Here is a 115,343-nt window from a genome sequence, read left to right on the forward strand (position 1 = left end):
ACGGCCACCGGGTGCTTTCCGGCGGACGACTCAGCACACCCCATCCGGCAGGAGCATCATGGACAGACCAGTGAGCGTCATCATCATCGCAGTCGTCTTCCTCCTCCTGATCCTGGCGATCACCTGGGGCTGGAGCCGACGAAAGAAGAGCCAGACAGTGGTGCCGCAGCCGGCGAAACCACATATGGGAATCAAACCCGTCTCCGATCCCGTCGAGGGATCGTACGTGTCGACGACCTTGGCCGGACATCCGCTCGAACGAGTCGCCGTCCATGGTCTTGGTATCCGCACCACGGGAGAGATCGTCATCACCGACGGCGGCGTGGTCATGGACCTCGCCGGACGTGAGGACTTCCTCATCCCTCGGCGCGATATCGTCTCCGTCGACACCACAGCCGGCATGATCGGCAAATTCGTCGAACGCGGCGGCATCGTGCGCATCACCTGGCGACTGGGGGAGACCCTCGTCGACACCGGCTTCCGCGCGCGCTACGCCGCCAGCACCACCCCCACCGTCGACCGCATCCGCGAAATGATCGAAGAGGCACAATGAGACTGTCCACCACACCTGCCGTCCTCGTCCTCGAAGACGGACGCACCTTCCGCGGTTCCTCCTACGGGGCCGTCGGCGAGACCCTGGGCGAAGCGGTCTTCGTCACCGCAATGTCCGGTTATCAGGAGACCCTGACCGACCCGTCCTATCACCGTCAGATCGTGATCCAGACCGCGCCGCACATCGGCAATACGGGGATCACCGATGATGACGACGAATCGGGCAAGATCTGGGTCGCCGGCTACGTCGTTCGCGACGCTTCCCGCATCTCCTCGAACTGGCGCTCCATCGGAGACCTGTCCACCCGCCTCGAGGAATCGGGCATCGTGGGCATCAGCGACGTCGACACCCGCGCTCTGACACTGCACCTGCGCGAGGCTGGAGCCATGCGCATGGGCATCTTCTCCGGCCCTGCTGCCGAGGCCGACGAAAAGGAGCTGCTGGCCAAGGTCCAGGCCTCACCGCACATGGCCGGAGCGAAACTGGCCGAAGAGGTCTCGATCACGCAGCCCCAGCTCATCCCCGCAGTGGGCGAGAAGAAGTTCAGCGTCGCAGCCCTGGACCTGGGCATCAAGTCGATGACACCTCAACGACTGAGCGAACGCGGCATCGACGTGCACCTCCTGCCCGCGACGACGAGCTTTGCGGAGATCCAGGCGCTGGGAGTCGACGGCGTCTTCTTCTCCAACGGGCCCGGTGACCCGGCGACCGCCGATGCTCAGGTCGACCTGCTCCGCGAGGTCCTCGGCGCGAAGGTCCCGTTCTTCGGCATCTGCTTCGGCAACCAGCTGCTGGGCCGAGCACTGGGCTTCGGCACATTCAAACTCCCCTTCGGCCATCGCGGCATCAACGTCCCCGTCATGGACCGCACCACAGACAAAGTCGAGATCACCTCGCAGAACCACGGCTTCGCTGTCGACGCTCCTTTGGACGGTGAGACACAGGCACCGCATGATGAGAGTTTCGGCCGTGTCGCGGTCTCCCACGTGTGCCTCAACGATGACGTGGTCGAAGGACTCCAATGCCTCGACCTTCCCGCGTTCTCCGTCCAATTCCATCCGGAGGCCGCAGCCGGCCCCCACGATTCGAGCTACCTGTTCGATCGCTTCATCGACCTCATGTCCGCTTCCCAGGTCGCACAGGCCTAAGGAGAACTCATGCCACTCAGACAAGATCTCTCATCCGTTCTCGTCATCGGCTCCGGCCCCATCGTGATCGGGCAGGCCTGCGAATTCGACTACTCGGGCACCCAGGCATGCCGTGTCCTGCGGGATGAAGGCCTGCGCGTCATCCTCATCAACTCCAACCCCGCGACGATCATGACCGACCCCGACGTCGCAGATGCCACCTACGTCGAGCCGATCGATCCCGACATCATCGAATCGATCATCGACAAGGAACGCCCCGACGCGATCCTGCCGACCCTGGGCGGACAGACAGCGCTGAATGCGGCGATCGCACTGCACGATGCCGGCACCCTCGAGAAGTACGGGGTCGAACTCATCGGCGCCGACGTCGACGCCATCCAGCGCGGCGAGGACCGGCAGAAGTTCAAGACCATCGTTGAGGAATGCGGCGCCGAGTCGGCGAAATCCGTCATCTGCCACACCATCGACGAGGCACTGGCCGGGGCCGAAGAGCTCAACTACCCCGTCGTCGTGCGACCCTCGTTCACGATGGGCGGACTGGGTTCCGGCATGGCCTATGACGAGAACGACCTCCGGCGCATCGCCGGCGCCGGCTTGGGTGACTCCATCACCCACGAGGTGCTCCTCGAGGAGTCGATCCTCGGCTGGAAGGAATACGAACTCGAACTCATGCGCGACCACAAGGACAACGTGGTCGTCATCTGCTCGATCGAGAACGTCGACCCCGTCGGCGTCCACACCGGCGACTCGATCACGGTGGCCCCATCGCTGACCCTGACCGACCGCGAATACCAGAAGATGCGCGACATCGGCATCGACGTCATCCGCGCCGTCGGAGTCGCCACCGGCGGCTGCAACATCCAGTACGCAGTGGATCCTGCGACCGGCCGCATCGTCGTCATCGAAATGAACCCCAGAGTCTCACGGTCCTCGGCACTGGCATCGAAGGCCACAGGCTTCCCGATCGCCAAGATGGCCGCCAAACTGGCCGTGGGCTACTCGCTCGACGAGATCCCCAACGACATCACGAAGGTCACACCGGCCAGCTTCGAACCGACACTCGACTACGTCGTGGTCAAGATCCCACGGTTCACGTTCGAGAAGTTCCCCGCAGCGGATCCGACTCTGACCACGACCATGAAGTCCGTGGGCGAGGTCATGTCCCTGGGCCGCAACTTCACCACCGCACTGCAGAAGGCCATGCGGTCAATGGAGCAGCGCGATGCCTCGTTCTCCTGGTCCGATCTTCCCGATATCAGCGACGAGGATGTCAGAGAATCCGTCCTTGAGTCGATCTCGCACGCGACAGCCGACCGCATCCATTCCGTTCAGCGCGGACTGGCCGCTGGCCTGAGCAATGCCGAGGTCTTCGAGGCCTGCGAGATCGATCCCTGGTTCCTCGACCAGATCGCACTGATCAATGAGGTCGCCGAGTTCATCTCCTCGGCCGAGGAACTCGACGCCCAGGTGCTGCGGGTCGCGAAGAACCACGGCTTCTCCGATGAGCAGATCGCGTCGCTGCGCAGCATGGATACCGGTGTCGTCACCGGTGTCCGGCATGCCCTGCGGATCCGCCCCGTGTTCAAGACCGTCGACACCTGCGCCGGTGAGTTCGCCGCACACACCCCGTACCACTACTCGAGCTATGACGAAGAGACCGAGGTCGCCCCGCGCGAGAAGCCTGCCGTGATCATCCTCGGTTCGGGACCGAACCGGATCGGCCAGGGCATCGAGTTCGACTACTCATGCGTGCACGCGACGATGGCCATCTCCGAGGCCGGCTTCGAGACCATCATGGTCAACTGCAATCCGGAGACCGTGTCCACAGACTATGACACCGCAGATCGCCTCTACTTCGAACCCCTGACCTTCGAAGACGTGATGGAGGTCTATCACGCCGAGGTGGCCGCCGGTCCCGTTCTCGGCGTCGTCTGCACTCTGGGTGGCCAGACCCCGCTGGGCCTGGCCGACAAGCTCAAGGCTGCAGGAGTGCCGGTCCTCGGCACCCAGCCCGAAGCCATCGACCTGGCCGAGGATCGCGGCGAATTCGGCGCCGTCCTCGACCGCGCCGGTCTCACCGCACCGAAGCACGGCACCGCCGTGACCTACGCGGAGGCCGAGACGATCGCGGAGGAGATCGGTTACCCGGTCCTCGTCCGCCCCTCATATGTGCTCGGTGGCCGCGGCATGCAGATCGTCTACGACCGCACTCAGCTCGTGGACTACATGGCCACTGCCACAGAGATCTCCATTGACCGTCCCGTCCTCGTCGACCGCTTCCTCGAGGACGCCATCGAAATCGATGTCGATGCCCTCTACGACGGCACCGACATCTTCATCGGCGGCATCATGGAGCACATCGAGGAAGCCGGAATCCACTCCGGTGACTCCGCCTGCGTGCTGCCCTCGCTGACCCTGGGCGAAGACGTGCTCGACCGTGTCCGCAGCGCCACCGCGGCAATCGCCGAAGGCACGAACGTGCGCGGGCTGCTCAACATCCAGTTCGCCATCACCGCCGACGTCCTCCACGTCATCGAAGCCAACCCCCGTGCCTCCCGGACGGTGCCGTTCGTCTCGAAGGCCACTTCCACACAGCTGGCGAAGGCTGCCGCGCTCATCGCGGTCGGACGCACCATCGCCGATATGCGCGGAGACATGCTCCCGGAGACCGGCGACGGTTCGCGACTGTCCTTGGACCATCCGATCGCGGTCAAGGAAGCGGTCCTGCCGTTCCGTCGGTTCAGGACCGTCGAGGGCAAGGTCGTCGATTCGATCCTCGGACCGGAGATGCGCTCGACCGGTGAGGTCATGGGTATCGACCACGACTTCCCGACAGCATTCGCGAAGGGCCTGCTGGGAGCATCGATCAAGCTTCCGACCTCCGGCACCGTGTTCGTGTCCGTCGCAGACCGGGACAAAAGGGCCATGGTCCTGCCGGTCAAGGAACTCGTCGACATGGGCTTCGACGTGGTCGCCACAACCGGAACGGCCGCAGTTCTGTCCCGGTACGGCATCAAGACCACACAGGTGCACAAGCACTTCGAGGCCGATGCCGAGGATCGCACGATCCTCGACTACCTGGCCGCCGGTACGATCGACATGGTCATCAACGTCCCATCCGGACGCCAGGAACGGGCAGACGGCTACGAGATCCGTGCCTCGGCGACCGCGCACTCCGTGCCGCTGATCACCACACTCGCCGAGTTCGCGGCCGCAGTCACCTCACTCGAGGTCGTTCGTGACAAGACCTTCAAGGTCCGCAGCCTGCAGGATTGGAACGCGTGATGTTCGGCGCCCGCCTCCAGGCGGCCATGGAGGAGCACGGACCGCTGTGTGTGGGCATCGACCCCCATGACCATCTCCTTGAGACCTGGGGCCTGCCGCGCACAGCGGCAGGGCTGCGGGAATTCTCACTGCGCACGGTGACCGAGCTGGCCGGGAATGTGGCTGCGGTCAAACCGCAGTCAGCCTTCTACGAGCAGTACGGTTCGGCCGGAGTCGCCGTTCTCGAAGAGACTCTCGCAGCCTGCCGGGAACACGATCTCATCAGTGTCCTCGATATCAAACGCGGGGACATCGGATCGACCATGGGAGCCTACGCACGCGCCTACCTCGACCCCGCCTCGGCGCTGGCCGCCGATTCGATCACTGTGTCTCCGTATCTCGGATTCGGGGCACTGGATCCGGCCTTCGAACTCGCCTTGGCTCATGATCGGGGAGTCTTCGTCCTGGCTCTGACCTCGAACCCGGAAGGCGCAGAGGTCCAGCACGCTAAGCGCGGAGAGGCCCTCATGGGCTTCGGAGACTCCGTTGCCGGGACGATCGTCGGCCAGGTGGCTGCACGCAACTCGGCCGAGGTCGCACAGGGTCTCGGGCGCTTCGGCCTGGTGGTCGGAGCGACGATCGGATCCGGCGCCCGCAATCTCGGATTCGACCCGTCTGCGTGCGGAGGGCCGATACTGGCACCGGGAGTCGGCGCTCAGGGAGCTGGGATCAGTGAACTCATCGACGTCTTCGGCGTCGATGCGATCGCTGCCAACCAGATCCTGGCCACCACCTCACGTGCCGTGCTCAGCGCCGGGGCAGACGGCGTGCGTGCAGCGGCACGCTCGCTCAACGAGTCCCTGACGCAAGTGGGCTGAGACCCGGGCAGCTCACCTCTCATCACTTGCGCAGGCCGCCGGTTTCGGCGCCCTGCGCAAGGCGTGCACCGAATGGCCGGCACTCGTCGGCGGACGTCGTCTGAGGTAGGACGGGACGGACCCGGTTCGGCCAGTTCTGCAGACACTTGAGTTTTCTTTTGCGCTTTATGCCTCTCACGAGGGTTTTTGTTTTAGACTGAAGCAACTTCCCTACCTGCCCGTTCATGGTGACAGAGGAGATAATGTGGCACTCGAACCTTTGACCCCGCAACAGCGTTCAGCCGCTCTGGACAAGGCCTTCAAAGCGCGTCAGGCGCGAGCCGAGGTCAAGTCAGCGCTGAAGAATGGTCAAACCGATCTCGCCGCTGTGCTGAAGAAGGCCGGCGCAGACGAGGCACTCGCGAAGATGCGCGTCGTCGATCTGCTGAGATCGCTGCCCGGCGTCGGTGACCGACGCGCGGAGGCGGCCATGGACGACGTCGGCATCGCATCGTCACGTCGGATCAAGGGCCTGGGCGTACACCAGAAGAATGCCCTGTTGGAGAAATACTCCTGAATGTGTGAACAATAGATCTGTGAATAATCGACTGACCGTCCTCGCGGGACCTACCGCGGTCGGAAAAGGCACCATCAGCGCGTACATCAGAGATCATCATCCCGAGGTCTGGTTCTCCGTCTCCGCCACCACGCGGCCGCGGCGACCCGGCGAAATCGATGGTGTTCATTATCACTTCATCAGCGATGACGAATTCGACTCGCTCATCGCTGCCGGTGAGCTGCTCGAGTACGCCGTCGTCCACGGACGCCACCGCTACGGCACTCCTTCGGCCCAGGTTCAGGAGAAGCTGAGTCAGGGGATACCCTCCCTGCTGGAGATCGATCTGCAGGGAGCACGCCAGGTCAAGGACAAGATGCCCGACGCGCTGTTCGTCTTCCTGTCTCCGCCCAGCTGGGAGGAACTGGTGTCGAGACTCACCGGACGCGGAACGGAAACAGCAGTCGAACAGGAGCGTCGACTGACCACGGCCAAGCAGGAATTGCAGGCCGAATCCGAGTTCGATGTCACGATCGTCAATGACCACGTTCGCACTGCGGCCGAAGAACTCATATCATTGATGGGTATACCCACTACCGATTAGATTGGACATTCATTGCCTGCACAACCTGAAGGCATCACCAATCCACCGATTGATGATCTGCTGGCCGTGACCAGCTCGAAGTACGAACTGGTCTCGATTGCGGCTCAGCGAGCCCGCCAGATCAACTCCTACTACGCCCAGCTCCAAGAGGGCCTACTCGAGAACGTCGGTCCGCTGGTGACCCCGGGTACCCACGAGAAGCCGCTCTCGATCGCGCTCCGCGAGATCAACGAAGGCAAGATCGTGGCCCGCGAAGTCACCGAAGCCGACTTCGGTGCGCTCAGCCAAGAGCCTGTGCAGCCCGCTGCCAGCAACGACGGCGCACTGGACTTCAGCGACCAGTGAGAACCGTACTCGGCGTCGCCGGTGGAATCGCCGCTTACAAGGCGTGCCATGTCATTCGGCGACTCCGGGAACTCGGGCACAGCGTCAAGGTCGTGCCCACCGCCAGCGCACTGAACTTCGTCGGTGCGGCCACCTTCGAAGCTCTGTCCTCACAGACCGTGACCACCGATGTCTTCGACGAGGTCGAATCGGTCAACCATGTCCGCATCGGGCAGGACGCCGAACTCGTCATCATCGCGCCGGCCACAGCCAATACTCTGGCCAAGCTGGCCGCAGGCATCGCCGATGACCTGCTGACCGCCACGGTCCTCACGACGACCGCCGAAGTGGTCGTCGCCCCCGCCATGCACACCGAGATGTGGCAGAACCCCGCCACCGTCGCGAACATCGCGACCTTGAGGCAGCGGGGCATCCATGTCCTCGAACCCGCAGTGGGGCGTCTGACCGGCCCGGACTCCGGTCCCGGTCGTCTGCCCGAACCCGACACGATCGTCGACTTCGCCCTGGCAGCTGCCCGATCAGCGCAGACCGATCCAGTGCTGAACACAGTCGGGCCGCTGAACGACAGACGCGTCGTCATCAGTGCCGGCGGGACCAGGGAACCGCTCGATCCCGTCCGATTCCTCGGGAACCGCTCCTCAGGCAAGCAGGGCATTGCGCTGGCACGTGCCGCTGCCGCCGCCGGAGCCCACGTCGACCTGGTCGCTGCCAACATCGACTCGGGTCTGCTGTCCGCACTGCCCGACAGCGTCGGGATCACCGCAGTCGAGTCCACGCTCGAGCTTCAGGCCCAGATGCAGGCTGCTCAGGCTGATGCTGATGCCATCATCATGGCCGCCGCCGTGGCCGACTACCGCCCAGCCGAGCGCACCGACTCGAAGATGAAGAAGTCGGGTGATGAGGGAATGACTCTGAACCTGGTGCAGAACCCGGATGTGCTTGTGGGACTCGTCGAATCACGTCTCGAACACCAGCTCATCATCGGATTCGCCGCCGAGACCGGAGATTCTCATCACAGCGCACTCGACTATGCGAAGGCGAAGTTCCGTCGCAAGGGCGTCGACCTCCTCGTCTTCAACAATGTCTCGGACGACAGGGCCTTCGGCCACGACGACAATGCCGTCCAGATCCTGAGCGTCGACGGTGACGAAGTGGTCGCCAGCCCAGAACTCACCGGCAGCAAGGACGATGTTTCGGAAAAGGTCATCGAGGCTCTCGTCAGCCGTTTGGAATGCGTAGAATCGACGGCGTGAGTCAATCAAATCTGCGCTTCTTCTCGTCCGAATCCGTCACCGAGGGCCATCCCGACAAGATCTGTGACCAGATCAGTGATGCCGTCCTCGACGATCTGCTGAGTCAGGACCCGAACGCCAAGGTCGCCGTCGAGACAATGGTCACCACCGGTCTCGTCCACGTCGCCGGCGAGGTCAATACCGCAGCCTACGCCGACGTCGCCGGCATCGTGCGCCGGCTCATCACCGGAATCGGCTATGACTCCTCCGACACCGGATTCGACGGTCACTCCTGCGGCGTCTCCGTGTCCATCGGCAGTCAGTCCACCGACATCCATTCCGGAGTGACGAACCCACTGGACTTCCGCGAAGCCGTGGAATCCGACCACGGTTCGAGCCTCGGCGCCGGCGACCAGGGCCTCATGTTCGGCTATGCCGACAACGCCACCGACGTCCTCATGCCCGTACCCATCCATCTCGCCTCACGCATGGCGGAGAAGCTCTCCGAGGTGCGCAAGACCGGTGCATTGGACTATCTGCGTCCCGACGGCAAAACCCAGCTGACACTGGGCTACGACGGCAACGAAGCCGTGTCGATCGAGAACATCGTCGTCTCGACTCAGCACGCAGGCCACGTCGATCAGGCACAGCTTCACGCCGAGGTCAAAGACTTCGTCATCGATCCGGTCATCGCGGGCTCCGGCCTCGATGACAGCCATGCGAACATCCACATCAACCCGGCCGGACCCTTCGTCACCGGCGGGCCGATGGGCGACGCAGGGCTGACAGGCCGCAAGATCATCGTCGACACGTATGGCGGATACTCGCGCCACGGCGGAGGCGCCTTCTCCGGCAAGGACCCCTCGAAGGTCGACCGCTCAGCTGCGTACGCCATGCGCTGGGTCGCGAAGAACGTTGTGGCCGCCGGACTCGCCGACCGCGCCGAGGTACAGGTCTCCTATGCGATCGGACGTGTCGACCCGATGGGCCTCTACGTCGAAACATTCGGCACGGAGAAGGTCGACCCGCACGCGATCTCACGAGCAATTCGCGAGGTCTTCGACCTGCGACCTGCCATGATCATCCAGGAACTCGATCTCCTGCGCCCGATCTACTCTCAGACATCGACATACGGCCACTTCGGCCGTGAGCTCCCCGACTTCACCTGGGAGGTCACGGACCGCGCCGACGATCTGCTGCGCGCAGTCTCCTCGGCTTGATGGACGAACCTCTTCCGATCGACACCGGCACCTCGGCCGTCGGGCAGGTGCTGCTGGCAGCGGAAGACCCCGTGGCCCATGTGCTCATCGATCACCCGGTGCCGCACCTGGCCCGTGCCTTCGACTACGCAGTTCCGGAGAAGTTCGCCGACACGGCCCGTCCGGGTGCGCGAGTCAGGGTCAGATTCGCCGGAAGACTGCGCGACGGCTTCCTCCTCGAACGGGTCGAGAAGTCCGACCACATCGGCCCACTCGCCACCATCGAGCGCATCACCAGTCCCGTCGTGGTGCTCACCCCTGAACTGCTGAGACTAGCCTCTGCCACTGCCCGCCGGTACGCAGGAACCCTCTCCGATGTCCTGCGTCTGGCGATCCCGCCGCGCCACGCACGGGCCGAGAAGGCTGTGCTCAAGGCCGAGGATACGCTGCAGCGCAACGCGAGCAGCTCTGGGACACCGATAGACTCCGACAACGCGAGCTCGGTCTCCGAGTCCTCGACTGCCGATCAAGGGCCTGCCGAGAACACGATCGACCGCCTCGGCGAATGGGTGGTCAACGAGTCTCAGCACGAGCGAGAAGACGACTTCCCGGCCGCTGAGCATCCGCGGATGGCACTGACCTGCGTTCCCGGCCCGACGCCGGGGCTGAGTTGGATCACCGCCGGGCTGGAGGCTGTCCGAGCGACACTGGCTGCAGGAGAGTCGGTGCTGTGGCTGGTGCCCGATCATCGTGAGCTCGCAGTCCTCTCCGCGGCACTTGACGCCAGCCCTGACATCCCCTCCTACTCAGTCCTGAGTGCAGACCAGTCACCGGAGCAGAGGTGGAAAGCGTGGCTGCGCGGCCTGCTGGGCCACACACGCGTGACGATCGGCACCAGAGCGGCCGCCTTCGCTCCGATCGCCGGCCTCGGCCTCATCATCTGCTTCGACGACTCGAACCCGAACTACCTCGACCAGCACGCGCCGTATCCGCACGCCAGAGAAGTGTGCCTGCTGAGATCGACCATCGACGCCACCGGACTGCTGTTCGTCTCCACCGATCGCAGCGCGGAGATCCAGCGTCTGGTCGAGGTGGGGTGGCTTCGTGACGCCACGCCCACCGGCCCCGAGCGCCGTGAGGGCGCGCCCCGCGTCTACGTTCCCGACGAGGAGCGTGACCCCTTCGCCTGGCAGCGCATCCCCTCACGCGCCTGGCAGCTGATGCGCGCTGCCCTGCGCCCCGGCGCCAAGGACACGAACGCGGTCGGACCCGTCCTCGTCCAGGTCCCGCGTGCCGGGTACTACCCGGTGTTCGCCTGCGCGAGATGCCAAGAGGTCGCTCGCTGCCCTCAATGCTCGGCCACGCTGACCACTCAGTCGGAGGTCGGGCCCTTCGCCTGTCGCTCCTGCGGCTACCACTCCGATACGTTCTCCTGCGGGCGCTGCCGCTCGAATCAGGTGCGCTCGATCGTGCGCGGCAGGGGTCGGACAGTCGAGGAGCTGCGCAAGGCCATGCCGGGAATCGAGATCCTCGAATCCGGCGGCGATGACATTCCTGTGGCCATCGACGACAGCCCGCGTATCGTCGTCGCCACCACTGGAGCAGAACCCTATGCTCTCGGTGGCTACGCCTGCGCAATCCTGCTCGACTCGCTGTGGCCGGGGCCGTGGATGCGCTCGACCGATGAAGGAGTCAGCAGACGACTGCGGGCGGCAGTTCTCGTGAGGTCACGCACAGCTGGGGGAGTCGTCTACCTCGGCGATAACGATGAGACGATCCGGAACACGGTGACCACCTTCGACCCGGTCACCACCATGTCCAGAGCTCTCGGCGATCGTTTGGATCTCGGCTTTCCGCCCTACCGTCGCATCGTCGAACTCACCGGTGCCGGCACCGACATCGACGCCGTCATCGCGGCCGTCCCAGACCTCACCGAACTCATCCGCGACTCCGACGGTGACGAGCAGAAGGCCGTTGCCGCCTATCCGATCGCAGCAGGAGACACGGTCGGCGAAGCACTGGCTCATCAGATCGCCTCCCGGTCTGCCAAGAAGCTTCCCCAGGTGCGCGTCCGCATCGACGATCCGCGGTCGCTGTGAGTGCGCCGGTGCCCGGACTCTGCGACTGCTTCGCGAACAAGTAGAATTCCTCAAGTGGATATCGTCTTCGCCGGAACTCCGGATGCCGCAGTGCCAGCCCTCGAGGCCCTTGTCGAATCCCGGCACCGCATCCGTGCCGTCCTCACCCGACCCGATGCCCCGGTGGGGCGCAAACGCGTCCTCACCCCCTCGCCGGTCAAGGCACGAGCCCTCGAACTCGGCCTCGACGTCATCGAGGCGAGCCGACTCCGCGGCGAGGTCATCGCCGAACTCCGAGCCCTCAAGGTCGATGCCGTGGCCGTGGTCGCCTATGGGGCCATCGCCGGCCCGGCAGCGCTGTCGACCGCCGAACTCGGCTGGTTCAACCTCCACTTCTCGCTCCTGCCGGCGCATCGCGGAGCCGCACCGGTCCAACGGGCCCTCATCGCGGGCCAGAGCAGCAGCGGAGTCAGCGTGTTCAAGATCGACGAGGGCATGGATTCCGGACCCGTCCTGCGCAGCCTCGAACTGCCTCTGGACCATCCCGATGTCGCCACCGCCCTCGACGACTACGCCCGCCGAGGTGCGGTCGAACTGGTCGCCGCCTTCGATGACCTCGCGGACGGAACCGCAGTGATGACCCCGCAGTCCGGAGAAGCGAGCCACGCGGACAAGATCGGCATCGATGATGCCCATCTCGACTTCTCCGACTCTGCCCGGGTGATCATCGACCGTTCCCGAGGAGTCAGCCCCAGCCCCGGGCCATGGGCGAACGTCGACGGGAAGCGGACCAAACTCTTCGGACTCACACCCGCGCCCGACGTCACCACCCCTCCAGAAGTCGGATTGCTCACCTCATGGCAGAAGACCGCCGTCCTCGGCTGCGGCGACGGCTGGGTCCATGTCGCGGAGATCCAACCCTTCGGCAAGGCACGGATGGCGGCCGTGGACTTCCTCCGCGGACGTGGCGACATCCGATTCGATCCCACTGAAACCAGCGCCGAGCCGGCGGCAGACCCCGAGCAAGGAGCATGAGACAGATGCCAGCAGATGAGCGCATGCCGCGGAAGAGACCGGCAGGACGAGAGCCGAGACAGGCGAAGAACCTGCCGCGGCGCATCGCCTGGGAGGTCCTCGTCGACGTCGAGACGAAGGACTCCTACGCGAACCTGCTCCTGCCCGCCAAGCTCGCCCGCACGCATATGGACCACCAGGACGCGGCGTTCACGACTGAACTCACCTACGGTGCTCTGCGTCAACAGGAGTTCTACGATGCGATCATCGCCAAGGCGGCGAACCGGTCCCTCGACACCATCGACCCCGAACCGCTGGCAGGCATGCGCCTCGGCGCCCACCAGATCCTGTCCATGCGCGTGCCCGACCATGCGGCACTGTCGGAGACTGTCGCCGTCATCAAGTCCTACGCACCGAAGACATCCGGGTTCGTCAACGCCGTCCTGCGTCGGATCTCCGAGGTCGACCGGGCCGAATGGCTGCGCCGCGTCACCGCCGGAGCCACCGCAGTCGGCGAACAGGCCATCGAGTACTCCCACCCGGAATGGATCGTGAGGGCGATGACTCAGGCTCTCAAGGGCCACGGACGGCAGGCATCTGAACTGCAGGCGCTGCTCGAAGCCGACAACGCGGCCGCGAAGGTCAGCGTGTCCGCTCTGCCCGGACTCATCGACCGCAGCGAACTGCCCGGAGCACCGACCGAGTTCTCACCCATCGGCGTCACCCTCGACACCGCTGTGCCCAAGAACGTCGACGCCGTCGCCACCGGCCGGGCCCGGGTGCAGGACGAAGGCTCCGCGCTGGTGGCCTTGGCACTGGCGCAGGTTCAGGCACCCGCGGGCACCTGGGCGGACCTGTGCGCTGGACCCGGTGGCAAGGCCGCAGTCCTCGCAGCGATTGCGAAGCAGTCGGGGACCACCCTCGATGCCTTCGACTCGAGTGACCACAGGGTCGAGCTCGTGAGATCCTCCACCCAGGCACTCGACAACGTCACCACCCGCGTCCAAGACGCCCGCGACGCCACGGGCCCGTATGCGAAGGTCCTCGTCGACGTCCCCTGCTCGGGCCTCGGTGCCCTGCGCCGCCGTCCCGAAGCCCGCTACCGCCGTCGCCCCGAAGACATCAACTCCCTGGCCGGACTACAGCGAGAACTGCTGCGGGCGGCCTTGAACGCATGCGCTCCGGGGGGAGTCGTCGCCTACTCCACTTGCTCTCCCCACTACGCGGAGACCGTGCTGGTCGTCGACGATGTCCTCCGCGGCCTTGACGTCGAGATCCTCGACGCCCCGGCAGTCCTCGCCGAGGTCACGGGCGCCGATGCCGCAGGGTTCGCCTCGGTGAGCCGGGGAGCGGGACGGTACGCTCAGCTGTGGCCCCATGTCCACAACACCGATGGAATGTTCTTGGCTCTGATGCGGAAGGCGAACTGAAATGGCGATCGAGATCAATCCCAGCATCCTCAGCTCCGATTTCTCGGACCTGCGTGGTGAACTGGCGAAGATCAGCACGGCAGATATGGCGCACATCGACGTGATGGACAACCATTTCGTCCCGAACCTCACCTTCGGGCCTCCCGTGGTCGAACGGATCCAGGCGATCAGCCCGATCCCGCTCGACGCCCACCTGATGATCGCCGAGGCGGACCGTCACGCTCCGGTCTATGCCGAACTCGGCTGCGCCTCGGTGACCTTCCACGCCGAGGCGGCCGCCGCCCCCGTACGCCTGGCCCGGGAGATCCGGAAGCTGGGGGCCAAAGCCAGCCTCGCGCTCAAGCCGGCGACCCCGATCGAACCCTTCATCGACCTCCTCGGCGAGTTCGACCAGATCCTCATCATGACCGTCGAACCCGGTTTCGGCGGGCAGAAGTTCCTTGATGTGTGCCTGCCGAAGATCCGACGGACCCGTGAGGCGATCTCGGCCGCCGGGCTTGAGATCAAACTGCAGGTCGATGGGGGAGTCTCCACGTCGACGATCGAACGCGTCGTCGACGCCGGTGCCGATGTGCTCGTGGCCGGGTCCGCCGTCTACGGTGCTGAGGACGCTGCCACCGCGATCTCAGGGCTGCGTGAGCTCGCAGCATCCCACGTGCACTGAAGAAGGCCGATATGGAACTGCTCGACTGGCTGAACACCCCGGCATTCGAAATGCTGGGCAAACAGGTGCCGTACTCCGACCTGTTCGGCAATATCTGTGCTCTGGCCACAGTGGTCCTCGCACTGCGCCGGAACATCCTGTCCTGGCCGGTCCAGATCCTGGGCTCCATCCTCCTCTTCGCCGCGAGCATCTCCGCGGGACTCGGCGGCAATGCCTCCCGCCAGGTCGTCATCATCGTGGCCGCAGTCTGGGGCTGGACGCAGTGGAAGAAGTCCCGCGAGGCCTCCGGCGAGGTCCTCGTCCGCTGGGCGACCTGGAAGGAGCGACTGCTCCTGATCGGCGCCCTCGTGCTGGGCACCGCGGTGTTCGGCTACGTCCTCGCCCTCGGAGGGTGGTCCTGGAATCCCTATCCAGACGCCTACATCTTCATCGGATCGCTCGTGGCGATGTATGCCCAGGGGCGGGCGATCGTCGAGTTCTGGTTCGTCTGGCTGGCCGTCGACCTCGTCGGGATTCCCTTGGCAGTGGCCGGAGGACTCGTGTTCTCCGGGGCCGTGTACCTCATCTTCCTCGTCATGGTCGTCATCGGCTTCATCGACTGGTCGAAGCGATCACGCCAGACGATCTCCGCGCCGCATCGGGGCGCCACGGACATCAACCGCGGCACCGAGAACTGAGGCTGCCGCGACGGGTGGGAGCGTCCCGCTGGCCGAGACCCCGTGTGAGCGCGGCGGCCACGATGTATTAGGCTGGATTCGTGAAGACCTTTGACTCGCTCTACGCCGAACTCCTGCAGAAATCCCTCGATCGTCCCGAAGGCTCGAAGACCGTGGCCGAACTCGATGCCGGAGTCCATGCGATCGGTAAGAAGGTCGTCGAAGAAGCCGCAGAGGTCTGGATGGCGGCAGAATATGAGACCAAGGACGAGCTCGCCGAGGAGATCTCTCAGCTGCTCTATCACCTGCAGGTGCTCATGGTCGCCAAGGATCTCAGCCTCGACGACGTCAACTCGCATCTGTAGCCTTCCACGCCGGCACAGCCGAACCCCACACAACCGTTGACGATGAAACACAAAAGGACACCATGCTGCGTGTAGCCGTGCCGAATAAGGGCGCACTGTCCGAAGCCGCCTCCGAGATGCTCAGCGAGGCCGGATACTCCACCCGTCGGGGAAGCAAGACCCTTGTCCATCAGGACGAAGTCAACGACGTCGAATTCTTCTACCTGCGTCCGCGCGACATCGCTGTCTACGTCGGCTCGGGAATCCTCGACGCCGGCATCACCGGTCGGGACCTGCTGCTTGAGTCGAAGGCCGAGGCTCAGGAAGTCATCGGTCTCGGATTCGGAGCCTCCCGCTTCTTCTACGCGGGAGTCACCGGTTCCTACTCCTCACCGACCCAGCTGGAAGGCGCACGCATCGCCACCAGCTTCCCGAACCTCGTCGACGCCGATCTGCAGGCCAGGGGCATCGACGCGAAGACCGTTCAGCTCGACGGTGCGATCGAAGTCTCCATCCAGCTCGGCGTCGCCGACGCCATCGCCGACGTGGTCGAGACCGGCAGCACCCTGCGCGCCGCGGGGCTCGAGACGTTCGGCGAGCCCCTGCTGGAATCCGAGGCCGTCCTCGTTCAGCGTGAGGGAGCAGCCGAGTCGATCGAGGTGCTGCGTCGCCGTCTGGAATCCGTGATGGTGGCCCGGCAGTACGTTCTCGTCGACTACAACATCGAAGAGCGCCTCCTGCCCCAAGCACTCGGACTCACGCCCGGCCTCGAATCACCCACGATCTCCCCGTTGCAGGAGACGGGCTGGGTGGCCGCGCGCGTCATGGTCGAATCCAAAGAGGTCAACAATGTCATGGACCGGCTCTACGCTGTCGGTGCCCGTGCAATTCTGGTGACGAACATTGGCGCCTGCCGAATCTGATTTCCGCGTCTTCCGACCCCGTCAGGTGCGCATCATCAGCACCGTCGGCGCCGTGGTGGTGTTCATCGGCTTCGCGGTGCTCTCCGTCGCCCTGCTCGTCGTGGACTGGGACCCCTGGACCCCGCTCGATACGGTCTGGATGAACCTGCTCGGAATCATCTTCGCCGCAGCCCTGCTGCGCCTCGCCGACATCCAAGCTCGACCCAGCGAAGCCGGCCTGGTCGTGAAGAACATGGTCAGGACGCGCACCTTCGCGTGGGGGCAGATCCTCGGCGTCGCCTTCTCGCCCGAGGGTGACGACCCATGGCCCACCCTCGATCTGACCGACGGAACCACATACGCCGTGATGGCGATCCAGCACGCGGACGGGCCCCGAGCCCACGAGGAATGTCAGCGATTGCGTATGCTCATCGCTAGATGGACCCACTTCAAGGAGGAATAGGAATGTCGAACGACACAATCACAGGGGTCGAAGGCCCACTGACCGGATACACGGTCATCGATCTCTCACGCGCACTGGCCGGCCCACATGCGGGAATGATGTTCGGCGACCTCGGTGCCCGAGTGATCAAGGTCGAGAACCCGGGCAAGGGGGATGACTCCCGGTCCTGGGGGCCTCCGTTCGTCGGTCCTGAGGACGATCCTCAGGCCACCTACTTCTTCTCCTGCAACCGCAACAAGGAATCCATCGCCCTCGATCTCAAGTCGGACACCGGCAAGGAGACGCTGCGCGAACTGATCTCCCGCGCCGATGTGCTCATTGAGAACTTCCGCTCCGGCGTCCTCGATCGACTCGGCTTCTCCACCGCCGTGTGCATGGAGATCAACCCCCGCCTCGTGCTCCTCTCGATCACCGGCTTCGGCCACGACGGACCCGAATCCTCACGCGCAGGATACGACCAGATCGCCCAGGGCGAGGCCGGACTCATGTCGCTGACAGGATCCGGACCCGAGGACATGCAGCGTGTCGGCGTTCCCATCGCAGACCTCCTCGCAGGCATCTACGGCTCCTACGGCGTTCTCGCCGCCCTGCTCGAACGCGAGCGCACGGGCAAGGGCAAGGTCGTGCGGACCTCGCTCATCGCCGGCATGGTCGGAGTCCACGCCTTCCAGGGCACACGGGCCACGGTGGCAGGGCAGAACCCCGAGCCCGGTGGCAACCACCATCCTTCGCTCTCTCCCTACGGACTCTTCAACTGCCACGAAGGCGCCGTGCAGATCTCCGTTGGCAACGAGAACCTGTGGCAGAAGTTCTGCGCCGCATTCGACATCGACCCGGCGACCGAGGGCATGGGCGACAACTCCGCTCGTGTCGCGAACCGTCCGGCCGTGATCGAACTCATCGAAAGCAAGTTCGCCGCCTATGGATCGGACGAGCTGCTCGCCAAACTCTCAGACGCAGGAATCCCCTCCGGCACCGTGCGCACCCTCGAAGAGGTCTACTCGTGGGACCAGGCACTGAGCCAGGGACTCAAGGTCTCCGTCGACCATCCCGTCCTCGGCGACATCGACCTGCCAGGACCCCCGCTGCGGTTCTTCGACGCCGACGGTGAGGCCGAGGTCGAGACCACGAGGACCGCTCACGATGCACCGCCTCTGCTGAACGAGGACGCCGAGGCGATCGTGTCCTGGCTCGAATCGTGATTCTGAGGACCCCGGCCACCAGCTGCGCCCCCTGATCGGCAACTGGTGGCAATCCGCAGTTGGTGGCAATCGGCAGTTGGTAGGCCGACACCGCTTTGCCGTTGGTCAGATTTACCGTTGGTCAGACACATCTGAAGCAGGAGATAAGCACGTGGCACGGTTGAACGCACATGAACTCGTCGACATCGTCGTCGATGACGGATCCTTCGTGTCCTGGGATACGACTCCGATCAGTCCCGCCGGGGGCGTCTCCGAGGAATATGCGGCCGAACTCGTCGCAGCCAGGGAGAAGTCCGGGGTCGATGAGGCCATCATCACCGGAGAGGGCATGATCGAGGGCCGGCGCGTTGCCATCGTCGCCGGGGAATTCCGGTTCCTGGCCGGTTCGATCGGCGTCGCTGCGGCTCAGCGGCTCGTCGACGCGATCGAACGTGCCACGCTCGAAGGGCTGCCGCTGCTGGCCGGGCCCGCCTCGGGCGGGACCAGGATGCAGGAGGGCACGATCGCGTTCCTGTCGATGGTCAAGATCACCAACGCCGTGATGGCCCATCGTCGGGCCGCCCTGCCCTACCTCGTGTACCTGCGGCATCCCACCACAGGCGGCGTGTTCGCCTCCTGGGGGTCGATGGGCCATGTCACCGTCGCCGAGGCGGGATCACTCATCGGCTTCCTCGGCCCACGTGTCTACGAAGCCATCTACGGAGAGAAGTTCCCCGAGAACGTGCAGACGGGTGAGAACCTGCACAAGCACGGGATCATCGACGCGGTGATCAGTCCCGAACGGATTCAGACCACCCTCGCCCGCGTCCTCGACGTGCTCATGGGCGCCAAGGAGATTCCGCCCCGCGTCGCCGACCCGGACACACGTCCCGAGAACGTCGACCCGGACTCCGACGCCTGGGACGCGATCACCCGGTCCCGCAACGCCGATCGTCCCGGAGTTCGCGACCTGCTGCGCACCGCGGCCAACACCGTGCTGCCCCTCAACGGCACCGGACAAGGTGAGAAGGACCCGGGACTCCTGCTGGCGCTGGCGAAGTTCGGCTCCGCCCCGTGCATTGTTCTCGGTCAGGATCGTTTCCGCCAGGATTCCCGGGCACCTCTCGGGCCTGCGGCACTGCGAGAGGCCAGGCGCGGAATGCGGTTGGCCGCCGAACTCGATCTGCCGCTGGTGACCGTCATCGACACCCCTGGTGCTGCACTGTCGAAATCTGCTGAAGAGGGCGGAATCGCCGGCGAGATCGCCCGCAGCCTCGCCGACCTCGCGAACCTCGATGCGCCTTCGGTGTCCCTCATCCTCGGTGAGGGGTCCGGCGGGGGAGCGCTGGCACTGATCCCCGCGGATCGAGTGCTCAGTGCCGAAAACGGGTGGCTTTCGCCCCTGCCTCCGGAAGGTGCCTCGGCGATCGTGCACCGGACGACCGACCGTGCGCCGGAGATGGCCCAGAGCCAAGGTGTGCATGCACCCATGCTCATGTCGACGGGAGTCGTCGACCGCATCATCGCCGAACATCCGGATGCGAGTGAGGAGCCATTGGACTTCGTGGCCCGGGTGGGTGCGACACTGGAGTACGAACTCATCGAGCTCATGCGTGAACCATCCGACCGGCGCCTGGCGCGCCGGATGGAACGGTATCGCACACTCGGAATCTGAACGTCGACAAGGAATCTAGGAGAGTCACATGGTTGCCATCAGAGTCATTCCGTGCCTCGACGTCGACGAAGGACGTGTCGTCAAGGGCGTGAAGTTCGCGGACCTCAAGGACGCCGGCGATCCGGTCGAATTGGCCCGACGCTACGGGGAATCCGGTGCGGACGAGCTGACATTCCTCGATGTCACCGCCAGCAGCGGTGATCGCGAGACCGTTCACGATATCGTCCGGGCCTGTGCCGAAGAGGTCTTCATTCCGCTGACCGTCGGCGGCGGCATCCGCAGCGTCACCGACGTCGACCGCCTCCTGCGCGATGGAGCGGACAAGGTCTCCGTCAATACCTCCGCGGTCGCGAACCCCCAGCTCATCAGCGATATCGCCCACCACTTCGGCAATCAGGTCCTCGTCCTGTCTCTCGACGCCAGACGCGCGCAGGGGACACAGACGCCCTCTGGCTTCGAAGTCACCACCCGCGGTGGTCGTGAGGGAACCGGTCGCTGCGCGATCGACTGGATCACCGAGGCGGCCGAGCGCGGCGTCGGCGAGATCCTGCTCAACTCCATCGACGCGGACGGCACCCGTGACGGCTTCGATCTCGAACTCATCGCCGCCGCGCGGGCCGCCGTCGACGTTCCGCTGATCGCGTCGGGAGGAGCCGGACGAGTCGAACACTTCGCTCCGGCCGTGGCTGCCGGTGCCGACGCCCTACTGGCGGCGAGTGTCTTCCACTTCGGGACACTGAGCATCGCCGAAGTCAAGGACGCACTGCGCAAGGAAGGGATCGAAGTCCGATGAGCACACACGATTCTGCCGCGCAGATCGATGCCACCCCGGAGAACTGGCGCGAACTGATCACGGTCAACGCCGACGGGCTGATTCCCGTCATCGTCCAAGAGGTCACCACCCGTGAGGTCCTCATGATGGCCTGGATGGACACCGAAGCCATCGAACGCACCCTGAGCAGCGGTGCCGCAGTGTACTGGTCACGGTCTCGGCAGGAATACTGGGTCAAGGGCGAGACCTCGGGACACACTCAGAAGGTGGCATCCCTGAGCCTCGACTGCGATGCGGACGCACTGCTCATGGAGGTCGAACAGACCGGGCCTGCCTGCCACACCCTGACCCCGACGTGCTTCACCGGAAGGACCATCAGTGCCAACTGACACACGCACGACCGACACCGGGCTGACGATCCGGCCCAGCCTCGATGAGTTCCGCGCTTCGGGCGCCGATCACCGCTTGGTGCCAGTGCACGCGGAAGTCCTCGCCGACTCCGAGACTCCGCTGAGCCTGTACCGCAAACTCACGGACGGCGGTCCTGGCAGCTTTCTCTTCGAATCGGCCGTGTCCGGGGCCTGGGCGCGCTACTCATTCATCGGCTCGGCACCTGTCGCCACCCTGATCTCCGAGGGCGAGAGCTTTCGATGGGAAGGCACACCGCCGGTGGGGATCCCGACCGAAGGCAGCGTTTTGGACGCCGTCACGGCGACCCTTGAACTGCTTGCCGTCGACGCGAGCGAGTCGGCTCTTCCACCGATGGTCTCAAGCTTCGTCGGATACTTCGGCTGGGACATCGTGCGGCAGTTCGAGCGGCTCGGCCCCGCCCGAGCCAACGAACACCATCTGCCGACCGTGCAGCTGATGATCCCCGGCGACATCGCGGTCTATGATCACTACTCCGGGACTCTCACGCTCGTGGCCAACGTATTCAACGTCAATGGTGCCGATACCGGCATCGACGATGCCTACCACGCAGGCGTCGATCGGATCGAGGCGATGCTGTCGAGGATCACCAGGTCCAGCGACGCCGAGATCCTGAGCACTCACTTCGTCCGACCCGAGGTGTCGACCCGCACCGACCCGCAGGTCTACCTCGACAATGTCGAAGCGGCCAAACGCGAGATCGTCGATGGAGAGATCTTCCAGGTCGTCCTCGGCCAACGCTTCGACACAGTCTGCACAGCCGACCCGCTGACCGTCTATCGGATGCTGCGCCATTCGAACCCCAGCCCATTCATGTACCTGCTCAACCTCCATGACGACCAGGGACAGCCTGCCAGCATCATCGGCTCGTCCCCGGAAGCTCTCGTCACGGTCCGCTCCGGTGACGTCGTCACCCACCCGATCGCCGGCTCGCGCCCTCGAGGCGCCACGACCGAGGAGGACTCCGCACTGGCCAGAGACCTCATCAGCGACGCGAAGGAACGTGCCGAACACCTCATGCTCGTCGACCTTGCCCGCAACGACCTCGCAAAGGTCTGTCGGGCTGGCACAGTCGATGTCAGTGAGTTCATGGACATCGTGCGTTACAGCCACATCATGCACATCTCCTCGACCGTACGCGGAGAGCTCGCACCAGGACACGGAGCCGTCGACGTGCTGCGTGCCACGTTCCCGGCAGGCACCCTGTCCGGAGCGCCGAAACCCCGCGCTCTGCAGATCATCGACGAGCTCGAACCCATCGGCCGCGGAATATACGGAGGGGTCGTCGGCTACATGTCGTTCACCGGCGACCTCGACCTGGCGATCGCCATCCGCACCGGAGTCCTCCGCGACTCGGTCATGAGCGTCTATGCCGGTGGTGGACTCGTCGCCGATTCGGTTCCCGAAACCGAATATCAGGAATCGCAGAACAAGGCGGCCGCAGTCCTGGGGGCCGCGGCGGCAGCCAGCGCGGTGGACAAACTCGGAGTCTCGAGCAGGGAACGCGGCTGATATGACGAAATCACGCGGAGTACTCCTCGTCCTCATCCTGGCCGGTGCACTGTGGGCGATCAGCCTTGCGTCCTGGCAGGCCGGTGTCGCCGGTGACTCACTGGGGCCCGCAGGTGTGGCCGATGTCACGGAGGACGCAAGCTCTCAGGCATCGCCGGTCGCGACCGCCTGCGTCGCAATCATCGCCGTCACCGGGCTGCTCTCAGCCATGTTGGGCAAGATCGGACGTTTCGTCGTTCTCGGCTTCGCTGCTCTGGCCGCCATCGGCTACGGCATGACCGCACTACAGTCGGCTTCATCCCCCGGGGCCACCGCCTGGCCGATCATGGCCCTGTTTGCGGCAGCCATCGCACTCATCGTCATCGTCTACATCGCCTTCGCCTCGGCGAGATGGGCCAATTCGAACCGGTACGCCAGGACGGCGGAAGCAGACGGCGAGGAATTCGATTCGGCAGCGACCTGGGACTCTCTCTCCCGCGGAGACGACCCCGATCCCACCGCTGGTGGGGCCGATGATGAATCGAAATGACCTCGTGACCGGGTCGGTGTCTGAACCGAACTCGAAGCGTGTCACAATGGATGCAACAAGTTTTCACGCGTGCCACGCCTGCATCTCTAAGGAGCACCATGTCGCAAACCGTCGCTCGTAACGGCGCAACCGATCTCGACAAATCGACGATCGACTATGCAGCCATCGCCGACCCGGGACACGGAAACTCCGTGGCCGGTTGGACCGGTGTCATCGTCATGCTGATCGGCGTCACGATCGGCTGTGTCGGGTTCACGATCCACACCGCGACCATCACCTACGTCGGCATCGGCGTCGTCGTGCTCGGCCTCATCGCCGGCATCATCCTGCGTGCCGTCGGTCTGGGAAACAAGCCGAAGAAGAAATGACAGTTCTCGACGACATCGTCGCCGGTGTGCGCGAAGATCTCGCCGAACGCCGGAGGCAGACACCGCTGGCAGACGTCACCGATCGTGCGCGTGAGGCTCAGCCTGCGCGTGCGTTCGATCTCACAGCCGACTTCGGGGTCATCGCCGAGGTGAAACGACGTTCTCCCTCCCGCGGAGACCTCGCCCACATCCCGGATCCGGGGACCCTTGCCGGTCTCTATGCCGCTGGGGGAGCACGGGCGATCAGCGTCCTCACCGAAGGACGTCGCTTCTCAGGAAGCCTGGCGGACCTCGACTCCGTCCGCGCAGCCGTTGACGTTCCCGTCCTGCGCAAGGATTTCATGGTCGAGGAGTACCAGTTCCATGAGGCCCGCGCCCACGGTGCTGATCTCGTCCTCCTCATCGTCGCAGCACTCGACGTCAGACAGCTCCACGAGTTCCATGCTCTCGCCCACGAACTCGGGATGACGGCTCTGGTGGAGACCCACAACGCTGATGAGCTGGCGATCGCGGCCGAACTGAATGCCCCTCTGATCGGCATCAACACCCGCAACCTCAAGGACCTCAGCGTCGATACGAACCGTTTCGCTCCCTTGGCCGATCTGGCACCGGCGGACTGCACACTCGTCGCAGAGTCCGGAGTCACCGGTCCCGATGATGTCGAGACCTACGCCGGAGCCGGCGCCGATCTCGTGCTCGTGGGCGAAGCACTCGTCACCGGCGGCGACGCCGAGTCAGCCGTGGCCGCGTTCACCTCGACCGGGCAGGAGCGGCGGGCGGCGACCAGTCGTCAGTCCTGATCCACCCGACCACCATTTCGAACCACGAAGGACGGCAATGACCGATTTGAGCCAGGAGAACGGACCCTACTTCGGTTCGTACGGAGGCAGGTTCTTCCCCGAAGCGCTGATCCCCGCACTCGACGAGATCGAGGAGACATGGCGCAAATCCCAGGTCGACCCGGAGTTCACGCAGCAGCTGCTCGACCTCCAGCAGAACTACATCGGCCGTCCCAGCCTCCTCACCGAGGCCACCCGGTTCGCTGCGCACTGCGGTGGGGCGCGGGTCTTCCTCAAACGCGAAGACCTCAACCACACCGGCAGCCATAAGATCAACAACGCCGTGGGTCAGGCCCTGTTGGCCAAGCGCATGGGCAAGACCCGTGTCATCGCCGAAACCGGAGCCGGACAGCACGGTGTTGCCGCAGCAACTGCCGCCGCTCTCCTCGACATGGAGTGCGAAGTGTACATGGGTGAGGAAGACACCCAGAGGCAGGCACTCAACGTCGCTCGGATGCGACTGCTCGGAGCGAAGGTCAACTCCGTGTCCAACGGCACCAAGACGCTCAAAGACGCGATGAACGAAGCGATGCGCGACTGGGTTGCCAACGTAGAGAACACGCACTACATCATCGGCACAGTCGCCGGCCCGCACCCGTTCCCGGCCATGGTCCGGTCCTTCCAGGACATCATCGGCATCGAAGCTCGCGAACAGATCCAGAACGCCGTCGGTCGTCTGCCTGACGCGGTCTGCGCGTGTGTCGGAGGCGGGTCGAACGCGATGGGCCTCTTCGCCGCCTTCCTCGCCGATCCCGAGGTGAAGATCTTCGGCTTCGAAGCCGGAGGAGACGGCGTCGACAGCGGCCGCCACGCCGCCCGCTTCTCCGGTGGACGCCCCGGAGTCCTGCATGGCTCGGCTACCTATATCCTCCAGAACGAGGACGGCCAGACTCAAGGGTCCCACTCGATCTCGGCCGGACTCGACTACCCATCGGTCGGCCCCGAGCATTCCCACCTCCACGACATTCAGCGCGTCACCTACGAACCTGTCGTCGATGAAGATGCGATGGAAGCCATGCAGCTGCTGTCGCGAACCGAAGGCGTCATCCCCGCAATCGAATCCGCCCACGCCCTGGCCGGTGCTATGCGCATCGGACGGGAACTCGGCAGCGAGGCGGTCCTGCTCGTCAATCTCTCCGGACGCGGCGACAAGGACATGACGACCGCGGCCAAATGGTTCAACTACTTCGACGAAGGAGCTGTGCAGGTATGACGAGCTCAGGACCCCGAACCGGCACCACTCTCGACACAGTCGCCCAGGCAGGCCGCAAGGCCGCCCTGATCGGATACCTTCCGGTCGGCTTCCCCACTGTCGAGGGCTCCATTGAGGCCATGGTCGAACTGGTGAAGTCCGGAGTCGACATCGTCGAGGTCGGCATGCCGTACTCGGACCCGGGAATGGATGGCCCCGTCATCCAGCGTGCCGCCGAGCAGGGACTCGCCGCCGGGGTGCGCACCTCCGATATCTTCTCTGCAGTCTCAGCCGTCGCTGAGGCCGGGGGAACCGCCGTGGTGATGAGCTATTGGAACATCGTGCTGCAGTACGGTGTCTCGGCCTTCGCCCGTGACCTGGACTCTGCCGGGGGCGGAGGCATCATCACCCCGGATCTCATCCCCGATGAGGCATCCGAATGGGTCAGCGCCTCGGACGAATTCGATCTGGACCGCATCTTCCTCGCTGCCCCTTCATCGACACCTGAACGACTGGCCACCATCGTCGATGCGAGCCGCGGATTCGTCTATGCCGCCTCGACGATGGGCGTGACCGGCGTCCGCTCCGAGGTCGACAACCACGCTCGTGAGCTCGTATCTCGACTCAAGGACGCCGGAGCGCCGCACGCCTGCGTCGGGCTCGGCGTCTCGACGCGCGAACAGGCTGCAGAGGTCGCCGAATACGCTGACGGCGTGATCGTCGGCTCGGCGCTCGTGCGCGCTCTCGACAGCGACGGAGTCAGCGGAATCGCTACCTTGGCCGCTGAACTCGCCGAGGGCTGTGCATGAGCCGGGCTCAACTGCTCGCCTCGAACAACGCACTGCAGCTCGGCTCTGCCACGATCCCCGGGTGGGCACTGTGGGTGCTCGCACTCGCTGTGGTCCTCCTCATCGTCGGAATCGTCTTCTTCGTCCTCGCTCGTCGTGCCCGAAAGATCGCCCGAGCAACAGACGCCTCGAAGAAGGGCGGTGAGGACTTCGGGGGACACGGCTTCGGATACTTCGGAGCGGTCACCTCGGCGATCTCGATCACCCCCGACGTGAAGCGGAGAACTCGGGGCGACAGCGGTTCGAAGTCCGACGACTGAGACTTTTAGGTTCGTTTTACGGTCCTTTTTCGCTGCTATTCGGAGCCGCCACGTGGTGTAGGTTGGAAAACCGACTGTGAGAACCACGTCACGACTGTGTCTGAGGACGATCTTCGAAGGGCACCGCGAAAACAGCTAGGGACAGCGCCGTCTTTAACGTAAACTCCTACACCCCGTGAAGGCAGCGATGTACAGTGAACACTCAACGACCCCGAAAGCTCCGCGTCAACCAGTTCGTGCCGGACTCTACGATCCCGCACTTGAGCACGACGCATGTGGGCTGGCGCTCATCGTCCGCTACCGTGGCCCAGCAGACCATGAGGTCGTCGAACAGGCTCTGACCGCACTGCGCAAGCTCGAACACCGAGGCGGCATCGGCTCCGATGAAGGCACAGGGGATGGTGCCGGGATCACCCTGCAGATTCCCCACGACTATTTCGCCGAGGTGCTCGGTGCCGACGGCGTCGAACTTCCGGAGCCGGGCAGCTACTCCGCAGGCATCGGATTCTTCGCTCAGGACTACCGACAGGATCTCATCCCCGACGTGGCTTTCCCCACGGACGACAGGGACGCTTCAGTCACAGAGGGCATGAACGATTCGCACGAGGATCAGGACGACCTCGTCAAGCGGATCGCCGCCGAAGAGGGACTGCAGGTCCTTGCCTTCCGCGACGTACCCCACGACGCGAGCGTGTTGGGCGAGACCGCACGCACCACGATGCCGCGCATGCGCCAGCTCTTCCTCGCCATCGACGAGCGGTATCCGTCCCGGGACCCACAGGATCTGAGCCGCCGGTCCTACATCGTGAGGAAACGCCTCGACCATGCGGGTCTCTACTGCCCTTCTCTCAACCCGGGCACCATCACCTATAAGGGCATGCTCTCAACGGGTCAGCTCTCTGCCTTCTACACGGAACTGCTCGACGAACGGCTGACTTCTCGGATCGCACTCGTGCATTCTCGCTTCTCGACGAACACGTTCCCGTCCTGGCAGCTCGCGCAGCCCTTCGGCACGATCGCCCACAACGGTGAGATCAACACGGTGCGCGGCAACCGCAACTGGATGCAGGCCAGGGAGTCGAAGCTGGCCTCGGACCTGCTCGTCTCCCCGGTGCCCGGCACCTCGACGAGCCTGGACAGACTGTGCCCGATCGTGCCGCCCGGCGCCTCGGACTCGGCGTCATTCAACTCGGTGCTCGAACTCATGGTCGCCTCGGGCAGGTCGCTGCCGCAGGCAATGCTGATGATGATCCCGGAGGCCTGGGAGAACAATCCAGGCATGGGGGAGTCCCGCAAGGCGTTCTACGAATACCACTCGCTGCTGATGGAGCCGTGGGACGGACCCGCCTGTGTGGCATTCACCGACGGGAAGCTGGCTGGGGCGGTCCTCGATCGCAACGGCCTGCGTCCTGCGCGCTACGTCATGACCTCCGACACCGTGGTCCTGGCCAGTGAGATCGGCGTCGTCGACCTGCCCGAAGCGGACATCGTCGCTCGCGGTCGGCTGACTCCGGGACGCATGTTCCTCGTCGATACCGAGTCCGAACGGATCATCTCCGACACGGAGATCAAGAATCAGCTCGCCACTGAGCATCCCTATGAGGAGTGGGTCAAGAGCTGTTCGCGTCGACTCGCGGATCTGCCCACTCGGATCCACGTCACTCACCCGCAGTCATCGGTGCGCAGGCGTCAGCGAACCTTCGGCTACACCGAGGAGGAGCTGCGTATCCTCATCTCGCCGATGGCCGAGACCGGGGCAGAGCCCCTGGGAGCCATGGGTACGGACACGGCGATCGCGGCCTTGAGCAAACGACCGAGGCTGCTCTTCGACTACTTCCATCAGAACTTCGCTCAGGTGACGAACCCGCCGCTGGACTCAATCCGCGAAGACATCGTCACCAGCATGTCCTCGGGCATCGGGCGCGAAGGCAACCTGCTGCAGTTCTCCGAGCCGGACTCCGCGCATATCCTGCTCGATCAGCCGGTCATCGACAACGACGAACTGACGGCGATCTCGTACGTCCAGGGCCACCACCTCGGCGTCGACAATGGACGACCAAGTGTGACGCTGGCCGGCCTGTATTCGGTGAATGCCGGGCCTGATGCCATGGCCAAGCGCCTCGAGGCGCTGTGTCGGGAAGCCAGCGCGGCCGTCGAGGCCGGAGCAGTGTTCATCATCCTCAGCGATCGGGACTCGACAGCTGATCTTGCTCCGATTCCGTCGCTGCTGCTGACTTCGGCCCTTCACCACCACCTGGTGCGGCAGCGTTCGCGGACGCGGGTGTCCATCATCGTCGAGGCCGGCGATGTCCGTGAGGTCCACCATGTCGCCACTCTGGTCGCATTCGGTGCCTCCGCTGTGAACCCGTACCTCGCCATGGAGACCGCCGAAGCGCTGGTGCGCTCAGACAGGATCCGCGGCATCAGCGAATCTGCGGCCGTGGAGAATGTGCTCACGGCGCTGAACAAGGGGCTGCTGAAGATCATGTCGAAGATGGGGATCTCGACTGTCCAGTCCTACCACGGTGCCCAGACCTTCGAGTCCCTCGGGCTTTCGGACGACTTCATCGACGAGTTCTTCACCTCCACCCCGCACCAGCTCGGGGGCAAGGGAATCATTGAGATCACCGCGGAATCGAGTGCTCGGCATGCCGACGCCTACCGTGATGACCATCCACGGCCCTCGCACCGGAATCTGCTGGTCGGAGGGGAATATCAGTGGCGGCGGGAAGGTCCGGGCCACCTGTTCAACCCGGAGACGATCTTCAAGCTCCAGCACTCCACTGCCACAGGTCGCTTCGATATCTTCGAGCAGTACACCCACGCCGTCGACGAGCAGTCACGTGAGCTCATGACTCTGCGCGGACTGTTCGACCTCGTTCCCACGGAATCGGGTCCGATCGACATCGCCGAGGTGGAGCCGGCCAGCGAGATCATGAAGCGCTTCTCGACTGGTGCAATGAGCTACGGCTCACTGTCCCAAGAGGCACACGAGACGTTGGCCATCGCCATGAACCGCATCGGCGGGAGGTCGAACACCGGTGAGGGTGGAGAGGACACCGAACGTCTCGTCGATCCCGAACGCCGATCGGCTGTCAAGCAGATCGCCAGCGGACGCTTCGGGGTCACCAGCCATTACCTCACTGAGGCCGACGACCTGCAGATCAAGATGGCTCAGGGCGCGAAGCCGGGGGAGGGCGGACAGCTGCCCGGGACGAAGGTCTACCCATGGATCGCGAAGACCAGACATGCCACTCCCGGAGTGGGGCTGATCTCTCCGCCGCCGCATCACGACATCTATTCGATCGAAGACCTTGCTCAGCTCATCCACGATCTCGGTCGCGCCAATGCCAGGGCCCGCGTGCACGTGAAACTCGTGTCCGGGATCGGCGTCGGCACGGTGGCCGCAGGCGTGGCCAAGGCCGGAGCGGACGTCGTCCTCGTCTCCGGTCACGACGGAGGCACCGGGGCCAGCCCGCTGAACTCCCTCAAGCATGCCGGCACCCCCTGGGAGCTCGGCTTGGCCGAGGCCCAGCAGACCCTGGTGCTCAACGGGCTGCGAGAGAAGGTCAGCGTGCAGGTCGACGGCCAGCTCAAGACCGGCCGCGACGTCATCATCGCCGCCCTGCTGGGGGGTGAGGAGTTCGGATTCGCGACCACGGCCCTCGTGGTCTCCGGCTGCATCATGATGCGTGTGTGCCACAAGGACACATGTCCCGTCGGCGTCGCGACCCAGAACCCGAAGCTGCGCGAACGCTTCCACGGACAGGCCGATCACGTCGTGAACTTCTTCACCTTCATCGCCGAGGAGGTCCGCGGCTACTTGGCGCAGCTGGGCCTGCGCTCGCTCGACGAGGCGATCGGTGCGGTCGAGAGGCTGCGCATCGATGAGAAGCGTGCCGAGGCCTCGGGCCTCGACCTCGATCTGGCATCGATCCTCACCGTGCCCGAGGACGTCCATGGCAACACCGACGTGCCTCGCAAATGCACTACCGAGGTCAACCGCGACTTCGCGGGGGAACTGGACCTGCGTCTGCTGGCCGAGGCCGGGGAGTCGATCGAGTCCGGGGCGAAGGTCAGAATCACCTCGGCGATCGAGAACACGGACCGCAGCGTCGGCACCCTGCTGGGGCACAATGTCACGCTCGCCCATGCGGATGCGGGCCTGCCCGAGCACACGATCAGGCTCGACCTGCACGGCACGGCCGGGCAGTCACTCGGTGCCTTCCTGCCTCGCGGGGTCAGCATCGACCTGCACGGCGACGCCAACGACTACGTCGGCAAGGGGCTGTCGGGCGGGACCATCAGCGTGCATCCGCACGAGGAGAACCCGACCAGACCCGAGCACAACGTCATCGCCGGCAACGTGCTGGGCTACGGCGCGACAGCCGGCAAGCTGTTCGTCTCCGGCCAGGTGGGGGAACGGTTCATGGTGCGCAACTCGGGCGCCGAGGCTGTGGTCGAAGGGATCGGTGACCACGGGCTCGAATACATGACCGGCGGGCTCGCCGTGATCCTCGGCAGCACCGGACGCAACTTCGCCGCCGGCATGTCGGGCGGCACGGCCTACGTCCTGGACTTCAACCCCGCCAAGCTCAACCCCAAGGAACGCGCTGCCAGCGTATTCCGGTTCACCGGGGTGGGAATCACCGACATGGAAGTCCTCCAGCGCCTACTGAGCGAACATGTTCAATGGACGGGCTCGCCCCTGGCTGCCCAGCTGCTTGACGGACTGCGCCGAGGAGAGGACGTCCTCTCCCGCTTCACAAAGATCATTCCCGTCGCCTATGCGATGGTCAAAGACGTCCAGGAAGAGTTCACCGCGGCAGGTCAGTCCGCGGATTCGGATGAGGCCTGGCACAAGATTCTGGAGGTCGCCAATGGCTGATCCACATGGATTCCTCACCACCGACCAGCGCGAGCTGCCACGGCGGCGCCCGGTTCCCATCCGACTCATGGACTACCGCGAGGTCTACGAAGCAGGCGATCCGGAGCAGCTGCGCAGGCAGGCATCGCGCTGCATGGACTGCGGCGTTCCGTTCTGCCATCAGGGCTGCCCCTTGGGCAATCTGATTCCGGAGTTCAATGATGCGATGTATCGCGGCGAACTTCCGCGGGCCGTCGAACTTCTGCATGCAACGAACAACTTCCCGGAATTCACCGGTCGCGCCTGCCCGGCACCGTGTGAGAATGCGTGCGTCCTCGGGATCAATCAGCCTGCTGTGACGATCAAGCAGGTCGAGGTCTCGATCGTCGACCAGGGCTTCGCCGCCGGGCTCATCCAGCCGATGATTCCTGAACGGATCACCGGGCAGACCGTTGCCGTCATCGGTTCTGGTCCGACCGGGCTCGCCGCGGCCCAGCAGCTGACTCGGGCCGGGCACACCGTCGTCGTCCACGAACGCGACGACCGCCTCGGCGGACTGCTGCGCTACGGGATCCCGGACTTCAAGCTCGAGAAGCAGCACATCGACCGTCGTCTCGATCAGATGCGCGCCGAAGGCACCCGGTTCAAGACCTCGGTCGAGATCGGCAGGGACATCAGTCTCGAGGACCTGCAGTCGAGCTTCGACGCCGTCATCGTGTGCACAGGTGCCACAGTGCCCCGTGATATGAGCATCGGCGGTCGCGACCTTCGCGGAGTCGAATTCGCGATGGACTATCTGGTGCCCTCGAATCGTGTGCAGGCGGGGGAGCAGCCTGGACCCGGTGGAGTCAAGAGCCACATCGACGCTGCGGGAAAGCACGTGGTCATCATCGGCGGTGGTGACACGGGTGCGGACTGTCTTGGCACGGCCCTGCGGCAGTCTGCAGCCTCGGTCACGACGCTGGCGATCGGAGCTCAGCCGCCCATCGACCGCAGCGAGGCAGATCCCTGGCCCACGGTCCCGCGCGTCTTCGAGGTCCAGTCCTCCCATGAGGAGGGCGGCACGCGGCGCTACCTCGCATCGACGACAGGGTTCGCCGGAGACGAGGGGGGCCGGGTGGTCGGGATCGATGTGGCAGAGACCCAATTCGTCGACGGTCGCCGCGTGCCGACTCCTGGTACCGAGCACCGTTTGGATGCAGACCTCGTGCTCCTGGCTCTCGGCTTCTCGGGGCCGGAATCCGAAGCTCTCGGCCTCGACGTCAGCGACAGCGGGGCCTTCGCCCGTGATGAGGCCTATCTCGGCTCGACTCCCGGGGTGTTCATCGCCGGTGACGCTGGGCGGGGTCAGTCGCTCATCGTGTGGGCGATCGCCGAGGGGCGGTCGGTCGCGGCCGAGGTCGACCGGTTCCTCACAGGATCGACTCGACTGCCTGAACCGGTCGGACCACACGACAGATCGTTTTAAATGCTAAGATGGTCTGTGTCATTTAATGAGAAGTCCGCACATTGGTGTGCGTGACTCTCCTCCGACGAACAGACGTGGCGGGCGGTTCGGATCGCCCGCCACGGTACAGGTAGGGTGGTGTGCATGAGGCGTGCAAAGATAGTCGCAACATTAGGTCCGAATCAGAACTCCTATGAAGAGATCCGCGCGCTCGTCGACGAAGGCGTCGATGTGGCCAGATTCAATCTCAGCCACGGCAAGCGGGAAGAACACGAAGAGAAATTCGCCTGGGTTCGCCAGGCCGCACTCGACACCGGCCGTGCCGTCGCGCTGCTGCTCGATCTGCAGGGCCCGAAGATTAGGGTCGGCAATTTCGCCAACGGCAAGGAAGAGCTGGTCGAAGGCGCAACCTTCACCATCACCAACCGCGACATCGCCGGCACCGCCGAGGTCGTGAGCACCACACTGTCGACTCTGCCGGGCGATGTGTCCGTCGGCGATCCGCTGCTCATCGATGATGGGCGCCTGCGTCTGCGTGCCACCGAGGTCACCGACACCGATGTCGTCACCGAGGTGGAGATCGGCGGAACGATCTCGAACCACAAGGGCATCAACCTTCCCGGTGTTCCGGTCTCCGTGCCGGCGCTGTCAGAGAAGGACATTGAGGACCTCAAATGGGGCCTCAAGCTCGGCTTCGACTGGGTGGCGCTGTCCTTCGTCCGCAGTCCCGAGGACATGGATGATGTCAGGGCAGTCATGGACGAGGTCGGCATCTCCGCACCCGTCATCGCCAAGCTGGAGAAGCCGCAGGCCGTCGAACAGCTCGACGCGGTCATCGACGCCTTCGACGGAATCATGGTCGCCCGCGGCGACCTCGGCGTGGAGCTGCCCCTGGAACAGGTTCCGATCGTGCAGAAGCGTGCGGTCGAGATCGCCCGGCAGCAGGCCAAACCCGTGATCGTGGCCACTCAGATGCTCGAGACCATGATCGATGCGGCCAGGCCCACCCGCGCCGAGGCGAGCGACTGCGCCAACGCCGTCCTCGACGGAGCCGATGCTCTGATGCTCTCGGGTGAGACTTCAGTGGGCGACTACTGGGTCGAAGCGATCCGGACCATGAGCCGCATCATCGAGTCCACCGAGGAACACGGCATGGAACGGATCCCGCAATTGGGCACAGTTCCTCACACCAAGGGTGGGGCAGTGACCGCCGCAGCGGTCCAGATTGCTGAACAGCTCGACATCGATCTGCTGTGCACCTTCTCCCAGACGGGTGACTCCGTACGCCGGATGTCGCGTCTGCGTCCCGCGTGGCCGATCCTCGGCTTCACCCCCGATGCTCAGGTTCGCCACCAGCTGGCACTGACCTGGGGTGTACGCCCCTACCTGGTCAAGACCGTGCGGCACACGGACCAGATGGCCAGACAGGTCGATGCTGTGCTGCTCGCGGACGGAACTGCCCACGAAGGCGATCAGTCCATCCTCGTGGCCGGGTCTCCTCCCGGCATCCCAGGGTCGACCAATGCCCTGCGCATCCACACGATGGGTGATGCGGCCAAGGGAGTTGCCGCGGCCTACGAGGACTCCTCGGATGATGAGGAAGATCCCTTGGCCGGGTACGGCATCGTCTCCGAAACGCCGGTCACCCGTGAGGTGCCGATCATCAAGGAGAACGGCACGCCGAGGCACTGAGGCTCTCTATAACGGCGGCTGCCCCTTTCCGGGGTGGCCGCCGTTGTCATGTGCCGTTTCCATATGCGCGAGCAGCCGCCTGAGCGGTTGGCGCCAGTGAGAGCCACTTCACTTGGACTTGCGGAATTTCTGAGATTGCTCAACAGTTGTTCATTGAGTTGAACATTGCCTGAACTGAGATTCGCTCGAATTGAGCACCATTCGGGTTGAGCATCGTTCGGAAACCGACAGACGAAGAAGAGGAGTGGCATGAGATTGCCCAAGTGGACCCGATCATTCGGGGTGCAGGTCACCATAGCCCTGATTGCGGGCGTGATCCTCGGGTTGATCGCCCGATCCTGGGGTCCGGTCAGTGAGAGTCAGGACAACTGGCTCGGTCAGACCTTGGACACCATCGGATCGTCCTACGTGACACTCCTCAAGGCGGCCGTCGTGCCCCTCGTCATCACCGCGATCATCGCCAGCATCGGCAATCTGCGTAAGGTCACGAATGCGGCCAGGCTCGCAGTCTCCACGCTTCTGTGGTTCGCCTTCACCGCGCTCATCGCCGTCCTCATCGGACTCATCCTCGGTGTTGTGATTCAGCCGGGCATGCACGCTGACGCCGCATCGTTGAACGGTGCCGCCCCTGATTCTCAGGGCAGCTGGATCGGCTTCCTGACCGGTCTTGTGCCCGTGAACTTCCTCGGCCTCGAGGTCGCGACCTCGCCCGATGAGGCCGGGGGCCTGGTCTCTGAGGTCGACTTCAACATCCTTCAGCTCATCATCGTCTCCGGTGCCATCGGCATCGCCGCGGTCAAGGTCGGCAAGGCCGCCGAACCTTTCCTCCAGTTCGTCGAATCGGCCTTGGCCGTCGTGCAGAAGGTGGTCTGGTGGATCGTGCGCATCGCACCGATCGGCACCCTCGGCCTCATCGGCAACGCGGTCAACTCCTACGGCTGGTCGACGATGGGTTCTCTGCTGTGGTTCGTCGTTGCTGTGTACGTGGGGCTGGCGATCGTCTTCTTCGTCGTCTATCCGACACTGGCCAAGCTCAACGGTCTCTCCGTTCGTCAGTACTTCTCCGGTGTGTGGCCGGCCGCCCAGATGGGCTTCGTGTCCCGGTCATCGATCGGCACCATGCCTGTGACCCAGAAGGTCACGACCGACAACTTCGGCGTTCCGCAGAGTTACGCCGCCTTCGCAGTCCCCTTCGGGGCGACGACGAAGATGGACGGCTGTGCCGCGATCTATCCGGCGATCGCCGCTGTCTTTGTGGCCCAGTTCTTCGGAATCGATCTCACGATCGTGCAGTACTTCCTGATCGTGTTCGTCTCCGTCATCGGTTCGGCGGCAACGGCCGGAACGACCGGTGCCACTGTGATGCTGACTCTCACGCTGTCCACCCTCGGACTGCCCCTTGAAGGTGTGGGTCTGCTCCTGGCGATCGAGCCGATCGTCGACATGGGGCGCACAGCGCTCAATGTCTCGGGACAGGCTCTCGTTCCCGCCATTGTGGCCAAACGCCACGGCATCCTCGATGTCGACCGCTACGATGCTGCTCGTGTGGACGGCTATGTGCCGGTCGATGAGGACACAGAGGAGACTGCCGGCGACTCCGATGAGGCTGAACTCGAACAGCCCTCGAGTGGAGTGCGTTCCTGACTCAATTGGGCACCTGGCCGGCATGAGCATTTCGCTCATGTCGGCCAGGCTCATGGTGGTCAGAAGTGCATTTCGAGCTGTTGCGGGGCAGAGCGCTTCGCTGGTGGCCGAGTTCGCGGCAGAAAGTTCTTGGCGGAGTCAGTGAAGGGCCGGCGAACATGAGTTCGCCGGCCCTTCACTGCTGTTTCGTGCCCTGTGACCGTCTGACGACTGTCTGGGTATAAGTACCGGATGTGGGACTCGAACCCACACGTCTCTCGACAATGCATTTTGAGTGCACCGCGTCTACCGATTCCGCCAATCCGGCTCGGCCGCGGAGCGAATCCGCGACAGAGTCGAGTTTACGACAGCTTTTATGTGATTGCACAATCGGCGGCGGTGGTGACCATCACACGGGTGGCTACCATCACAGAAGAAACTTGGGTACCGACGTCGGTGCGCGCGTGGGCCTGGTTTAGACTGGTGCCGTGCTTTCAAACAGCGAACAACCAACTTCAGATGAGTCCGTGCCGGTTCGCCGCGTCGTAGTGGCGGAAGACGAGGCCGTGATTCGTCTCGATATCGTCGAGATGCTGCGCGAGGTCGGATACGACGTCGTCGGCGAAGCCGCAGACGGCGAATCCGCAATCCGCCTGGCCGAAGAGCTGCGCCCTGATCTCGTCGTGATGGACATCAAGATGCCCATCCTCGACGGAATCTCCGCAGCAGAGAGGATCGCCAAGGCGCGCATCGCTCCGGTGGTCCTGCTCACGGCCTTCTCGCAGAAGGAGCTCGTCGAGCGAGCTCGTGATGCGGGAGCAATGGCTTACGTGGTCAAGCCCTTCACCGCTGCAGATCTCATTCCGGCCCTCGAGATCGCCTTGTCGCGTCATGCAGAGATCAGCTCGCTCGAGAGCGAGATCTCCGATCTGACCGAACGCTTCGAAACCCGCAAGGTCGTCGAGCGCGCCAAGAGCCTGCTCCAGACCTCGATGGGTCTGAGCGAGCCCGAGGCCTTCCGCTGGATCCAGAAGACGTCGATGGATCGTCGCCTGACCATGCGCGAGGTCGCGGACACCGTTCTCAAGCAGATCGGCTCCGACAAGTAGTCAGCGTCCACCCCAACACACACCGAGGCCGACGAATCCGATGAGGATTCGCCGGCCTCCCGCGTTATGCAGTCACCGTTTGCAGATCACGCTGTCTGCAGATCACACTGCCTGGAATGACACTGCCTGCAGATCATTTGGGCTTGGTTTTGAGGATCATGTTCGTGATTCGCACGATTGAGAGGAGCCGACCGGCGGTATCGGTCATCTTCACCTCGTGAGACACGATCGTGCGTCCCTGGTGGAGCACCTCGGCGCGGCCGGTCACTGTGCCGTCCCTCGCCGCACGCAGATGTGTGGCATTGAGGTCGACGCCGACGACGTTCTTCCCGCCGGAGATGAGGAACGAATGCATCGAGGCCAGGGATTCAGCGAGTACGACATGGCCGCCGCCGTGGAAGAGGCCCATGGGCTGAGTGTTGCCCGCTACCGGTGCGGTGCCCGTGACGTGGTCGTGGGCCAGCTCTGTGAACTCGATCCCCATCTTCGCCGCCAGATCACCGACTGCGTCGGGGGCGTTGAGCTGGCGGAGCAGCTGTCTGCACTGCTTTTCGGTGGTCTCCGCAGTCAGTGATGCATCCGGTCTGAACATCGTTCTCCTTCATGTCAGTTTTGAACGATAGGCTATGCCATGTGACTCAAGTAAACGAATCCCTCCTGCTCATCGATGGACACTCTCTGGCCTACCGGGCATTCCACGCCCTGCCGGTGGAGAACTTCGCCACCAGCACCGGCCAGTCGACGAACGCCATCTACGGCTTCATCTCGATGCTCATCAATGTCCTCAGGGACGAGTCGCCCAGCCATGTGGCCGTGGCCTTCGACCTGGGACGTCAGACGTTCCGCCTCGAAGAGTATCCGGAGTACAAGGCCGGACGGGCCAAGACGCCACCGGAGTTCCACCCTCAGATCGACCTGATCAAGGACATCGTCGTCGCGATGGGGATCACTGTGGTGACCAAAGACGGGTTCGAAGCCGACGATGTGCTGGCGACCATGGCCCGTATGGGCACCGAAGCAGGCGCCAATGTCGAGGTGATGAGCGGAGACAAGGACTCGTTCCAGCTCTCCAACGAGTCCGTGACGATCCTCTACCCAAAACGCGGCGTCAGCGACCTCAATCGCATGACCCCAGCCGCGATCGAAGAGAAGTACGCGGTGACTCCAGCGAACTACCGCGGACTCGCTGCTCTGGTGGGGGAGAAGGCCGACAACCTTCCCGGAGTGCCCGGTGTCGGTGACAAGACAGCGGCGAAATGGCTGACAACCTACGGTGACCTGCCCGGAGTGCTCGAGAACGCGGAATCGATCAAGGGCAAAGTCGGAGAGAAGCTTCGCGACCACGTCTCTGAGGTCGAACGCAACTTCCGACTCAATCGCCTCCTCGACGATGTCGACCTGGGCCTGACCTACGCCGACCTGAAATGGGGCGAGGGTGACCCGAGCGAACTATCGAGCCTGTTCGACCAGCTCGAATTCCAGGCTCTCGGCAAACGGCTGAGTGCGATCTTCGGTGAGGAAGCCGTACCCGAGGAAGCCGCCGGACCCGCGCGCGAAGTCTCCGTTGAGACTCTCGACGTTGCAGAGCTGCTTGAGAAGATGTCTGATTCCGATGTGCTCGCGCTTGACTCCGACGCGCGTTACGAACTCGGGCACGGCGATGTTCGAGTCCTCGCCGTCTCCGGCACACCGGAGGAAGCCTGGGTCGTCGACCTCGCCGAGGCGGGGGAGAGCGCCGTGGCGAATCTGAGTTCGGCGCTGCGGACGAAGACCCTCATCCTGCACAGCGCGAAGACGCAGATCAAGGCCTGGCGCTCACTGGGCCTCGAGGTCGACGACGTTGCCGGTGACACGGCTCTGGCCGCTTACCTCCTGGTGCCCGATCAGCGCAGCTACGAGCTGCCGCAGATCGCGCTCGAACGAGCCGGAATCGAACTGAGCGAGCCCGGAAGCGACAGCGGACAGCTGGCCCTCGACCTCGACTCGGACCAGACCGCTCAGACACACGGATACAGGGCTGCCGCGCTGCTTGAAGTCCACGAGATCCTGGCACTGGCAATCGACGAAGCGAACATGAGCCAGGTCTACCGCGACATCGAACTGCCGCTGGTTCCAGTGCTGGCCAAGATGGAGCTGGCAGGCATCGCAGTCGATGAAGCGGGTCTGTCCGGGCTCATCGATGAGTTCACCAAGCAGGCGGAGGAAAGCGCGAAGCTCGCCTATGAGGCGATCGGCCATGAGGTCAATCTCGGTTCGCCCAAGCAGCTGCAGGCCGTGCTCTTCGACGAACTCGACATGCCCAAAACGAAACGTACGAAGACCGGATACACCACCGATGCCGACGCGCTGGCGGAGCTGTTCATCAAAACCGAGCATCCGTTCCTGCAGCATCTGCTGGCCTACCGTGATTCCACGAAGCTCAAGCAGACCGTCGTGGGTCTGCTGAAGACCGTGGCCGAGGACGGTCGCATCCACACGACCTACCAGCAGACCGTCGCCGCGACGGGCCGACTGTCCTCGCTCGACCCGAATCTGCAGAACATTCCGGTCCGTACCGAATCAGGGCGGCGTATCCGTGAGATCTTCATCTCCGACCCCGAGGTCGAGGACTCTCGGCTCTTGACAGCCGACTACTCGCAGATCGAAATGCGCATCATGGCCCACTTGTCCGGCGATGCCGCACTGATCCAGGCATTCAAAGACGGCGAGGATCTGCACTCATACGTCGGTTCGAAGGTCTTCGGAGTTGGCATCGACGAAGTGGACTCGGCGATGCGCTCGAAGGTCAAGGCCATGTCCTACGGACTGGTCTACGGGCTGTCCGCCTATGGCCTGTCCCGACAGCTGGCGATCGGTGTGGACGAGGCGAAGAACCTCATGGAGCAGTACTTCGAGCGCTTCGGCGCGGTCAAGGACTATCTCGATGAGATCGTCGAACAGGCTCGAGCCAACGGCTACACAGAGACCATCATGGGTCGCAGGCGGTACCTGCCGGCCCTGCACAGCGACCGGCGGCAGCTCCGGGACATGGCCGAACGTGCCGCCCTCAACGCCCCGATTCAGGGATCGGCGGCCGACATCATGAAGATTGCGATGCTCAAGGTCAGCGACCGCCTCGGCGATCTCAAGTCGACGGTCCTGCTCCAGGTCCATGACGAGATCATCGTCGACGTCCACCCAGGTGAGGTCGAATCCGTCACGGCGATTGTGACCGAGGAGATGGGATCAGCCTTCGAGTTGGACGTACCCCTCGACGTCAACGTCGGAACCGGAGTCTCCTGGCACGACGCAGCCCACTGACGCGACGGTGAGCCGGCCACCGAGGTGGACGCGACGCGGAGGTGAGCGTGACGCGACGGCGGACGTGACGCGGAGATGCGCGTGACGCGGAGGTGAACCGGTATTCATTGTGCGATTACGTTCGAGAATACGGCTGGGGGCGACCGTAATCGCACAATGAATGTAGGTTCAGCGCGAAGCGAGGTGCACGAAGAGGGGCTGTGGTGCGCATTGCTGTTCGCAGCGGGGACCCTGGCGAGTTCGCAGCGGGGGCCCTGACGGGTGCGCAGCAGTGCGGGAGTCAGTGCCTACAGCAGTGCGGGAGTCAGTCCTTATTCAGAGTGGTGGAGAAGATGACGGTGCCGGGCATGAGCGAACCGCGCAGGGGAGACCAGCCGCCCCAGGCGGTCTGGTTGGACTCCGGCCATTCCGGCTCCGTCACCGAATCGATCGTGAAGCCGGCCGTGACCAGCAGATTCACCCAATCGCCCATTGTCCGGTGGTGCTCGGCGTAGACCGGCTGCCCGTCCGCGGAGATCTCCACGTACGGCGTGCGGTCGAAGTATGAGTACTCGACGGTCAGTCCCGCTTCGCCGGGCACATCGGGAAACATCCAGCGCAGCGGGTGGGTGGTGGAGAAGGCCCACCGTCCGCCCGGTCGAAGCACACGAGCGACCTCGGAGAAGACGACATCGGCGTCCTTCACGAAGGGCAGTGCGCCGTAGGAGGAGAACCCGACATCGAAGCTGTTCGACGCGAACGGCAGCTGGCGGGCATCGGCGTGGAGGAATGTCGGGGGAGTGGCATCGTCGCTGAGCGGGTGTTCGCGCTGGAGCCTGGAAGCCTGCTCGAGCATGCCTGAAGACACGTCGACGCCGGTCGCGATCGCCCCTTCCTCGGCCAGCCAGCGTGAGCACTGTCCGGCGCCGCAGCCGACCTCGAGGATCTGCCTGCGAGCGACATTGCCGAGCAGATTCACATCGGATTCGCGGATTCCCTCCGGACACCAGATGAAATCCGTGTCGCCGAGCGCACTGCCGTGCTCGGCCAGGTAATCCTCGGCAGAATTGTCCCAATAGCCTCTGTTGGCGCGGACTGAGGCCTCTTCATCGATGGGCAGATAGCCGCCGCTGATGACCTCGGCCTGATAACTTCCGTCGCTCATCATTCCTCCGTGGCGATCGCCATGTTCTGTTTCCGACTTCGGCGTGCATTCACGCCATGGATGATGCTAGTATTGACAACCGTATGCGCGTATGCATACATGTCCAAAATCGTAATCGAGACCGGATCCAGTTCTCGGGCTGTTTCACAGCATCGCCTCAGAGTATCGGATCTGGACCATAATTCCATCGGAGTCCCAACCTATATGACCACCACCACGCCGGAATCGGTGCAGCCGAAGCAGGTCGCTGTCAACGACATCGGAACCGCTGAGGACTTTCTCGCCGCAGTCGACGAGACGATCAAGTACTTCAACGATGGCGACATCGTTGAGGGCACCGTCGTCAAGGTCGATCGCGACGAAGTGCTCGTCGACATCGGATACAAGACGGAAGGCGTCGTCCTTTCGCGAGAACTCTCCATCAAGCATGATGTCGATCCCGGCGAAGTTGTCGAGGTCGGGGACGAAATCGAAGCCCTCGTTCTTCAGAAGGAAGACAAAGAAGGCCGACTCATGTTGTCCAAGAAGCGTGCGCAGTACGAGCGCGCCTGGGGCGACATCGAAAAGATCAAGGAAGACGACGGTGTTGTCACCGGTACCGTCATCGAGGTTGTCAAGGGCGGCCTGATCGTGGACATCGGTCTGCGCGGCTTCCTGCCTGCTTCCCTCGTCGAGATGCGTCGCGTCCGCGATCTGGCTCCTTACATCGGCCAGCAGGTCGAAGCCAAGATCATCGAACTGGACAAGAACCGCAACAACGTCGTTCTGTCCCGTCGCGCATGGCTCGAGCAGACCCAGTCCGCAGTCCGCCACGACTTCCTGCAGACCCTCCAGAAGGGCCAGGTCCGTCCCGGCGTCGTGTCTTCGATCGTCAACTTCGGTGCATTCGTCGACCTCGGTGGTGTCGACGGACTCGTTCACGTCTCCGAACTGTCCTGGAAGCACATCGATCACCCAGGTGAGGTCGTCACCGTCGGTGACGAGGTCACCGTTGAGGTGCTCGACGTCGATATGGATCGCGAACGTGTCTCCCTGTCGCTCAAGGCGACTCAGGAAGACCCATGGCAGCACTTCGCTCGCACCCACGTCATCGGCCAGATCGTTCCCGGCAAGGTCACCAAGCTGGTTCCGTTCGGTGCGTTCGTGCGCGTCGAAGACGGCATCGAGGGCCTCGTCCACATCTCCGAACTCGCAGTTCGCCACGTGGACCTGCCAGAACAGGTCGTCTCCGTTGACGAGACCATCTACGTCAAGGTCATCGACATCGACCTCGAACGCCGCCGCATCTCGCTGTCGCTGAAGCAGGCGAACGAGGGCGTCGACCCCGAGGCCGACGAATTCCTCGACCCTGCCCTCTACGGCATGCCGCAGGAATACGACGAAGACGGCAACTACAAGTACCCAGAAGGCTTCGATCCCGAGACCAACGAGTGGATGGAAGGCTTCGATTCACAGCGCGAGGTCTGGGAGCAGCAGTACGCTGCCGCTCAGGAGCGTTGGGAAGAGCACAAGAAGCAGGTCGCCAAGGCCATCGCTGCGGACGCCGAAGCAGGCTCCGAAGAGGCCGGCAGCGCTCCTGCCGAAGCTGCACCAGCCACCGGATCGTTCTCCTCGGAAGAGGCAGGCGACGAAGGAACACTGGCCAGCGACGAAGCTCTCGCAGCTCTGCGTGAGAAGCTTGCAGGCAGCTGATAACAGCACTCACAAGGGCTCCCGGTCGATTGATCGGGAGCCCTTTGTGTTTGCACCCACTCTGCGACAACGAGCCCGACCATGGCTGTGGTACGCGCTTCTGCTCACTGTCGCCAGCATCTGCGTGTTCGGACAGGTCGCCGCCGATCCAGGAGGGCAGGTAGCCGCCGGCAACGACGACTCATCGCTCTTCATCTGGTGGCTCGGGCATGCGGCGGACATCGTCGCCACCCAACTGGGCTTCGGCACCGACGGAACCCCATCGGGAACAGCGAACGGGCTCCTCTACACGGAGGCGATGAATACCCTCAACGGGGGTGTCAACGGTGCCTGGAACACCTCCCTGGCAGGACTGGCCCTGATCTTGGCCCCTGTCACCTGGGTGGTCGGACCCATTGTCAGCTACAACCTGCTCATCATCTCCATCCCGGTCCTGGTCAGCCTCGCGACCGCGGCACTCTTCACGCGCTTTCTGACCCGAATCCCGGCCTTCGTCGCAGCCGGCGGTGTGGGCTTCTCCAGCTACGTGATCGCCCAGACCTCGGGCCATCCCAATCTTGCATTCGCCGTGGCACCACCGCTGGTGGCACTCATCATCATCCGACTGCTGTTCCGCACGCCCTCGTCCGTACTCTTCAATCGTGAGTTCTGGACGCTGAGCCTTGGCCTGGGAGCCGTCCTGGGATTCCAGTTCTACGTCTCCACTGAGGTCCTGGCCGGCACTTTCATCGCCGCGCTGTGTCTGCTGGTGGGCATCGCCGTCTTCGGACGGAAGGCCTGGACGCTGACCAGTTGGGTCCGGTTGGCGCTGGGCGGCGTGCTCGGCTCCGCAGTTGCCCTGCTCATCGCACTGCCGCTCCTGCTCACGATGCGCGGACCGAACGCTCCCGACGGTGCGATCAGACCCCACGGGGTATGGAACACAGACCTGCTCGATCCCATCATCCCAGCAGGTCCGACCCTTCTCGGGTCCGGTTCATCGCCGATCCCGCGCGTGATGGACATCGATGCCGCAGAGCTCGGCGCCTACGTCGGAGTTCCCGCGCTCATCGCCGCTGCCATCATCGTCATCTGCCTCGTCCGCAGCCCCAGGTATGCGACGATTCTGCGCATCGCCTCGGCGACGGGGCTGCTGGTCTTTGTCCTGTCACTGGGTTCACCGGTCCTCCTCAACGGGTCGGCCGTCGTCGACACCGGTCCCTTCGCCCTCGTCGAGGCCATACCGGTGCTCAACAACATCCTTCCCATGCGCCTGGTCCTGCATTCGACGATTGCACTGTTCGCGATCCTCGGCTGCGGACTGCAATGGGCCCTCGACCATATTCGGAGGCGCTTCGCCCAAGCTCTGATGGGCCTGCTGGTGGTCGCCGCGGTCTGCGCGATCCCCGGCGTGCAGAACTCACGTGAGGTCTACGTACCCGACTTCTACACCGATTCCATCGCCGAGGTGGTTCCCTCCGGAGCCGTCGTCAAGACCGTGCCCCGCCCCCTGGCCTGGGCCGAACCACATGCCGATGAAGCCATGGTGTGGCAGTCCGTGAGCAGTTTCCACTATCGGGAGACGGGCGGCTACTTCATCGGTTCGAGCCCTGACGCGGCAGTCACCTATGTGGCACCCGAGGACGCTATCGACGAGCTGCTGCACGAGACGGTGTACTCGGGCGCACCCTTCCCGGATCCTGACAGCAGTGAGGTCAACGCAGCCGTCGATGAGCTGCGAGGCTCAGGGGTCGACTACGTGGTCCTTGCCCCGGACGCGCCGCTCTTGCCCGGCGGACCCGGAGAATACGAGGATTTCCTCAACGCCAGTCTCGGCACACCCTCCTTCGCCGACGACGGGGTACTGGTCTACCCGCTGAATCGTTAGGCTGAGCTCATGCTGAAAATTGGTCTCACCGGTGGAATCGGTGCAGGGAAGTCAACCGTGTCCGAGATCCTCGCCGCGCATGGTGCGGTGATCATCGATGCCGACAAGATCGCCCGGGAGGTCGTCGCGCCGGGGGAGCCCCTGCTCGAGGAGCTGGCCGAGAGATTCGGTGAGGATGTCATCGCCGACGACCGCGGACTCGACCGGGCGCAGCTGGCTGCATCGGCATTCGTCGACGAGGAGTCGACCGGTGCGCTGAACGCACTCATGCATCCCGCGATCCGCGACCGCACCCTCGAGCACTTCGCGAGGCATTCCGACGCCGAGGTGGTCGTCCACGATGTGCCGCTGCTGGTCGAGAATGCGATGACCCCTGCCTATCATCTCAATCTCCTCGTCGACGTTCCATCCGACCTCCGACTGCAGCGTCTGATGAGTGCCCGCGGCATGGACCGCGCGGATGCCGAATCGCGCATCGCCAGGCAGGCCGACGACGAAGATCGCTATGCAGTCTGCGACGTGATCATCGACAACGCAGGCTCGGTCAGCCAGACGCAGGACCGAGTTGCGCGCCTCGTCGACGACCGGATCCTGCCGTTCGCGGCCAATCTGGAAGCCCGGCGACGTGCGGAACGGGGGCCGGCCGAGCTCGTCGACCCGACTGGTCAGGACTGGCCGATGCAGGCGCAGCGGATCATCGCGAAGCTGCACCACGGCATCGGCACTCGGTTCCGCATCGATCACATCGGTTCCACAGCTGTACCGGGCCTGGCGGCCAAAGACGTCATCGACCTCCAGCTCCTCGTGCCCGATCTCGGCATCGCACGTGAACTGTCTGCCACCTTGGCCGAGCTGGGATATCCGGGCGATGACGCGGTCGACAACCTCGGCGAGGGGCAGTTCGAGTCAAAACGATTCCACGCGAACACGGACCCGGGGCGGGCAGTCAATCTTCATGTCCGAACCGAGGATTCCTTCGGTGCCGTCTTCGCACGGTCGTTCGTCGAACTGATGCGCACGGACTCAGCCGAACGCGAGAGGTACGCACAGGTGAAGCGAACTCTGGCCGATGACCACGCCCGCGACGGGCACACCGCGGGATATGCGGACGCGAAGGAACCGTACTTCCTGACGATGCGCCGACGACTCCTCCCAGCCAGCTTCGACTGAGCAGTTCACAACAGAGTCTCGGCTCAACGGTGCACTGTGTCATGGGCGAGGGTTAGTGTTGGACCATGAGCTCAGAACGTCCCCTGCCAGCCATCGGCCACAGGCCAGATGTCACGCGCACAGTCGCCCCGTTCGAAGTCGTCTCCGAATACTCTCCATCCGGCGATCAGCCCACTGCGATCACCGAGATCTCGGAGCGACTCGACCAGGGAGAGCGGGACATCGTGCTGCTGGGTGCCACCGGTACGGGCAAGTCCGCGACCACAGCCTGGCTGATCGAACAGGTTCAGAGACCGACCCTGATCATGGCACCCAACAAGACTCTGGCCGCGCAGCTGGCCAATGAGTTCCGGCAGCTGCTGCCCAACAACGCGGTCGAATACTTCGTCTCCTACTACGACTACTATCAGCCCGAGGCCTACGTCCCGCAGACCGACACCTTCATCGAGAAGGACTCCTCGGTCAACGATGAGGTCGAACGCCTGCGCCACTCCGCGACGAACTCCCTACTGACCCGCCGAGACGTCGTCGTCGTCTCCACCGTGTCCTGCATCTACGGCCTGGGCACACCGGAGGAGTACGTCGACCGGATGGTGACCCTCAAACGGGGCGAGCAGTGCGACCGCGACGAGCTCCTCAAACGCTTCGTATCGATGCAGTATGCACGCAACGACATGGCATTTACCCGTGGTACCTTCCGCGTCCGAGGCGACACCGTCGAGATCATCCCGCAGTATGAGGAACTCGCCCTGCGGATCGAGTTCTTCGGTGACGAGATCGAAACGCTCCAGACGCTGCATCCTCTGACTGGCGAGATCGTCCGGGAAGAGGAGACGATCCACGTCTTCCCCGCTTCGCACTACGTCGCCGGAGAGAACCGGATGGGGCGAGCCGTCAGCGAGATCGAGAACGAACTGCAGACGCGGTTGAGCGAGTTCGAATCGCAGAACAAACTCCTCGAGGCTCAACGTCTGAAGATGCGCACCACCTACGACCTCGAGATGATGGAGTCGATGGGGTTCACCTCCGGCATCGAGAACTACTCCCGGCACATCGACGGACGGCCCGCCGGGTCGGCACCGAACTGTCTGCTCGACTACTTCCCAGAGGACTTCCTCCTCGTCATCGACGAATCCCACGTCACGGTCCCTCAGATCGGCGGAATGTACGAAGGCGACATGTCGCGCAAGCGCACACTGGTCGAACACGGATTCCGCCTCCCCAGCGCGATGGACAACAGGCCACTGAAATTCGACGAGTTCCGTGAACGCATCGGACAGGCCGTGTATCTGTCGGCGACTCCGGGCAGCTTCGAGCTGGGAAATGGGAATGGCTACGTCCAGCAGATCATCCGACCCACTGGTCTCGTCGACCCGGAGATCGTCGTCAAGCCGACAAAGGGACAGATCGACGACCTGCTCGACGAGATCAGAACTCGCGTCGATGCTCAGGAAAGAGTCCTGGTCACCACGCTGACGAAGAAGATGGCCGAGGATCTCACGGACTACCTCCTCGAACACGATGTGAAAGTGCAGTACCTCCACTCGGACGTCGACACCCTGCGCCGAGTCGAACTTCTGACAGAGCTGAGGGCCGGCGAGTTCGATGTCCTCGTCGGAATCAACCTTCTGCGTGAGGGCCTCGACCTGCCCGAGGTCTCCCTTGTGGCCATCCTCGACGCTGACAAGGAGGGCTTCCTGCGTTCGGCCACCTCCCTGATCCAGACGATCGGTCGCGCGGCTCGTAACATCAACGGCCAGGTCCATATGTATGCCGACACGATCACACGGTCCATGCGTGAGGCCATCGACGAGACCGATCGTCGACGCGAGATACAGGTCGCGCACAACAAGGAACACGGCATCGACCCCATGCCGCTGGTCAAGAAGATCGCCGACATCACCGAACGGCTGCAGCGAGAGGACGCGGACACGCGTGAGCTGCTGACCGAATTCGACTACGGCAAGGGCAAACGCGGGTACAACTCCACGCTGACCGACGAGCAGCGTCAGGCTGCAGGCAAGTCCGGTTCCCTGCGCCCACCGGCAGCCGACCTGACCGAGCTCATCGAGTCTCTGACCTCGCAGATGCACACGGCGGCAGCGGAGCTGCAGTTCGAGCTCGCGGCACGTCTCAGGGATGAACTCTCGGATCTCAAGAAGGAACTGCGGCAGATGAAGCAGGCCGGGCACGCCTGATTCGACCCGCGTGCTCATGCACATGCGTCCGCACGACTATACTGGTGTGGCTGGCGAAAGGGAGTATCCCGTCCATCCGTGCTCGTCACCACGATCCCTCAGAGGATCCGGTCACGGAGCGCACGCCGCCACTTCTTCAGTGGTCATAGCGTGGGAGAGACTTTCGGCACGGGTACATCACCGACACCTTTGAAAGGCATCCATGGATATCCTGTCCTCCACACTCGCAGCCGGCGGTCAAGCCGCGGCCGGCAGTGAGTCCGCCATCCCGCCGTGGTTCATGATCACCTCAGGCATCGTCGTCGTCGCGATCCTCATCTTCGACCTCCTCCTCGTCATCAAACGTCCTCACACACCGTCGATGAAGGAAGCGGGCATCTGGGTCGCGTTCTACGTCGGCCTCGCCATCGTATTCGCCGGTGCGCTCTTCGCCATCGGAGACTCAACCCACGGCAGTGAGTTCCTCACCGGCTGGCTGCTCGAATACTCGCTGAGCATCGACAACCTGTTCGTGTTCATCATCATCATGGGCAGCTTCTCGGTACCACGGAAGTACCAGCAGGAAGTCCTGATGGTGGGCATCATCATCGCCATCGTCTTCCGCGGCATCTTCATCCTGGCCGGTTCCGCGATCATCACGGCCTTCGTCGAGGTCTTCTTCATCTTCGGCATCTTCCTCCTCATCGTCGCCTACCGACAGGCATTCAGCAATGAAGATGAGGGCGACGGAGAGAACGGTCTCATCCGACTCCTGCGCAAACGGATCAACGTCGTCGACGAGTACCACGGCAACAGCCTGCGTGTGACGATCGAGGGCAAGAAGTACTGGACGCCCATGTTCATCGTCTTCATCGCGATCGGGTCCACGGACGTCATGTTCGCACTCGACTCGATTCCGGCGATCTTCGGCGTCACCCAGAATACGTTCCTCGTCTTCACAGCGAACGTCTTCGCGCTGATGGGTCTGCGCCAGCTCTACTTCCTGCTCGGAGGCCTCGTCGACAAGCTCGTCTACCTCCATTACGGAATCGCAGCAATCCTCGCCTTCATCGGTGTGAAGCTCTTCATCCATGCTCTGCACGAATCGAACTGGGAATTCCTGTCCTGGGGCCAATCAATCCCCGAGGTGCCGACGTGGCTGTCGCTGAGCTTCATCGTCTTCGCTATGGCTGTGGCAACGCTCGCTTCCTTGGCGAAGATGAAGAAGGACGGCATCCCTATTCGCAGCTCCAGCTCCGCGGAGTCAGACGACTCGCAGGACTGAGTGACCGTTCCGGTTGCCGCAGGCGCAACTGTGCGCGGGTGTCCTCCCGAATGGGGACACCCGCGCACGTGGGCCAAGTGGCCCGAGGCTCAAGCCTCGAAGACTTAAGCCTCTGAGATTAGACTCAGTCTTGGGAGAACGGACCGAAGACTGGGGTCCACTCCCGAACGATCGTCTCGTCGATGACACTGATCGAAGCATAGGGATCGTTCGCCAGAAGGGCATCGATTTCCCTGCGGTCGGCGGCCTGCATCAACAGCAGACCTCCGGGGACCGGATCACTGTCCAAGGGGCCCGAGGCCAAAATGGTTCCGGTTTCGTACAGATCGGCCTGCCACGCACGATGTGCAGGTCGTGACTCCATCCGGGCGTCGGTATCTGGTCCATAGACATAGCTGACAGCGAAAACCGGCATCTGAAACTCCTGAGGTTCGATCAATAGGATGGACATCAGTCTAAACGGAAAGGTCTGTGCATAGTTGTGGTGCGATTGCAGGAGATCCCAGCGGAATTCGCTGATGAAGACGCAGTGTATGAGGCATTCGGCCAGTACTGCGAAGAGCTGGGAATCGAACCGTATCCCGCCCAGGACGAAGCAATCCTCAATATTTTGGCCGGCGACAACACGATCGTGGCCACTCCCACAGGTTCGGGCAAGTCCCTCGTGGCACTGTTCGCCCTCTACCAATCATTCACCCGCGGGATCAGGGCCTACTACACGGCCCCGCTCAAGGCGCTGGTGAGCGAGAAGTTCTTCTCCCTCATCGACGCTTTCGGCGCGGAGAACGTCGGGATGATCACCGGCGATTCCACCGTCAACGGGGATGCGCCCGTGATCTGTGCGACAGCCGAGATCCTGGCGAACCAGGCTCTGCGCGAAGGCGGAATGGTCGACGCTGGCATGGTCGTGATGGACGAATTCCATTATGTCGCCGATCCCTCACGCGGATGGGCATGGCAGGTGCCCCTGCTCGAGATGCCACAGGCGCAGTTCGTTCTCATGTCGGCGACACTGGGCGACACGAGTGAAATCTGTCGCACCATGGAAGAGACCACCGGCCGCGACAGCTCAGTCGTCACCTCGGCGACCCGACCGGTTCCGCTGGAGTACGAGTACTCCACCGAGACGCTCTCCGACACATTGCGCTCCCTGGTGCGCAACGACAAAGCCCCCGTCTATGTCGTGTCCTACTCCCAGGCGGGCGCCATCGATCTGGCCACGGGCCTGCTGTCCGTCGATCTGGCGTCGAAGGAGCAGAAGGCCGCGGTCGCAGCAGCCATCAAGGGGTTCACCTTCGCGAAAGGATTCGGACAGAGCCTGCGCAAACTGCTCCTGCACGGCGTCGGTGTCCACCACGCCGGCATGCTGCCCAAATATCGCCGGCTGGTCGAACAGCTCGCACTCAAGGGGCTGCTGCTGGTCATCTCAGGTACCGACACGCTCGGCGTCGGCATCAACGTTCCCATCCGCTCCGTGCTGCTGACGGGCCTGACGAAATTCGACGGCCGGAAGATGCGCAAACTCAGCGTCCGCGAATTCCAGCAGCTGGCAGGGCGTGCGGGTCGCGCGGGGTTCGACACCCGCGGCTACGTCATCGCGCAGGCTCCCGAACATGTCATCGAGAACATGCGAGCAGAGGCCAAGGCAGCCAATGCCGACAAGAAAAAGAAGAAGGTCAAGAAGAAATCAGCCCCGGCCGGGTTCGTGGGCTGGTCGGAGGAGACCTACACCAAACTCATCGAATCCCAGGCCGAATCTCTGCGCTCACGGATGAAGATCGACCATTCGACGATCCTCAACCTCGTCGCCCGCCCGGGATCGGACGTGTCCACGATCAGCCGCTTCATCGACAAAACCCACGAAAGCCGGGAACGTCACCTCGACCTCAAACTCACAGCGTTGAGCATCGGTCGCTCTCTCATCTCTGCCGGCCTCATCGAAGCGAAGGGAGACGAACTGGTCCCGACCACCGATCTGGGGCCCCAGTTCGCCCTCAACCAGCCTCTGGCACCCTTCGTGCTCGCCGGACTCGAACTGCTCGACCCGGAGTCAGAGACCTATGCCCTCGATGTGGTCTCGCTCGTCGAATCCACCACGCCGGTGCCGTTTCCCGTCCTCAAAGGCCAACTCGATCGGCTCAAGAAGGACACCCTGGCCGAACTCAAGGCTGATGGCCTCGAATACCCCGAACGCATGGCCATCCTTGACGAGATCGAGGGCCCGAAGCCGCTGGCAGACGTCCTCGATCCCGCCTTCGAGCACTTCATCGAGGTGCACCCGTGGCTGCGAGCGGGGAACTTCGAACCGAAGTCGATCGTGCGCGACATGGTCGAACAGGCGATGGGCTTCACCCAGTTCGTCAGCTACTACAGTCTCACCAGGGTGGAGGGCAGCCTCCTGCGCTACCTCACCGATGTGTTCCGCGCGCTGACGCACAATGTGCCCGCCGACAACAGGACGGAGGAGCTCTCGACCATCATCGAATGGCTGGGGGAGACGATCGCCCGCACAGACTCGTCCCTGCTCGACGAATGGCGCACCCTGCAGGGGCTGTCCCCGACGGACTTCGCCGACGAAGAGCTGCCCGACCTCGATCGCAAGTTCTCAGACAACGAGCGAGTCTTCACTGCCGAGGTGCGCAACGCCCTGTTCCACCGGGTGCTCCTGGCCGAACGTGCCGACTACGCTGAACTGGGCCGTCTCGATGCCGACAGCGGCTTCGACGCCACCACCTGGGAAGACGCGATCGAAGACTTCTACGAGGAGTACGGCGACCTCCTCACCGACGGGAAGGCCAGAGGCAAGGAATATATCGCGATCGAACCTGGTTCACAGACGTGGACCGTCCGTCAGACCTTGGCCGATCCCGATGACAACAGGGACTGGGCCATCGACGCCGAGGTGGACGTGCCCGCCAGCGACGAAGCCGGAGACATCGTGCTCCGGATCCTCGCGGTCGGAGAGATCAGCGCCCGTCCCCATTCAAGCAATGTCAGTGCCGAGTAATACAGTGGACAGGTGATGAAAACTAACAGCGGTGAGCAGTCTGCAGGCGTGTCGCATCTCGACACTCTGTGGGTCAAGGGCGCACGCGCCCATAACCTCAAGAACGTGGAGGTCGCCCTGCCCCGCGACTCCATGATCGTCTTCACCGGTCTCTCGGGGTCGGGGAAGTCATCCTTGGCCTTCGATACGATCTTCGCCGAGGGGCAGCGCCGTTACGTCGAATCCCTGTCCTCATACGCCCGAATGTTCCTGGGCCAAATGGACAAGCCCGACGTCGATTTCATCGAGGGCCTGTCACCGGCGGTGTCGATCGACCAGAAGTCGACCTCCCGCAACCCCCGTTCCACGGTCGGCACCATCACCGAGGTGTATGACTTCCTGCGCCTGCTGTGGGCTCGAATCGGCGTACCGCACTGCCCCGTGTGCGGTGAGATCATCACGAAGCAGACTCCACAGCAGATCGTGGACCAGCTGCTCGAACTCGAGGAGCGGACGAAGTTCCTCGTGCTGGCTCCCATCGTCCGCTCCCGCAAGGGCGAGTTCGTCGACCTCTTCACCGAGCTGCAGGCCAAGGGCTTCTCTCGAGCCATCGTCGATGGTGAGCAGATCACCCTCAGCGAACCTCCCACTTTGGAGAAGCAGTACAAGCACACGATCTCCGTCGTCGTCGACCGCTTGGTGTCGAAGTCGGGTCTGCGCCCACGACTGACCGACTCCGTCGAGACGGCCCTCGGCCTGGCCGACGGGCGCATCGATGTCGAGATGGTCGACGAAGGCGTGACCCGAACCTTCTCGGAGCACATGTCGTGCCCGAACGAACACCCGCTGGCGATCGACGAGATCGAACCTCGCACGTTCTCATTCAACTCGCCCTTCGGTGCCTGCCCCACCTGTGACGGCATCGGCACTCGGCTCCAGGTCGATGAGACACTCGTCGTTCCCGATGAGGACCTCAGCCTCGGCGAGGGAGCGATCGCACCCTGGGCCGGTGGAAAACAGGTGACGAAGTACTTCAACCGCCTCCTCAAAGGTCTTGGCGACGAACTCGGCTTCGATATGAAGACCACGTGGAAGGATCTGCGCACGTCGGACAAGACAGCGATCCTGACCGGCAAGGACTACAAAGTCCACGTCAAATACAAGAACCGGTTCGGACGCGAACGCACCTACTCCACCGGATTCGAAGGCGTCTACCAGTACATCCAGCGCAAGCACGAGGAAACAGAGTCGGAATGGTCGCGGGAACGCTACGAGTCCTACATGCGCGAAATTCCCTGTGCGAGCTGCAACGGTGCCCGGCTCAAACCGGAGATCCTCGCCGTCAAGGTCGGCGGAAAGTCGATCGCCGAGGTCTCCGAGCTGGCTCTCGACGAATCCGCTGAATTCCTCTCACAGCTGGAACTGGACTCTCGCGATGCGGCAGTCGCGGCCCAGGTGATGAAGGAGATCAACGCACGTCTGGGCTTCCTCCTCGACGTCGGACTCGACTACCTCAGCCTCGACCGGCCCGCCGGCTCGCTGTCCGGCGGTGAGGCCCAGCGGATCCGCTTGGCCACACAGATCGGCTCCGGCCTCGTCGGAGTCCTCTATGTCCTCGACGAACCTTCGATCGGGCTCCACCAGCGCGACAACCGACGACTCATCGAGACTCTCAACAAGCTCAAGGAGCTCGGTAACACCCTCATCGTCGTCGAACACGACGAAGACACCATCTATTCGGCCGACTGGATCGTCGACATCGGTCCGGGTGCGGGCGAGCACGGGGGAGAGGTCATCTACTCGGGCCCCGTCGACGGTCTCAAAGCCGCAGATCGCTCCATCACCGGTGACTATCTCGCCGGACGCAGAGCCATCCAGGTTCCGACCACCCGCAGGCCGGTAGACAAAGACCGTGTCGTCACGGTTGAGAAGGCCGTCGAGAACAACCTCCGTGACGTCTCTGTCTCGTTCCCACTCGGTGTGCTCACCGCCGTCACCGGTGTCTCCGGTTCGGGCAAGTCGACCCTCGTCAATGAGATCCTCTACACCCAGATGGCCAATGTCCTCAACGGTGCCTCCCGGGTGCCTGGCCGGCACAAGAGAGTCACCGGACTGGACAACCTCGACAAGGTCGTCCATGTCGACCAATCACCGATCGGCCGTACTCCACGGTCGAACCCGGCGACCTACACCGGGGTCTTCGACCGCATCCGGCGACTGTTCGCAGAGACCGAATCGGCCAAGATCCGCGGCTACCAGCCGGGGCGGTTCTCCTTCAACGTCAAGGGAGGACGCTGCGAGAACTGCAGCGGCGACGGCACGATCAAGATCGAGATGAACTTCCTGCCCGACGTCTACGTCACCTGCGAGGTCTGCGGGGGAGCCCGCTACAATCGCGAAACGCTGGAAGTGACCTTCAAGGGCAAGTCCATCGCCGAGGTGCTCGAGATGCCGATCGAACAGGGTGCCGAGTTCTTCGCCGCGATCCCTGCCATCGCCCGGCACCTCAACACCCTTGTGGAGGTGGGGCTGGGCTATGTTCGACTCGGTCAGCCCGCGACCACGCTCTCCGGTGGTGAAGCCCAACGAGTCAAGCTCGCAGCTGAGCTCCAGAAGCGGTCCCGCGGTCGCACCGCCTACGTTCTCGACGAACCGACCACCGGACTGCACTTCGAGGACATCTCGAAGCTGCTGCATGTGCTGCAGGGGCTCGTCGAGAAGGGCAACACGGTCATCGTCATCGAACACAATCTCGATGTCATCGGCAACGCCGACCATGTCATCGACCTGGGTCCCGAGGGCGGACGAGGCGGTGGAAAGATCATCGCCCAGGGCACGCCGGAAGAGGTGGCGGTCAATAAGAAGAGTCATACCGGGCGATTCCTCAAGGCGATGCTCGATGGCTGATCCAGCGTCCTACCGCCCGGCCACGGGCAGCATTCCGACCTCGGCCGGGGTCTACAAATTCCGCGACCCCGACCGGCGGGTGATCTATGTCGGGAAGGCGAAGAACCTCCGCAATCGGTTGAACTCGTACTTCTCGAACCCCGCGCAGCTGCATCCCCGGACCTCGACGATGGTCCACACCGCTGCCTCAGTGGAATGGACCGTCGTCGACACTGAGGTCGAGGCGCTGCAGCTGGAGTGGACGTGGATCAACGAATTCAACCCGCGGTTCAACGTCATGTTCCGCGACGACAAGTCCTACCCGTACCTCGCGATCACGATGAACGACGAAGTGCCCCGGGCCTTCATCACCCGCGGCAAACGTCGTAAGGGCGTGAAGTACTTCGGACCTTTTGCCCAGGTGTGGGCGATCAAGGACACACTCGACCTCCTGCTGCGGGCCTTTCCGATGCGCACCTGCACCGCCGGAGTGTACAGACGAGCCGAACGCAGCGGCCGTCCCTGCCTGCTGGGATACATCGACAAATGCGCCGCCCCCTGTGTGGGACAGATCAGCGTTGAGGGCCACAAGGACCTGGCCCGCAACATCTCTGACTTCATGTCCGGCAACACGGGACGATTCATCAGCTACCGGCAGAAGGAGATGGCCTCGGCCGCCGAGGAACTCGACTACGAACGCGCGGCCCGCCTGCGGGATGAGATCACGGCGCTGCAGAAGGTGCTCGACAAGTCGGCAGTCGTGCTCTCCGTCAACGCAGACTGCGACGTGTTCGCTCTCGTCACCGAGGAGCTCGAAGCTTCGGTGCAGGTCTTCCACGTCCGTCAGGGACGCATCCGGGGTCAGCGCGGCTGGATCATCGAACGCTCTGACGACCACAGTCCGGCCGAACTCACCACCGACTACCTGCGTCAGGCCTACACGGGTCTCGATGCGGATGCCATTCCCCGCGAGATCCTCGTCGACACGGTCCCTGCCGATATCGACTCGCTCGAGAGCTGGCTGAGTGAACAGCGCGGATCCAGAGTCACCGTGCGGGTTCCGGAACGCGGAGAGAAGAAGGCTGTTCTCGAGACCGTGGCGAAGAACGCGAAGGAGGCTCTGCTTCAGCACAAGCTCAAGCGTTCCTCCGATCTGACCACCCGCAGCACGGCGCTCAAGGAGATCCAGGAGTACCTGTCGCTGCCCGAAGCGCCTCTGCGCATCGAATGCATCGACATCTCGCACACCCAGGGCTCCAACGTCGTGGCTTCACTCGTGGTGTTCGAAGACGGACTCGTGAAGAAGCGCGACTACCGTCACTTCGCCATTCATGGCGAGGCCGCAAGCGATGATACGGCGTCGATGTACGACGTCGTCTCACGTCGCTTCAGCCGTTATCTCGAGCAGATGAGCTCCGATGAACCCGATGAGCGGTTCGGGTACCGTCCCAGCCTGCTTGTCGTCGACGGGGCCAGCCCACAGGTCGCGGCGGCCACCAGGGCCCTGCACGATCTGGGCATCGTCGACATCTCGGTGGTCGGTCTGGCCAAGCGACTCGAAGAGGTCTGGGTACCGGACGATCCGTTCCCCGTCATCCTGCCCCGGAACTCAGAAGGACTGTTCCTCATGCAGCGCCTGCGCGATGAGGCTCACCGCTTCGCCATCAGCTACCACCGATCGAAGCGGGCCAAGGCGATGACCAGCTCCGTCCTCGATGACATCTCCGGACTGGGCGAGTCCAAGAGGACCGCGCTGCTGCGCCATTTCGGCTCCGTGAAGAAGGTGCGAGCGGCCAGCATCGAAGAACTGTGCGAGGTTCAGGGCATCGGCCGGGCTCTCGCGGAGAAGGTCGCAGCCGCCCTCGCGGACTGATGCCATGGTGGCCGTAGACCGATGGGTCGGCAGGCGCTGAGCCCACTGGCGGACAACTGCTCTAGAGTAGTCCTCGACAGCTGTCTTCAACCGCGCAGCCCCAAGGAGGACGTGTGAGTACGCAGGCCGAATCGAACGGCTCCGACCATCCCATCGAGGTCGTCCTTGTGACGGGAATGTCCGGAGCGGGTCGGACTACAGTGGCCAATGTGCTCGAAGACATGGATTGGTACGTCGTCGACAATCTGCCTCCGCAGATGATGCGTCCCCTTGTCGAACTCGTCGCCCGTGCCGATGGGGCCCTGCCCAAGATCGCCATCGTCACCGATTCGAAGGGGCGGGCGAAGTATGCGGAGCTCGAAGACACGATCAGTGACTTCATCGATCAGGGGCTGTCCCTGCGCATCCTCTACCTCGAAGCAGCCGACGAGGTTCTCGTCCGACGCTTCGAGTCCACTCGCCGCCCCCACCCGCTCCAAGGCGAAGGGACGCTGCTGGAGGGGATCGAGGGCGAACGTTCGGCCCTCGAATCGCTCAAACACCGGGCCGACATCATCATCGACACCTCAGAACTCAACGTCCATCAGCTCTCGACCCAGGTGCGCAAGCGCTTCAGCACCGATGACACCCCGCTGCTGCGGCTGACCGTGATGAGCTTCGGCTTCAAATACGGACTGCCCAAGGACGCCGACCACATCGCAGATGTCCGCTTCCTGCCCAACCCGTACTGGATTCCGCACCTGCGCGGACACAACGGACTCGACTCCGACGTCGCGGACTTCGTCCTGGGTCAGAACGGGGCAGAGGAGTTCATCGAACGCTACACCGCGACCCTTGACACGGTCTCACAGGGCTACCTCCACGAAGGTCGCGGCTACGCGATGATCGGCATCGGCTGCACCGGCGGGAAGCATCGCTCGGTGGCGATCAGCGAACGCGTCGCCAAGAGCCTCGCCGCGCAGACCGGCATTCCGGTCACCGTGCGCCACCGTGATCTGGGGAGAGAGTGAGATGGAGACTGAAGATCTCCCGCAGATCATCCCTGCCGTCAAAGACAAGGGACCCAAGATCGTCTCCTTCGGGGGAGGCCATGGCCTCTACTCTGCTCTGCGCGCCTTCCGTCTGCTCACCGAGTCTCTGACAGCAGTCGTCACGGTCGCCGATGACGGAGGGTCCTCCGGCAGGCTCCGCGACGAACTCGGTGGCCTGCCTCCCGGAGACCTGCGAATGGCTCTGGCCGCCCTCTGCGACGACGGCAACTGGGGGAAGACCTGGCGGGACGTGATCCAGCACCGTTTCGACTCCGACGGAGAGCTCAGCGGACATTCCGTGGGCAACCTGCTCATCTCGGCTCTTTGGCAGATCCATGGAGATCATGTCGCCGGCCTCGACTGGATGGCCAAGCTGCTGCGTGCCCACGGTCGGGTTCTGCCCATGTCCTCGGTCCCCCTGACGATCGAGGCCGATGTGAAGTTCCCGGGGTCCTTCCAAGTCGTGCGCGGTCAGTCCGTACTCGCCTCCACCCTGGGCCATGTCGAGACCGTCCGGCTCGATCCTCCGGTCCCACCGGCCCGACACGAGACGATCGAAGCCGTCGCCGAGGCGGATGTGCTCAATCTCGGTCCCGGTTCCTGGTACACCTCGGTGATGCCGCATCTTCTCGTCCCCTCCCTTGCGGAAGCGATCGGACGATCCGAAGCCGTGAAGTCCCTCACGTTGAACCTCAGCTCCAGCGACGGCGAAACAAGAGATCTCAGTCTCAGCGAACACCTCGTTTCACTGCACAGGCACGCCCCCTCGCTCGAGTTGAACTATGTGCTCGTCGACGAGGCCGCAACACTGGTGGAACCTGATCTCGAGCGGTGTGCACGTGAGATGTTCAACGCCAAATTGTGGGCCCGTCCGCTGCACTCACGGCGGGCAGGACAGCATGACACCCTCAAGCTCGCCGCGTGTTACCGTGACATGTTGGTGGACGCCGGGATCGGCGTGGACGAGCAGTGGTAGCAAATTCAGTCGCAGGAGGACGAACAATGGCACTGACCGCTCAGGTCAAGGACGAGTTGGCACGGGTGAAGATCACCCGCACTTCTGCTCGCAAAGCCGAAGTGTCGGCGATTTTCCGCTTCTCCTCCGCACTTCACCTTGTCAACGGTTCGATCGTGCTCGAAGCCGAACTCGACACCGCACAGGCAGCGAAGCGTCTGCGCAGTGAGATCAAGGACCTCTACGGCCAATACGCTGACATCGTCGTCATCAACGCCGCCGGAATCCGCCGCTCGAACCGCTATCTCCTCCGAGTCACCCGAGACGGGGGCGCTCTGGCCCGCCAGACCGGTCTCGTCGACAACCGCGGACGACCAGTGCGTGGACTGCCCTCTGCAATCGTCAACGGCTCCGTCGCCGATGCCGAAGCCGCCTGGCGTGGAGCGTTCCTCGCCCACGGATCCCTGACCGAGCCCGGTCGTTCCTCTGCCCTCGAAGTCACCTGCCCAGGACCAGAGGCGGCACTTGCCCTGGTCGGCGCGGCCCGAAGGCTGGGACTGAGTGCGAAGGCACGCGAGGTACGCGGCGTCGACCGCGTCGTCATCCGCGACGGTGACGACATTGCGGCGCTGCTCACCCGCATGGGCTCCCACAGTGCCGTCCTCGTGTGGGAGGAGCGTCGAATGCGGCGCGAGGTCCGTGCCACAGCAAACCGTCTGGCCAACTTCGACGATGCGAACCTGCGCCGCTCCGCCAGAGCGGCAGTGGCCGCCGGCGCCCGAGTCGAGCGCGCCCTTGAGATCCTCGGCGACGAGGTCCCCGAACACCTGCGCTACGCCGGTCAGCTGCGTGTGACGCACAAACAGGCATCGCTGGAGGAATTGGGCCAGCTGGCTGATCCGCCGATGACCAAGGACGCCGTCGCCGGTCGCATTCGCCGGTTGCTGTCAACGGCCGACAAACATGCCGAAGATCTGGGAATTCCCGGCACAGAGGCCAGTCTCACCCCGGAAATGCTCGAAGATCGCTAAGATCGAGGCATGAGACGAATAGCCATCAACGGCTTCGGCCGTATCGGTCGTGCCCTGTACCGCCTATCCCTCGAACCCTCCTCCGACTTCGAAGTCGTCGCCATCAACGATCTCACCGACACCGAGACCCTGGCTCATCTGCTGGCCTATGACTCCGTGTGGCCACGCTTCGACCACACAGTCGAATCCGGAGAGGACTCTCTGACCGTCGGTGGAAAGACCATCTCAGTACTCAGCCAATCCGACCCGTCCGAGATCGACTGGTCGGCACACGATGTAGAGCTCGTCGTCGAATCCACAGGCATTTTCACCCGACGCGATCAGGCCGAGGTCCACCTCGGCGGGACCGTGAAGACAGTCGTGCTCTCGGCGCCGGGCAAGGACGTCGACGGAACGTTTGTCATGGGCGTCAACGAAACCGACTTCGACCCGTCCCAACACACCGTCGTCTCCAACGCCTCCTGCACGACGAACTGTATGGCCACCATCGTCAAGGCCGTCGATGACGCTATCGGCGTCGAATCCGGCCTGCTCAACACGGTCCACGCCTACACCGGCGATCAGATGCTCGTCGACGGTCCGCATCGCGACCTGCGTCGCGCCCGTGCCGCGGCCGTCAACATCGTCCCGACGACAACCGGGGCTGCACGCACCGTCGGCAAGGTGATGCCGCACCTGGCAGGCAAGCTCGACGGACTCGCGATTCGCGTCCCCGTCCCCGCCGGATCGATCATCGACTTCACCTTCACCCCGAAGAAGGGTGCCACGACCGAGGAAGTCAACGAGATCCTGGCGAAGGCAGCAGAGTCCTCGCCGTACCTCGAATACTCCACGGCACCTCTGGTGTCCACCGATATCGTCGGCACCACCGCCTCGGCGATCGTGGATTCCCAGCTCACAATGACGCTTGGCAACCAGATCAAAGTCGTGGCCTGGTACGACAACGAATGGGGCTACACCAACCGCCTCAAGGACATGGTCAGCTACATCCTCGGTGAAAGGAACAAATGAGGACATACGACGACCCGCAGATCTTCTCCCACCGCACGGTCCTCGTTCGCAGCGACCTGAACGTGCCGATGGACGAGGGCACGATCACCGACCGTGGGCGCATCCTGGCCTCGGCCGGCACGATCAAGTCCCTCGCCGAGGCGGGGGCCCGGGTGATCGTCATGTCCCACCTGGGGCGGCCCAAGGGCGCTCCCGATCCGCAGTTCTCGCTGCATCCGCTGGCTCCAGAACTCGCCGAGGCGATCGGTCGCGACGTTGTATTCGCTGCCGATACCGTCGGTGACGAAGCGACGACCAAAGCGGCGGCACTGGGTGACGGTGAAGTCCTCCTGCTCGAAAATCTGCGCTTCAACTCCGGAGAGACGTCCAAGGACGATGGTGAGCGGAAGGCCTTCGCCGAGCAGCTGGCCGCACTGGCGGATGACTTCGTCTCCGACGGCTTCGGAGTCGTCCACCGCAAACAGGCATCGGTCTATGACATCGCAGCCCTGCTGCCGCACTACGCCGGATCCCTCGTGCGGGCCGAGGTCGAAGTCAGTGATCGACTGCTGAACTCGCCACAAGCACCATTCACGGTCGTCCTCGGCGGATCGAAGGTCTCAGACAAGCTCGGCGTCATCGACAATCTCATCGATCGTGCTGACAACCTGCTCATCGGCGGCGGAATGGTCTTCACCTTCCTCGCCGCGCTCGGCCACGATATCGGATCGAGTCTCGTGGAGAAGGATCGGATCGACGACGTCAAGGGCTACCTCAAACGTGCAGAAGGCGGGGGCGCGAACATCGTCCTGCCCACGGACATCGTGATGGCCGCGTCCTTCGCCGCCGACGCCGAGAACTGGGTGCGCCCCGTCGCGGAGCTCGAGTCGACACAGGCAGGTGCGCAGGGTCTGGGCCTCGACATCGGTCCCGAATCGGCCAAAGCCTATGCTGAGGTGATCTCAGACTCGACCACCGTCTTCTGGAACGGCCCCATGGGGGTCTTCGAATTCCCCGCCTTCGCCGCCGGAACCAAGGCAGTGGCAGCGGCACTGACCAACAAGCCAGGCACCGACTCGTCTCGGCTGACTGTCGTCGGCGGAGGCGACTCTGCTGCTGCCGTGCGCACACTCGGCTTCGGCGATGACGAGTTCGGGCACATCTCCACAGGAGGCGGTGCCAGCCTCGAATACCTCGAAGGCAAGACACTGCCCGGACTCGAAGCACTCGCGTGAGAAAGAAGACGACAATGAGCGATCGGACCCTGCTGCTGGCCGGCAACTGGAAGATGAACCACGATCATCTCGAAGCGATCTCGAGTGTCCAGAAGCTTGCTTGGGCACTTGAGGACGCCAAACTCGACGGGTCGCAGTGCGATGTCGTCGTCATTCCTCCCTTCACCGACATCCGATCCGTGCAGACCCTCATCCAGGGTGACAAACTGTGGCTGACCTACGGTGCACAGGACGTCTCCCAGCACGAACCGGGAGCGCACACCGGAGAGATCGCAGCATCGTTCCTGGCCCGACTCGGCTGCACATATGTCGTCGTCGGTCACAGCGAGCGGCGTGCGCACAACGGCGAGACCAACGACGTGGTCGCAGCCAAGGTCAAGGCCGCACTGGCGCAGGAGATCACACCCATCCTGTGCATCGGTGAGTCATTGGAACAGCGTCAGGAGAAGACCCACGTGGACTTCACCCTGACGCAGCTCGAGGAGTCCCTGGCCGGCCTCGATGCCGCCGCACTCGAAGGACTCGTCATCGCGTACGAACCTGTCTGGGCGATCGGCACAGGGGAGACCGCGACGGCAGAGGACGCAGCCGAGATGGCCGCGGCCATCCGCGCCCGCCTGGAAGAGAAGTACGGCTCCGCATTGGCGTCGAGCACCCGGATCCTCTACGGCGGTTCGGTCAAGACCGACAACGTCGCGCAGATCCTGGCCTCCGAGGATGTCGACGGCGCACTTGTCGGGGGAGCGAGCCTCAACGGGCCTGATTTCGCCGCTTTGTGCAAGGCCGCAGTAGCAAAGTAGACTGGCCAACAAATCCTCTGACGAAATATAGGTAGTTCTCGACGTGGAAATCCTCAACATCATACTCATTGTGCTGCTCGTCCTCACGAGCATCTTCCTGACACTCCTCATCCTCATGCACAAAGGCAAGGGCGGAGGCATGTCAGACATGTTCGGTGGCGGCATGTCCTCGTCGCTGGGATCCTCAGGCGTGGCTGAGCGCAATCTCAACCGGTTCACGACTCTGATGGCGATCATCTGGGGCGCATGCATCATCCTGTTGGGCCTCATCACCCGTTTCAACGCCTGACTGAGACGTCAGCCGAGTCTGCCTGCGCGAGCCACCTCTTGGCTGCGAAGGCGCTGTCTGAGCGCTGTGGACGGACCATCGTCTGAGTCCACCTCGGCGATCCAGCCACCACGACGCGCAGTTTATCTGCCAAAGCGAAGGACCCTGACCGATTGGTCAGGGTCCTTCGTCGTGCCCAGAGGAATGACCTCCAGCCAGAAGTCAGCGCAGGTCTGAGGTCAGTTCAGGTCTGAGACCAGCGCAGGTCGGAAGTCAGTCGACTCCGTAGTGGTGCCGAGGCTCCACGTCTGCGATCGCGCGACGCAGCTGATCAAGGCCCTGTGCACGGTCGAGCAGGTGAACCCTGAGCACGGGGCGTCCCTTCTCACGCAGAGCCGCGGCATCGCCGAGGGCCTGCGCGCGCTGCAGCTCAGTGAAGCCATAGGGGCGACCGGGAACCAGCAGATCCGTCCGGGGTTCGGCTGTGATCTGCAGGAACACACCGTTGGGGTGACCGCCCTTGTGGTATTGGCCTGTCGAATGCAGATAGCGCGGTCCGAATCCGAACGTCGTCTGCACACCCGAATGCTGTGAGACGAGGGCTCGGAGGCCTTCGGCATCGGCGTCGGCGATACGGTCGAGGAAAGCCTGGACGCCTACGAATCCGTACTCGTCGACCTGTGCGAAGAGCTCTCCGATGGCGCCGACGAGGTCAGTCGCCTCCTCGAACTCACCGAAGACCTCGACCTGTTCCTCGCGGAACGAAGGCTGTGGAGGTGCTGCCGAGGAACCGTGCGAGAGGGCTTGCCTGGCATGTTCCTTAGCGGCCTCAACATCCGGCTGGTCGAAGGGATCGACTCCGATGCTGTAGCCGGCGATCGCAGTGGCGAACTCCCAGAAGACGAACAGCTCACCAAGGTCACCTTCGAGTTCCGAGTTGAAACCGGATGGTGCCTCGACCTCGGTGGCGGGACCCAAAGTGCACAGCATGGCGTCTGCACGCGCGTCGAAGAAGCCGACGTCAGCGGCACCGTCGACGACGACGGGCAGGATGCCCTGACCGTCCTTGCCCAAGGACTCGGCCACGAGCTGTTCGACCCATTTGCTCATCCCTGACAACGCAGGGGTGGTCTCGGCGAGTACCAGCTTCTCTGTTGCCCTGGCATGACCGATGCCCAGCCAGGTTCCGAACTGCACTGCCGGATTGTCAGGAGCATCGGTTCCCAGACCGCCGACAGCCTCTGCCGCCGACTCCGCGATCACGCGGACGTCGACACCGGCAAGACCGGCAGGGACGAGGCCGAAGGCCGACAGCGCACTGTAGCGCCCGCCGACGGTCGCATCCGCGTGGAAGGTGGCCAGAAAGCCCTGCTCGGTGGCCAAAGCGTCGAGTTCGGTCCCCGGATCGGTGATGGCGATCAGACGAGACGCTGGATCGATCCCCACCGATTCGAAGGCCGCTGAGAATGCGCGGCGAATCGCATCTGTCTCGATCGTCGTGCCTGATTTGGAAGCGACGATCAGGACGGTGTGGGACAGATCGGTCCCGATCGCCTCGGCGACCTGATTGGGATCGGTTGAATCCACGACCTCGAGCCTGACCCCCGCGGACTGGGCCATGACCTCCGGGGCCAGCGAGGAACCGCCCATCCCCGTAAGGCTGATCGAGCGCAGACCCTGCGCCTCCAGTCGGGTCCGCAGAGCCTCGATCTCGTCGACGAGCTCCGCAGCCCGCTGCGGCAGGTCCACCCAGCCCATGCGCGGCACGGGCTGCTCGTCGTCGGTGAACAACGACGCATCCTTGGCCGCCAGGCGGGAGGGGACACGCGCTTCGAGGAGGCGCCCTACCTCGGCCTCATAGTCCTCAGAGACCGGAACGCTGTGCTGGAGTCTCATGCGCGGTCCAAGGCAGTGCGAATCGTATCCTGCAGCTCCGCCCAACTGACGTCGAACTTCTCAAGACCTTGCGTCTCAAGCACGGTCATCACCTCCGCATAGTCGATTCCGAGCCGTGCCAGACGGTCGAAGACCTCGTCGGCGGCCCGGTAGTTCTCCGGTGAGATCTCGGCAGTCACTTCACCATGGTCGGCGAAGGCCCGCATCGTAGGTTCAGGCATCGTATTCACAGTGTTCTGGGCAACGAGTCCAGCCACGTACATCGTGTCGGGGTAGTCGGGGTTCTTGACTCCGGTCGACGCCCACAGCAGTCGCTGCGGTGTGGCGCCCGCGAGTTCGAGGACCCGGAAGCGCTCGGACGTGAACAGCTGCGAGTGGATCTCATGGGCCAGCACGCAGTTCGCGATTCCCGCCCGCCCCTTGAGCTCTGCCCCGGCCGGATCATCGAGGGCGTCCAGCCGTGCGTCGATCTCCGCATCCACGCGAGAGACGAAGATCGAGGCCACCGACTTGATCTGACTGAGATCATGCCCGGCGGCACGAGCCTTCTCCAGGCCCTGGAGAAAGGCTTCGACGACATGACGGTAGCGGGTCAGGGAGAACACCAAGGTGACGTTGACGCTGATGCCTGCTGCGATGGTCTCGGAGATCGCACGCAGACCGGCTTCGGTCGCGGGGATCTTGATCATCGCATTGGGTTCGCCGACGCGCTCCCACAGAGTCTTCGCCGCCGCGACGGTGCCCTCGGCATCGTGTGCCAGCGGGGGAGCGACCTCAATCGACACGCGCCCGTCCTCGCCGTTGGTGGCGTCGTAGACAGGACGGAAGAGTCTGGCCGCGGCTGCGACGTCCGAGGTGGTCAGGGACTCGATCGCCTCATCGGCGGAGACCTTGGCCTCGCCGAGCTCTGCGACGGCGGAGTCATAGCTGTCCGACCCGGCGATGGCATTTGCGAAGATCGTCGGGTTCGTCGTCACTCCGGTGACGTTCGAGTCCTCGATGAGGCGCGCCAGGTCGCCGGACTCGAGACGTGTCCGTGACAGGTCATCGAGCCAGATGGAGACTCCGTGCTCGCTCAGCTGTGCCAGATTGCTGCTCATGCGTCCGCCTTCGCCGCTGCGATCGATTCCTTCGCGGCGGTGACGACCGCAGCCGGGGTGATTCCGAATTTCTCGTACAATGTCGCGTAATCGGCCGAAGCGCCGAAGTGCTCGATCGACACGGCACGACCGGCATCGCCGAGGTACTTGTGCCAGCTCATCGCCGAGGCGGCTTCGATGCTCACGCGAGCCTTGAGGGCACGGGGGAGGACCGCTCTGCGGTAGTCCTCGGGCTGAGCGTCGAACCATTCCTGGCACGGCATCGAAATGACTCGTGCGGCGGTGCCTGCGGCCTGCAGCTCTTCGGCTGCTGCGCTCGCAATGGCGACCTCGGAACCGCTGGCGAGGATGGCCACCTCGGGCTCATCCGCAGTGTCGAAGAGAACGTAGCCGCCACGAGCCGCCTCGGAGGCAGGTGCGTACTTCTCACGGTCGAGGACCGGAACGGCCTGACGGGTGAGCACGAGTCCGCTGGGACCGTCCGTGCGATCGAGGATCCTGCGCCACACGACCGAAGTCTCATTCGCGTCTGCTGGACGCACCAGATCAAGACCGGGAATCGCACGCAAGGCGGAGAGATGCTCGATCGGCTGGTGCGTCGGTCCATCTTCGCCGAGGCCGATCGAATCGTGGGTCCACACGAACACGTTAGGCAGCTGCTGCAGAGCGGCCAACCGTATGGCCGGACGCTGGTAGTCGCTGAAGACGAGGAAGGTGCCGCTGTAGGGGCGCGTGCCGCCGTGCAGGGCGATGCCGTTGCCGATGAGTCCGGCAGAGAATTCGCGGACGCCGAAGTGGATGTTGCGCCCGTAAGCGTTACCGGAGAATGCTCCGGTCGAACGATGTTCGGGCAGGAAGCTCGGGTCGCCCTTGATCAGTGTGTTGTTCGATCCGGCGAGGTCGGCGGATCCGCCCCACAGTTCGGGCATGGTTGCCGCGATGGCGTTGAGGACCTGCCCGGAGGCGGCGCGAGTCGCAATGCCCTTGGCACTGGTTTCGAAGACAGGGAACTGGTTGTCGAGTCCGGCAGGAAGTTCGCGCTTGGCCAGGCGGTCGAAGAGTTCGGCGTTGGCCGGGTTCGCCTCGCGCCAGGCGTTGTAGGACTCGTCCCACTCGATGTGGGCTCCGCGGCCGCGGTCCAGTGCCGAGCGAGTGTGGTTGAGCACCTCTGCGGGCACTGTGAAGGTCTCTTCGGGATCGAATCCGAGGATCTCCTTCGTCGCCTTGATCTCGTCGGCGCCGAGTGCGGAACCGTGGGAGCCGCCGGTGTTCTGCGCGTTCGGTGCGGGCCAGGCGATGATGGTCGAGAGACGGATGAAGGAGGGGCGGGGATCAGTCTTTGCCGCTTCCATGGCGGCGTGGAAGGCTTCCACGTCTTCCTCGTACTCGTCGCCGGCTCTGAAATCGACGTGCTGGACGTGCCAGCCGTACGCGGCGTAGCGGGCTGCGGTGTCCTCGCTGAAGGCGATCGCGGTGTCGTCTTCGATGGAGATCCGGTTGTCGTCCCAGATCACGACCAGGTTGGACAGTTCCTGGGTTCCGGCAAGGGACGACGCCTCACCCGAGACGCCTTCCTCGAGGTCGCCGTCGGATGCCAGGACGACGACGGAATGATCGAAGGGCGAGGCACCGGGAGCAGCATCAGGATCGAAGAGGCCGCGTTCGCGGCGAGAGGCCATGGCCATTCCCACCGCCGAGGCGAGGCCGGATCCCAGCGGTCCCGTCGTGATCTCGACGCCTGCAGTGTGTCCGACCTCCGGGTGGCCGGGAGTCAGTGAACCCCAGGTGCGCAGCGCCTTCAGATCGTCGAGCTCGAGGCCGAAGCCCGAGAGGTAGAGCTGGACGTACTGGGTCAGCGAGCTGTGCCCGCAGGAGAGAACGAAGCGATCGCGGCCGGCCCAGCTCGGATCGGCAGGATCATGATTGAGACCGTACTGGTAGAGGTAATGTGCAACGGGAGCAAGACTCATTGCAGTTCCGGGGTGACCGTGTCCGGCCTTCTGCACTGCATCTGCGGCGAGGAGGCGGGCGGTGTCGACTGCGCGGTTGTCGAGTTCTGTCCAGGACAGGGAGTTCATGTCTTCGAGCGATCCTTCGTTCGTCTTAGAGGCGTGCACTCAAACTCTACCGTGCCGGGTCCTAAACGCGAGGGGTGAGATCGCCGACCGCAGTTCCTCTTCGCGGTGGTGGCTCTGGGCATCTGTATTCTGTGACTCAGATCTGGTGCAGATTCCGTCTCCGAAACACAGCCCACGCCGACTGGCAAAAAATTCGACAGAGGGTAGAATCGACATCGTGAGTGAACTTCGTCAGAACCAGGACACGCAGAGTGAACGTCCTCTGCAGAGGGCAATCGACGAGGAACGACTCTCAAAACGCCCCCGCTCGATCATCAGTGCCTACATCGCACTGACCAAGCCTCGAGTGATCGAACTCCTGCTGGTGACCACTGCTCCGGTGATGTTCCTCGCCGCGCAGGGAATGCCGAATATCTGGCTGGTCATCAATACCCTCATCGGGGGCGCAGCTGCCGCGGCCTCCGCTTCGGTCTTCAACTGCTACGTCGATCGTGACATCGACGCGAAGATGGAACGCACCAAGCATCGCCCACTCGTGACCGGTGAGATCACACCACGGGCCGCACTCATCTTCGCCTTCGCACTGGGCCTGGGGTCGATCTTCTGGCTCGGCGGCTTCACGAACTGGGTGACCGCTGGACTCACCGCCTGCGCGATCCTGCTCTACGCGGTCTTCTACACGCTGATCCTCAAGCGTCGTACCACACAGAACATCGTCTGGGGCGGCGCCGCGGGCTGCATGCCTGTGCTCATCGGCTGGTCTGCCGTCACCGGCGGACTGGCCTGGGAACCACTCCTGCTCTTCCTCGTCGTCTTCTTCTGGACGCCGCCGCACTACTGGCCGCTGGCGATCAAGTACAAGGCCGACTACGATGCCGCAGACGTTCCGATGCTGCCATCGAAGGTCCCGCCGACGAACGTCGGCCGCCAGATGATCGCCTACACCTGGGCGATGGTGGCCTGCTCGCTGGCACTCATTCCGCTCGCCCCGATGGGCCCTGTCTACACAGGCGTTGCGGTTCTCGCGGGCGCTTGGTTCCTGTTCTCCTGCTATGCACTCGTCTCCCGGGCGAAGAAGGGCAAGAGCGGAACCTCGCTGAAGGCGATGAAGGTCTTCCACGGCTCGATCACCTACTTGTCACTGCTCTTCCTCGCAGTCGCGATCGACCCGTTCGTCCTCCCCGGATTCTGGTAGGTCCCAACCCCGACCCATCCGCTGCCGCCGCATCCGAAGCCGCAGCGTAGGAGCTGCTCAGCCTGCGTTGACGAGTTCCTCGATGACGATCTTCTTCATCCCCATCAGCGCCTTGACCTGGGCATCTCCGGTCATCAGCTCGTCGAGGTGGGCCGGAACAATCTGCCAGCTGATCCCGTACTTGTCCTTGAGCCAGCCGCACTGCTCGCTGGCGGGAACGGCCGACAGCGCTGACCAGTAGTGGTCGATCTCGGCCTGATCACGACATCTGACGGTCAGTGAGATCGCCTCGTTGAACGTGAATGCAGGTCCGCCGTCGAGGCAGATGAAGCGAGTGCCGTCGAGCTCGAAGACCCCATTGATGACCTTGCCGCGCATCCCCGCGTAATGCGGGTCGAGGGATTCATCGGGGTAGCGGTCGATGGAGACGATGTGCGAGTTGGGGAAGACGGAGGAGTAGAACTCCATCGCCTCCTCGGCGTGGTCAGTGAACCACAGGCACGGCGTGATCGGTGTCGGCATGATGGGTGCTCCTCGGGTATGCGCTGTCGAGGACGGCAACGCTTGCCGCGATAGTAGCCGAGATGCCGATCATATGGAATGCCACGAGCACGATGGGCACGCCGGTGAAGTACTGGACGTAGCCGATGATCCCCTGCAGCACCTCGATGATGAGGAGCACGACCAGCGGTCGGACCATGACGGTGTGCTTCTTCACTGCCAGGACGAGCGAGGAGATGGTCGCGATGACCAGCAGCCAGACCGGGGCAGCATGTGCGCGGGTGATCCAGATGTTGTCGAGGCCGTTGCGGGTCGACATCGTCGAACCCGAGTGCGGTCCCGCGCCCGTGGTGAGGACACCGAAGATGACAACGATCGCGGTCAGCCCGAGGATGGTCCAACCGAGCGCCGGCAACGGAGACGGAGCCTTCTCAGCTGTGCGCACGCCGGTGTCGTAGGTGCGGCGAACGAAGTACGCGGCGACGCCGACGGCGATGGCAGAGGGCACGAAGTGTCCGGCCACGACCCACGGGTTGAGCTTCGTCCACACGGTGATGCCGCCGACGATGGCCTGGACGGGCACGATGGCCAGCAGCCCGAGGTTGAGCCAGAACAGGTCACGGCGCTGCTTCCGATGCTTCCAGAGCATGAAGAAGATGACGACGCCGAGCATGGCCAGCGCCACCGCCAGCGTGCGGTTGCCGAATTCGATGAGGCCGTGGATGCCCATCTCCGGGGTGGTCACGAGCGAATCGGGGGTGCACTTGGGCCAGTCCGTGCACCCGAGGCCGGAGCCGGTGAGGCGGACGATGCCGCCGCTGACGATGATGACGGACTGCGCGATGAGCATGGCCCATGCAGCGACACGAATCCTCTTAGTGACCATTTCTCTCCTCATTCGAATCGGAACCACCTGCGTGCCGCAAAGGTTCCCAGCAGCCCCCACGCGAGGAGCACGATCAAAGCTTTGATGTCGAAGCCGGCACCACCGACGGCCGCACGCATCGCATCACCGAGCGCGCCGGAGGGCAGATAGCCGACCACGGTGCCCCATTCTCCCGGATGGGCGATGACGAGCCCGCCCACACCGGCCATGAGCACCCAGATCAGGTTGGCGCCGGCCAGGGTGGCCTCTGCCCGTACGGTTCCTGCCATGAGCAAGCCTAAGGACAGCAGCGCTGCGGTGCCAAGAAGCGTGGTCAGGATCAGTGCGAGTGGGTTCACGGGACTGTTGAAGCCGAGGCCCACGGCGATGGCAAAGGCAAGGATGAATTGGATGACGACGACGGCGACGACTGCGCCGAGCTTGCCGAGGATGAGGCCATTCGTGCCCAGCGGCGTCGTCGCCAGCTGTCGCAGCACCCCGTAGCGGCGGTCGAAGGCCGTGGCGATCGCCTGACCGGTGAAGGCGGTCGAGGCCAGGCACAGGCTCAGCGCACCGGGCAGCGCCACGGTGAGCGGATCCGCCCCGGGCCCGACGATGCCGAGGCCGCTGAGCAGTGGTGCCTTCCCGAGGAAGATGAGCATACCCAGCGGCAGGATGAGTGAGAGCAGCAGCTGTTCGCCGTTGCGCAGTACGGAGATCGTCTCGAACTTGGTCTGCGCGATGACGCGCTTCGCCCTCATCTGCGGCCTCTGGCTGGTCGGTGGCATCTGGCTCATCGCAGCGGCCTGCCCGTGAGTTCGAAGAACACATCTGCCAACGACTGGGAGTGCATGTCGATGTCCCTGATCGCCAGCCCCGCCTCGGCGACGGCCGTGCACAGGCCAGCGATCTGGGTGCTGTCGAGGTCCCCGTCGACGACGAGGGCCGCTCCCACCACCGAGGTGGCTGCGATCCTATTCATCGTGGCCAGGAGTTCACGAGGGGCCGGCTCCAGCGGCTGACCCACCGTGATGACGAGACGGCGACCGGCGGGGGAGGCGTTGCGCAGATCCTCGGGCGCGCCCTGGGCGATGATGCGACCGCGATCGATGACGACGACCTCATCGGCCAGCTCCTCCGCCTCGGCGAGGTCATGGGTCGTCAGGACCACAGCCACCGAGGCGGCCGCGAGCTCCCGGATGAAATCATGGACGACCGCCCGCGCCTGAGGATCGAGTCCTGCGCAGGGCTCATCGAGGAAGACGAGCCGCGGTCGGCCGATGAGTGCGGCGGCCAGGGCGACTCGTTGCTTCTGGCCCCCCGACAGGCGCCGGATCGTGCGAGTGGAGAACTCGTGCAGACCCAAGGGATCGGCGAGTTCATCGACGCTGAGCGGATTGGGATAGAGCGACGCGAGGTGTCGCAGAACCTGGAGCGGCTTCGCGCTCATCGGCAGTCCGCCGTCCTGGAGCATGACGCCTGCGAGCAGCGATGTCGAGGCGTGGTCACGGAACGGATCGTGGCCGAAGATCTCCACACGACCGGCGTCGGGGGCTCGTGTGCCCACCGCCAGGGAGATCGTCGTCGACTTGCCTGCACCATTGGGCCCGAGTACACCGAGGATGGATCCGGTGGCGGCATCGAGGTCGATCCCGTCGACGACGTGGTGTGCGCCGTACGAGTAATGGAGACCACGAATGGTGAGGGCCGAATCTGACACCAGACCATTCTACGACGCGTCGAATCGGCATGTAGTTAGGCTCACCTAGTTTTACGAAACAAATTACGCAACAATAGTGTTGTGTTAGTCAAGGAGGTGGAGAATGGCTGCGAACGACACAGAAGATCGCCGTACCCGAGAGAAGGTATTTCGATCGGTGCTCGATGAAGGGCCGATCACTGCCTCGGCGTTGGCGAAGGGTCTTCACCTGACTCCTGCGGCGATTCGTCGTCATATGGATGCGCTGGAGAGCGAGGGCCTCATCGAGGTCCGAGAGCTCGCCGGCAAGCAGGCAGGCCGCGGCAGGCCGGCCAGACACTACGTGGTCACCTCGCGTGGCCATGGGTCGGTCACCCATTCCTACGACCAGCTGGCAGTCGATATCCTCCGGTTCATGAAGGACCGAGTCGGCCATGAGGCCGTTGAGGAGTTCACCGAGGACCTGGTTGCGAAACTCCGCGACCGCCTCGGCGGGGAACTGGATCGACGGGGAGGCACCACAGTGGCTTCCCGCTCCCGGGGACTGGCTGCGGCATTGACAAAGGAGGGATATGCTGCCTCGGCGACACCGGTGGCGGCCGGCACCCCTCTCGAAGCGATGCAGCTGTGCCAAGGGCATTGTCCGATCCAGGCAGTCGCCTCCGAGTTCCCCGAGATCTGCGAAGCAGAGCTCGCCATGTTCTCGGACTACCTGGGCGTCGATGTTCGTCGTCTGTCCTCATTGGCCCACGGCGACCATGTCTGCACCACCCACATTCCGACCTCGGAACTCACCAGACCACTCATCCACAGCAATGATCGACCTCAAGGAGGTTCACGATGACTGACACAGGCAATCGGATCATCGATGCTAACCCCGAGCTCAAAGACCTCGGGCAGTACGCATACGGTTGGCACGACGGAAACGACGCTGGAGAGTTCGCGGCTCGCGGTCTCTCAGAAGACGTCGTCCGCAACATCTCGAAGTTGAAGGACGAGCCGGACTGGATGCTGCAGCGCCGACTCAAGGCGCTCAAGCTGTTTGAGAAGAAGCCGATGCCCAGCTGGGGTGCAGACCTCACCGGCATCCACTTCGACGACATCAAGTACTTCGTGCGCTCGACAGAGGGTCAGGCGACGTCCTGGGACGATCTGCCCGAGGACATCCGCAACACCTACGACAAGCTCGGCATCCCCGAGGCTGAGAAGCAGCGTCTCGTCGCAGGTGTGGCCGCTCAGTACGAGTCCGAGGTCGTCTACCACCAGATCAACGAAGAGCTCGAGAAGCAGGGTGTCATCTTCATGGACACCGACACCGGGCTGCGCGAGTACCCGGAGATCTTCGAAGAGTACTTCGGCTCGATCATCCCCGCCGGAGACAACAAGTTCTCGGCGCTCAACACCGCAGTCTGGTCGGGCGGTTCCTTCGTCTACGTCCCCAAGGGCGTCCACGTGGAGATCCCTCTGCAGGCCTATTTCCGCATCAACACGGAGAACATGGGCCAGTTCGAGCGCACCCTCATCATCGCCGACGAAGGCTCGTCAGTGCACTACGTCGAGGGCTGCACCGCACCGATCTACAAGACCGACTCACTGCACTCCGCAGTCGTCGAGATCGTGGCCAAGAAGGACGCGAAGGTTCGCTACACGACCATCCAGAACTGGTCGAACAACGTGTACAACCTCGTCACCAAGCGTGCGATCGCCGAAGAGGGCGCTTCCATGGAATGGGTCGACGGCAACATCGGCTCGAAGGTCACCATGAAGTACCCGGCCATCTGGCTGACCGGTGAGCACGCACGCGGCGAGACGCTGTCCGTGGCATTCGCCGGCGAGGGCCAGCACCAGGACACCGGTGCGAAGATGGTTCACGCCGCTCCGAACACCCACTCCTCGATCGTTGCGAAGTCCGTGGCCCGTGGCGGCGGACGTTCCGGGTACCGCGGACTCGTCCACGTGCACCCCGGAGCCAAGGGCTCGTCGAACAATGTCCTCTGTGACGCACTTCTGGTCGACAACATCTCTCGCTCCGACACCTACCCGTACATCGACATCCGTGAGGACGATGTGACGCTGGGTCATGAGGCGACCGTGTCGAAGGTGAGCGAGGATCAGCTCTTCTACCTCATGAGCCGCGGCATGGAGGAGACCGAGGCAATGGCGATGATCGTGCGCGGGTTCGTCGAGCCGATCGCTCGCGAGCTGCCGATGGAATACGCACTCGAGCTCAATCGCCTCATCGAAATCCAGATGGAAGGTGGCGTGGGCTGATCTGCGCCCACCACCGACCACGACAAGGAGTTTTCTAAGTGACTGATACCACCAATCCGTTGGGCCTCGATGAGCACTCTCATGGCGCCGACGTCCACGTCCCCGATTCCAAGCGGGACGCTCGCACACGCAGCTTCGACGTCTCCGACTTCGCCGTCCCGAACGGACGCGAAGAGGAATGGCGGTTCTCGCCGGTGCGCAAGCTCAGTGATTTCTTCACCGACGCTGCCTCCGAAACGAAGCTGACGACGACCGGCGACCTGCCTGAGGGCATCTCCGTGGAGGAGATCTCGCTCGAGGCCGCGCAGGAGCTGGGCATCCTCGAACCCGAGGATCGGGCCGCCGCCGTGGCAGCCAACCGCGCCGCCACCGTCACCCACTACTCGGTTCCCGCGGGAACCGAGATCGACGGCGCCGTGATCATCCACGCCGACGGCACCGGCAACGACATCTCCCATGGACATGTCGTCGTCTCCGTCGGAGCGAATGCCAAGGCGACCATCGTCATCGAGCACGAAGGACTCGCTCGGCACTCCGAGCTCGTGTCCCTCGTCATCGGTGATGGCGCAAATGTGACCTTCGTGTCCCTGCAGCTCTGGGACGACGAGACACAGCACCTGGGCCAGCACGACGCGATCGTGGGCAAGGACGCGAAGTTCAAGCACATCGTCATCAGCCTCGGCGGAGACATCGTGCGTCTGAACACGAACGTGCGCTACTCGGCAGCCGGGGGAGAGGCCGAACTGCTCGGACTCTACTTCGCCGATGCCGGCCAGCACTTCGAGCACCGCACCTACGTCGACCACAACACGCCGAAGGCCACCTCGAACGTCCACTACAAGGGCGCTCTCCAGGGCAAGGACGCACGCAGCGTCTGGATCGGCGATGTGCTCATCCGCCCCGAGGCACTCGACATCGACACCTACGAGCTCAACCGCAACCTCATCCTCTCCGATGGGGCCAGGGCGGACTCGGTGCCGAACCTCGAGATCGAGACCGGCGACATCGCCGGCGCCGGACACGCTTCGTCGACCGGACGCTTCGATGAGGAGCACCTGTTCTACCTGATGAGCCGCGGCATTCCCGAGGACGTTGCGCGTCAGCTCGTGGTCCGCGGATTCTTCAATGAAGTGATCCAGAAGATCCAGGTGCCCGAGATCGAAGAGGTCCTCAACGAACGAATCGAGGAAGAACTCTCCCGGAGCGTTCTGTGACCATGATCGACGTTGCGGCCGCCGACGAGGTGGCCGCGGGCGCGACGATGAGGATCGAAGTGGACAACTTCGAGATCTGCATCGCCCGCGACTCCGACGGCACGATCCATGCCATCGACGATGTCTGCACTCACGGCGAGGTATCGCTGGCCGAGGGAGAAGTGGAGGGCTGCGCCATCGAATGCTGGCTGCACGGATCCCAGTTCGACCTCAAGACCGGCCGCCCACTGAGCCCACCGGCCTTCGAACCCGTCGCAGTCTATGACTGCAAGGAGATCGCCGGCCGCATCCTGCTTGACCCGAGCACAGTGGTCAATTGACCAGCACGCTCAACTGATCACCACGCTTACCTGAATTGAAAAGGATTGACATGTCCACTCTGAAAATCACTGACCTGCACGTCAGCGTCAACACCGAAACCGGTCCCAAGCCGATCCTCAACGGCATCAACCTGGAGATCAACTCCAACGAGACCCACGCCATCATGGGCCCCAACGGCTCCGGCAAGTCCACACTGGCCTACTCACTGGCCGGTCACCCGAAGTACCAGGTGACCTCGGGCTCCGTCACCCTCGACGGCGTGGACGTCCTCGCGATGTCCGTCGACGAGCGCGCCAAGGCCGGACTGTTCCTGGCCATGCAGTACCCCGTCGAGGTCCCCGGCGTGACCGTGACGAACTTCCTGCGTTCGGCCAAGACCGCAATCGACGGTGAAGCACCGAAGCTGCGTCACTGGACCAAGGACCTCAAGTCCGCGATGGAGAACCTCCGCGTGGATCCTGAGTTCGCCAGCCGCAACGTCAACGAAGGATTCTCCGGCGGCGAGAAGAAGCGCCACGAGATCCTGCAGATGGAGATGCTCAAGCCCAAGTTCTCCGTCCTCGACGAGACCGACTCCGGCCTTGACGTCGATGCTCTGCGCATCGTGTCCGAGGGCATCAACCGGGTGCGCGAGTCGACCGATGTCGGCGTCCTGCTCATCACGCACTACACCCGCATCCTCAGCTACATCAAGCCCGACCACGTGCACGTGATCATCAAGGGCAAGGTTGCTGAAGAGGGCGGACCCGAGCTGGCCGATCGCCTCGAGAACGAAGGCTACGACCGCTTCCTGCAGGCCTCGGTCTGATGTTCTCCCGCCTGCGGAACGACTTCCCGATCCTGGACACCAGGATCGGGGAGTCGTCTCTGAGCTATCTCGACTCTGGCGCGACTTCCCAGAAGCCGCAGTGCGTCATCGACACATTCACCGAGTATTACTCGCAGCGCAATGCCGCCGTTCACCGTGGAGCACACTCTCTTGCGGTGATGGCCACCGACGCGTTCGAAGCAGGCCGTGAAGCAGTGGCAGACCTCGTCGGCGGAGCATCCGAACAGGTGGTCTGGACGAAGAACGCCACCGAGGCACTCAACGTGGTCGCATTGGGCATCGACCGAGCCAGCCATGGCCTCGGGGGAGAGGCCGCTGGGCGTTTCGGTCTCGGCCCCGCCGACTCCATCGTCGTCACCGAGATGGAACACCACGCGAACCTCGTCCCCTGGCAGCAGCTGGCCCAGTCCACGGGTGCTCAACTCCGTTGGCTCCCGGTCACGGACGCCGGAGAGCTCGATCTCAGCGATCTGGAATCCATCGTCGACGAGACGACCAAGGTCTTCGCCTTCACCCATGTCTCGAATGTGCTCGGCACCATCAACCCGGTCGACGCACTCGTCGCTCGGGCCCGGCAGGTGGGGGCCCTCGTCGTCCTCGATGCCTGCCAATCGGTCCCGCACATGCCCGTGAACTTCGTCGACCTCGATATCGACTTCGCGGCATTCTCCGCTCACAAGGCGCTGGGGCCCACCGGACTCGGCACCCTCTGGGGAAAGACGGACCTGCTGAACTCGCTGCCCCCGGTCCTGACCGGTGGATCCATGATCACCACGGTGACCATGGAGGACTCGGCGTTCATGGACGCACCACAGCGGTTCGAGGCCGGAACGCAGCCCGTGGCCGAGGTCGCGGCGTTCACCACCGCGGTCAACTACCTCGCCGAGGTGGGCCTGGAGAAGATCTTCGACCATGAGCGAGAGCTCGCCGGGGTCCTCCTCGACGGCATCGCGAAGATTCCCGGCATCACGGTGCTCGGCGCCGCCGAGAATCGGATCGGAACCGTGGCCTTCGACGTCGACGGCGTCCACGCCCACGACGTGGGGCAGTACCTCGACTCCCAAGGAGTTGCGGTGAGGGTCGGCCATCATTGCGCTCAGCCGCTGCACCGGCGCTTCGGCGTCACCGCCACGACGCGGGCGAGCACCTATCTGTACAACAACACCGAGGACTGCGAACAGTTCCTGGCCGCTCTGGCCGAGGTCCGTCCCTTCTTCGGAGTTCAGTGAGGATCGTGTCATGAGCACGCAGATGCAACAGCTCTACCAACAGGTCATCCTCGACCACTCTCGGTCCCGGATCGGCAACGCGGCTCTGCTGCGCGAAGGGGCAGCGGGACCTCACGGCTCCTCGCACCAGGTCAATCCCACGTGCGGAGACGAGATCGAACTCGAGACCGAGATCAGCGATGACGGCGCAATCGCTGTACGCTGGTCCGGCGACGGGTGCTCGATCTCGATGGCCTCGGCCTCAGTTCTCTCCGAACTCGCTTCGGAGAACAGCGTGGAGGGCATGCTCGACATCGAAGCAAAGTTCCACGAGCTGATGCACTCTCGTGGGACAATTGCGGGAGACGAGGAAATACTCGGCGACGCTGCAGCGTTCAGCGGAGTGTCGAAGTTTCCCGCCAGGATCAAGTGCGCGCTCTTGTCCTGGGTCGCGTTCAAGGACGCACTCAACCAAGCCCAAACGTCTCTGAAGGAGTAAGAATGCCCGAAGTGATAGACGCACCGCAGAACGCCAGCACCGACGAGGTGCGCGAAGCGATGATGGACGTCGTCGACCCGGAGCTCGGCGTCAACATCGTCGATCTCGGACTCGTCTACGGACTCTCCGTCGAAGACGACGGCACTGCCGTCGTCGAGATGACCCTGACGTCTGCGGCCTGCCCGCTGACCGACGTCATCGAAGACCAGACCGCTCAGTGCCTCGAAGGCATCGTGCCGGCCTACCGGATCAACTGGGTCTGGATGCCGCCATGGGGACCTGAGAAGATCACAGAGGACGGTCGCGAACAGATGCGTGCCCTCGGCTTCAACATCTGAGTTCTGATACTGCCGACGTCCCCGCGGGGACGTCACACCCTCACCTCGCCGAGGTGGGAGCGCCGATTCCGGTGCCCCCACCTCGGCGATGTTGTGGGTCGGGGTTGCAGAGATCACCTGCCCTGAATGCAGGGGACCAGGCTCGGCATGAAAGAATGAAGACCGACTTTCCTAGGAGAACCATTGACGATCATCGCGGCCGCAGACGGGTCAGCCCTCGGCAACCCCGGACCCGCCGGCTGGGCCTGGTACGTCGATGATGACTGCTGGCACGCCGGCGGCTGGAAGGAATCGACGAATAACCGCGGCGAGCTCATGGCCGTCCTCGACCTGCTGAACTCGACGGCGGAAGCCGAGGAGGATCTCAAGGTCTTCTGCGACTCCAAATACGTCATCAACGCGCTGACGAAGTGGATGCCCGGCTGGAAGCGCAAAGGATGGAAGAAGGCTGACGGCAAGGACGTCCTCAATAAGGATCTCCTCGAACAGCTCGATTCCGCGCTGAAGGGCCGCGAGGTCGAATTCGAATGGGTCAAGGGCCACAGCAACCACGCAATGAACGAAGCGGCAGACGACCGTGCACGGGCAGCGGCCACCGCGTATCAGAAGAGCACAAAGGTTCCGTCCGGACCCGGATACGTCCCCGCGGGGACGTCCCAGTCGATCACGGCTTCCTCAACTGAGGACGTTCCGGCCGCCGACGAGGCCCCGGTTGCCGACGACGCGCCGGTCGCCGGGACCACCACGCTCGTGTCCTGTCGAGTCCCCACACACATCGCAGACGAACTCGTCTCTCGGGCACAGGCTCAGGGAATCCACCCGCAAGAATTCTTGGCCGACATCATCGGTCGCAGTTTGGAGAATGAATGATTCAGGCATCCGACCTCGAAGTCAACGTCGGCGCCCGTACGCTGATGTCCGAGGTCTCCTTCCGCGTGGACAAAGGTGACCGAGTCGGCCTGGTCGGACGCAACGGGGCGGGCAAGACCACCCTGACGAAGGTGATCATGGGTGGCCACAGTGCCGCGAAGGGCAGTGTCTCCGTCTCGGGGTCGGTGGGATACCTGCCTCAGGATCCCCGCAGCGGTGACCCACAGGCCACCGGCATGGAGCGCATCCTCTCCGCCCGCGAACTCGACGTCTTAGTCAAGCGTCTGCGCAAGGCTGAGAACCAGATGGCCTCGCCTGATGAGAATGTCTCGATGAAGGCCATCGATCGCTACCCGCGCATCGAAGCCGAATTCATGGCCGCAGGCGGTTACTCAGCAGAATCCGAAGCCTACGCGATCGCAGCGAACCTGGGCCTCGACGAAGATCTCATCAACCAGGAGATCGGCACGCTCTCGGGCGGCCAGAGGCGCCGCGTCGAACTTGCCCGGATCCTCTTCTCAGCCCCGGACACGATGATCCTCGACGAGCCGACGAACCACCTGGACGCGGAATCCGTGCTGTGGCTGCGCGACTATCTCAAGGGCTACTCCGGCGGACTCATCATCATCAGTCACGACCTCGACCTCATCGACGAAGTCGTCAACAAGGTGTTCTTCCTCGACGCGACCCGTCAGACCATCGACATCTATTCGATGGGCTACCGTCTCTACCTCAAGCAGCGCGAAGATGATGAGCGCCGTCGCCGTCGTGAGCGTGCCAATGCCGAGAAGAAGGCTTCGGCCCTGAACGCCCAGGCGAACAAGATGATGGCGAAGGCGACGAAGACCGTGGCCGCCCAGCAGATGGCCAAACGTGCCGAACGCCTGCTGTCGGGACTCGATGCCGAACGCAGCACCGAGAAGGTCGCGAACCTGCGGTTCCCGGCCCCTGCCGATTGCGGACGAGTGCCGCTGACGGCTGAGGGACTCTCTCGCAGCTTCGGATCGACAGAGGTCTTCACCGGCGTCGACCTGGCCATCGACAAGGGCTCACGCGTGGTCATCCTCGGCTACAACGGTGCCGGCAAGACAACGCTGCTGCGCCTGCTGGCCGGTCTCGACGAACCGGACTCGGGGAAGGTCGTCCCGGGCTTCGGCCTCAAGCTCGGCTACTACGCGCAGGAACACGAGACTCTCGATCTCGATCGCAGCGTGTTGGAGAACATGAAGCGCAACTCTCCGCACCTCGACGACACCGCGGTGCGCAATGTGCTCGGTTCGTTCCTGTTCTCCGGCGATGACGTGCATAAGCCTTCAAAGGTGCTCTCAGGCGGTGAGAAGACTCGTCTGGCGCTGGCCACACTCGTGGTCTCCAGCGCCAACGTCCTCCTCCTCGATGAGCCGACGAACAACCTCGATCCGGCCTCTCGTGAGGAGATCCTCTCAGCCATCCGCCGCTACGAGGGCGCCATCATCCTCGTCACACACGATGAGGGAGCAGTCTCCGCGCTCGACCCCGACCGTGTGCTGCTGCTGCCCGACGGCGACGAGGACCTGTGGAACGACACCTACCTGGATCTCGTCACCCTGGCCTGAGGCTCGACGGCCTGAGGCTCGACCTCTTCGCCGGTGGTCCCAACGACCGCCGGTTCAGGAGTGCCTGAACCGGTCCTCGATGAATTCGTCCTCTTCGGCCTCGTCACGGCCGTGCACACCCGGTGATCTCAACCGGTTGCGGCCATAGCGGTTGCCCGGCTGGGAGATCTTCGCTCCCGCGTCCAGCGCCTCCTTGTCCACCACGACGTATTCGACGTCGCCGGTGAATTTCTCGGCCGCCTCGGCGTCGGCTCTGCGTTCTCGTCTGGCGGAGATCGATACGGCGATGATGATCATGATGCCGAAGGTGAACCACTGGAGCATATAGGACAGGTGGTTGCCCGGGTCGAGATCCGGTGCCGGCAGAGGCGTCAGCCCAGATTCGTCGGGCAGGCCGTTGCCGGTGTGGACGGTCTCCGCGTAGACGTTCTCATATGCCGAATCCATACCGGGGATCCGGGCGGGATCGATGGCCTTGATCAGCCCATCTGGATTATTGTCCTCGGAACCGTCCTGGGCCGGTTGGAGACGGGCAGCGATGGTCTGCTCCCCGGTGGGCGTCGGCGGGACCTGATCGGGTTCTGCGATCCATCCCCTGACGATCGCGATCGTGTCCCCGGACGTGAGCTCGAACGGAACGACGATGTAGTAGCCGACCTTGTCATTGACCGTGCGGTTGCGCGCGAACACTGTATCGGATTCCAGATAGTGGCCGGTCAGCGACACCTGTCGCCACTCATCGTCGCCATCGAGAGTCGCCGAGGTGGAACCCAGGATGCTCGTGATGTCGACCGGTTGAGACGAATAGTTCGCGTTGATCGTCGCGATCTCGTGCTGCCGCTGATCCTGTCGGTCCTTCTGCCACAGTGCCAGGAAGATGCAGGCGATGACGATGATGATGGTCATGGCGATATATTTCAGCCACCGTGCGCTGAAGAGGAAGGAATAGCGTGACATCAACCGGCGTCCTCCGGGATGTCGTCGATGGCGACGTCGCTCTGATAGAAGCTGCGCATGGTCAGGAACTCTCGCAGATAGTCGAGATGTTCATCACAGGCCAGCCAGGTCTTGCGGCGTTTGGGCATGTGCAGGCGGGGATTGTTCCACAGAATTGCGCGGGTGGCCTCTGCCCGGCAACCCTTGGCCGAGCACTGGAGCGTCTCCGTCATGTGTCATCACCTCGAGTCGGGTCTGTCGACGTTTCACCATCGTCCGGCCCTGAGTCCTCGGATTCCCCAGCGATCGTCTCCCCAGCGATGGTCTCACCGGTTGCCGGCGGCAGCTCGGGCATCGGCGCGTTGTCCAGCAGAGCCGAATCGTCATTGGTGGTGCGCTCACGCCCGGCATTGGCGAAGATCACAGCCGGATAGGGGAGGAGCACGGCACCGGCCACGCAGATCCACATCAACACGGTCAGATCTGCCCGGAACATGTAATAGGCCGCCACGAAGCAGAGCGTGCGAATTGCCATGGTGATCGAGTATTTGATGATCCGCGACTTCATGTCGTCATCAAGGGCAGTGTCTGCCGTGGTGATCTGCTGCGGGTGCTTGGACATAACCTTCTTCGTTCGATTACTGCTACAAAATCATACTCTTCGTTTGTGTGAGTCGTATCGACGCCTGCCGGTTCGCGATAGGTTAGTGACGGTAAGTTTGATCTCAAACGCTGATCAATCTGTATTGTCCACCAACAGGAGAGATTCGTGTCAGAACCACGCATAGTCCTCGTGACCGGAGGAAACCGCGGAATCGGCCGCACCATCGCCGAGGAATTCCTCGCCCAGGGCGACACGGTTGCCGTCACCTCCCGCAACGGAGACGCACCGGAAGGTGCTCTGGCCGTGTCCGCGGACGTCACCGATACCGCGTCCCTCGACGCGGCATTCGCGCAGATCGAGGAGAAGCTGGGCCCCGTCGAGGTGGTAGTGGCGAACGCCGGCATCACCCGCGACAATCTGCTCATGCGGATGAGCGACGAGGAGTTCGAGGCCGTCGTCGACACCAACCTCACCGGCACCTTCCGCACCGTCAAGCGTGCCATCACCGGAATGATTCGCGCGAAGAAGGGCCGCATCGTGCTCATCTCGTCCGTGTCGGGACTCTACGGAGTCCCCGGTCAGGCGAACTACTCGGCGTCGAAGGCCGGACTCGTCGGCCTCGCCCGCTCGGTCACCCGTGAGCTGGGTTCGCGCGGCATCACCGCCAACGTCGTCGCACCGGGCTTCATCCGCACCGACATGACGGATGAGCTGCCCGAGAAGCAGCAGAAGGAATACCTCGCCACGATCCCCGCCAAGCGATTCGCCGAGGCGAGCGAGGTCGCAAAGGTCGTGCGTTGGGTGTCCTCAGACGAAGCCGCCTACATCTCCGGCGCCGTCATTCCCGTCGACGGCGGACTGGGGATGGGGCACTGAGCCCCGTCAACATCTAGACTTCACACCAAGGACGTCGGCTCCAACGGCGTCGACGACAACGATTTCACCCACGTTTGAACATTTCGAAAGGACCACCATGGGAATTCTTGACGGAAAGCGCATCCTCGTCACCGGCGTTCTGACCGAGGCATCCATCGCCTTCGCCGCCGCCCGCATCGCCCAGGAGCAGGGTGCCGAAGTCATCCTCTCCAGCTTCGGCCGCCAGATGAAGATCACCCAGGTGATCGCCGAACGCCTGCCCGAGACCCCGAAGGTCATCGAACTCGATGCCACCAACGACGACGACCTGGCCGCACTGCCTGAGCGCCTCGAGGGCAACATCGACGGCATCGTCCACGCCATCGCGTTTGCCCCCAAGGACGCACTCGGCGGCGTGTTCCTCGACACCCCCTGGGACTCCGTGTCCGCAGCGATCCACGTCTCGGCGTTCTCGCTCAAGGCCATCACCGTGGCCGCGAAGCCCGTGCTCAACAAGGGTGCCGGTGTCGTCGGCCTGACCTTCGATGCCACCATCTCCTGGCCGGTCTACGACTGGATGGGCGTGGCCAAGGCCGCCTTCGAGTCCACTGCTCGCTACCTCGCGAAGTACGTCGGCGAGGACGGAGTCCGCGTCAACCTCGTCTCGGCCGGACCGCTGAAGACCACCGCCGCCACCTCGATTCCCGGCTTCGGGACCCTCGAAGACATGTGGGGCGACCGCGCACCGCTGGGCTGGGACCAGAAGGACACCACTCCGGCAGGCAAGGCGATCGTCGCCCTGCTCTCGGACTGGTTCCCTGCCACAACCGGCGAGATGGTCCACGTCGACGGCGGATTCCACTCCACCGGCGCCTGATACCATGCCTGTGCTCATTCTCGCTCGCCATGCGAAGGCCGAGGCCGATGGCGCGAGCGACTTCGAACGCTCATTGAACGCCAAAGGTCTTGCTCAAGCCGTCGAAGCCGGAGCCGAGATCGCCGAGCGCTGGTCACCTGATGTGGCCATCGCCTCGGCGGCCCGGCGCACCGTCCAGACAGGGCAGGCCGTGGTCGAAGCCGTCAACCGGCACAACGGGGAACCTGAGACCGGTGCGGGCCTCGAACTGCGCCAGGACGAATCCCTCTACCACGGGGGAGTCGATGACTGGATCGACGCGATCAATTCGATCCAGTCCGATTCCCAGTGCGCCTACATCGTGGGTCATCAGCCCACCGTCGCCGAGGTGGTCGGCCACCTGAGCCCGGCCGCCGGAGTCCCGGACGAGTTCCGGCCTTCCTCACTTGCAGTGTTCGTCCTTGAGAGCTGGGACGTCGAGCCCGGGAACTATCCCGCACCCGAACTCAGGGTCTTCCTCGGGGTCTGAGCGCTGCAGCTGACACAGAACCAGGCGTCTGAACGCGTTTCAGGCGCCTGAGTTCTATTCACCCGCGGTCACTGACCCGCGGTGACGTTCACACCTGTGTGCGTGCCTCGATGAGGGTGAGCACCTCACGCAGATCACGATTCGTCACCGAGGCGTCAGCTGCAGCGACAAGCGCCGGTTTCGCACAGAAGGCGACGCCCAGACCCGCGGCCTGGATCATGCCGATGTCGTTGGCGCCGTCGCCGATGGCCACTGTTCGGGCCCGATCACATCCGTATTTCGATGACAGCTGCGCGAAGATCTCCGCCTTCGCACTCGGATCGATGACGCGACCGCTCGTGACTCCGGTCAGCAGTCCCTCGTCGGAGTCGAGACCATTGGCGTAGACCTCGGTGATACCCATCGACTCCGCAACCGGAGCGATGATCTGGGTGAAGCCACCGGAGACCAGGGCAACGACACCGCCGCCTGACTGAACGGCCGCGACGAGTTCGCGGGCACCTTCGGTCAGCGTGATCTGGGCCCGCACCTCGTGGAGGACGGAGACCGGCAGACCTTTGAGAAGCGCCACCCGCTCGGCCAACGATGCGGCGAAGTCCAACTGGCCCGCCATGGCACGTTCCGTGATGTCGGCAACCTGAGCGCCCACCTCGGCGTGGACGGCGATGAGGTCGATGACCTCCTCATTGATGAACGTCGAATCGACGTCCATGACGAGGAGCTGGATGGCGTTGCCTGGCGTCGGGGTGGAGGAGTCTGAGTCATTCACCCCTTCATCGTAGCGACCGCCATGATGTAGTCGGCGGCCGCGGGGTGGAGACGCGAGAGCAGATCACCGAAAGCGGGAGGTGCGACCGTGGCCGGAGCCAGCACTGTGCGCATCCGCTCATGGATGTCGAGGGCGGCATAGATGGCTCGAGCGTCGGCAACCGAGGGGATGAGCTTCGAAATCGGATGGCTCAGGCTCAGCTCCTCCTGCCAGTCCCGCCACGGTCCCTCTCGCCAGTCGGCGGGAACCTCGATCGACTCGATGAGGCTCAGTCCCTCCATCACAAGGAGCCGGAGTCGGCGCAGCGCCTCGGCCGGGGTAGCCACGGTCACCGGATGAAAGACCGTGTCACGGCAGGCGATGACCTCGACGTTCGCCTCGGCGCCCAAGAGGACCACCGCAACTTGGTGGGAACCGGAGTGGAGGACGATCGGTGCCGTATGCCGGCCGACCTTGAGCCGATCGGCCTTGTCCACCGGCGGAGTCGTATGCGGCAGCGAAGGGTGATGCAGTGCGAGCCGGGCATGCGTGATTCCAGCGGCGCCAGCCTCGGCGGTGAAAAGGAGCAGACCCGTCGGCGGCGAAGTGCCGAAGACCTCGTCGGCGACGATGAGAGGGACATCACGATCATCGTCGAGGAATGCGGCACTGACCTCGTCAGGGGCGAGGCTGGAGTGCAGGCGATGGTTCATCGCCAAGGTCAGCAGCAGTGAGTCGGTAGTCAAGTCCATGTCGAACCAGAATAGACGCCGAGCCTGCGATAGAGTTGGCTGATATGAGTGATGTCCTGACTTTGGATTCTGTTTCCGTGCGCCGAGGAGAGAATTTCCTCCTCCAAGATTTTTCCCTGACCGTCTCTGAAGGTGAGCATTGGGCCGTTCTCGGACCCAACGGCGCCGGGAAGACGACTCTGCTGGAACTGGCCGCAGGACGAATGCACCCGACGACGGGTTCGGTCGGAATCCTGGAGGAGCGCCTCGGGCGCGTCGACGTCTTCGAACTGCGCCCGCGCATCGGCTACTCCTCGACGGCTTTGGCCAACCGCATTCCTCTGTCCGAAGCCGTCCTCGACACCGTGCTGACCGCCGCCTATGGCGTCACCGGTCGCTGGGTCGAGGAGTATGAGACCACCGATATCGAACGGGCCAAGGACCTCCTCGCCGCGTTCAACATCTCGCATCTGGCCGATCGCACCTTCGGCACCCTGTCCGAGGGCGAGCGCAAACGCGTGCAGATCGCCCGCTCACTCATGACCGACCCGGAGCTGCTGCTGCTCGACGAGCCTGCCTCCGGACTCGACCTGGGCGGACGCGAAGAGCTGCTGGCCGCGTTGACGGAGATCCTGTCCTCGAAGTGGGCTCCGGCGACGATCATGGTCACCCACCATGTCGAGGAGATCCCTGTGGGCATCACACACGTGCTGCTGCTGGCCGAAGGCACTGATCTTGCCGCCGGCCCCATCGATGAGACCCTGACCGCCGACAATCTGTCGGCGACGTTCGGCATCGACGTGAAGCTCACCCGCGACGGGCAGCGGTTCCACGCCCGTTCCCCTTACTGAGCATGGACCCAGTTCTCGGAATGGAACTGTGGCAGATCGCGCTGATCGTCCTCGCCGGAATCGGTGCTGGCGGCATCAACGCCGTTGTCGGTTCCGGTACCCTCATCACCTTCCCGGTTCTCGTGGCCTTCGGTGTGCCACCGGTCGTGTCGACGATGAGCAATGCTGTCGGACTGATCCCCGGCAACATTGCCTCGTCCTTCGGCTATCGAGAGGAGCTGAAGGGCCAATGGCGACGGATCCTCGGCTTCGTGCCGGCCTCCATCTTGGGTTCGCTGACCGGTGCCTATCTGCTGCTCCACCTGCCCGAAGATGCTTTCGAGACGATCGTCCCGGTGCTCCTGGTCGTCGCCCTCGTCATGGTCGTGGCCCAGCCGGCGCTTTCGCGTCATCTGAAGAGCCGAGCGGTTCGTCGTGCTGAAAAGGCAGGCAGAGAGCATGTGGCGGCCTCAGTCGGCGATAAGCTGCCCACCGGTCGCTACATCCTGATCCTGCTCGTCGTCTTTCTCACCGCGATCTACGGCGGCTACTTCGCCGCAGCTCAGGGGATCATCCTCATCGCTCTGCTGGGGCTGATCCTGCCCGATGAACTGCAGCGTCTCAACGGACTGAAGAACGTTCTGGTCCTCGTCGTCAACACGGTCTCGGCGAGCACCTACATCATCGTCGGTCACGACCGGATCAACTGGATCGCCGTGATCTGCATCGCGATCGGCTCGCTCATTGGCGGCTACTTCGGTGCTCGCGTCGGACGTAAGTTCTCACCTGTGCTGCTGCGCACCATCATCGTAGTCCTCGGCCTCGTCGCTATCTGGCGCATCCTCACACTGTGATCGCATGAGGACTCAATTCTCGAACGCTGTGATCGCATGAACACTCCGGCCAAGGCACCACTGACTCGGCAGCAGGTCATCGACCGTGCCGCCGAGCTCGGCATCACTGCGAAGCGACTGCACTTTTTCGACGAAGAGACGTTGTCTTCATCCGCACAGCACCTATATGACTACACTCAGCTGACGGATGTGGCGCTTCGCAGCATCCGCGAACCAGCCGAAGGGCTCTTCATCGCCGAGTCCTCGAAGATCATTCGCCGCGCCCACGCCGCAGGCATGGTTCCCCGGTCATACCTGACCAGCCCCAAATGGCTCTTCGACTTAGCCGACCTCATCGCCGCCAACGATGCTCCGATCTTCATCGGCACCGATGCTGCGGTGGAAGCCCTCACCGGATTCCACCTGCACCGAGGTGCTCTGGCCGCGATGCATCGCCCGCAGGCGCCCGCTGTCGCCGATCTCGTGGCAGATGCCCGACGCATCGTCGTCATCGAAGACGTCGTCGATCACACGAACGTGGGTGCGATCTTCCGGTCCGCCGCCGCATTCGGAGTCGATGCTGTGCTGGTGACGCCGAGGTGCGCCGACCCTCTCTACCGACGTTCCATCCGCGTGTCCATGGGCACAGTTTTCCAGGTGCCATGGACGCGCATCGAATCCTGGCCGGCTGGAGTCGATTCTCTGCGTGAACTCGGTTTCCATGTCGTGGCACTGGCCCTCGACGAGGACTCCGTGGCGATCCGCGAGTTCGCAGCAGACGCTCCCGAACGCACAGCCATTGTCTTCGGCACCGAGGGCGACGGTCTGCGACGCTCGACGATCGCCGCCTGCGATTCGACTGTCATGATCCCGATGTCCGGGGGAGTCGACTCCCTCAACGTCGCAGCCGCCTCGGCGGTGGCCTGCTTCGCATTGCAGAACGACTGAGGTCTGACGGCAGACCCAACCCGAATCGACACTGAGAACGAGAGGACCAGAGTGGACCGCACATCGCTTGCCGCCGCCCTAGAATCCGGACGCATCACCGGAGAGGTGGCGACTCCCAGGGAGAACAACCTCTCCCACATCCACCGTTTCCTCGCACAGGAGAGGCAGTTCGACTTCGGTGTCGAACTCACTCGCGACTGGGACTATGACTCCGTGTTCGCGCTCATGGTCGACCGGTGCGGTCTGCGCCCGGAGACGGACTTCATCGAGGGAGTCGACACGATCTCCACGCAGGCCTGCATCGACGCACTTCAGCGGCTGGCGAGCGCCATCGGCGACATCACCCGTGCCGGGGGCGAGATCCTCTTCGCCACGGGTCATCCCGCGGGTCTGCTGCCCGTGCATATGGCGATCGCCGAGGCAGCGGAAAGCCACGGTGCCCGCATCGTCGGCCAGGTCAACGCGATCCCCGTGCCCGGCCTCGGCGGCGACTGCAGACAGATCAATCGGGTGTGGACCTGGCACCAGCACGGTGGCACCCCGCACACCCATCTCGCCGAACCCATGCACGCACTCCTTGACGACATCACACGCCGAGGTGGTCAGGCCCCGGATCTGATCGTGGCCGACCACGGGTGGGCCGGTGCGGCATCGAGTCGTGGACTGCGAACGCTGGGGTATGCGGACTGCAACGATCCGGCCCTCTTCGTCGCCGAGGACCAAGGCGCCATCGAGGTCACCGTCCCCCTCGATGACGACGTCGTCCCATACCTCTACGAACCGCTCATCGCCTACGTCCTGGAGCAGGCCGGACTGAGCTGAGGGAACTCTGCCGGGGTGGGCCGGAAGCCGGACCTGATGCTCAGTCGATCTCGTTCGCGAGCCCCTCGACCACCTCGGCGGTGGGAAGTGATGCCAGCGCTGCCCCCGAGAGCATGAGCTTGGACCCGCGGATGCCGGAGCCGATGATGAGCTCTTTGGCCTCGGCCACACGTGAGTCGAGGAGAATTCTGTAGTTGTCGGGAAGTCCGATCGGGCCGATACCGCCGTACTCCATCCCCGATTCGCCGACCGCACGATCCATGGGCAGGAATGAGGCCTTGCGGACGTCGAGGAGCTTCTTCACGCGCTTGTTGACATCGGCGCGCGTGTTCGCGAGCACCATGCAGGCCGCGATCCTTTCCTCACCGGCGCGTGAACCTGCGACGAGAACACAGTTGGCTGAAGTCTCAGGCCCGAGACCGGTCGCGTCGAGCAGGGCCGAAGTGTCAGCGATCTGCGGGTCGATGGCAAAGGCGACGACATCACCGGTGATCGACGGGATCGCCTCGGCGGTGGGCTTGGCCATGAGATCGGGAGCCGATGCTGCGGGAGTGAGGTCGAATTGCGCAGAGATGCGTTCCTTGGTGTTCATGGGCACAGTTTAGGAGACGGTGTGCGAATCGCATTGAGCGAGTCCATCAGATAGACTGGGCTGTCGTCTCGTGTCCGGTTCCTACGGTGCGGGGCGTGTCCAGCAGACGAATTCGGGCACTGGCGGATGGGTCGACCCATACCAGGCGCCTGAGCGGATTCAGCAAAGGTAAGAATATGAAAAAGGACATCCACCCGGAATACGCACCGATCGTGTTCAACGATCTGTCGTCGGGAACCAAGATCCTCACCCGCTCGACCGCGAAGAGCGACAAGACGATCGAATGGGAAGACGGCAACACCTACCCAGTCATCGACGTTGAGATCTCGAGCGCATCGCACCCGTTCTACACCGGAAAGCAGCGCATCCTCGACTCCGCAGGCCGCGTCGAGAAGTTCAAGGATCGCTACAAGGGCTTCGGCAAGCGCTGATCCCCTGTCGGTTTCGACCGATCAGACGGTTCCGACCGTCACGCATGACTCATGCGGACTGCCCCGCACACCTGAGATGGTGTGCGGGGCAGTTCTTTTTTGCTCTGTGCTCAGTGTCAGTCCACGCTGACGCGGACGTCTGGCGACGGCTGAGTCCGTGCCGCGGGGTGGAACAGCGAGGCAACGCCGGTGGCATTGTCGAGGCAGTTCGCGATGCCGTGGGCGACCTTCTCCTTCGCCGAGACGACCGCGTCCTCAATGCTCAGCCCAGTGGCGATGCCAGCGGCGATGGATGAGGCGAACGAACAGCCTGCACCGTTGACGAGCTTCTCATTGACCTTGCGTGAACGCAGCGTCGTGACGCTCTCACCGTCGAAGAGGATGTCGATTGCGTCATCACCGGCCAGGCGTGCACCGCCCTTGACGACGACGTTTTCGGCGCCCTGACCGTGGATGATCTTCGCGGCCTCGACCATTCCCTCAACCGAATCGATCGGATCGATGCTGGCCAGCGTCGCGGCCTCCTCGAGGTTCGGGGTGATGACGGTGGCCAAGGGGACGAGATTGTCGACGAAGAGATCCTTGAGATCGACCATCGTGCCCGCACCCTTGCACACGAGGACGGGGTCGAAGACATAGGGCAACTCATTGGTCTTCAGCTTCTCGGCCAGGACGAGAGCGTTCTCCACGGACCCGAGCATGCCGGACTTGATCGCATCGAACGTGTGCACGGCCAGCGTCGATTCGAGCTGCCTGGTCACAACCTCGGGGTCGATGAATTCGATGACGTGGCTGAAGCCGTCGTTCGGGTCGAAGGTGACGATGCAGGTCACGGCGGCGGTGCCGAACGCGCCGTATTCTTCGAACATCTTCAGGTCAGCTTCGAGCCCTGCTCCGCCTGAGACATCGGAGCCGGCGATCGTGAGCACTTTGGAGGTCATAGTGGTCCTTTCGGGAATTGCTGTCGGGCAGAAGTCTACGCGCGTTCAGGCGCCGGCGTATCCCTGCTGTCGCCAGGCCTCGTAGATCGCGATCGACGCGGAATTGGCGAGATTGAGCGAGCGCCGCGACGGCAGCATCGGGATGCGCACGGACAGGTCCACATGCTCATCATCGACGACGCTCTCGGGCAGGCCCGTCGACTCCTGACCGAAGAGGAGGACATCACCGTCACGGTAGTCCACCTCGGCGAAGGACTGCTCCGTATGGGTGGTGAATGCGATGACCCGACGCTCGCCGAGGTGGTTCCACAGATCCGTCAGAGAAGCGTGGACCGTGACGTGGGCAAGATCGTGATAATCGAGTCCCGCACGACGCAGCTTCGTATCAGAGAGGTCGAAGCCCAAGGGTTCGACGAGGTGGAGGTGGGCCCCCGTGACTGCGGCCAGGCGTATGGCGTTGCCGGTGTTGCCGGGGATCTCAGGAGTGTGGAAGACGATGTCGATGTTCATATGAGATCCATTTTGTCACGTTCGCAAGTCGCTTTGGCTCTCATTCCAGCCAGGTGGTCTCGAGGTGCGGGAAGAGCGGATGTGCGCTGCTTCAAACCCGTCTTCGTCGGTGACGAACGTGTGCGGAGTCTCGGCACCGACGACGAGGACCCATCCGGTGGAGCCGGGGACCGGAGTCAGGCTGGCCGGCGGACGAGCAGGTAGCCCTGTCGTGTCGCCTCGGGGAATCGGCCCGCTTGGTCCGGTTCCCGTTCGAGCCGGGTCACGGGGAGGAAGCCGTGGTCAGCGAGAACCGTGAGCACCTGATCGATCGAGCGACGGTGGAAGTCGAGATCGACCGTGAAGCCGGCGGCCTGCGCCTGATGGTCGATTCGATCGCCGAGCTGGAAGGCCAATTGGAACAGGCCACCCGGCCGCAGTACTCGTGCCGCCTCAGCGAAGACTGTGTGCAGGGACTCATCGGGAACGTGGATGATTGAATACCACGCGAGGAGTCCGGAGAAGCTGTCGTCGCCGTACGGCAGTGCGGTCATGGTTCCGGTGGCGAAGTCGAAGGTGGGGTAGTGGCGCGTTGCCAGGGCGATCATGGCGGGGGAGAGGTCGAGGCCCGACGGAGTCAGACCCAGGGCGGCAAGGAATGCGGTGATCCGACCGGGGCCGCACCCGATCTCCAGCGTCTGGGCGTCCCCTGTGGCGAGCACGAGCTCCGAAAAGGCACCGAGAACTGCTCGATCGTGTGGCTTGGCCGTGAGCTCGTCTGCAATCCAGCCCGTATAGGTCTCGGCGATCGCATCGTAGGAGTCTCGGGTGGCTGCCTCCCGGTCCGAATCCTGGGGGCTGCTACGGGAGAGGACCGTTTCGTCATCAGTCTCATCGCTCATGTGAACAGCCTACGGTGTGACGCTGCGATTGAGCCTGGTGCGTCCCCGCGGGGACGCTTGCACATTCGGGCGATTCTAATTCTGTAGAACATTGTTCTTGCGAATATGAATCAGATTAGAAGATGACAAGCTGATTCAGCAGACTGAATCATGATGATCCGGATGTCATGTCAGTGGCGCCTCCTATGGTGAAAGTATGGTTCGAGGTCATGGGGACTCGCGAACCGAAAGGCCACAGGGGCCGAAGGGGAAAGGTGGGAACCATGGTCGAGAACACGGTTGCAGATCCATTTTCGGACTATCCGGATCCGTTCTCAGAATCAGAGATTCTCAAATCGATGAGCGTCGATCCCAGCGACTACGGCAGAGACTCGAGGGCGCAGGTGGAAGCTCCGCACGCCGAGCCGAGCCCTGGAGACCGCTCTGGCGGTGAGACGGATGCGGATCCTGAGACGGACACAGGGACTGGGCTCGGCGACCTCACCTCCGAGGAGCTGGTTGCCGACATTCGACGCAACATCTCGTGCATCGCCTTCTGCCACGCCCGTGTCATCGCACTCATCGACGAGGTCGAACGCCGAGGTCTGTGGGCACAGTGGGTGGGCGTGACATCGCTGCCTCAGTGGGTCATGCACATCGCCGCTGTCAGCGCACACACCGCACGGGAATACGTCCGCGTGATGATGGCGCTGCGCGAAATGCCCAAGGTCAAGGAGAGTCTGGGGGAGGGGAATGTCAGCTTCTCCAAGGTGCGCGAGGTCACCAGGCTGGTGGGGCGGATCCCCGATGAGGAAGCCTTGCGCTTAGCCGATGTCTCCACCGGAAGCCAGATCGGTGTGATAGCTCGCAACTACCTCCAGCTGTCCGACGCGAACGAGGCCGGTGGGCCGCCCCGCTTCCTTCCAAGCGACAGCGTGAGTATGCGGACCACCGAACCCGGGCGGACCCGCATCACGATCGACCTGGGCGAGGATGAAGCCGCTGAGTTCTCCTCGATGCTCGACGCTGCTCGGCATGTCCTCGAACAGCAGTCTGACGCGAAGGAGCAGTCCGACGCGGAAGAGGTCGACAGGGACGAGCAGGAGAGGCCCTCGTACGATCCGATCTCGCAGGTCATGTGCCTGATGGAGATCGTGCATGCGTTTCCGCAGGCAGAGTCGTCCGGCACCGTTGACGTCGACCGCGCCCGCATGCTCGTGCATGCCTCCGCCGAGGTGGTGACCAGATTCGGTGCCCTCGATACAGCGGTCGCTGAGCACGAGACCACTGAGCACGAGACCACCGATGCTGTCCTCGACGACGTCCCCGCGGGGACGTCTGCGGTCGGGAAGAAGGACCTGACCTGTCGGGTTGACGGCTTCGGAGGCATCACCTCGGCGACGGCGGAACGGCTGAGCTGCGAAGCCCTGATCAGCGGGGCGATCAAGGACGCCGATGGAGACGTGCTCATGCTCGGCCGTTCGAAGAGGCTGGTGAGCAGACGCCAACGCCTGGCGCTGAGCGCACGGGACATGGGATGCCAATTCCCCGGCTGCCGCGCCCGCAGGAGGTGCGACGCTCACCATATCCGTCCGTGGTCACAGGGCGGAGCAACGGACCTGGACAATCTCATCCTGCTCTGCCGCACGCACCACACGGCGGTGCACAAATATGAGTTGAATATCTCACGGACCTCAGCACCCTTCGCCGGAACGCTGGACGGACAGGCGGCATTCGCCTTCTTCCTGCCCGACGGCTCGCAGCTGCTTCCGCTCGAGGAGAGGAGGCGAGGGCGCCACGTCTTCGACACGGCGCGGCTGGTGAAAGTTGCCGAAAAGGCGGTAGCCGAAGCGGATCCGAGCACTCTCGGCGGCGGGTACGGCTTCAGCCTGGACTATTGCATTGCGTGGATGTTCGAAGCGGAATGGCGACACGCCCGGGCGAACAATGCCGCTGCGTAAATCTTGCCTATTTAGAACACTAGTTCGATAATGGATGTCATGTCTGCAGTGCCACTCGTTGAACAGCTCAGCCGGGAGATGGGTATCTCCACGGCCACTGCTCTGTTCGACGGGCCTGCCCCCCGCGCTGTGGATCCGGTGCTGGCACCGATGTTTCGCCGAGGCGGTCTTCCCAGAGGCGAGATCGTGACACTGACCGGAGGCCAGTCCTTGAGCTGTGCCCTCGCTGCGATCGCCGTCGCAACCCAGGAACAGAAATGGTGCGCCGGCATCGGGCTCGGAGAACCGGCCGTGTCGTCCATTGCCGATCTGGGCGTTGACCTCGACCATTTCGTCAACCTCGTCACCCCCGCCGAGGACTGGCTGCGGGTGGCCTCCATCCTCATCGAGTCCTTCGATATCCTCGTCATCGACCCGGGTTTTCTGCCCAGCGCTGGAGAACGCGCCCGGCTGCTGGCGAAGGTGCGCGAACGTAAGATCAGCCTCATCAGTCTGACGTCGATGCCCGGAAGCACGGAGCAGATCGAGATCACCGACACACAGTGGTCGGGCACGGAACACGGCCATGGACGTCTCCGCTCCTGCCTCGTGCAGGCCCGATCCCAGACCGGCATCCACCGGTTCCTGTTGCCAGGACCGGACGGGACTCCTGCCGAGGCACCCGCAGCTTCACCATCTGAGGGTGTATTCGAACGGCCGGTGATCCGCAGTGTCAGCTGACGCCGCTGTTGAGCCCAGGGCTGTGCGCACCGGCACCACTGACCGTCGCACGCTGGTTCTGACCGTTCCCGATTGGTCCGCGGTGGCGGCCGCGACCGAGCATGACCTCAGCCCGCGCACTCCGGTGGCGGTTCTCAGCGGAGGTAAGGTGGTCGCTGCCAATGCGCCTGCGCGAGCAGCCGGAATCGCTCTGGGCAACAACAAACGCGCGGTCGGGTACCGCTGCCCCGAAGCACATGTGGTGGCCTGGGACGAGGAGGCAGACAACCGACACTTCTCCGCTGGAGTCGGAGCGCTCGAGGAACTCGTGGCACGGTTCACTCTGCTCAGCCCCGGCACGCTCGCCATTCCCCTCGACTCACTCAAACACGGCTATGACGATGAGCCCAGCGCCGTGGAGGCGCTGATCTCAGCACTCGTATCGGTCACCGGGTGGGAGTTCTTCCCCGGCATTGCCGACACCGTGTTCGCGGCAGTCCTCGCCGCAGGACAGGCGCGTCGGGTCGAGCCAGGGGAGACCGCGGAGTTCTTGGCCGCTCAGCCGATCAGCACCCTCGAATACGTCGGGGCAGGCGCGACCGAACTCATCGATACCTTCACCCAGCTGGGTCTGCGAACCCTGGGGGATCTGGCCGAAATCGACGCGCGGGACGTGAACTCACGATTCGGGGCACTGGGCAAGCGCGCGCACGATCTGGCCACAGGAACCGAGTGGACGCCGCTGAATGATCATGTCCGGGAGGAACGACTCAATGTCGAACTCGGTCTGGACACGCCGACCACCCGCAGCGACACTTTGGGATTCCTGACCCGCCAGCTCGCCGCCGACCTGCTGACGACAGTGCGGCGCCGAGGGCTCGTGTGCACGCAGATCACAATCGAGCTCATCGCTGTCTCAGGGCAGTCCTCGAAGCGGACGTGGCGGATCGAGGACATGAACGAGAACACCATCGCCGATCGTCTGCGGTGGCAGGCAGAGGGATGGTTGGCAGGCGCCGCTCGAAAGGGACCGGCCACGTCCCGGAAGGACACACCGCCTGTCCGCAGGGACAGGGAGGTCCCGGCTCCCGACGAGCCCGGTCCCGACCCGGAAGACTTCTCCGAAGAGGGGGTCATCGCTCTGGGCCTCGTGGCCGCGGAGCTGACCACCCCCATCGGTGCGACGAAGAGCCTGTTCGATGAGAACACCGGACAGGTCACCCACACGCTGGAGCGACTGCAGGGACTGTTCGGTCCCGATTCGGTCCTGGTCCCGGGTCTGCAGGGCGGATGGGATCCGGCCGAGACGAACCTGTGGACACCGTGGCAGCAAACGGCATCACCTGTGCGCAGCCCCGGCGCACCTTGGCCCGGGGCACTGCACGCACCCCGACCGACGACAGTCGAACGTCTGCCCGTCGACGTGCTCGCCGCGGGAGGCCGACCGGTGGGAGCACGTCCCGCTGGCCTGGAATCGGCGCCGTATGCGATCCGCTTTCCCACCGGAACCGCCGAGGCGGTCATTGACTATTCGGGCTCCTGGCCCGTCGAATCCGGTTGGTGGGATCCGACGAAAGCCATCTACCGGACCCGGCTGCAGGTCGTCACCGACTCGGGGCAGGCACTGCTGCTGAGCAAAGAGAACGGCCAGTGGTACATCACCGGACGGTACCGCTGATGGGCTTCTCGAATCCGCGCACCCCCTGGTCCCAGCTGGCTCAGCGGCTGGAGGGCAAACAGGCCAGCCGCAAACAGGTCGCCGACAGGCAGGTCGCCGACAGGCAGGTCGCCGACAGGCAGACGGTTGACGAACACGCCGACGGATCCGACGCGCCCGCCTTCTCCCGACCAGACCGCCATCAGGTCTCGGTGGGTCCAGGCGGCTCCGATGGTGTCGGCCGGTATTCGGGGCCTGGCCAGGGGCCCATTCTGCGCACTTCGACCGTCGAGTGGGCCGAGCTGCATGTGCACTCCCAGTTCAGCTTCCTCGACGGGGCCTCCGACCCGGAGGAGCTCGTGGCCGCAGGTGCGGCCGCGGGGCTGACGTCCTTGGCGCTGACCGATCACAACGGTCTCTACGGTGCGGTGCGGTTCGCCCATGCCGCCGCCGAGGTGGGGCTGCCCACCGTCTTCGGCGCGGAGCTGTCCGTGGGGTTGGAGGAGAAGATCCCCGGCCAGACCGATCCCGATGCCACCCACCTTCTGGTCCTTGCCCGCGGAGTCGAGGGATACCACCGACTGTCGATGGCCATCACCGGAGCCAATCTGGCAGGGGAGAAGAACCGGCCGGTGTTCGGTCTCGAAGAGCTGGCCGCGATGAGCGGGGACTGGACGATCCTCACCGGCTGTCGCAAAGGCCCTCTGCGCCGAGCCCTGAACGATCCTGATGGTGGGCTCGGAGCCCTGCGCGAGCTCATCGCGCTCTTCGGACGCGAGCGGATCGCGGTCGAACTCAGCCGGGACGGAACCCCGGATGACGATGAACGGCTGCGCCACCTCGGCGAGCTTGCACAGCGGACCAAACTGCCGGTCGTGGCCAGCAACAGCGTGCACTTCGCTACCCGGGCGCAATGGAAGTCCGCGCAGGTGAGGGCCTCGGTGAGGTCTCGGCTGTCCCTCGACGAGCTGGCCGGGTGGCTGCCGGCGACGGCGAATGCCCGGATCCATACGGGCGAGGAGATGGCCGCACGCTTCCCTCGGCAGGCCTTGGAGAACGCGGTGGCCATCGGCAGGGAATGCTCCTTCGTCCTGGGCTCCGCCCGTCCGGATCTGCCGCGTGCTCCGATGCCCGATGCGCTTGGGGCCGAAGAGTATCTGCGCGAGCTCATCGAGGATCGCGGCGCGAAGCGCTACGGATCCCGGGCTGCGAACCCGAAGGCGTGGGCGCAGCTCGATCGGGAGATGAACATGATCGCGGAACTGGGGTTCTGCGGGTACTTCCTCATCGTCTATGACATCACCGAGTTCTGCCATCGGGTGGCGATCTTCTGCCAAGGGAGGGGCTCGGCGGCGAACTCCGCGGTCTGCTATGTCCTCGACATCACCGCCGTCGACGCGGTCAAGCACGAACTTCTCTTCGACCGCTTCCTCTCACCGGATCGCAAGGGGTATCCGGACATCGACATCGACATCGAATCGGGCAGGCGGGAGGAGGTCATCCAATACGTCTATGACCATTTCGGCCGGGAACGGGCCGCTCAGGTCGCCAACGTCATCACCTACCGGGCGAAGTCGGCGATCCGGGACGCGGCCTTCAGCCTCGGCTACGAACCGGGCCAGCAGGATGCGTTCTCCAAGACCAGCAATCGTTGGTCGACCCTGCCCGAGGCCGAGGATTCCCCGGTCCCGGCCCCGGTGCTCAGAATCGCCGGTGACCTCCTGGGCTCACCCCGTCACCTGGGCATTCACTCCGGCGGCATGATCCTTGCCGACCGTCCCATCGGTGAGGTCGTTCCGATCGAGAAGGCCACGATGGGCCATCGCACCGTCGTCCAATGGGACAAGGACGACTGCGCGGCCATGGACCTGGTGAAGTTCGACCTGCTGGGGTTGGGCATGCTCACAGCGCTGCACGAGATGGTCGATCTGGTCCATCGGCATACGGGTGAGCTCATCGAACGCGCCCACATCGACGATGAGGACGATCGCGTCTACAAGATGCTGCAGAAGGCCGATGCGGTGGGTGTCTTCCAGGTCGAATCGCGAGCCCAGCTGGCGACCCTGCCTCGCCTGCGTCCGGAGACGTTCTACGATCTCGCCGTTCAGGTCGCACTCATTCGGCCCGGCCCCATCCAGGGCGGGTCCGTCCACCCCTACATCCGCAGACGGCAGGGCCTTGACGAGGTCGAATACCTCCACCCACTGCTGGAGAAGTCCCTGGCCAAGACCTACGGGGTGCCGCTGTTCCAAGAGCAGCTCATGCAGATGGCCATCGACGTCGGCGGCTTCACCGGAGCCGATGCCGACCAGCTGCGGCAGGCCATGGGATCGCGGCGGTCAGAGAAGCGGATGACCGAACTGGCGGCGAAATTCCAGGCCGGGGCCGCAGCCAAGGGCGTCGACGAGGAGACCGCGGAGTCCATCTTCTCCACGATTGCCGCATTCGCCAACTACGGGTTCCCCGAATCACATGCGATCAGCTTCGCGAACCTGGTCTACCAGTCGGCCTGGTTCAAATACCATCACCATGCTGCGTTCACCGTGGGCCTGCTGCGCAGTCAGCCGATGGGCTTCTACTCACCGCAGTCCCTCGTCGCCGACGCCCGCCGTCACGGTGTGAAGATCCTGCCTGTGGACATCCGCCACTCGATGGCCGGCAGCGATCTGGAGCGCGTCGAGACCTCGGGCGAGTTCGGGATCCGATTGGGTCTGGACTCGGTGTCCCATGTCGGCTCCTTCGCCGAGGTGATCGAGACCGAACGCGCGAACGCACCGTTCACCTCGGTGACGGACCTGGCAGAGAGAACCGGAATCGGAAAGCAGGCACTCGAAGGGCTCGCCACCGCAGGAGCACTGAGCAGCTTCGACCTCGACCGCAGACAGGCACTGTGGTTGGCCGGAGGCGTCGCGGGAGCGCACCCGGGCGTGCTCCCTGGAACTGCCACGATCTCCTCGGCGCCGAGCCTGCCGACCATGGATGCCTTCGACACGACCCTGGCCGAACTCTTCTCCACCGGGATCACCGTCGACGGATACCCGACCGAGATCCTGCGAGCGTCCCTGATCGAACGGGGCTATGCTTCGACGGCGGATGCCGCAGCGGCTGCGGACGGGACCCGGATGACGGTGGCCGCCATCGTCACACACCGACAGCGCCCGGCCACCGCCTCGGGGATCACCTTCATCAACCTCGAGGACGAGTTCGGGATGCTCAACGTCGTCGCCACGGCCGGGCTGATGAAACGGTTCCGGCCGATCGCGACCTCGCGCAACGCACTCGTGGTCACCGGGCTGATCCAACGCGGGGGAGAGGTCGTGAGCCTCTACGCCCACAAGCTCATCCCGCTCGAGGTGCAGCTGCCGACCAAGGCCCGCAACTTCCGCTGATGATGTGTGACGGAACATGACGACACATGACACGAAGATGACGAGATCGCATCGGGGAAGTCACAGAGTCCATGAGAGTAGAGCCATCACCACTCGCACCACCCGCATGGACGATTGCGGGCGAACCCGTCGCATCCGAAGGAGACATCATGGCTCAGTCATTCGAAACCCGCCAGATCCACGCCGGTCAGACACCCGATCCGGTCACCGGATCCCGCGCGCTGCCCATCCACCAGACGACCTCGTTCGTCTTCGACAGCAATGAGACGGCCGCGAATCGCTTCGCACTCGCCGAGCTCGGCCCCATCTACACCCGCATCACCAACCCGACCACTGAGGTAGTCGAGAACCGCATCGCCGACCTCGAAGGCGGCGTCCACGCCGTACTCACAGCATCGGGACAGTCAGCAGCTCTGCTGGCGATCACGAACATCGCTGAGGCCGGTGACCACATTGTGGCCAGCTCCAGCCTCTACGGCGGAACCTACAACCTGCTTCACGTGACCCTGCGCAAGCTGGGCATCGAGACCACGTTCGTCGACGTCGATGACTTCGATGGATGGAAGTCAGCAGTGCAGGACAACACCAAGCTCTTCTTCGCCGAGGTTGTCTCCAACCCCCGCTCCGATGTCCTCGACATTGCCGCTGTGGCCGACATCGCCCACGAGGCAGGTGTTCCGCTCTTCACCGACAACACCCTGGCCACCCCCTACCTGGTGCGTCCGATCGAGCACGGTGCCGACGTCGTCCTCCACTCGGCCACGAAGTACCTCGGCGGACACGGCAACTCGATCGCCGGTGTCGTCATCGACAGCGGAAACTTCGACTACGGCACGCAGCCGGAGAAGTTCCCCGGGTTCAACACCCCGGATGAGTCCTACAACGGTCTGGTCTACGCTCGCGATCTCGGCGCGGATTCGCCGTTCGGAGCAAACGTCTCCTTCGGCCTCAAGGCCCGTGTGCAGGGCCTGCGCGACCTCGGACCGGCTGCCAGCCCGTTCAATGCATTCCTCATCGCCCAGGGAATCGAAACCCTGAGCCTGCGCATCGACCGCCATGTCGAGAACGCGAACAAGGTTGCTTCCTACCTCGAGAACCACGAACAGGTCAGCCGGGTCGCCTTCGCCGGACTCGAGTCCAGCCCCTGGCACGACAAAGCCAAGAAGTACCTGCCGAACGGTGTCGGATCGGTCCTCGGCTTCGACATCGCCGGAGGCTTCGACGCCGCTGTGGCATTCGTCAATGCGCTTGAACTGCACTCACACGTAGCCAATATCGGCGACGTCCGCTCGCTGGTCATCCACCCGGCATCAACGACCCATGCCCAGCTGGACGAAGAGGCACAGATCGCCGCCGGCGTGAACCCCGCCTTCGTGCGTCTGTCCGTGGGACTCGAAGGCAGCGACGACATCATCGCCGACATCGACAAGGGCTTCGCCGCTGCCGCAGCGAAGGCATCGGCCGCCGCCTGACATGACTACCCAGAGCACTTCCGTCGAGCGAATTCTGGGCTTCGTCACAGAATCCGGACACACGTTCGGGACTGTCGAAGTCGCCTATGAGACCTTCGGCACACTCAACACGGACCGCAGCAATGCGATCCTGGTCGAACACGCCCTGACCGGCGATACCAGCGTCACCGAATGGTGGTCAGGAATCGTCGGTCCGGGCGAGGCGATCGACACGGACGAATACTTCGTGGTGTGTGCGAATTCGCTCGGCGGGTGCTCGGGAACCACCGGTCCGCAGTCTGTCTATGACGACGGTCTGCCCTACGGATCACGATTCCCTGCGGTCACAATCCGCGATATGGCCCGACTGGAACACAATCTCACTCAGATCCTCGGCATCGACTCCTGGTATGCCGTCATCGGCGGATCGATGGGCGGAGCCAGAGCCCTCGAATTCGCACTCCTTGATCGACGCAAGGTGAATAAGTGCGCGATCATCGCAGCACCGGCCTTCTGCGAAGCCGATCAGATCGCCTGGGCGATGATGCAGGAACGCGCGATCGAACTCGACCCCGACTACTATTCCGGTGACTACACCGCGGTCGGCGCCTTCCCTGCACAAGGGTTGGGCCTGGCCCGCCAGATCGCCCACCTGACCTACCGCAATGATGCGGAGCTCAACCACCGGTTCTCCAGCCGACGCAGATCGCCTGACTATCATGAGGTCACTTCGTACCTCGACTACCAGGCGAAGAAGCTCACCGCCCGATTTGACCCACACAGCTACGTCGTGCTGTCTCGCGCCCTGCGCGATCACGACGTGCGCACCGGTCGCTCACAGGACTTAGCGACTGCATTGGCCGATGCATGCACCGACAACCTCGTCGTCTCAGTCTCCTCCGATCGGCTGTTCCCGACCGCTCAGGTCGAACTGCTCGCGCAGAATCTGCCCGGAGCGGTCAGCCATCACGTCATCGAATCCGAGGTCGGTCACGACGGTTTCCTCACGGAGACAGCGGCGGTCTCGGCGGCGCTGACGGACTTTCTCCGCGCCTGAACGCGTCCAAGCGTATTCAAACACGCGTCCAAATGCGTTCAAACGCATCCCATAGTGCTGGACACAGCCCCGGGCTCAAGGTGAGAGGGCCGTGCGGCTGATTCGCCGCACGGCCCTCTCACCTACCTGTCAGGATTCACTGCCTGTCAGGGCTTCTACTTTCCAGCTTTCGCCTTGCGTCCGTCCTTCTCCGCCGCCTTCCGCGCTGCCTTCTCTGCCTTGCGCAGCTGCTTCTCCGGCACCGCATAGTCCACCTGCGCACGGGAGTGACGGTAGTAGTCAGCGGCTTCGTCCTGTCGCTCGGCCTCGACACCGGTCGCGATCGTGGCGCGGCGGTGATCATCGCCATAGCCGAATGCGTCCACCAGGTCCAAGGCGTTGGCAGACAGCTTCTCGCACAGGCGATTCAGCGTCTCGTTGAGCTGCCGGGCGCGCAGCATCGGCAGACGACCGTACATGAGGTGCCAGCCCACGTGCTTCTCGATGAGGCTGAGACCGTAGGTGTCGCGCAGGCGTCGGAACAGCTTGTTCTGGTCAGGGTCCTGCTGCTCCCTCATCGCCTCGTCGAGGGCCTTCCACTTCTCCAACTCGACGTAGGCACGGGCCATCTCGATGAACTCATGCTGATTGGAGTTGAACAGGTCCGCGGCATCGGCGGCTGACATCTTCATCGCCGGCCGCAGCGCCTGGGCGAGTCCGGAGACCATGACTTCGAGCCGGGTCTCGAGAAGCGAGCGCTGCAGGCGGCCCGAGCGGATCCGCTTCTCGCCGAGGTTGGGAGTGAATACGTCGGAGATGGCGAGTCCCGCATTGGCCAGTCCGGTGCGGTAGAGCGTGTGCTCTGCCGCCTGGGTGCCGATGTAGCGGGCGGCACCGCCGACGTCGATGTTCGCGAATTCCTTCGCATAGTCGCCGAGGAGGCGCTTGGCTGCCAGCTGCAGGAGCACCGTGTTGTCGCCTTCGAACGTGGCGTAGATGTCGAGGTCGGCGCGCAGCCCCACCAGGCGGTTCTCGGCCATGTAGCCGGCGCCGCCGCAGGCTTCCCTCGCCTCTTGGATGACGTCGAGGGCCATCCATGTCGTGTCAGCTTTGAACGCCGCGGCTCGGGTTTCGAGCAGAGCCCGATTCTCCTCGCTCTCGTCGGCCCCGGAGAAGACTTCCTCGAACGAGGTGAGCAGCTTCTCGTGGGCGAAGGCCGAGGCGTAGACCGAGGCGATGGCCGGCATGAGGCGGCGCTGGTGCTGCTGATAGTCCAGCAGGGTGGTCTCGTTGATGTCATCGACAGTGGTGAACTGTTTGCGTTCGAGCCCGTAGCGCACGGCGATGTCGAGCGCCAGCTTCGAGGCCACGATGGCCGCACCGTCGAGAGAAACGCGGCCTTGGACGAGGGTTCCGAGCATCGTGAAGAAGCGACGTCCGGGGGAGTCGATGGGGGAGGTGTACTCGCCCGCGGCATTCACAGCGCCGTAGCGATCGAGAAGATTGAATCGAGGAATGCGAACCTGTTCGAAGACGATCCGGCCGTTATCGACGCCCTTGAGCCCGCCCTTGTAGCCGTCATCTTCGATGCTGATGCCCGACAGGATATCTCCGTCTTCATCACGGATCGGCACGAAGAACGCATGCACACCATGATTGACTCCGCCGGTGATGAGCTGGGCGAAGACGACCGCGGCACGTGCATCACGAGCGGCATTGCCGATGAATTCCTTGGTCGCGGCCCGAAACGGTGTGTCGATGACGAATTCTTCGCTCTCGGCAACATAGGTCGCTGTGGTGCCGACCGCGGCAACGTCTGAGCCGTGACCGATCTCCGTCATCGCGAAGGATCCCAGAAGTTCACCCTGCTGTGCCGCGACCAGCCAAGCATCGTGCTGTTCGGGATTGCCCAGGTGCAGGATCGCTCCGCCGAAGAGTCCGAACTGGACTCCTGCCTTGACCTGGAGACTGGGGGAGGCGGTGACGGTCTCCTCGAAGCTGGCGATATTGGTCGCATGCTGGTTGCGTCCGCCGAGTGAGGGTGGCAAGGCCACCATCGGCAGTCCGGTGCCAGCCATGAGCTTCACTCCGGCCAGCGTCTTGGCTCGGGTGGTCTCGAGGTCATCGGCAGGGTCTTCATGGGTGATCTCTTCGAGTGCCAGGGTGCGCCCCTGGCGTCGAGCCTCGGCCCACTGGCCGTCGAGGGCGGTGTTGATCGCCTGTGGATCAAGGGAAAGCTTCATTCGTCTACTCCTAGTTTTGCGGGCAGCGAGGCCCAGAGCCATTGACTGATTGCGGTGGCGAATTCATCGGGGCGGCTGGGATCGGCCAGCCAGTTCTCGGTCGCGGCGCGCACGAATCCGATCGCACCTGCTGCCCACAGCTGTCCCTGAGTGCCCTCAAGGCCAAGCCGTTCGGCGAGGAGCCCGGCGATCGAGTTGAAGAACCCACCGGTCTGCGTCGGTGCGAAGCGATTGACCGCTGTATCGCAGAATCGGTAGATATTCGGTGATTCTGCGGCGAGCGCGACGAAGGCGTGGATCATCTTCGTCAGTGCATCCTGCGCCGAGGCTGCTGTTGCGTCATCGAGTGACTTGGAGATGACATCCATCGCCCATTCGCCCATTGCCGCCTGCAGTCCGGCACGATCCGTGAAATACCGGTAGAGCACTGACTTCGTTGTGCCCGAATGCTCTGAGATCTGCTCCATCGACAGTTCGTCGCCGTGCTCATCGACGACATGCCGGACGGCCCGCAGCAGCTCGTGGCGCCTGTGGTCGCGATGCTGCTGCCACCGAGTGGACCGACCGTCTGTGAGCGATTTCATGTGACAGACGGTATCAGGTACTGTCGGTAACAGTTAAATCCATATACCGGAGGTGCAAATGTCCACTCCCACTCAGCGCGCCGTCATCCTTGGCGGTAACCGCATTCCGTTCGCTCGTTCGAACAAGCAGTATTCCAAAGCGAGCAATCTCGATATGCTCACGAGCGCCCTCGACGGGCTCGTGGCTCGCTTCGGCCTGGCCGGAGAGAGCATCGGCGAGGTTGCCGGTGGTGCCGTCCTGAAGCATTCGAAGGACTTCAACCTCACCCGTGAGGCAGTCCTCGGTTCCGCCCTGTCGCCGACAACTCCCGCGTTCGACGTCGGGCAGGCCTGTGCCACCGGTCTTGAGACCGTGGTCAGCCTCAACAACAAGATCAATGCCGGCCAGCTCGAATCGGGCATCGCCTCCGGCGTCGACTCCGCGTCGGACGCCCCCATCGTCATCAACGACTCGATGCGTGAGATCCTGCTCGAGCTCACGCGCGCCAAGACCCTGGCCCAGCGGGCGAAGATCGCCGCGCAGATCCGACCGGCCTACCTGGCTCCCCAGGCACCGTCGACGGGTGAGCCCCGCACCGGCATGAGTATGGGTGAGCATCAGGCGATCACCACTGCCCAGTGGCAGATCACCCGTGAGGCTCAGGACGAACTGGCTCTGGCCTCCCATCACAACCTCGCCCGTGCTTGGGATGAGGGCTTCTTCGATGATCTCTCGACGCCCTACCTCGGTGTCAGCCGCGACACCAATATGCGCGCGGACTCGTCCGCCGAATCTCTGGCCAAACTCTCGCCCGTGTTCGGTAAGAAGCTGAGCTCCCCGGCGACGATGACTGCAGGCAACTCGACGCCCCTGACCGACGGTGCTTCCTCGGTCCTCCTCGGCAGTGAGGACTGGGCGAGCGAGCACGGCTTCACCCCGTTGGCTCGCCTCGTCGATGCCGAAGCCGCAGCCGTCGATTTCGTCGACGGAGCCGAGGGGCTGCTCATGGCCCCGGCCTACGCGGTTCCACGCCTGCTGGCCCGCAACGGGCTGACGTTCGAAGACTTCGACGTCTTCGAGATCCACGAAGCATTCGCCTCGACCGTGCTCAGCCACCTCGCGGCATGGGAATCAGAGAAGTTCTGCCGTGACAAGGTCGGCCTCGACGGTGCACTGGGCACCATCGACCGAGCCAAGCTCAACCCGCTCGGTTCAAGCCTCGCCGCCGGACACCCGTTCGCGGCGACCGGTGGGCGCATCATCGCCTCCACCGCGAAGTACCTCAAGCTCACCGGCAAGAAGAGGTCGCTGGTCTCGATCTGCGCAGCAGGCGGCCAGGGACTCACCGCGATTGTGGAGGCAGCATGAAAGACACCTACCTGGGCTTGGTCAACGGCCCACTGAAGCAGGTCGCGAAGACTCTGGGCCTGCCGCAGCCGGTCGAACTGCACCGCTTCGACTCGACTCCGGCGGACTACCGCCGGAAACCGGTGCTCGTACTCGGCTCCGGACCTGAGGCGCAGAAGCTGGCCGACCTGCTGTTGGACAATGGCTTCGAGGTTCGACGCCACGCCAACTCGGGGGAGTCCCTGCGAGCCATCATCGACGTATTCGACGAAGCCACCGCGCCCGTCGATCTCTCGGCGACCGTGCTCGAGATCGGTTCAGCGCTGCGATCGCTGGCCCGCTGCGGACGCGTGATCACGATCTCTGCTGCCCCGAACCCGCAGCAGCAGAGCCCCGAACTCGCGGCCGCGACTCAGGGGATCACCGGCCTGACACGGTCCATGGCTCACGAGATGCGCCGTGGAGCCACCGCCAACGGGATCCTCCTCGACGGCGTCGACGTGCAGGCACCCTCCGTGTCCACCGCACTGTGGTTCCTCCTCTCGGGCAAATCAGCCTATGTCTCGGGCCAGTTCATCACCGTCTCGACGAAGGCCGGCACCCCGATGGGGATGAAGGAGTTCCTCTCCACCGGTGAGGCCGGCCCGCTGGCAGGACGCACCGCAGTCGTCACCGGTGCCGCTCGGGGTATCGGTGCAGCGATTGCGCGCAACCTGGCCCGTGACGGTGCGCAGCTCATCGGCGTGGACATGCCGCAGGCCGGGCAGGCTCTGGCAGAGGTGATGAATGAGGTCGGCGGCAGATCCCTCCAGCTCGACATCACCACGGAGACCGCTGCGGAGAAGATCGCCGAGGCGGTCGGAGGTCCCGTCGATATCCTCGTCCACAATGCCGGAATCACCCGGGACAAGATGCTGGCGAATATGGATGCCTCCCGCTGGGACTCCGTCATCGCCGTCAACATCGCCTCCCAGGCCCGGATCAACGCCCATCTGCAGGCCAAGGGCCTCTTCGCCGAGGGCGCACAGGTCGTGTCACTGGCCTCGACCTCGGGCATCGCAGGCAACCGCGGGCAGACGAACTACGCAACCTCGAAGGCCGGAGTCATCGGACTCACCGCCGCCTCGGCGCCGGACTTCGCGCAGCGCGGAGGAACGATCAATGCTGTGGCTCCCGGCTTCATCGAAACCGATATGACAGCCAAGATGCCAGCCTTGACCAGGCAGGTTGCACGCAGGCTCTCCAGCCTTCAGCAGGGTGGACAGCCCGTCGACGTGGCCGAGACCATCGGATTCCTCGCCTCGGCGGGGGCCCGTGGGATCAACGGTCTGACGCTGCGGGTGTGCGGCCAGAACATGGTGGGTGCATGATGGCGAAGGATTCGATGCTTCCGCTGTACGCGAAGGCGGTGCTCAAGGCTCTGCCGTTGGGCACACGCACGAGCCCGGACCTGCCCAGCCGCTCCCTGGATCGCAGCATGCCGATCGAGGCCGATGCCTACGCCGGTTTCACCACCGTCATCGGTGCCGGACTGGGCAACACCGTCCACCCGGGATACCTTCACGTCCTTGCGTTCCCGCTGAGCATGCAGCTGCTCGGCGACCCCGAGGTGCCGCTGCCGATGATGGGCATGGTCCACATCCACAACAGGATCGACAGCCTCGGCGCCGTGCATATCGGTGACAGCGTCGACTTCCATGTGGAGTTGGCCGGTCCCTACCAGCATTCGGCCGGAACCACGATCGAGGTCATCGTCGAGGCGAAGGTTGAGGGCGCCCTGCGCATGCGTGAGACCACGACCTATCTGGCTAAGGGCAAGAAGCTGCCCAATGCAGAAGCGAAACCACAGTCGCCGCGGGAGGAGTTCACTGCTCCCACCCCGAGCGCACTGTGGCGACTCGATCCGATCATCGGCCAGCGCTATGCCCACGCCTCGGGTGACTACAACCCGATCCACCTCAACGGATTGGCCGCGAAGGGCTTCGGCTTCCCGCGCCTCATCGCCCACGGCATGTACGGTGCCTCGCGCGCGTTGTCCGCGGTCGATACGAGGCTCGAGTCATACCGTTGGGATGTGTCATTCGCCAAGCCCGTGCTGCTGCCCTCGACCGTTGGCTTCGCCATCACCGAGGGACAGAGGCATGAGGCCGCGAAGTTCGCCGTCTTCGATCTCAAGTCCGGCAAACCGCACATCCTCTCAGAGGTCTCAGCACTCAGTGAATGAGCCTGTGCAGGCCCCGGTGAGGGCCTCAGCAGAATCAGCTGAGTGCCGTGCGTCACAATCGGCCGATCTGATTTTGCACGGCCGAAAGTCGCGTGTAAAGTAATCTCTGTTGCCAGCGCGAGTGGCGGAATTGGTAGACGCGCTAGCTTGAGGTGCTAGTGCCCAACTTATCGGGCGTGGGGGTTCAAGTCCCCCTTCGCGCACAACAGAGGAAATGGCCTCCGGATCTGATCCGGAGGCCATTTCTCATTCACTCCTGCCGCTGACCCGGGGTTATAGGCCAAAATGTGTGTATGGGTAGGGCGTGTCCGGCAGGCTAATCCTGATGGTTTCACCGTGATCGTCCACCCCAACCTTTCTGGATACCGTTACCGTCCTCGACGCTGAACGAGGTCCCGTACAAAGACGTTGTCTCCGGGCGGCCGGCATCTGGCCTCGTGACTTTTCGAGTAGGTTTCCTGGTCCACGCAGCCGACGTGACGAAGTCCCACGGATCCCTCGCAGCTTCTGTCTGCAGATACAACAGCCAGTCGACTCCCCGCCTGGCATGATCGGCCGGGAGGCCCCTGTGGAGTCGCAGGAACTCCTTGATAGCTCTGTTCGGCCCGCCCTCTAAAGGGTTGGTCGTCCTCGCGACCGTGATTCCTTCTTCCACCAGGTCCAGCCAAACGAAGAGTTGCTCGTCACGGGCCAGTCCGGCCAGGAGTCTCCACGCCCGCCTGGTCCGTAGGTGTGTGTACCACCAGGTCTGGCCCGGTCTGACGTGTGAGGGCCTGGGAGTGCCGGCGTGGGCTCGGGTGCGGTGTTTGAGGAAGGTCTGCCACCGCGCTTCCCATGCAGCGAACTCACCCATCCACGCGGCAGCCTGATCGTGAGTCTTGACCTGAGTGAGCATCGTGTAGATCGCGAGTAGTTCCTTGTTCGCAGGCAGATTCGGTCGCCGTGTGAGGTGTTTGTTTCCGCCCTGGCGGATATGGAAGTAACAGCGCTGGATACGCGTCGATGGCCACAGCCTCCTGATCGTCGTTATCAGGGGCCCGTTACCGTCAACGACCGCGACGACGGGGGCCGGGATCCGTTCGATGAGCGCCGTCCATGATGCGGTCTTTTCCTGGTCACACCACTGCCAATCGATGACGTGTGTGCCGGTGTGGGCGATGAGGACGCACCACCTGTTGAAGTAGGTGCCATCGAGCATGATCTGGTCATGGATCTCGCCTGTACGCGACAGGGTGGGGGCCACGTTCCAACACCACTGTGTGCGCCTGGCGAAGGTGCGTGTGCTGGTGGCGAAGTCGCCCCTGTCACGGGTACTCGTCAGCCAGGCCATGAAGCTGGCGAACTCGGCTCTTCTAGTGACATCAGCCCGGGTTTGAGACGTCGAGGCGCCGCAGTGCTTGCACCGCCACCTGGTCCGTCCAGCAGTGGTCTTGCCGTTCTTAACGAGCTTGTTCGCACATACACCACAGCGGGGATGATTCCTGGGAATGGACACTGAACATGCTTCCAGACCATGTTCAACCCCGTCTTGGCCTACTGCCTACTGAGCAAAGGCCCTATCCTGTACACACAATCTGGCCTATAACCCGCTGACCCGCTGCCCCGTTGACGTTCTGCCCCGGAGATCACGATCGGCGGACACCATGGGTCGGGCTGTCGCAGTTGCTATAACGTGGATCACGTCAGCATCTTCGCACCTATCCGACGGGAGACACCGTGTACGATTTCAGCGCCGCCGAGGCCGAGGTCACCTCTCTGTGCCAGCAGCTCATCCGCATCGACACACAGAACTGGGGAGGCAACAAGGTCAACCCCGAACGGCCGGCAGCGGATCTGATCGCAGGCTGGTTCGACGAGGTGGGACTGATGTCGACAATCATCGAGTCCGAACCGGGCAGGGCCTCCCTGGTCGCCCGGATCAAGGGATCCGATCCCGAGGCGGACGCACTCGTCGTCCACGGCCACACCGATGTGGTTCCGGCGGCGGCAGAGGACTGGAGCGTCGACCCCTTCGCCGGTGTCATCAAGGACGAGCTGCTCTGGGGTCGCGGAGCCGTCGACATGAAGGACATGGACGCGATGATCATCGCCGCCGTCCGCGATATGCTCCGCCAGGGTCTGCGTCCGCGCAGAGACCTCATCATCGCCTTCTTCGCCGATGAGGAGGCCGGTGGGAACTACGGCGCCCGCTATATGGTCCGCAACCACCCGGAGCTCTTCGCCGGAGCCACAGAGGCCATCTCCGAGGTCGGCGGCTATTCCGTCGACGTCCGCGGTCAACGGGTGTACCTGATCCAGACCGCAGAGAAGGGCCTCGCCTGGCTCAACCTCATCGCCCACGGCACGGCGGGCCACGGCTCCCAGCGCAATGATGACAATCCGGTCACCCGGCTGGCCGCAGCCATCGCCCGCATCGGCGAATATTCATGGCCGCAGGAGATCCCGGTCGCAACAAGGCAGCTCCTCGAAGGAGTTGCGGAGATCACCGGCATCGAATTCCGGGCCGATACGATCGGTGAGCTCCTGGCCGAACTCGGCTCTGTCGAGAAGTTCGTCGCCCCGACGCTGCAGAACACCTCGAATCCGTCGTTCCTCAACGCCGGCTACAAGCACAACGTCATCCCCGGCACGGCCACGGCCTACGTCGACTGTCGGACCCTGCCCGGTCAGCACGAGGATGTGATGCTCAAGATCAAGGAACTCGCGGGGGAGGGCATCGACATCGAGGCCAATGACGAAGGAGATGCTTTGGAGGCGCCCTTCGACACGCCGTTGGTCGCGCAGATGCGCAAGAGCCTGCTCGATGACGATCCCACAGCGAAGGTTCTGCCGTATACGCTCTCGGGCGGAACGGACAATAAGTCCATGGCGGAGCTGGGCATCACCGGCTACGGGTTTGCGCCGCTGCAGCTGACCGGTGACCTCGACTTCCCGGCGATGTTCCACGGCGTCGACGAGCGAGTGCCGATCTCGGCACTCAAGTTCGGGGCGAGGGTTCTGGGTGATTTCCTGATGAAGGCATAATCGTAATCGCGATCCCGAGGAGCACCAGGGCGGCACTGATGACCGTCGTGGTGCTCACCAGGGATCCGGGCAGAGGCAGCAGGAGATCGAGGAGGAGCGCGCCGAGGAGATTTCCGAACAGCGAGAACAGGCTGAGCAGCAGCACGCCGAGCTTCGCCACGGTCAGCGCGGTCAACCCGATGAAGATGACGCCGAAAGCCCCACCGAGGAGCATCCACCACTGAGTGGGCTCCGTCGGAAATCCTGTCCAGGTCACCCCGGTGGCCATGATGACCCCAGCGGCCGCGAGCAGGGCGAGGAAGCCGACGGCGAAGTTCACAGTGGTGGCGACGATGACCGAGCCTGTGGCGGCTTTGACCCGCCCGTTGAACGCCTGCTGGACGGAAGTCAGGGCGCCAGAGACGAAGGGCAGCAGCAGGGCCCAGAGCGGGACTCCCAGGTTGAGTCGCTCCGAGGCGCCGTAGACCAGGGCGGCGATGACGACGAGGACCCCGAAGACCCGGAGGAACGTCAGGCGCTGCCTCCCGCCCGGTGGCAGGCGTGTGGAATCGACGGCGAGACCACCGGTCACCTGGCCGGAGACGAAGGCCATGGTGAACATCGCGACGCCCATGATCGGCACCGTGGATGCCTGAGCAATGACGACGAGGCCGCCGCTGAGTCCACCGAGCAGCATCCACCAGGGCATCGCGTGAGTGCGGAGGAGTCGGATCAGGATTCCGGCGCCGGCCCGAGACCGGGAGGAGCACAGCAGAGTCGTGCCCACGAGGATGAGTCCGATGATGAACGAGACGAGTGCGGCGAAGACAGAGTGACCCAGGATCGGACCGAGCAGGCCGTTGGCACGACCTTGGAGGGACATGGCACCGCCGGCCACGATGGTGACGAGGCCGGCGAAGAG

The 115,343-nt window shown here is 63.7% G+C and carries 102 protein-coding genes and 2 tRNA genes (2 of these 104 only partly in view); 80 read left to right on the forward strand and 24 right to left on the reverse strand.

The window, feature by feature from the left end; translation table 11 throughout:
• The 33 genes from HU144_RS12005 to HU144_RS12165 all read left to right on the forward strand — a co-directional run.
• Window positions 1–74 carry the 3' end of a dihydroorotase gene (locus HU144_RS12005; RefSeq protein ID WP_235351520.1) on the forward strand. 1,246 nt of this gene lie to the left of the window's left edge, so only the last 74 of its 1,320 coding nucleotides appear in the window; the start codon falls outside the window, past its left edge; it ends in the stop codon at window positions 72–74.
• On the forward strand, window positions 59–553 hold the full coding sequence (locus HU144_RS12010; RefSeq protein ID WP_198396291.1) for a PH-like domain-containing protein: 495 nt from the start codon (window positions 59–61) through the stop codon (window positions 551–553). Before HU144_RS12005 ends, HU144_RS12010 begins: the two co-directional genes overlap by 16 nt.
• The gene (carA, locus tag HU144_RS12015) at window positions 550–1,701 is read left to right on the forward strand and encodes a glutamine-hydrolyzing carbamoyl-phosphate synthase small subunit (RefSeq protein WP_235351521.1); all 1,152 of its coding nucleotides are present in this window, start codon (window positions 550–552) and stop codon (window positions 1,699–1,701) included. Before HU144_RS12010 ends, carA begins: the two co-directional genes overlap by 4 nt.
• A gap of 9 nt (window positions 1,702–1,710) precedes the next feature.
• Complete coding sequence (gene carB / locus HU144_RS12020) at window positions 1,711–4,986, forward strand: carbamoyl-phosphate synthase large subunit (protein ID WP_235351522.1); 3,276 nt, start codon at window positions 1,711–1,713, stop codon at window positions 4,984–4,986.
• A complete protein-coding gene (gene pyrF / locus HU144_RS12025; protein WP_235352696.1) occupies window positions 4,986–5,843 on the forward strand; it encodes an orotidine-5'-phosphate decarboxylase in 858 nt (285 codons plus the stop codon). Before carB ends, pyrF begins: the two co-directional genes overlap by 1 nt.
• Window positions 5,844–6,087: 244 nt before the next feature.
• Window positions 6,088–6,399, forward strand: a complete 312-nt coding sequence (gene mihF / locus HU144_RS12030; protein ID WP_235351523.1) for an integration host factor, actinobacterial type — start codon at window positions 6,088–6,090, stop codon at window positions 6,397–6,399.
• Between the two features lie 19 nt (window positions 6,400–6,418).
• Entirely contained in the window at window positions 6,419–6,982 is a 564-nt protein-coding gene (gmk, locus tag HU144_RS12035; RefSeq protein ID WP_235344366.1) for a guanylate kinase, read from the forward strand.
• A gap of 12 nt (window positions 6,983–6,994) precedes the next feature.
• The gene (gene rpoZ / locus HU144_RS12040) at window positions 6,995–7,327 is read left to right on the forward strand and encodes a DNA-directed RNA polymerase subunit omega (RefSeq protein ID WP_198396286.1); all 333 of its coding nucleotides are present in this window, start codon (window positions 6,995–6,997) and stop codon (window positions 7,325–7,327) included.
• Window positions 7,324–8,580: a bifunctional phosphopantothenoylcysteine decarboxylase/phosphopantothenate--cysteine ligase CoaBC gene (coaBC, locus tag HU144_RS12045; protein WP_235351524.1), complete on the forward strand. Its 1,257-nt coding sequence runs from the start codon at window positions 7,324–7,326 to the stop codon at window positions 8,578–8,580. Before rpoZ ends, coaBC begins: the two co-directional genes overlap by 4 nt.
• Window positions 8,577–9,779, forward strand: coding sequence for a methionine adenosyltransferase (gene metK, locus HU144_RS12050; protein WP_328284291.1), 1,203 nt, complete (start codon window positions 8,577–8,579; stop codon window positions 9,777–9,779). The genes coaBC and metK overlap by 4 nt, the downstream gene beginning before the upstream one ends.
• Window positions 9,779–11,857: a primosomal protein N' gene (locus HU144_RS12055; RefSeq protein ID WP_235351526.1), complete on the forward strand. Its 2,079-nt coding sequence runs from the start codon at window positions 9,779–9,781 to the stop codon at window positions 11,855–11,857. The genes metK and HU144_RS12055 overlap by 1 nt, the downstream gene beginning before the upstream one ends.
• Window positions 11,858–11,911: 54 nt before the next feature.
• A complete protein-coding gene (locus HU144_RS19435; protein ID WP_235351527.1) occupies window positions 11,912–12,871 on the forward strand; it encodes a methionyl-tRNA formyltransferase in 960 nt (319 codons plus the stop codon).
• Between the two features lie 5 nt (window positions 12,872–12,876).
• Window positions 12,877–14,280: an RsmB/NOP family class I SAM-dependent RNA methyltransferase gene (locus tag HU144_RS12065; RefSeq protein ID WP_235351528.1), complete on the forward strand. Its 1,404-nt coding sequence runs from the start codon at window positions 12,877–12,879 to the stop codon at window positions 14,278–14,280.
• 1 nt (window position 14,281) lies between these two features.
• Window positions 14,282–14,944, forward strand: coding sequence for a ribulose-phosphate 3-epimerase (rpe, locus tag HU144_RS12070; protein WP_198396281.1), 663 nt, complete (start codon window positions 14,282–14,284; stop codon window positions 14,942–14,944).
• A gap of 11 nt (window positions 14,945–14,955) precedes the next feature.
• Complete coding sequence (locus HU144_RS12075; RefSeq protein ID WP_235351529.1) at window positions 14,956–15,621, forward strand: nicotinamide mononucleotide transporter family protein; 666 nt, start codon at window positions 14,956–14,958, stop codon at window positions 15,619–15,621.
• Window positions 15,622–15,701: 80 nt separating this feature from the next.
• Window positions 15,702–15,965, forward strand: a complete 264-nt coding sequence (locus HU144_RS12080) for a phosphoribosyl-ATP diphosphatase (RefSeq protein ID WP_193095299.1) — start codon at window positions 15,702–15,704, stop codon at window positions 15,963–15,965.
• A gap of 62 nt (window positions 15,966–16,027) precedes the next feature.
• A complete protein-coding gene (gene hisG, locus HU144_RS12085; protein WP_143921779.1) occupies window positions 16,028–16,867 on the forward strand; it encodes an ATP phosphoribosyltransferase in 840 nt (279 codons plus the stop codon).
• Window positions 16,868–16,892: 25 nt separating this feature from the next.
• Window positions 16,893–17,309, forward strand: coding sequence for a PH domain-containing protein (locus tag HU144_RS12090; protein WP_235351530.1), 417 nt, complete (start codon window positions 16,893–16,895; stop codon window positions 17,307–17,309).
• 2 nt (window positions 17,310–17,311) lie between these two features.
• The gene (locus tag HU144_RS12095) at window positions 17,312–18,511 is read left to right on the forward strand and encodes a CaiB/BaiF CoA transferase family protein (protein WP_235351531.1); all 1,200 of its coding nucleotides are present in this window, start codon (window positions 17,312–17,314) and stop codon (window positions 18,509–18,511) included.
• A gap of 151 nt (window positions 18,512–18,662) precedes the next feature.
• Window positions 18,663–20,165 (forward strand): acetyl-CoA carboxylase carboxyltransferase subunit alpha/beta, encoded by a 1,503-nt coding sequence (locus HU144_RS12100; RefSeq protein WP_235351532.1) that lies wholly within the window; start codon window positions 18,663–18,665, stop codon window positions 20,163–20,165.
• Between the two features lie 28 nt (window positions 20,166–20,193).
• Window positions 20,194–20,958 (forward strand): imidazole glycerol phosphate synthase subunit HisF, encoded by a 765-nt coding sequence (hisF, locus tag HU144_RS12105; RefSeq protein WP_235351533.1) that lies wholly within the window; start codon window positions 20,194–20,196, stop codon window positions 20,956–20,958.
• Entirely contained in the window at window positions 20,955–21,326 is a 372-nt protein-coding gene (gene hisI / locus HU144_RS12110) for a phosphoribosyl-AMP cyclohydrolase (RefSeq protein ID WP_198396273.1), read from the forward strand. The genes hisF and hisI overlap by 4 nt, the downstream gene beginning before the upstream one ends.
• Window positions 21,316–22,878, forward strand: coding sequence for an anthranilate synthase component I (trpE, locus tag HU144_RS12115; protein ID WP_235351534.1), 1,563 nt, complete (start codon window positions 21,316–21,318; stop codon window positions 22,876–22,878). Before hisI ends, trpE begins: the two co-directional genes overlap by 11 nt.
• A gap of 1 nt (window position 22,879) precedes the next feature.
• A complete protein-coding gene (locus HU144_RS12120) occupies window positions 22,880–23,407 on the forward strand; it encodes a Trp biosynthesis-associated membrane protein (protein ID WP_235351535.1) in 528 nt (175 codons plus the stop codon).
• 98 nt (window positions 23,408–23,505) lie between these two features.
• Window positions 23,506–23,775: an HGxxPAAW family protein gene (locus HU144_RS12125; protein WP_143921771.1), complete on the forward strand. Its 270-nt coding sequence runs from the start codon at window positions 23,506–23,508 to the stop codon at window positions 23,773–23,775.
• On the forward strand, window positions 23,772–24,575 hold the full coding sequence (gene trpC, locus HU144_RS12130; RefSeq protein WP_235351536.1) for an indole-3-glycerol phosphate synthase TrpC: 804 nt from the start codon (window positions 23,772–23,774) through the stop codon (window positions 24,573–24,575). Before HU144_RS12125 ends, trpC begins: the two co-directional genes overlap by 4 nt.
• Window positions 24,576–24,612: 37 nt before the next feature.
• Entirely contained in the window at window positions 24,613–25,827 is a 1,215-nt protein-coding gene (gene trpB, locus HU144_RS12135; RefSeq protein ID WP_235351537.1) for a tryptophan synthase subunit beta, read from the forward strand.
• Window positions 25,824–26,615, forward strand: coding sequence for a tryptophan synthase subunit alpha (gene trpA / locus HU144_RS12140; RefSeq protein ID WP_235351538.1), 792 nt, complete (start codon window positions 25,824–25,826; stop codon window positions 26,613–26,615). The genes trpB and trpA overlap by 4 nt, the downstream gene beginning before the upstream one ends.
• Window positions 26,612–26,914 carry a hypothetical protein gene (locus tag HU144_RS12145; protein ID WP_235351539.1) on the forward strand — a complete coding sequence of 101 codons (303 nt, stop codon included), beginning with the start codon at window positions 26,612–26,614 and terminating at the stop codon, window positions 26,912–26,914. The genes trpA and HU144_RS12145 overlap by 4 nt, the downstream gene beginning before the upstream one ends.
• 187 nt (window positions 26,915–27,101) lie before the next feature.
• The gene (gltB, locus tag HU144_RS12150) at window positions 27,102–31,802 is read left to right on the forward strand and encodes a glutamate synthase large subunit (protein WP_235351540.1); all 4,701 of its coding nucleotides are present in this window, start codon (window positions 27,102–27,104) and stop codon (window positions 31,800–31,802) included.
• Window positions 31,795–33,249, forward strand: a complete 1,455-nt coding sequence (locus HU144_RS12155) for a glutamate synthase subunit beta (RefSeq protein ID WP_235351541.1) — start codon at window positions 31,795–31,797, stop codon at window positions 33,247–33,249. The genes gltB and HU144_RS12155 overlap by 8 nt, the downstream gene beginning before the upstream one ends.
• A gap of 123 nt (window positions 33,250–33,372) precedes the next feature.
• The gene (pyk, locus tag HU144_RS12160) at window positions 33,373–34,920 is read left to right on the forward strand and encodes a pyruvate kinase (protein WP_198396264.1); all 1,548 of its coding nucleotides are present in this window, start codon (window positions 33,373–33,375) and stop codon (window positions 34,918–34,920) included.
• Window positions 34,921–35,169: 249 nt separating this feature from the next.
• Window positions 35,170–36,564, forward strand: coding sequence for a dicarboxylate/amino acid:cation symporter (locus HU144_RS12165; protein WP_235351542.1), 1,395 nt, complete (start codon window positions 35,170–35,172; stop codon window positions 36,562–36,564).
• A gap of 225 nt (window positions 36,565–36,789) precedes the next feature.
• Here HU144_RS12165 and HU144_RS12170 read toward each other — a convergent pair.
• Window positions 36,790–36,871: transfer RNA gene (locus HU144_RS12170), tRNA-Leu, on the reverse strand.
• Between the two features lie 160 nt (window positions 36,872–37,031).
• On the opposite strand from HU144_RS12170, the gene HU144_RS12175 reads away from it, so the two are divergent.
• Window positions 37,032–37,652 carry an ANTAR domain-containing response regulator gene (locus tag HU144_RS12175; protein WP_374701013.1) on the forward strand — a complete coding sequence of 207 codons (621 nt, stop codon included), beginning with the start codon at window positions 37,032–37,034 and terminating at the stop codon, window positions 37,650–37,652.
• Window positions 37,653–37,785: 133 nt separating this feature from the next.
• On the opposite strand, the gene HU144_RS12180 is transcribed toward HU144_RS12175, so the two are convergent.
• The gene (locus HU144_RS12180; protein WP_235351543.1) at window positions 37,786–38,244 is read right to left on the reverse strand and encodes a PaaI family thioesterase; all 459 of its coding nucleotides are present in this window, start codon (window positions 38,242–38,244) and stop codon (window positions 37,786–37,788) included.
• A gap of 41 nt (window positions 38,245–38,285) precedes the next feature.
• On the opposite strand from HU144_RS12180, the gene polA reads away from it, so the two are divergent.
• Complete coding sequence (gene polA, locus HU144_RS12185) at window positions 38,286–40,952, forward strand: DNA polymerase I (RefSeq protein WP_235351544.1); 2,667 nt, start codon at window positions 38,286–38,288, stop codon at window positions 40,950–40,952.
• Window positions 40,953–41,256: 304 nt separating this feature from the next.
• Here the strand turns inward: polA and HU144_RS12190 are convergent, their stop codons facing one another.
• Window positions 41,257–42,096, reverse strand: coding sequence for a class I SAM-dependent methyltransferase (locus tag HU144_RS12190; protein ID WP_198396260.1), 840 nt, complete (start codon window positions 42,094–42,096; stop codon window positions 41,257–41,259).
• Between the two features lie 204 nt (window positions 42,097–42,300).
• Here HU144_RS12190 and rpsA point away from each other — a divergent pair, with 204 nt between their 5' ends.
• The 5 genes from rpsA (at window position 42,301) to HU144_RS12215 (ending at window position 50,287) form a co-directional block, all read left to right on the forward strand.
• Complete coding sequence (gene rpsA / locus HU144_RS12195) at window positions 42,301–43,788, forward strand: 30S ribosomal protein S1 (protein ID WP_069600240.1); 1,488 nt, start codon at window positions 42,301–42,303, stop codon at window positions 43,786–43,788.
• A gap of 46 nt (window positions 43,789–43,834) precedes the next feature.
• Window positions 43,835–45,655, forward strand: coding sequence for a hypothetical protein (locus HU144_RS12200; protein WP_235351545.1), 1,821 nt, complete (start codon window positions 43,835–43,837; stop codon window positions 45,653–45,655).
• Window positions 45,656–45,664: 9 nt separating this feature from the next.
• Window positions 45,665–46,825: a dephospho-CoA kinase gene (gene coaE / locus HU144_RS12205; RefSeq protein WP_235351546.1), complete on the forward strand. Its 1,161-nt coding sequence runs from the start codon at window positions 45,665–45,667 to the stop codon at window positions 46,823–46,825.
• A 65-nt stretch (window positions 46,826–46,890) separates the two neighbouring features.
• Complete coding sequence (gene uvrB, locus HU144_RS12210; protein WP_235351547.1) at window positions 46,891–49,023, forward strand: excinuclease ABC subunit UvrB; 2,133 nt, start codon at window positions 46,891–46,893, stop codon at window positions 49,021–49,023.
• Between the two features lie 202 nt (window positions 49,024–49,225).
• Window positions 49,226–50,287, forward strand: coding sequence for a TerC family protein (locus HU144_RS12215; RefSeq protein ID WP_235351548.1), 1,062 nt, complete (start codon window positions 49,226–49,228; stop codon window positions 50,285–50,287).
• Window positions 50,288–50,411: 124 nt separating this feature from the next.
• Here the strand turns inward: HU144_RS12215 and HU144_RS12220 are convergent, their stop codons facing one another.
• On the reverse strand, window positions 50,412–50,702 hold the full coding sequence (locus HU144_RS12220; protein WP_235351549.1) for a YciI family protein: 291 nt from the start codon (window positions 50,700–50,702) through the stop codon (window positions 50,412–50,414).
• A gap of 66 nt (window positions 50,703–50,768) precedes the next feature.
• On the opposite strand from HU144_RS12220, the gene HU144_RS12225 reads away from it, so the two are divergent.
• From HU144_RS12225 to secG, 10 genes are all read left to right on the forward strand, one after another.
• Window positions 50,769–53,294, forward strand: coding sequence for a DEAD/DEAH box helicase (locus HU144_RS12225; protein ID WP_235351550.1), 2,526 nt, complete (start codon window positions 50,769–50,771; stop codon window positions 53,292–53,294).
• A gap of 15 nt (window positions 53,295–53,309) precedes the next feature.
• Window positions 53,310–56,180 (forward strand): excinuclease ABC subunit UvrA, encoded by a 2,871-nt coding sequence (gene uvrA, locus HU144_RS12230; RefSeq protein WP_235351551.1) that lies wholly within the window; start codon window positions 53,310–53,312, stop codon window positions 56,178–56,180.
• Complete coding sequence (gene uvrC / locus HU144_RS12235; RefSeq protein WP_235351552.1) at window positions 56,173–58,032, forward strand: excinuclease ABC subunit UvrC; 1,860 nt, start codon at window positions 56,173–56,175, stop codon at window positions 58,030–58,032. The genes uvrA and uvrC overlap by 8 nt, the downstream gene beginning before the upstream one ends.
• Before the next feature lie 113 nt (window positions 58,033–58,145).
• The gene (rapZ, locus tag HU144_RS12240; protein ID WP_235351553.1) at window positions 58,146–59,042 is read left to right on the forward strand and encodes an RNase adapter RapZ; all 897 of its coding nucleotides are present in this window, start codon (window positions 58,146–58,148) and stop codon (window positions 59,040–59,042) included.
• A gap of 1 nt (window position 59,043) precedes the next feature.
• Window positions 59,044–60,039, forward strand: coding sequence for a gluconeogenesis factor YvcK family protein (locus HU144_RS12245; protein WP_198396251.1), 996 nt, complete (start codon window positions 59,044–59,046; stop codon window positions 60,037–60,039).
• Window positions 60,040–60,065: 26 nt separating this feature from the next.
• Complete coding sequence (gene whiA, locus HU144_RS12250; RefSeq protein WP_009881375.1) at window positions 60,066–61,049, forward strand: DNA-binding protein WhiA; 984 nt, start codon at window positions 60,066–60,068, stop codon at window positions 61,047–61,049.
• A gap of 9 nt (window positions 61,050–61,058) precedes the next feature.
• On the forward strand, window positions 61,059–62,060 hold the full coding sequence (gap, locus tag HU144_RS12255) for a type I glyceraldehyde-3-phosphate dehydrogenase (protein WP_235351554.1): 1,002 nt from the start codon (window positions 61,059–61,061) through the stop codon (window positions 62,058–62,060).
• Entirely contained in the window at window positions 62,057–63,274 is a 1,218-nt protein-coding gene (locus tag HU144_RS12260; protein WP_235351555.1) for a phosphoglycerate kinase, read from the forward strand. The genes gap and HU144_RS12260 overlap by 4 nt, the downstream gene beginning before the upstream one ends.
• Before the next feature lie 14 nt (window positions 63,275–63,288).
• A complete protein-coding gene (gene tpiA / locus HU144_RS12265) occupies window positions 63,289–64,074 on the forward strand; it encodes a triose-phosphate isomerase (RefSeq protein WP_235351556.1) in 786 nt (261 codons plus the stop codon).
• 43 nt (window positions 64,075–64,117) lie between these two features.
• Window positions 64,118–64,363: a preprotein translocase subunit SecG gene (gene secG / locus HU144_RS12270; protein WP_198396247.1), complete on the forward strand. Its 246-nt coding sequence runs from the start codon at window positions 64,118–64,120 to the stop codon at window positions 64,361–64,363.
• 252 nt (window positions 64,364–64,615) lie between these two features.
• On the opposite strand, the gene HU144_RS12275 is transcribed toward secG, so the two are convergent.
• Genes HU144_RS12275 through tkt form a run of 3 tightly spaced genes read right to left on the reverse strand, consistent with a single transcriptional unit; the run spans window position 64,616 to window position 69,416 of the window.
• Window positions 64,616–66,238 carry a glucose-6-phosphate isomerase gene (locus tag HU144_RS12275; RefSeq protein ID WP_235351557.1) on the reverse strand — a complete coding sequence of 541 codons (1,623 nt, stop codon included), beginning with the start codon at window positions 66,236–66,238 and terminating at the stop codon, window positions 64,616–64,618.
• Complete coding sequence (gene tal, locus HU144_RS12280; RefSeq protein ID WP_235351558.1) at window positions 66,235–67,338, reverse strand: transaldolase; 1,104 nt, start codon at window positions 67,336–67,338, stop codon at window positions 66,235–66,237. Before tal ends, HU144_RS12275 begins: the two co-directional genes overlap by 4 nt.
• Window positions 67,335–69,416 carry a transketolase gene (gene tkt, locus HU144_RS12285; RefSeq protein WP_235351559.1) on the reverse strand — a complete coding sequence of 694 codons (2,082 nt, stop codon included), beginning with the start codon at window positions 69,414–69,416 and terminating at the stop codon, window positions 67,335–67,337. Before tkt ends, tal begins: the two co-directional genes overlap by 4 nt.
• A gap of 217 nt (window positions 69,417–69,633) precedes the next feature.
• Here tkt and HU144_RS12290 point away from each other — a divergent pair, with 217 nt between their 5' ends.
• A complete protein-coding gene (locus HU144_RS12290; protein WP_198396243.1) occupies window positions 69,634–70,611 on the forward strand; it encodes a heme o synthase in 978 nt (325 codons plus the stop codon).
• A gap of 57 nt (window positions 70,612–70,668) precedes the next feature.
• Here HU144_RS12290 and HU144_RS12295 read toward each other — a convergent pair whose 3' ends face one another.
• From HU144_RS12295 to HU144_RS12310, 4 genes are read right to left on the reverse strand one after another with little or no spacing between them, the layout of a single operon-like run.
• Entirely contained in the window at window positions 70,669–71,133 is a 465-nt protein-coding gene (locus tag HU144_RS12295) for a VOC family protein (protein WP_235351560.1), read from the reverse strand.
• Window positions 71,096–71,998: a COX15/CtaA family protein gene (locus tag HU144_RS12300; RefSeq protein ID WP_235351561.1), complete on the reverse strand. Its 903-nt coding sequence runs from the start codon at window positions 71,996–71,998 to the stop codon at window positions 71,096–71,098. The genes HU144_RS12295 and HU144_RS12300 overlap by 38 nt, the downstream gene beginning before the upstream one ends.
• 8 nt (window positions 71,999–72,006) lie before the next feature.
• Window positions 72,007–72,765, reverse strand: coding sequence for an ABC transporter permease (locus tag HU144_RS12305; protein ID WP_235351562.1), 759 nt, complete (start codon window positions 72,763–72,765; stop codon window positions 72,007–72,009).
• Between the two features lie 5 nt (window positions 72,766–72,770).
• Entirely contained in the window at window positions 72,771–73,697 is a 927-nt protein-coding gene (locus HU144_RS12310) for an ABC transporter ATP-binding protein (protein ID WP_235351563.1), read from the reverse strand.
• Window positions 73,698–73,800: 103 nt separating this feature from the next.
• Here HU144_RS12310 and HU144_RS12315 point away from each other — a divergent pair, with 103 nt between their 5' ends.
• The 10 genes from HU144_RS12315 (at window position 73,801) to HU144_RS12360 (ending at window position 82,821) form a co-directional block, all read left to right on the forward strand.
• A complete protein-coding gene (locus tag HU144_RS12315; RefSeq protein ID WP_198396238.1) occupies window positions 73,801–74,520 on the forward strand; it encodes a helix-turn-helix transcriptional regulator in 720 nt (239 codons plus the stop codon).
• Complete coding sequence (gene sufB, locus HU144_RS12320) at window positions 74,517–75,947, forward strand: Fe-S cluster assembly protein SufB (RefSeq protein WP_198396237.1); 1,431 nt, start codon at window positions 74,517–74,519, stop codon at window positions 75,945–75,947. Before HU144_RS12315 ends, sufB begins: the two co-directional genes overlap by 4 nt.
• Before the next feature lie 38 nt (window positions 75,948–75,985).
• Complete coding sequence (sufD, locus tag HU144_RS12325; protein WP_235351564.1) at window positions 75,986–77,161, forward strand: Fe-S cluster assembly protein SufD; 1,176 nt, start codon at window positions 75,986–75,988, stop codon at window positions 77,159–77,161.
• Window positions 77,158–77,481 carry a non-heme iron oxygenase ferredoxin subunit gene (locus HU144_RS12330; RefSeq protein WP_442862655.1) on the forward strand — a complete coding sequence of 108 codons (324 nt, stop codon included), beginning with the start codon at window positions 77,158–77,160 and terminating at the stop codon, window positions 77,479–77,481. Before sufD ends, HU144_RS12330 begins: the two co-directional genes overlap by 4 nt.
• Window positions 77,482–77,531: 50 nt before the next feature.
• Window positions 77,532–78,290 (forward strand): Fe-S cluster assembly ATPase SufC, encoded by a 759-nt coding sequence (gene sufC / locus HU144_RS12335; RefSeq protein ID WP_198396235.1) that lies wholly within the window; start codon window positions 77,532–77,534, stop codon window positions 78,288–78,290.
• Window positions 78,290–79,540, forward strand: coding sequence for a SufS family cysteine desulfurase (locus tag HU144_RS12340; protein ID WP_235351565.1), 1,251 nt, complete (start codon window positions 78,290–78,292; stop codon window positions 79,538–79,540). Before sufC ends, HU144_RS12340 begins: the two co-directional genes overlap by 1 nt.
• A gap of 10 nt (window positions 79,541–79,550) precedes the next feature.
• Window positions 79,551–80,018 (forward strand): Fe-S cluster assembly sulfur transfer protein SufU, encoded by a 468-nt coding sequence (gene sufU, locus HU144_RS12345; RefSeq protein WP_235351566.1) that lies wholly within the window; start codon window positions 79,551–79,553, stop codon window positions 80,016–80,018.
• 2 nt (window positions 80,019–80,020) lie between these two features.
• Window positions 80,021–80,356, forward strand: a complete 336-nt coding sequence (locus HU144_RS12350; protein WP_235351567.1) for a metal-sulfur cluster assembly factor — start codon at window positions 80,021–80,023, stop codon at window positions 80,354–80,356.
• Window positions 80,357–80,539: 183 nt separating this feature from the next.
• Window positions 80,540–81,226 (forward strand): ribonuclease H family protein, encoded by a 687-nt coding sequence (locus tag HU144_RS12355; RefSeq protein ID WP_442862656.1) that lies wholly within the window; start codon window positions 80,540–80,542, stop codon window positions 81,224–81,226.
• Window positions 81,223–82,821 (forward strand): ABC-F family ATP-binding cassette domain-containing protein, encoded by a 1,599-nt coding sequence (locus HU144_RS12360; protein ID WP_235351568.1) that lies wholly within the window; start codon window positions 81,223–81,225, stop codon window positions 82,819–82,821. Before HU144_RS12355 ends, HU144_RS12360 begins: the two co-directional genes overlap by 4 nt.
• Window positions 82,822–82,875: 54 nt before the next feature.
• On the opposite strand, the gene HU144_RS12365 is transcribed toward HU144_RS12360, so the two are convergent.
• The 3 genes from HU144_RS12365 to HU144_RS12375 are packed head-to-tail and all read right to left on the reverse strand — an operon-like array spanning window position 82,876 to window position 84,379.
• Window positions 82,876–83,778 carry an SURF1 family cytochrome oxidase biogenesis protein gene (locus HU144_RS12365; protein WP_235351569.1) on the reverse strand — a complete coding sequence of 301 codons (903 nt, stop codon included), beginning with the start codon at window positions 83,776–83,778 and terminating at the stop codon, window positions 82,876–82,878.
• Complete coding sequence (locus HU144_RS12370) at window positions 83,778–83,990, reverse strand: hypothetical protein (RefSeq protein ID WP_235351570.1); 213 nt, start codon at window positions 83,988–83,990, stop codon at window positions 83,778–83,780. The genes HU144_RS12365 and HU144_RS12370 overlap by 1 nt, the downstream gene beginning before the upstream one ends.
• A complete protein-coding gene (locus HU144_RS12375) occupies window positions 83,987–84,379 on the reverse strand; it encodes a DUF3099 domain-containing protein (RefSeq protein WP_235351571.1) in 393 nt (130 codons plus the stop codon). The genes HU144_RS12370 and HU144_RS12375 overlap by 4 nt, the downstream gene beginning before the upstream one ends.
• A 147-nt stretch (window positions 84,380–84,526) precedes the next feature.
• Here HU144_RS12375 and HU144_RS12380 point away from each other — a divergent pair, with 147 nt between their 5' ends.
• From HU144_RS12380 to HU144_RS12390, 3 genes are all read left to right on the forward strand, one after another.
• Window positions 84,527–85,237: a beta-ketoacyl-ACP reductase gene (locus tag HU144_RS12380; protein ID WP_198396227.1), complete on the forward strand. Its 711-nt coding sequence runs from the start codon at window positions 84,527–84,529 to the stop codon at window positions 85,235–85,237.
• A gap of 97 nt (window positions 85,238–85,334) precedes the next feature.
• Window positions 85,335–86,093, forward strand: a complete 759-nt coding sequence (gene fabI, locus HU144_RS12385; RefSeq protein ID WP_143921727.1) for an enoyl-ACP reductase FabI — start codon at window positions 85,335–85,337, stop codon at window positions 86,091–86,093.
• A gap of 4 nt (window positions 86,094–86,097) precedes the next feature.
• On the forward strand, window positions 86,098–86,601 hold the full coding sequence (locus HU144_RS12390; protein WP_235351572.1) for a SixA phosphatase family protein: 504 nt from the start codon (window positions 86,098–86,100) through the stop codon (window positions 86,599–86,601).
• An 88-nt stretch (window positions 86,602–86,689) separates the two neighbouring features.
• Here the strand turns inward: HU144_RS12390 and serB are convergent, their stop codons facing one another.
• Together serB and HU144_RS12400 are read right to left on the reverse strand one after the other, a co-directional pair.
• Complete coding sequence (gene serB / locus HU144_RS12395; RefSeq protein WP_235351573.1) at window positions 86,690–87,370, reverse strand: phosphoserine phosphatase SerB; 681 nt, start codon at window positions 87,368–87,370, stop codon at window positions 86,690–86,692.
• A complete protein-coding gene (locus HU144_RS12400; RefSeq protein WP_235351574.1) occupies window positions 87,367–88,101 on the reverse strand; it encodes a hypothetical protein in 735 nt (244 codons plus the stop codon). Before HU144_RS12400 ends, serB begins: the two co-directional genes overlap by 4 nt.
• A 44-nt stretch (window positions 88,102–88,145) precedes the next feature.
• Between HU144_RS12400 and HU144_RS12405 the strand changes: the two genes are divergently transcribed.
• From HU144_RS12405 to HU144_RS12420, 4 genes are read left to right on the forward strand one after another with little or no spacing between them, the layout of a single operon-like run.
• Window positions 88,146–88,931: an ABC transporter ATP-binding protein gene (locus tag HU144_RS12405; RefSeq protein ID WP_235344304.1), complete on the forward strand. Its 786-nt coding sequence runs from the start codon at window positions 88,146–88,148 to the stop codon at window positions 88,929–88,931.
• A 20-nt stretch (window positions 88,932–88,951) separates the two neighbouring features.
• A complete protein-coding gene (locus tag HU144_RS12410; protein ID WP_235352698.1) occupies window positions 88,952–89,764 on the forward strand; it encodes a sulfite exporter TauE/SafE family protein in 813 nt (270 codons plus the stop codon).
• Window positions 89,765–89,800: 36 nt separating this feature from the next.
• Window positions 89,801–90,691: a TrmH family RNA methyltransferase gene (locus HU144_RS12415; protein WP_235351575.1), complete on the forward strand. Its 891-nt coding sequence runs from the start codon at window positions 89,801–89,803 to the stop codon at window positions 90,689–90,691.
• A gap of 51 nt (window positions 90,692–90,742) precedes the next feature.
• Window positions 90,743–91,513, forward strand: a complete 771-nt coding sequence (locus HU144_RS12420; protein WP_235351576.1) for a phosphatase — start codon at window positions 90,743–90,745, stop codon at window positions 91,511–91,513.
• Window positions 91,514–91,553: 40 nt separating this feature from the next.
• Here HU144_RS12420 and HU144_RS12425 read toward each other — a convergent pair whose 3' ends face one another.
• The gene (locus HU144_RS12425; protein WP_235351577.1) at window positions 91,554–92,105 is read right to left on the reverse strand and encodes a YbaK/EbsC family protein; all 552 of its coding nucleotides are present in this window, start codon (window positions 92,103–92,105) and stop codon (window positions 91,554–91,556) included.
• Window positions 92,106–92,281: 176 nt separating this feature from the next.
• On the opposite strand from HU144_RS12425, the gene HU144_RS12430 reads away from it, so the two are divergent.
• On the forward strand, window positions 92,282–92,536 hold the full coding sequence (locus tag HU144_RS12430) for a type B 50S ribosomal protein L31 (protein ID WP_009881328.1): 255 nt from the start codon (window positions 92,282–92,284) through the stop codon (window positions 92,534–92,536).
• Window positions 92,537–92,652: 116 nt separating this feature from the next.
• Here the strand turns inward: HU144_RS12430 and HU144_RS12435 are convergent, their stop codons facing one another.
• The 3 genes from HU144_RS12435 to HU144_RS12445 all read right to left on the reverse strand — a co-directional run bounded on the left by HU144_RS12435 (window position 92,653) and on the right by HU144_RS12445 (window position 94,868).
• Window positions 92,653–93,477: a PfkB family carbohydrate kinase gene (locus HU144_RS12435; protein WP_235351578.1), complete on the reverse strand. Its 825-nt coding sequence runs from the start codon at window positions 93,475–93,477 to the stop codon at window positions 92,653–92,655.
• A 45-nt stretch (window positions 93,478–93,522) separates the two neighbouring features.
• The gene (locus tag HU144_RS12440) at window positions 93,523–93,987 is read right to left on the reverse strand and encodes a tRNA (cytidine(34)-2'-O)-methyltransferase (RefSeq protein WP_235351579.1); all 465 of its coding nucleotides are present in this window, start codon (window positions 93,985–93,987) and stop codon (window positions 93,523–93,525) included.
• A 176-nt stretch (window positions 93,988–94,163) separates the two neighbouring features.
• Window positions 94,164–94,868, reverse strand: a complete 705-nt coding sequence (locus HU144_RS12445; RefSeq protein ID WP_235351580.1) for a class I SAM-dependent methyltransferase — start codon at window positions 94,866–94,868, stop codon at window positions 94,164–94,166.
• A gap of 263 nt (window positions 94,869–95,131) precedes the next feature.
• On the opposite strand from HU144_RS12445, the gene HU144_RS12450 reads away from it, so the two are divergent.
• From HU144_RS12450 to metX, 6 genes are all read left to right on the forward strand, one after another.
• A complete protein-coding gene (locus HU144_RS12450; protein ID WP_235351581.1) occupies window positions 95,132–96,808 on the forward strand; it encodes an HNH endonuclease signature motif containing protein in 1,677 nt (558 codons plus the stop codon).
• A 39-nt stretch (window positions 96,809–96,847) separates the two neighbouring features.
• On the forward strand, window positions 96,848–97,528 hold the full coding sequence (locus HU144_RS12455) for a DNA recombination/repair protein RecA (protein WP_235351582.1): 681 nt from the start codon (window positions 96,848–96,850) through the stop codon (window positions 97,526–97,528).
• Complete coding sequence (locus HU144_RS12460; RefSeq protein ID WP_235351583.1) at window positions 97,518–99,185, forward strand: DNA polymerase Y family protein; 1,668 nt, start codon at window positions 97,518–97,520, stop codon at window positions 99,183–99,185. Before HU144_RS12455 ends, HU144_RS12460 begins: the two co-directional genes overlap by 11 nt.
• Entirely contained in the window at window positions 99,185–102,553 is a 3,369-nt protein-coding gene (locus HU144_RS12465; protein ID WP_235351584.1) for an error-prone DNA polymerase, read from the forward strand. The genes HU144_RS12460 and HU144_RS12465 overlap by 1 nt, the downstream gene beginning before the upstream one ends.
• 149 nt (window positions 102,554–102,702) lie before the next feature.
• Entirely contained in the window at window positions 102,703–104,025 is a 1,323-nt protein-coding gene (locus HU144_RS12470) for an O-acetylhomoserine aminocarboxypropyltransferase/cysteine synthase family protein (protein WP_235351585.1), read from the forward strand.
• Between the two features lies 1 nt (window position 104,026).
• The gene (gene metX / locus HU144_RS12475) at window positions 104,027–105,061 is read left to right on the forward strand and encodes a homoserine O-acetyltransferase MetX (protein WP_235351586.1); all 1,035 of its coding nucleotides are present in this window, start codon (window positions 104,027–104,029) and stop codon (window positions 105,059–105,061) included.
• A 155-nt stretch (window positions 105,062–105,216) separates the two neighbouring features.
• On the opposite strand, the gene HU144_RS12480 is transcribed toward metX, so the two are convergent.
• Entirely contained in the window at window positions 105,217–107,283 is a 2,067-nt protein-coding gene (locus HU144_RS12480) for an acyl-CoA dehydrogenase family protein (protein ID WP_235351587.1), read from the reverse strand.
• A complete protein-coding gene (locus HU144_RS12485; RefSeq protein ID WP_235351588.1) occupies window positions 107,280–107,867 on the reverse strand; it encodes a TetR/AcrR family transcriptional regulator in 588 nt (195 codons plus the stop codon). The genes HU144_RS12480 and HU144_RS12485 overlap by 4 nt, the downstream gene beginning before the upstream one ends.
• A 58-nt stretch (window positions 107,868–107,925) precedes the next feature.
• Between HU144_RS12485 and HU144_RS12490 the strand changes: the two genes are divergently transcribed.
• The 4 genes from HU144_RS12490 (at window position 107,926) to HU144_RS12505 (ending at window position 111,621) form a co-directional block, all read left to right on the forward strand.
• Window positions 107,926–109,215, forward strand: a complete 1,290-nt coding sequence (locus HU144_RS12490; protein WP_235351589.1) for an acetyl-CoA C-acetyltransferase — start codon at window positions 107,926–107,928, stop codon at window positions 109,213–109,215.
• On the forward strand, window positions 109,212–110,564 hold the full coding sequence (locus tag HU144_RS12495) for a 3-oxoacyl-ACP reductase (protein WP_235351590.1): 1,353 nt from the start codon (window positions 109,212–109,214) through the stop codon (window positions 110,562–110,564). Before HU144_RS12490 ends, HU144_RS12495 begins: the two co-directional genes overlap by 4 nt.
• Window positions 110,561–111,418: a MaoC family dehydratase gene (locus HU144_RS12500; protein WP_235351591.1), complete on the forward strand. Its 858-nt coding sequence runs from the start codon at window positions 110,561–110,563 to the stop codon at window positions 111,416–111,418. The genes HU144_RS12495 and HU144_RS12500 overlap by 4 nt, the downstream gene beginning before the upstream one ends.
• A 115-nt stretch (window positions 111,419–111,533) precedes the next feature.
• Window positions 111,534–111,621 (forward strand) — tRNA-Leu (locus HU144_RS12505).
• A gap of 128 nt (window positions 111,622–111,749) precedes the next feature.
• Here HU144_RS12505 and HU144_RS12510 read toward each other — a convergent pair.
• Window positions 111,750–112,913 carry an IS1249 family transposase gene (locus tag HU144_RS12510; RefSeq protein ID WP_235351592.1) on the reverse strand — a complete coding sequence of 388 codons (1,164 nt, stop codon included), beginning with the start codon at window positions 112,911–112,913 and terminating at the stop codon, window positions 111,750–111,752.
• A gap of 221 nt (window positions 112,914–113,134) precedes the next feature.
• Between HU144_RS12510 and HU144_RS12515 the strand changes: the two genes are divergently transcribed.
• Complete coding sequence (locus tag HU144_RS12515) at window positions 113,135–114,442, forward strand: M20/M25/M40 family metallo-hydrolase (protein WP_235351593.1); 1,308 nt, start codon at window positions 113,135–113,137, stop codon at window positions 114,440–114,442.
• Here the strand turns inward: HU144_RS12515 and HU144_RS19440 are convergent.
• Window positions 114,396–115,343: the 3' portion of a DMT family transporter gene (locus tag HU144_RS19440; RefSeq protein ID WP_235351594.1), read on the reverse strand. The gene runs 30 nt beyond the window's last position; 948 of the gene's 978 nt are visible here — the last part of the coding sequence; its start codon lies off the right edge, out of view — the gene reads right to left on this strand; the stop codon is at window positions 114,396–114,398. The two genes, HU144_RS12515 and HU144_RS19440, sit on opposite strands and share 47 nt — an antisense overlap.

Origin of the sequence: Brevibacterium sp. UCMA 11752 (genome assembly GCF_021532235.1) — a bacterium.
GTDB classification, from domain to species: domain Bacteria; phylum Actinomycetota; class Actinomycetes; order Actinomycetales; family Brevibacteriaceae; genus Brevibacterium; species Brevibacterium antiquum.

Bases quoted from the DNA above. Each gene is read 5' to 3' on its own strand.
- HU144_RS12055 (WP_235351526.1), top strand. From the start codon at position 9,779: ATGGACGAACCTCTTCCGATCGACACCGGCACCTCGGCCGTCGGGCAG.
- carB (WP_235351522.1), top strand. From the start codon at position 1,711: ATGCCACTCAGACAAGATCTCTCATCCGTTCTCGTCATCGGCTCCGGC.
- HU144_RS12445 (WP_235351580.1), bottom strand. From the start codon at position 94,868: ATGAGCGATGAGACTGATGACGAAACGGTCCTCTCCCGTAGCAGCCCC.
- hisF (WP_235351533.1), top strand. From the start codon at position 20,194: ATGGTTGCCATCAGAGTCATTCCGTGCCTCGACGTCGACGAAGGACGT.
- sufC (WP_198396235.1), top strand. From the start codon at position 77,532: ATGTCCACTCTGAAAATCACTGACCTGCACGTCAGCGTCAACACCGAA.
- HU144_RS12180 (WP_235351543.1), bottom strand. From the start codon at position 38,244: ATGTTCAGACCGGATGCATCACTGACTGCGGAGACCACCGAAAAGCAG.
- HU144_RS12295 (WP_235351560.1), bottom strand. From the start codon at position 71,133: ATGCCGACACCGATCACGCCGTGCCTGTGGTTCACTGACCACGCCGAG.
- HU144_RS12375 (WP_235351571.1), bottom strand. From the start codon at position 84,379: ATGTCCAAGCACCCGCAGCAGATCACCACGGCAGACACTGCCCTTGAT.
- HU144_RS12305 (WP_235351562.1), bottom strand. From the start codon at position 72,765: ATGCCACCGACCAGCCAGAGGCCGCAGATGAGGGCGAAGCGCGTCATC.
- gap (WP_235351554.1), top strand. From the start codon at position 61,059: ATGAGACGAATAGCCATCAACGGCTTCGGCCGTATCGGTCGTGCCCTG.
- tkt (WP_235351559.1), bottom strand. From the start codon at position 69,416: ATGAACTCCCTGTCCTGGACAGAACTCGACAACCGCGCAGTCGACACC.
- HU144_RS12370 (WP_235351570.1), bottom strand. From the start codon at position 83,990: ATGACGGAGACGCTCCAGTGCTCGGCCAAGGGTTGCCGGGCAGAGGCC.
- HU144_RS12480 (WP_235351587.1), bottom strand. From the start codon at position 107,283: ATGAAGCTTTCCCTTGATCCACAGGCGATCAACACCGCCCTCGACGGC.
- fabI (WP_143921727.1), top strand. From the start codon at position 85,335: ATGGGAATTCTTGACGGAAAGCGCATCCTCGTCACCGGCGTTCTGACC.
- HU144_RS12360 (WP_235351568.1), top strand. From the start codon at position 81,223: ATGATTCAGGCATCCGACCTCGAAGTCAACGTCGGCGCCCGTACGCTG.
- HU144_RS12365 (WP_235351569.1), bottom strand. From the start codon at position 83,778: ATGTCACGCTATTCCTTCCTCTTCAGCGCACGGTGGCTGAAATATATC.
- HU144_RS12125 (WP_143921771.1), top strand. From the start codon at position 23,506: ATGTCGCAAACCGTCGCTCGTAACGGCGCAACCGATCTCGACAAATCG.
- HU144_RS12350 (WP_235351567.1), top strand. From the start codon at position 80,021: ATGCCCGAAGTGATAGACGCACCGCAGAACGCCAGCACCGACGAGGTG.
- HU144_RS12455 (WP_235351582.1), top strand. From the start codon at position 96,848: ATGTCTGCAGTGCCACTCGTTGAACAGCTCAGCCGGGAGATGGGTATC.
- HU144_RS12415 (WP_235351575.1), top strand. From the start codon at position 89,801: ATGAACACTCCGGCCAAGGCACCACTGACTCGGCAGCAGGTCATCGAC.
- HU144_RS12145 (WP_235351539.1), top strand. From the start codon at position 26,612: ATGAGCCGGGCTCAACTGCTCGCCTCGAACAACGCACTGCAGCTCGGC.
- HU144_RS12315 (WP_198396238.1), top strand. From the start codon at position 73,801: ATGGCTGCGAACGACACAGAAGATCGCCGTACCCGAGAGAAGGTATTT.
- HU144_RS12500 (WP_235351591.1), top strand. From the start codon at position 110,561: ATGATGGCGAAGGATTCGATGCTTCCGCTGTACGCGAAGGCGGTGCTC.
- HU144_RS12095 (WP_235351531.1), top strand. From the start codon at position 17,312: ATGTCGAACGACACAATCACAGGGGTCGAAGGCCCACTGACCGGATAC.
- HU144_RS12485 (WP_235351588.1), bottom strand. From the start codon at position 107,867: ATGAAATCGCTCACAGACGGTCGGTCCACTCGGTGGCAGCAGCATCGC.
- metX (WP_235351586.1), top strand. From the start codon at position 104,027: ATGACTACCCAGAGCACTTCCGTCGAGCGAATTCTGGGCTTCGTCACA.
- HU144_RS12165 (WP_235351542.1), top strand. From the start codon at position 35,170: ATGAGATTGCCCAAGTGGACCCGATCATTCGGGGTGCAGGTCACCATA.
- sufB (WP_198396237.1), top strand. From the start codon at position 74,517: ATGACTGACACAGGCAATCGGATCATCGATGCTAACCCCGAGCTCAAA.
- HU144_RS12410 (WP_235352698.1), top strand. From the start codon at position 88,952: ATGGAACTGTGGCAGATCGCGCTGATCGTCCTCGCCGGAATCGGTGCT.
- hisG (WP_143921779.1), top strand. From the start codon at position 16,028: ATGCTGCGTGTAGCCGTGCCGAATAAGGGCGCACTGTCCGAAGCCGCC.
- HU144_RS12245 (WP_198396251.1), top strand. From the start codon at position 59,044: ATGGAGACTGAAGATCTCCCGCAGATCATCCCTGCCGTCAAAGACAAG.
- HU144_RS12400 (WP_235351574.1), bottom strand. From the start codon at position 88,101: ATGGACTTGACTACCGACTCACTGCTGCTGACCTTGGCGATGAACCAT.
- HU144_RS12155 (WP_235351541.1), top strand. From the start codon at position 31,795: ATGGCTGATCCACATGGATTCCTCACCACCGACCAGCGCGAGCTGCCA.
- trpB (WP_235351537.1), top strand. From the start codon at position 24,613: ATGACCGATTTGAGCCAGGAGAACGGACCCTACTTCGGTTCGTACGGA.
- HU144_RS12120 (WP_235351535.1), top strand. From the start codon at position 22,880: ATGACGAAATCACGCGGAGTACTCCTCGTCCTCATCCTGGCCGGTGCA.
- tpiA (WP_235351556.1), top strand. From the start codon at position 63,289: ATGAGCGATCGGACCCTGCTGCTGGCCGGCAACTGGAAGATGAACCAC.
- HU144_RS12075 (WP_235351529.1), top strand. From the start codon at position 14,956: ATGGAACTGCTCGACTGGCTGAACACCCCGGCATTCGAAATGCTGGGC.
- whiA (WP_009881375.1), top strand. From the start codon at position 60,066: ATGGCACTGACCGCTCAGGTCAAGGACGAGTTGGCACGGGTGAAGATC.
- HU144_RS12260 (WP_235351555.1), top strand. From the start codon at position 62,057: ATGAGGACATACGACGACCCGCAGATCTTCTCCCACCGCACGGTCCTC.
- HU144_RS12065 (WP_235351528.1), top strand. From the start codon at position 12,877: ATGCCAGCAGATGAGCGCATGCCGCGGAAGAGACCGGCAGGACGAGAG.
- HU144_RS12405 (WP_235344304.1), top strand. From the start codon at position 88,146: ATGAGTGATGTCCTGACTTTGGATTCTGTTTCCGTGCGCCGAGGAGAG.
- uvrB (WP_235351547.1), top strand. From the start codon at position 46,891: ATGAGCTCAGAACGTCCCCTGCCAGCCATCGGCCACAGGCCAGATGTC.
- HU144_RS12430 (WP_009881328.1), top strand. From the start codon at position 92,282: ATGAAAAAGGACATCCACCCGGAATACGCACCGATCGTGTTCAACGAT.
- uvrC (WP_235351552.1), top strand. From the start codon at position 56,173: ATGGCTGATCCAGCGTCCTACCGCCCGGCCACGGGCAGCATTCCGACC.
- HU144_RS12275 (WP_235351557.1), bottom strand. From the start codon at position 66,238: ATGAGACTCCAGCACAGCGTTCCGGTCTCTGAGGACTATGAGGCCGAG.
- HU144_RS12190 (WP_198396260.1), bottom strand. From the start codon at position 42,096: ATGAGCGACGGAAGTTATCAGGCCGAGGTCATCAGCGGCGGCTATCTG.
- HU144_RS12435 (WP_235351578.1), bottom strand. From the start codon at position 93,477: ATGACCTCCAAAGTGCTCACGATCGCCGGCTCCGATGTCTCAGGCGGA.
- sufU (WP_235351566.1), top strand. From the start codon at position 79,551: ATGAGCACGCAGATGCAACAGCTCTACCAACAGGTCATCCTCGACCAC.
- HU144_RS12010 (WP_198396291.1), top strand. From the start codon at position 59: ATGGACAGACCAGTGAGCGTCATCATCATCGCAGTCGTCTTCCTCCTC.
- pyrF (WP_235352696.1), top strand. From the start codon at position 4,986: ATGTTCGGCGCCCGCCTCCAGGCGGCCATGGAGGAGCACGGACCGCTG.
- HU144_RS12390 (WP_235351572.1), top strand. From the start codon at position 86,098: ATGCCTGTGCTCATTCTCGCTCGCCATGCGAAGGCCGAGGCCGATGGC.
- carA (WP_235351521.1), top strand. From the start codon at position 550: ATGAGACTGTCCACCACACCTGCCGTCCTCGTCCTCGAAGACGGACGC.
- HU144_RS12470 (WP_235351585.1), top strand. From the start codon at position 102,703: ATGGCTCAGTCATTCGAAACCCGCCAGATCCACGCCGGTCAGACACCC.
- HU144_RS12220 (WP_235351549.1), bottom strand. From the start codon at position 50,702: ATGCCGGTTTTCGCTGTCAGCTATGTCTATGGACCAGATACCGACGCC.
- trpC (WP_235351536.1), top strand. From the start codon at position 23,772: ATGACAGTTCTCGACGACATCGTCGCCGGTGTGCGCGAAGATCTCGCC.
- HU144_RS12440 (WP_235351579.1), bottom strand. From the start codon at position 93,987: ATGAACATCGACATCGTCTTCCACACTCCTGAGATCCCCGGCAACACC.
- hisI (WP_198396273.1), top strand. From the start codon at position 20,955: ATGAGCACACACGATTCTGCCGCGCAGATCGATGCCACCCCGGAGAAC.
- coaE (WP_235351546.1), top strand. From the start codon at position 45,665: ATGCTGAAAATTGGTCTCACCGGTGGAATCGGTGCAGGGAAGTCAACC.
- HU144_RS12450 (WP_235351581.1), top strand. From the start codon at position 95,132: ATGGTCGAGAACACGGTTGCAGATCCATTTTCGGACTATCCGGATCCG.
- HU144_RS12495 (WP_235351590.1), top strand. From the start codon at position 109,212: ATGAAAGACACCTACCTGGGCTTGGTCAACGGCCCACTGAAGCAGGTC.
- HU144_RS12425 (WP_235351577.1), bottom strand. From the start codon at position 92,105: ATGAACACCAAGGAACGCATCTCTGCGCAATTCGACCTCACTCCCGCA.
- gltB (WP_235351540.1), top strand. From the start codon at position 27,102: ATGTACAGTGAACACTCAACGACCCCGAAAGCTCCGCGTCAACCAGTT.
- HU144_RS12490 (WP_235351589.1), top strand. From the start codon at position 107,926: ATGTCCACTCCCACTCAGCGCGCCGTCATCCTTGGCGGTAACCGCATT.
- tal (WP_235351558.1), bottom strand. From the start codon at position 67,338: ATGAGCAGCAATCTGGCACAGCTGAGCGAGCACGGAGTCTCCATCTGG.
- rpe (WP_198396281.1), top strand. From the start codon at position 14,282: ATGGCGATCGAGATCAATCCCAGCATCCTCAGCTCCGATTTCTCGGAC.
- HU144_RS12300 (WP_235351561.1), bottom strand. From the start codon at position 71,998: ATGGTCACTAAGAGGATTCGTGTCGCTGCATGGGCCATGCTCATCGCG.
- HU144_RS12465 (WP_235351584.1), top strand. From the start codon at position 99,185: ATGGGCTTCTCGAATCCGCGCACCCCCTGGTCCCAGCTGGCTCAGCGG.
- HU144_RS12215 (WP_235351548.1), top strand. From the start codon at position 49,226: ATGGATATCCTGTCCTCCACACTCGCAGCCGGCGGTCAAGCCGCGGCC.
- HU144_RS12340 (WP_235351565.1), top strand. From the start codon at position 78,290: ATGTTCTCCCGCCTGCGGAACGACTTCCCGATCCTGGACACCAGGATC.
- rpsA (WP_069600240.1), top strand. From the start codon at position 42,301: ATGACCACCACCACGCCGGAATCGGTGCAGCCGAAGCAGGTCGCTGTC.
- uvrA (WP_235351551.1), top strand. From the start codon at position 53,310: ATGAAAACTAACAGCGGTGAGCAGTCTGCAGGCGTGTCGCATCTCGAC.
- trpA (WP_235351538.1), top strand. From the start codon at position 25,824: ATGACGAGCTCAGGACCCCGAACCGGCACCACTCTCGACACAGTCGCC.
- pyk (WP_198396264.1), top strand. From the start codon at position 33,373: ATGAGGCGTGCAAAGATAGTCGCAACATTAGGTCCGAATCAGAACTCC.